Genomic DNA, 111,884 nt, shown 5'->3' on the forward strand with positions numbered 1-111,884 from the left:
TCGATGCGATGGATACCGTCCACTTCCTCCACCGGCACCACCACCGAGCCGCCGTCTATGGCGACGATCAGCATGCGCGGCATGACCCGCGTGGAAGCGGCTGGGGTCGCATGCTGAGTGTCGATGCCCAGCAGCTCCTCCAACGCCAGACACGGCACCAGCGCGCCGCGTACGTTGGCAACACCGCGCAACGCTCGCGAGCGCTGGTGCGGCAGCGAATGCACGGCCTGCACCGGCGCCACCTCCACCAGGCAGCGGGTGGCCAGCGCCAGCCACTCATCGGCCAGGCGAAACAGAACCAGGGATTTGCTTTCGACCCTTCCTACCGCTTCGCTGTAATGCAGGGGCGCGTGCTGGCGATCCAAAGCATAGCGGTCCAGCAGACGGACCGCCGCCGAGGCATACACCGCGCAGTTGCGGCAGTGGATGTGCTCGGCCAGCAGTGGGCAGGATTTATCACCATGAATGCCGATGCGGTTCCAGCAGTCATCGATCTGCTGGGCATCGATGTCGATCAGGTCCGGGGCCGTCATCGTTCATGCTCCTGCGCCTGCGGCCGGTCATTGCGTGCGGCACGCTCCTGCAGGCGCCGCGCACCGGCGATGTCGCCTTGGGCGGTGAGGAGCATGGCCAGGTGAGCCAACGCCTCGGCGTGCTGTGGATCGAGGTACAACGCTTTGCGGTAGTAACCTTGGGCCTGCAGCATCTGGCCGCCGACGTCACTGAGCAGGCCCAGCCAGTAGAACACCTGGGGATCGGGCCCATGGCTGCGCAGGTAGGCATCGCACGCCGCCTGGGCCTCTGTACTTTTACCTTCGTTGGCGAGCCTGGCGATCTGCGCAAGCAAGGCTGCGCCGTCGCTCGCCGCCGTTTCGACGGCGTTGGCCACCGGCAGCGCCAGCACTCGTGTGCGGGGACGCGCCGACTGCCGACCAGGCTCGGGCAGCAACTTGATCGGTATCTGCAACCGCGCCGGCGCAGGGGCCAAGGGCGTAGGCGCAGGCGCAACCTGACGATCGCGGACGAAGGCGAACGACTGCGCGATACCGATCGGGCGCATGCCCAACCGCGCAAGCAGACTGCCCTCGGCCGGCCCGATGAACAGTGCGCCGTCTTCGTGAGTCAGTTTCTTCAGCACTTCGAACACCTGCTGCTGGGTCGGCAGGTCGAAATAGATCAGCAGGTTGCGACAGAACACGAAGTCATAGGCGCGCTCGCCGCCCAGCAACAGCGGATCGAGAATGTTGCCCACCTGTAGGCGCACCTGCGCGCGAACTTGTGGTGCGAGCAGGTAACCCTCATCCGTCGGCGCAAAATGTCGATCACGAAACGTCAGCGGCGCTCCGCGAAACGAATTGCGCCCATAGATCGCCCGTGTCGCCCGGCTCACCGAGAGTGGGCTGATGTCCACGCCGTCCACGCTGAACTGCTCCGGCGCCAGCCCGGCATCGAGCAAAGCCATGGCGATCGAATAAGGCTCCTCGCCCGTCGAACAGGGCAGGCTGAGGATACGCAGCGGCACGCCGGGCCGTTCGGCGAGGCGCGCCTTGGCGACCTTGCACAGCGCGGCGAAGGATTCGGGGTAGCGCATGAACCAGGTTTCCGGAACGATGACCGCCTCGATCAATGCCTGCTGCTCCGCTGCCGAGCCCTGCAACAGCGTCCAGTAGGCGTCCAGGTTCGGGGCATGCGCGGCTTGGCTGCGCTGCGCGACTGCGCGCTCGATCAACGCCGGACCCACCGACGCCACATCCAGGCCGATGCGGTCACGCAGAAAGCGCACGAAGCGCTGGTCGTCACTCATTGCGCGCCCTCCTCCACGACCGAGGCCGCCAACTGCGGGGCAAAGAGCAGTTCGCGCACGGCCGGTTCGAGCAGATCCTGCACGCGCAACCACTGCAACAGACCCTGACTGTCTTCGCGCACTGGCCCCAGGTAGGGCGTGGCACGGTTATGCACACCACTGGGTTTGAAGTCGCGTGGATCGCAGCGCAGCGTTTCGCTGGCGAATTCGACGATCAGCCCCAGGCGAGCCTGAGGACCGGCCTGGTCGTTCGGGTAGTGCACCAGCACCAGACGCGTACTGGTGCGGCGAACTGCTGGGACGCCAAAGCTCAACGCGCTGACGTCCAGCACCGGCACCACCCGACCGCGATGGGCGAATACACCGGCCACCCACGCCGGCGCCTGCGGGACCGGCTTGAGCGGCAGCAACGGCAGAACCTCCGCCACCTCCAGCGCATCCAGCGCGAAGCGCTCCTGTGCGATGCGAAACAGCAGGAACAGCTTGTTGCGCGCGGCGATCGGCATCGCGCCCATCAGACTTTGAAGCGCGAGACGCCGCCGCGCAGTCCGGTGGCGACCTGACTCAGCTCGTCGATGGCGAAGCTGGCCTGACGCAGCGATTCCACCGTCTGACTGCTGGCATCACCCAACTGCGCCAACGCATGGTTGATCTGTTCGGCACCGGTGGCCTGCGCCTGCATGCCCTCGTTGACCATCAGCACGCGCGGCGCCAAGGCCTGCACTTGGCCGATGATCTGCGACAGCTGATCGCCGACCTGCTGCACCTCGAACATGCCGCGGCGCACCTCCTCGGAAAACTTGTCCATGCCCATGACCCCGGCCGAAACCGCCGACTGAATCTCGCGCACCATCTGCTCGATGTCATAGGTGGCCACGGCGGTCTGGTCGGCGAGACGGCGTACTTCGGTGGCGACCACCGCAAAGCCGCGACCGTACTCGCCGGCCTTCTCGGCCTCGATGGCGGCGTTGAGCGACAGCAGGTTGGTCTGGTCTGCCACCTTGACGATGGTCACCACCACCTGGTTGATGTTGCCGGCCTTCTCATTGAGGATCGCCAGCTTGGCGTTGACCAGCTCCGCAGCGCCCATGACCTGATGCATGGTTTCTTCCATGCGCGCCAGACCCTGCTGACCGGAACCGGCCAGGGAGGATGCCTGGTCGGCTGCCGAAGTGACCTCACCCATGGTCCGCACCAGATCGCGCGAGGTGGCAGCGATTTCTCGCGAAGTCGCGCCGATTTCGGTGGTCGTTGCGGCGGTTTCGGTCGCCGTGGCCTGTTGCTGCTTGGACGTTGCGGCGATTTCGGTCACCGAGGTGGTGACCTGCACCGACGATCGCTGCGCCTGGGCCACCAGCGCGGTGAGTTCGGTCATCATGTCGTTGAAGCCCAGCTCGACCTCGTTGAATTCGTCCTTGCGCGCCAGGCTCAGGCGAGTGCTCAGGTCGCCGTTGCGCATGACCTCCAGGATCCGCACGATCTTCTGCATGGGCGCCATGATGGTGCGCAGCAGCCACAGCCCGCAGATACCGGCGACGATGATTGCCACCAGAAGCGAGATCACCAGGCTGACCTTGGCCGCGGCCACCGAAGAGTCGATGGCCGTAGTGGCCTTCTCGGCCCCCTCGCGATTGCGATCGATCAAGGTATTGAGTTGCTTGCGCCCGGCGACCCAGGCCGGCGTCAGGTCGTCGATGGCCATCTGTTGGGCTTCGCTGAACTTGCGCAGACGATAGGCTTCCAGCACGTCGGCCAGGGTTTTTTCATAGATCACGCGCATCCGCTCGAATTCTTCGAAAGCGGCCTGGTCTTCGCTGTCCTGGACGGTGCTGCGGTAATTGGCCATCTGCTGGGTCAGGCGCTCGGCGAAGCTCTTGTACTGGTCCTCGTCGGCCGTGATCAGTTCGCGCTGATAGCTCAGGCCCACCAGTTGCTGGGTATAGACGTAGCTGTCCACCCAGGCACTGCGGATCATGGAGCTGAATACCACGCCCGGCACACTGTCGGTGCGCACCTTGGTTTCGTTGGTCTCGATGGTCTGCAGACGTGAATAGGACACCACGACCATCAACAGCATGATTGCGATGACAACGGCGAAACTCGCCAGGATGCGGTGGCGCAAGGACCAGTTCTTCACAGTCAACCCTCGAAAATTCCTACAGCACAAACGAAAAATCGCCTGAGTATAGCCCTACCTCAGGCGATTTCGCGCTGTTGCTCAACTTTCGTTCATCAGCGAGGGTAATGCCAGTTGCCGCGTGATCAACGCATGACTATTGCCGACCGACGTCGCGATCGACGGATGAACGGTGACGCCCTCCGTTCAACCCGTCTATTCACCTCACGCGACCTCGGCTTCGGCCTGACGAACCTGCTTTTCCAATTCCAGCTTCAGCGCAGGGTCGAGGGACAGCTGCTTGGCCAGTTCGTCCAGGTAGGCCCGCTCCATGAAGTGCTCCTGATCCACCATCATGACGCTGGCGATGTACATCTCGGCGGCTATCTCCGGGGTCTTGGCAGCGCGTGCCACATCCACCGGGTCCAGCGGCTTGTTCAATTCAGCGTGTAGCCACTGCTGCAGCTCGTTGTCCGAATCCAGGCGAGTGAACTCGCCTTCGATCAGTTCACGTTCGCGTTCGTCCACATGGCCATCGGACTTGGCTGCCGCAACCAACGCCTTGAGGATGGCCTGGCTGTGTTCCTCGACCTGCTGGGGCGGCACCCGGTCGACCGTCTGCGGCTCGCCACGTGGCGCGCTCTGCTGCTGGGCCTGCCAGTTGCCATAGGCCTTGTAGGCAATGACGCCCAACGCTGCCAGGCCACCATAGGCCAACGCCTTGCCGCCGTACTTGCGTGCGCTCTTGTTGCCGAGCAGCAGGCCCATGGCGCCACCGGTCAGCGCGCCCTTGCCGCCGGACAACAGGCCACCCAACGCACCACCCGCGCCGCCTTTGCCGGAAAGCAGACCGCCGAGTGCACCGGCGACACCACCGGCGCCACCCAGGGGTGAAGAGCCACCGCCGCTTTTGTTCTTCAGCAGCTCCTGGCCGGATTTGAACAACTGGTCGAGCAAGCCACGCGTGTTCATTTTTTGGTCTCGTCAATGGGAGAAACGTTTGACGAGAGTAAGGGCATTCCGTTGCTTGGCTCGAATGGTGATTTGCTTCGGGATGTTGCGCAAATGATCGGCCACAACAGTCAATCGAGGGGTCGACGGGGACATATCCGGAAAACTTTTTTACAGGAGTTTGCGAACACATCGGTCATTCCGGTATCTGTGTACAGTTCGCTGCGTTTGGACAAGGCAGGCCCAAACCTTCCCATTTGAGCCTCGCAGGTCGCTTGGAGCGACCGAGGTTGATTCAGAACAGGTTAGCTATGCACCGCAGACACCTTCTGAAAGCGTCGATGGCCCTCGCGGCCTATACCGGACTGTCCGGCACCGGGCTGTTCGCCGCCCAGGCCCTGGCCGCCACCGCCGATGGCGAAGCCGAGCCGTTCAGCTTCGACATGCTCAAGGCCCAGGCCAAGAGCCTGGCCGCACAGGCCTATGTCAGCAACAAGCAGACCCTGCCCCCGACCTTGGCAAACATGACGCCGCAGCAATTCAATGCGATTGGCTACGACGCCAACCATTCGTTGTGGAACGACCTCAATGGCCAGCTGGACGTGCAGTTCTTCCACGTCGGCATGGGCTTCCGCACCCCGGTGCGCATGTACAGCGTCGATGCCGATCGCAAGCAAGCGCGCGAAGTGCATTTCCATCCGCCGCTGTTCAACTACCAGAACACCACGGTCGACACCTCGCAGCTCAAGGGCGATCTGGGCTTCGCCGGCTTCAAGCTGTTCAAGGCGCCCAACCTCGAACGCCATGACGTGGTGTCCTTCCTCGGCGCCAGCTACTTCCGCGCCGTCGATGCAACCGGCCAATACGGTCTGTCCGCGCGCGGCCTGGCGATCGATACCTATGCCAAGAAGCAGGAAGAGTTTCCCGACTTCACCAAGTTCTGGTTCGAAACGCCAAGCAAGGACAGCACCCGCTTCGTGGTCTATGCCCTGCTCGACTCACCGAGTGCCACCGGCGCCTATCGCTTCGACATCGATTGCCAGGCAGAGCGCGTGGTCATGGACATCGATGCGCACATCAACGCGCGTCAGGACATCGAGCAACTGGGTGTGGCACCGATGACCAGCATGTTCAGCTGCGGCAACCACGAGCGGCGCATGTGCGACACCATTCATCCACAGATCCACGATTCGGATCGCCTGGCCATGTGGCGCGGCAATGGCGAATGGATCTGCCGACCGCTGAACAACCCGGACCGCGTGCGGTTCAATGCTTTTGCCGATGTCGATCCAAAAGGCTTCGGCCTGATCCAGACCGACCACAACTTCAGCAACTATCAGGATACGGTCGATTGGTACCACAAGCGTCCGAGCCTGTGGGTCGAGCCGACCACCGCTTGGGGCGAAGGCGCCATCGATCTGGTGGAGTTGCCGACCACCGGCGAAACCATGGACAACATCGTCGCCTTCTGGACACCCAAGAATCCGGTCAAGGCCGGCAACTCCCTGAATTTCGGCTACAAGCTGTACTGGAGTGCCCTGGCACCGGTCGGCACGCCGCTTGCGCGTGTCGCGGCAACGCGCTCCGGGATGGGTGGTTTCACCGAAGGCTGGGCGCCGGGCGAGCATTACCCCAACGTCTGGGCACGACGGTTCGCCGTGGACTTCACCGGTGGCGGGCTGGAATCGCTGAAAACGCCGATCGAACCCATCATCACGGCCTCGGGCGGCAAGGTGCAGGACATTCAGGTGTTGGAGTTGCCGGACATCAAGGGCTTCCGCGTGCTGTTCGACTGGTACCCCACCAGCGACAGCGTCGATCCGGTGGACATGCGTTTGTTCATCAAGACCCAGGGGCGCACGTTGAGCGAAACCTGGCTCTACCAGTACTTCCCTCCGGCTCCGGAAAAGCGCAAGTACGTCTGATGGACTGAAGCGGCATGGCCTCTTCGTCCCATGATTCCAGGGGCGAAGAGGCCATCATTGAAACGCCGGATGACGATCAGTCGCGCAGGTCCGATTCCAGGATCGGCTGATCGCGGTGGGTGGCGCGCTGGTACTGGGCTGGCCAGGTGGCCAGGCGCCCGCCCAGGTCTTCGTCGGCGTGCAGGGGCCAGTACGGATCGCGGAGCAGTTCACGCGCAAGCAGGATGATGTCAGCCTGACCGGTGCGCAGGATATGCTCGGCCTGGGCCGGATCGGTGATCATGCCCACGGTGCCCGTGGCGAGATCCGCCTCCTTGCGAACCCGCTCGGCAAAACGTGTCTGATAGCCTGGTCCGGTTGGAATCTCGGCATTAGCTGAGCTCCCGCCCGACGATACGTCGATCAGGTCCACGCCCAGCCCCTTCAAGCGTTTGGCCAACTCGACGGTTTCGTCCGGGTTCCAGCCGTCTTCGACCCAGTCGGTCGCGGATACGCGGACGAAAACGGGCAATTCCTCGGGCCAGACCTCGCGAATGGCTTGCGTGACCTCCAGGGTCAGACGAATTCGGTTTTCGAAACTACCCCCATACTGATCCTGACGCTGATTGCTGAGCGGCGACAGGAACTGGTGCAGCAGATAACCGTGGGCCGCATGAACCTCGACCACTTTGAAGTTGGCGGTCAATGCGCGCTTGGTGGCGGCGACGAACGCCTGGACGATGTCCTTGATGGCGGCTTCGTCCAGCGCAGTGGGTGCGGTGTGTTGCGGGTCGAAGGCGATCCGCGAGGGCCCCACCGGCACCCAGCCACCTTCATTGACCGGCACGCTGCCATGCTTGCCCAACCAGGGTCGCCAGGTACTGGCCTTGCGCCCGGCATGGGCCAGCTGGATCGCCGGCACCGCGCCCTGTGAGGTGATGAAGCGGGTGATGCGCTGCAGCGGTTCGATCTGCTCGTCGTTCCACAGACCGAGGTCTTCAGGTGTGATACGACCATCGGCCGTCACGGCGGTGGCTTCGGTGAAGACCAGACCGGCACCGCCGCTGGCACGACTGCCCAGGTGCACCAGATGCCAGTCGTTGGCCAGGCCATCGACGCTGGAGTACTGGCACATCGGTGAAACCGCGATGCGGTTGCGCAGGGTCAGCTGGCGGAGGGTATAGGGTTCGAGCAGCATGCTCATCGGGCACCTCGGTTGGCAGTTCCACGTGTAACGAGAGGCCGTCGGCCGATAGCCATGGCGGACGTACCCATCTCGCTCTTGAAGATCAGTCGACAACCCGGCCGCGACCGTGGTTCCGCCTGTCAGCGCGGCTCGATGTGGGTAATCAGCAACTGCACCGTCTCGCGTCCGCGAAACTCGTTGAGGTCCAGCTTGTAGGCCAGCTGCACCCAGCGTACCGACGGATCGGGCCATACCTCGCGGTCGACGCCGAAGGCGATACCGTCCAGGCTGACACTGCCGCACTCGGTCTTGAGCGTGACCTTGAGATGACGCTCGCCAACCACTCGCTGCTCCACCAGTTGAAACACGCCATGGAACATCGGCTCGGGAAAATGCTGCCCCCAGGGCCCGGCATTGCGCAGGGCGCGCGCCAGCTCCAGGTGGAACTCCTCGACGCCCAAAGTGCCGTCGGACAGCAGGCGTCCGGTCAGGTCTTCCTCGCACAGCTGGCTGCGCACCTGGGCATCGAACGCCTCACAGAACGCCGGGAAGTTCTCCTGCGGCAAGGTCAATCCCGCCGCCATGGCATGTCCACCGAACTTGCTGATCAACTGCGGATGACTGGCCGCCACGGCATCCAGTGCGTCGCGAATGTGAAAGCCCTGCACCGAACGCGCCGAGCCCTTGAGCAAGCCGTCGCCCGCATCGGCGAAGGCAATGGTCGGCCGGTGGTAGCGCTCCTTGAGGCGCGAGGCAAGGATGCCGATCACACCCTGGTGCCACTGCGCGTCGAACAGGCACAGGCCGAACGGCATGGATTCCACCGCCAGGTCCTTGAGCTGGGTCAGGGCTTCGCGCTGCATGCCCTGCTCAATCGACTTGCGGTCCTGGTTCAACCCATCGAGCTGCGAGGCAATCGTCTGGGCGCTGGGCAGATCGGTGCTCAACAGGCACTCGATGCCCAGGCTCATGTCGTCCAGACGCCCGGCTGCATTGAGGCGCGGCCCGAGGATAAAGCCCAGATCGGTCGAGGTGATCCGCGCAGCCTCGCGACGTGCCACCTCCAGAATCGCTTTGATACCGGGACGGGCTCGACCCGCACGAATTCGCTCCAGCCCCTGATGCACCAGAATGCGGTTGTTGGCATCCAGCGGCACGACGTCCGCCACGCTGCCCAGCGCCACCAGATCGAGGAGCTCGCCGATGTTGGGTTGCGCCACCTGGGCATAGCGGCCCAATTCACGCAGCCGTGCGCGCAGGGCCATCAACACGTAGAAAATCACGCCGACCCCGGCCAGATTCTTGCTCGGGAACTCGCAGCCCGGCTGATTGGGGTTGACGATGGCATCCGCAGCCGGCAACTCGTGCCCCGGCAAGTGGTGGTCGGTCACCAGCACCTGCAGCCCGGCAGCCTTCGCCGCCGCCACGCCCTCGACGCTGGAAATACCGTTGTCGACCGTCACCAGCAACTGTGGCTCGCGCTGCAGGGCAACTTCGACGATCTCGGGGGTCAGGCCGTAGCCGAACTCGAAGCGATTGGGCACCAGGTAATCGACATGAGCAGCGCCCAGCAGGCGTAGCCCGAGCACTCCCACCGCACTGGCTGTGGCACCGTCGGCATCGAAGTCGCCGACGATGAGAATGCGCTGACGCAGGTCGATGGCCGTCACCAACAGCTCGACAGCGGCCTCGATACCCTTGAGCCGCTGGAAGGGAATCAGGCGCGCCAGGCTCTTGTCCAGCTCCTGCGCACTCGATACGCCACGCGCTGCGTACAGGCGATTGAGCAGGGGCGGCATATCGCCGAGGAAGGGCAGGATCTGGGGCAACTGACGGGGTTCGATGCGCATGGTGCCTGGGGCGGTTCTCACTGCAAGACAAAAGAGGAAAGGTGAAACCGGGCGGCCTAGCGCTCGCCCAACAGCCACTCGAGCTGGACTTCGTGCTGACCGCGGTCATCGGTGACGAACACCGTGCCCTCGCTGATCATGACGTCCCACTTGATGACCCGAGGCATGTCCTTGGCCAGGGTCTCGAGCACTTCCTGAGGCACTGCGGCGATGTTGACGTTCTTCAGGTTCTTGACCGCATCGACCACCTTGGTCTGCCACACGCGCAGGCTGCCATAGGCCAGCAGACTGGTACGCTCGGTACGCCGCGAACACCAGGTGAGCCGTTCGGCATCGGGCAGACCGACTTCGATCCAATGCAGGATCCGCCCGTCCAGACTCTTTTCCCACAGCGCAGCTTCATCGACATCCGACAGACCGCGGCCGAAAGAGAGGTGCTCGTTGTACCACAGGGCATACGCCAGCAAGCGAACGGCCATTCGCTCTTCGGTTTCGGAGGGGTGACGGGCGATGGTCTGCTTGACGCTCTCGTAAACGCTGCGGTCAAGATCGGTCAGGTTCAGTTCGAATTTGTACGTGGTCGACGGCTGGGCCATTAGGCAAGCTTCTTGGGAACGGGAAAAGGCCGGTAGTCTACCCGATGAGGCTTTGTTCAACGACCACCATCGGCCACTGCGACGCCGCGGCGCGTTTTGATCATGCACCAGTGTGTGCAAAGATGGCGCAGTGTTTCAAAAACGGACACCCCCGCTCCACTCCCTGCGCAAGGACTGCCATGGACTTATGCCCCAGAATCCTGCCAACCGGCAGCCTTCTCCTGTCACTAGCGCTCTGCGCCTGCCTGCTCACCGCCCCCCACGCACAGGGTCGGGAAACCATCACCTGGCTGCTGCGCGACCTGGCGCCGCTGACCATTGCCAGAGGCCCGGACCGCAACCGCGGCGCTGTCGATCAGACCCTGCCGCTGCTGCGCGCAGCCTTGCCGGACTATGACCACGCTGTGCTCAGGGTCAACCGTGCGAGGGCTTCGCAGATGCTCGCCGAACCAGGCCTTTATTGCGATCCAGCGCTGCTATGGACAGCTGAACGCGAGCAGACCATCTTTTATTCCGTGCCCAGCATGAATGTGCTGAGCAGTGCACTCATCATGCAGCGCAGCGATCTACCGCTCATTGCCCGGTTCATGGAAGACGGCAAGGTCGACCTGAGCGCCCTTCTGCATAGCGGTACCATCGCCTTGGGCACCATCGCCGGACGCAGCTACGGCCGCGTCGTCGATTCGATCCTGGCTGACGCTCAAGGTAGTCAGATTCTTGCCCACCATGGCAACGACGCCATGGGCAGCTTGCTGCGCATGGAAAGACTGGGACGGATCAAAGCCCTGCTAGGCTACTGGCTGGAAGCTCGCTACCAGGCGCGCCAGGAAGGCCTGGATCCGGAGCAACTGGTGCAGGTCCCGATCAAGGGTGCGGCAAGTACACAGATCGTGCACGTTGGTTGCTCCGATAGCCCCACCGGGCGTCGCGTGGTGGACGCATTGAACCCAGTGCTGCTGGAGCTGCGCAACACCCAGTTGGCGCAGCTCTACGCGCAATGGCTGTCGCCCCGTGAACAACCCGGTTATCTGCGCGAAACCCAGGCGTTATTCAACACAGGGGGCAAAGAGACTTACTGCAACCAGCGCTGACTGGGGGTATGGGCTCCAGAGTATTCGCCGAAGCGCGTGCAGCCTTCCCGGTAAATGCACCTACTTCCCCAGTGGGAGCGGGCCCTGCCCGCGAAGGCCTATGGAAACGTGCTCCCCCCCCCGCTAAATACTGTGGGAGCGGGCTCTGCCCGCGAAGGGCTCACCGCGCAGATGAGAGACAGGCCGCTCAGCTCAAGCCAGCGCGTGGTTGAACCCGACACTTTGCGAAACGTTGCGCAACGCCGCGATCATCGACGGCTCCAATCGTCCTTCGGCAACAAGCAGGTCGCGGTGCAAGCCATCGACGACATCGGTAAAGGAGCGCAAATCTTCGAATTGGCTGCGGTTGACCGAACGCTTGGTCACCACGCTTCCAGCCTCGCTCATTACTACCACCTGACAATTGCCAAGGTTGTCCTGCCCTTCGAGAATCACGCGATACGGGGTCAGAGCTTCATTGAGCAACAGGCTGATATTCTTCATCGCATCACCACTCGTCTGTTCGAATTCTTAAGGTGCAAGACACTGACCCCTTCTCGCGGAGAAAAGTTCTGGCCACCCTACGTCAGACTATCTCCGGGAATACCCGAAGAATTTGGCATTGCTAACGTAAGACCTTTCTGAATATGAGATTCAGTGGCTGCCATCCCAGAAATGGACTACAAAACAGATCAGGAATAGGCCACAGCTGTGCCAGAATTCGCCGCCTGATCTGCCCGTCACCGGAGCCTGCCTTGACCGACCCACTGATCGCCCCGCTGAGGATCGTGCTGGCCGATGACCACCCGATCTTTCGTATCGGCCTGCGTGCCGTGCTGGAGCGAGATCCCAGCGTGCGCGTAGTAGCCGAAGCGGCTTCGCCGCAGGAGCTGACGCGCTGCCTTGAAGCTACCGAATGTGGGCTTCTGATCACCGACTTCATGATGCCCTCTGAGGACCAGAGTGATGGCCTGAGGCTGATCGGATACGTCCGCCGGCATTGGCCAAATCTGCCCGTGCTGGTCGTCACCATGTTGACCAATCCAGGCCTGCTGCGGGAAATTCTGAACTTGGGGGTAGCGGGTCTACTGGGTAAGACCAGTCTCGTCGACGAATTGCCGGCAGCGATTGCCAGTCTCAAGCGCAACAAGCCGTTCATGGCGCAATCGATAAAAAGCCTGTTATCGCTGCCGGATCATGCCTCTATGAGCCTATCCACTGGCCATGTCGACCTGTCCGCTCGCGAGCTGGAAATAACGCGATTACTTGCGCAAGGCCTTTCGGTCAACGATATCGCAGCCCAGCTCAATCGCAGCAAGCAAACAATCAGTGCACAAAAGATCAGCGCCATGCGCAAGCTGGGCATCGGCAACGATGCCGCTCTGTACATCTACCTTCAGTCCCAAGGGCTGAAATGATCCACGTCAAATACGACACGCAGTACGCTGTCTGGCAGCTTCATGGCCGCAAAGGCGAAGGCCAGATGCCTTCGAAGTGACTGATCTCATGCACTTCGGGCAGGGGTAGCAAGGTCCGTGCATTGAGTTGGTGCTGATAACCCTGCAGCAGCCGATGCACGGCAACGGTCGATACTGGCGTGTCCAGCACCCCCAGCAACGGCAGTCGATGCTGCCGGGCCAATGCGATCAGCGGTTTGAGCGGCTGGGATCCGTTGCTGTAGATAATCAGCGACCGCGCGAGCCCGGTAGCGGCCAAGTGAAGGATCAGCTCACCCATGTCCAGGCCAATCACGTTCATCTCGCAGATGACGATATCGACACCTTGGCGCTTCTCCAGCGAGAGACACGCCGCGTTGAAGTTCTGCGCGGTCAGCACATCGAATACACCACAGGCATTGAGCACCTGGTGCATGGCGATCAACTGGTACGGAATGTCTTCGAGTACCAGAACCCTGAGCGAATGCATGGATGAAAACCTCGCAGTGGCGCATGAAGCTGCGCATTGACCGGCACTTTAGAGGTGAGGCTAATCACTTGGGATAGGACAAGTCCTAAATTGCTAGGGAATTTTCCTTGCAGTGAGCGACTTCCGTCGCTGATGTGAAAACGTCGTGCCAGTTTTTTGCACAGAGATGTCGGCGATGATCTGCGCCAGCTTGTCCAGCGCTATCGGCTTCACCAGCAGTTCATCCATACCCGCTTCGGCACAACGCACGCGCTCATCCTGCATGGCGTTGGCAGTGCACCCAATGAGTCTGACAGGATCTACACCGGTTTCGACTTCTTGTTGGCGAATGGCCTTACATAAGGCATGGCCACTCATTCCTGGCATGTTGCAGTCGGTAAGCACCAGATCGAAATGCCCTGCCTGCCAGACCGCCAGGGCAGTTACGCCGTCGCTGGCGTCCTGCACGCTATGACCGAGAAATTGCAACTGCTGAGTCAGTACCATGCGATTGGCCGACAGATCGTCCACGATCAGAATATCCAGAGCAGCACTGTCGGGCCGGGCCTGCACGACCGATACCGCGTCCTCCTCGGGCTCTACCTCGTGCCGGACATCGAGCTGCACCTCGACCTGCGTGCCCCTGCCTTCGGTACTGTGCAGGCTAATGGCACCGCCCATAAGCTGAACCAGTTGCTTGCAGATGGTCAAACCCAGCCCCGTGCCGGCGGCTTCCTGCTGCGCGTCCACCCCGCCTTGAACGAAAGGCTTGAACAACCTGGCCTGTTGCGCGGGTGCGATACCCGCGCCAGTGTCGCTGACCTTGACGTACATCCGCCAAAGCGTCGAATCGAGCAACCGCGCATCGACAGTCAGAGTCACACTGCCCTGGCGAGTGAACTTCAATGCATTGCCGAGCAGGTTGTGCACGACTTGCCGCAGCCGCAGCGGGTCGAAGGAGAACGTTTTGGGTATGGCCGGTGCAATGTGGAGAGTGAGCCCCACCCCCTTGCACAGGGCCTGAGCCGAGAACAGGCTGAGCATGCCTTCGAAGAACGGCCTGACTTCGGTCACTTGTTCGGCCAACTGCAGGCTGCCCGACTCGATTTTCGCCAGATCCAGGCTATCGCCGATCAGGGCGATGAGTTCCTGTGCCGAGCGCCAGACCACCTCGAGTGCCTCTGACACCGGTTGCTCGTCGCGCCTGCGCCGTTCGCGCTCCAACTCGAGCAGGCCGATCATGGCCGCCATGGGCGTACGGATTTCATGGCTCATGGTCGCCAGAAAAGCACTCTTGGCCTGGTTGGCCTGCTCGGCGATGTGTCGAGCCTCTACCAGTTGATCTTCGAGACGTTTGCGCTCGGAAATATCGATCCAGCCGCCCAGCAAGCCCTGAAGCTGGCCCTCGGCGTTGTAGAACGGCACGATCCATTGCCAGGCATGGACCTTGCGGCCGTGCATCAGGATCTGCCGATCCGCAGACACCGGCTGCTGATCGTCCAGCAACTTGAGGTAGTCGCGATGCATCTGCTCCGCTTCGTCCGAGTTCACCACGACGACCTCCTGCAGCGTACGCCCCTTGATGTCCTGCAGGCGGGTGGCAAAGCTTTGCTCATAGCTTTTGTTGCAGGACAACAGCCGCGCCTGCAGGTCGCGAACATAGATGGGGCTGGGAATGCCATCGAGCAATGCGCGCTGGAAGGCGAGCTGGTCGTTGAGCGCATGCTCGGCCTCGAGTCGCTGACGGATCTGCGCCTTGAGTCGGCCACTCCACACCAGCGATACGGCGCCCAGCACGAGGGCCGCCGCCAGCAGCCAATAGACCCAGGTGGCGATGCGTTGCCACATGGGCTCCGGCGGCACGACCGCACCCAGCCATTTCAGACGCGCCGCACGCAACTCGGCTACGGGATAAGCTTCCAGCGCTTTGTTGATGATGGCCGTCAGTTCAGGTTCCGAAGCTCGAATGGCGAAACGATCGGAAGACCATTCGCCATCGACGTTGCGTCCGACCTTGAGCACACCCGGCGGATAACGCCCCACTGCCCGATAGGCCCCGACCTCACTGTCGATGGTGGCATCCGCCTCGCCGCTGGCGACCATTTCGCGCGCCTTGTCATAGGTGCTGACCAAGGCCAGCTTGACGTGCGGGTATTGGGTGCGGATCGCACTTTCCAGCGCGTGCTCGGCCGGAATCGCCAGCACCTTACCGGCGAGCTCGTCCAGATGGCCGATGGGCATATCCTCGGCGCGAACGATGAACACCCAGCCCTGACCGCCGAAAGAATGACTGAAGCTGAGGAACGCCTTGCGTTCCGGGGTTTCCGAGAGCGTGGTGTTCATGTCGGCCTGGCCGTGCTTGAGCATGTCCAGGCTCTGGGCCATGGAACTGGAAGGCAGGTAGACGAACTGCAGTCCCGTCATGTGCGAAACCGTCGCCAACACCTCACTGTTGAGTCCTACCCAGTTTCCCTGCCGGTCTCTGTAAAGGTACGGCGGATATTGGGTCGCAACCACGCGGACCTGACGGTTCCGGGCGATCCAGGCTTGCTCGGCAGGTTCCAGCGGGACCCGGTGGTGACCGATTTCCGACCCTAGCCCAGTGGTCCAGCGGGTCAGGATCTCGCGGCGCAGGCCGTCGTCGATGCTGGCCAGGGCCCGTTCGACCATCTGTCCGAGCAGGGGATCGGCCTTGCGACTGGCAAAGGTGTAACCCACCGGTGGCAGGCTGCTGGGGCCAACGATGTCCAGATCGAGATAGGGACGCAGCGCATTGTAGGCACGCACGATGACTTCGTTGCTGATCATGGCGTCGACATCGCCCTGATGCAGCGCCTGGAGGCCGCTGCTCAGGCTGGGCGCCATGACGATGCGGCTGTTCGGATACACGCGCTGCACCGTGGCATCGTCGGCATAGCCATCCACGAGAGCGACCTTTTCACCGGCCAGTTCGGTTTCCCGCTTGCTGCCTGCACGACGCACGATGACGCCATGGTCGGGCATGTACTCTTTGGAGAAAGCCAGGCCGGCGATGGCCTGCTCGAACCCATTGGCACTGGTCAGCAGGTCGATTTCGCCATCCTTGAGCGCTTGCACCGCTTCGCTGCGCTGGGCGAAGCCCAGTACTCGCAGCTCGACCCCCAGGCGACTACCGACGAGACTGAGGTAATCGGCGCTCACACCTTGATAGCGGTTGCGTTCGCTGGTGATGTCGATGGGTTCATAGTCAGCCAGCGAAACACCCACCCGCAGCGTACCGTGGCGTTGCAGCCATTGCTGTTCGTCACTGGAGAGCGGCAGTGGCGCAAGCTGGGCGAACGGTGCGACGAGCGCGAACGGCAGGCTCTGGGCAGCAACGGCCCAGCTGGGCGAGAGGATACAGGCGCCAATCAACAACCTCGCCGCCCACGCCATCGCCCCTGCGCGCGTGAAAAACGAGGTCGGTGTGGGTCTCATGCCGTGCATCCTTGCCTGCGGGCCGAAAGGGCCTGGGAAAAAGTTGCATAAGCTTGGCACTGTAAAAAGCAGAAAGCCCGCATCGAGCGGGCTTTATGTGTTTCAGATCGCGTCAGACGCGCTGCTGCGTACCGTCAGAGCGGCTTGCCGCGGTTGCCGTGCTGACTGACGAAGGCTTGTACGGCCGACAGGTCGTTGGGCAGTACGGTGCATTTCTCTTCGCGCTCGAACAGATCGACCAGATGCGGTGGCAGCTCCAGGGCCTTGCCCACGCCGGCCTTCTGCACCGCCTCGGGGAACTTGACCGGGTGCGCGGTACCCAGCACGACCATGGGCGTATCCAGGCTGCGTCGGCACTCGCGGGCCGCGCGCACGCCAATGGCCGTGTGCGGATCGAGGACTTCGCCGCACTCGGCGAACACCTGGGCGATGGTCTCGCAGGTCTGCTCGTCGCTGACAGCCAGCGAGTCGAACAGCTTGCGCGCCTCGGTCCAGCGCTCCTGCTCGACACTGAAGCCGCCACCCTGGCGGAAGTTGTCCATCAGGCCGGCAATGGCCGCGCCGTTGCGACCGTGCAGGTCGAACAGCAGACGCTCGAAGTTCGAAGAGACCATGATGTCCATGGACGGCGACAGCGTGGCGTGCAGGGTTTCCTTGACGTACTGGTTGCCGCTCATGAAGCGGTGCAGGATGTCGTTGCGGTTGGTGGCCACCACCAACTGGTTGATCGGCAGGCCCATGTTGCGTGCCAGATACCCGGCGAAGATGTCGCCGAAGTTGCCGGTCGGCACCGAGAACGCCACCGAACGCGCTGGCCCGCCCAGCTGCAGCGCGGCATGGAAGTAGTAGACGATCTGGGCCATGATCCGCGCCCAGTTGATCGAGTTCACCGCAACCAGCGGCGTGCCCTTGAGGAAGCTCTGGTCGGCGAAGCTGTTCTTGACCATTTCCTGGCAGTCATCGAAGTTGCCTTCGATGGCGATGTTGTGCACGTTGTCGCCACCGATCGTGGTCATCTGCCTACGTTGGACCGCCGACACACGCTCATGCGGGTGCAGGATGAAGATGTCGACGTTCTCGCAGTGCTTGCAGCCTTCGATCGCCGCCGAGCCGGTATCACCACTGGTGGCGCCGATGATCACCACGCGCTGGCCACGCTTGGCCAGCACGTAGTCGAGCAGACGACCCAGCAGCTGCAGGGCAAAATCCTTGAACGCCAGGGTCGGCCCGTGAAACAGCTCCATCACCCACTCGTTGCCGCCCAACTGGCGCAAGGGGGCGATCGAGGCGTGGGCGAATACCCCGTAGGTGTCTTCGAGAATCTTCTTGAAATCGGCGTCCGGGATGCTGCCGGTGACGAACGGGCGCATCACTCGGAAGGCCAACTCGTGGTAAAGCAGGCCTGCCCACGAGGCAATTTCTTCCTGGGTGAAACGCGGCAGATTCTCCGGCACGTACAGGCCGCCATCGCTGGCCAGGCCGGCGAGCAAAACCTCTTCGAAGTTCAGGGCCGGGGCCTGACCGCGAGTACTGATATAACGCATTGCAAATTCCTCTGGCAGCTGCCGCTTAGTTCAAGTGCTCGACACGGATGCGCACAACCGGCCCGACGACGCCCTGCAAGGCTTCCAGCGCCTTGATGGCATCATTGATGTGCTGTTCGACGACGCGGTGGGTCAGCAGGATCATCGGCACCAGGCCGTCATGTTCCTCGACCTCTTTCTGCATGATCGACTCGATGTTGATGCCGCGCTCGGACAGGATGCTCGCCACCTGTGCCAGCACTCCCGGATGATCCTTGGCCTGGATGCGCAGGTAGTAGGCACTCTCGCACGCCTCGATCGGCAGGATCGGGTGGGCCGAGAGCGAGTCTGGCTGGAAAGCCAGGTGGGGAACACGATTCTCCGGGTCCGAGGTCATGGCCCGGACCACGTCGACCAGGTCGGCGACCACGCTCGAAGCAGTGGGCTCCATGCCAGCACCGGCACCGTAGAACAGGGTGGAACCGGCTGCATCGCCGTTGACCATCACCGCATTCATCACGCCATTGACGTTGGCGATCAGGCGATCAGCCGGGATCAGCGTCGGATGGACGCGCAACTCGATGCCGCGCTCGGTACTGCGTGCTACGCCCAGGTGCTTGATGCGGTAGCCCAGGGCTTCGGCATAGTTGACGTCGGCCGTGGTCAGGCGAGTGATGCCCTCGGTGTAGGCCTTGTCAAACTGCAACGGGATGCCGAAGGCGATGGACGCCAGGATCGTCAGCTTGTGCGCGGCATCGATGCCCTCCACGTCGAAGGTCGGATCGGCCTCGGCGTAGCCCAGTGCCTGTGCTTCGGCGAGGACGTCTTCGAAGGTGCGGCCCTTCTCGCGCATCTCGGTCAGGATGAAGTTGCCTGTGCCATTGATGATGCCCGCGACCCAGTTGATACGGTTGGCCGACAAGCCTTCGCGGATCGCCTTGATCACCGGGATGCCACCAGCGACCGCAGCTTCGAACGCGACGATCACGCCCTTCTCGCGCGCCTTGGCGAAAATCTCGTTACCGTGCACGGCAATCAGCGCCTTGTTGGCGGTAACCACGTGCTTGCCGTTCTCGATGGCCTTGAGCACCAGTTCGCGGGCGACGGTGTAGCCACCGATCAGCTCGATGACGATATCGATCTCCGGGTTGCCGGCTACTGCGAAGACATCGTTGGTAATGGGGGTACCGGTAATCTGGCAGTTGGGGTTAGGCGAGCGCATCGCAATCTGCGCCACTTCAATACCGCGCCCGGCACGGCGGGCAATCTCCTCGGCGTTGCGCTGAAGTACGTTGAAGGTGCCGCCACCGACGGTACCTAACCCACAGATGCCTACTTTGACCGGTTTCACTCTGAACTCCCCATGAAACGACCGCCCAGATGACGGTCGTGATACTGGCCGCAGGCCCTGAGCCTGCGGCTATTGATGACGTGCGAGTGCCGCTCAGCCTTTCGCGTCGAGCGCCAGCTTGGCCACGTTCGCAGCCGGCTGGTAGCCAGGGATCACCTGCCCGTTTTCCAGCACGATGGCTGGCGTGCCGCTGACACCGATCGACTGGCCCAGCTCGAACTGCTTGGCAACCGGATTGACGCACGACGGCGCCTTGATGGTATCGCCCGAGACCATCTTGTCCATGGCCGCCTTGCGGTCCTTGGAGCACCAGACGGCCTGCAGCTGTTCGTCACCGGCCGACTTCAGACCCTGGCGCGGGAACGCCACGTAGCGGACCTCGACACCCATGCGGTTCAGCTCGGGGACTTCGGCGTGCAGCTTATGGCAGTACGGGCAAGTGGTGTCGGTGAATACGGTAATGTGCGATTTGGTTTCGCCCACCGCCGGGTACACCACGGTATCGGCGACCGGAATGGCGTTGATGGTCTTGGCGATGGCCAGCCGTTCGGTCTTCTCGGTCAGGTTGACCGGCTTGCCGTTCTGAATCTGGAACAGGTAGCCCTGCATGACGAACTGGCCGTCGGCACTGGCATACAGCACGCGACCGCCCTTGAGCTTGACCTCGTACAGGCCATTGAGCGGGCTCGCGCCCACGCTTTCGATAGGGACTTCCAGTTGCAAGGTCTGCAGGGTCTTGCGAATGGCTTGCTCCGCAGCCGGGTCGGCCACTGCAAAGGTGCTGGCCAACGCAAGGGCTGCGGCGGCGAAAAGACGGGTCACGCGCATGGGAACTCCTGGAGCGACGGACTTGAGGGGCGATGGACGATCAACTCGTCACGGCCCGCTGCATAAACCGGGCAAGCCTACCACATTCATTGGACAAGACCGACTGCGGACAACGCTCGACACAGTACCGAATCGTCCGATTTCATCCGCGCGGATGGTGTTTGGCATGCAGGTCCTGCAGACGCGCGCGCGCCACGTGGGTGTAGATTTGCGTGGTCGACAGATCGCTGTGGCCGAGCAGCATCTGCACCACGCGCAGATCCGCGCCATGGTTGAGCAGATGGGTGGCGAATGCATGGCGCAGCGTGTGCGGCGACAACGACTTGGCGATGCCGGCGACCTGAGCTTGATGCTTGATGCGATGCCAGAACGTCTGCCGGGTCATCTGCTCGCCACGCTGGCTGGGAAATACCACATCACTGGGCCTGCCGCCGAGCAGTTCATGGCGTCCATCGCGCAGGTAGCGCTCGACCCAGACCACGGCTTCCTCGCCCATGGGCACCAGGCGTTCCTTGTTGCCCTTGCCCACCACGCGCAACACGCCCTGACGCAGATTGACCTGATCCAGGGTCAGGCTGATCAATTCGGTCACCCGCAGGCCGCAGGCATACAGCACCTCGAGCATGGCGCGGTCACGCTGGCCGATCGGCTCGCTCAGGTCCGGCGCCTGCAACAGCGCCTCGACGTCGGCTTCGGACAATGATTTGGGCAACGGCTTGCCCAGCTGCGGCATATCGATCTGCAAGGTCGGGTCGCTGCCGATCAGCTTCTCGCGCAGCAAGTACCGGTAGAAACCGCGCGCGCCCGACAGCAGCCGCGCTGTAGAACGCGCCTTGTAACCCTGTTCGACACGCCAGGCCAGGTGATCGAGCAGCACCTCGCGGCCGGCGGCCTCCAGCGCGATGCCGCGCTCCTGCAGCCAGCCGTTGAACAGGGCAAGGTCACTGCGATAGGCGTCGCGACTGTTTTGCGAGAGGCCTTTTTCCAGCCATAAGGCATCGAGGAACTGGTCGATCAGGGGGTGGTCTAGGGCTGGCATCGAGATCGTAGGGTTGTGGGGGTGCGGGGATGATAACAGGGCGCAGAGTCGGGGCGACGCCTTCGCGGGCAGAGCGCGCTCCCACATGAACATCGCCATTGAGCGCTCACCTGCCAACACGCGCCCACAAACCTTCACCCACAAAAAAGGCAGCCCGAAGGCTGCCTTTTCCTGCATCAGAAACAAACTGTACTCAGGACAGTTTTTCCTTGATACGTGCTGCTTTACCAGACAGGTCGCGCAGGTAGTACAGCTTGGCTTTACGCACGTCACCACGACGTTTCACGGCCATGCTGTCGATCTGCGGGCTGTAGGTCTGGAAAGTACGCTCTACACCTACACCGTTGGAGATTTTACGAACGGTGAAAGCACTGTTCACGCCGCGGTTGCGCTTGGCGATAACAACGCCTTCGAACGCCTGCAGACGGGAACGATCACCTTCCTTCACTTTCACCTGAACGACGATGGTGTCGCCCGGGGCAAAGGGAGGGATTTCTTTGCTCATCTGCTCGGCTTCGAGTTGCAGAATGATTTTGTTGGTCATGCTGTGCTCCTAAGGCAAATCGTCTGAATTGCCATCGATACGTTAACTATCGTTCCGCTCGCGGAGATACTCCGCCAGCAGCTTGTTCTCTTCTCCAGAAAGCGAGCGTCTTTCCAGAAGATCGGCACGTCGTTCGTAGGTCCGCCCAAGGGACTGCTGCAAACGCCAGCGCCGGATGTGTGCATGATTGCCGCTAAGCAATACGTCGGGAACACGCTGATCCGCATACACCTCCGGTCGGGTGTAGTGCGGGCAATCCAGCAGACCGTCCGTGAAGGAGTCTTCCTCCGCGGAGTCCGCATGCCCCAAAGCTCCGGGCAGCAGTCGTGTAACCGCATCGATCAGGACCATGGCGGGCAATTCACCGCCCGACAGCACATAGTCGCCAACAGACCACTCTTCATCGACATGAGCTTCAATGAAACGCTCGTCGATGCCTTCATACCGCCCGGCGATCAGAATCAGGGATTCGGAAGTCGCCAGTTGTTTCACGGCGCCCTGTACCAGCGGTCGGCCCTGGGGCGAGAGGTAGATCACCTTCGCCGCTTCCCCCGCTGCTGCCTTGGCCTGAACCAACGCGTCCTCCAGGGGCTTGATCTTCATCACCATCCCCGGACCACCGCCGAAGGGCCGGTCATCCACTGTGTGGTGACGGTCCGTGGTGTAGTCCCGCGGGTTCCAGCAGGTCAGTTGCAACAACCCCTGTTTCACCGCGCGGCTGGTAATGCCGTACTCACTGATGGCCGAGAACATCTCGGGGAACAGGGTGATCACTTCAACGCGAAGGGTTGCCATCGCCTAGAAGTCCGCGTCCCAATCCACCCTCATCTCGCCAGCGGCCAGGTCGACCTTCAACACGCATTGCGCCGTATAGGGCAACAGGCGTTCGCGATCATCCAGGCTGCCCGCGCAGGGCTTCACCACCATTACATCGTTGGCGCCGGTCTCCAACAGGTGATCGATGGTGCCGAGCAGTTGCTCCTGCAGATCGATGACCTTCAGGCCCTGAAGCTGATACCAGTAGTAATCATCTTCGGCCAGGTCGGGCAAAAGGCTGCGCGAGATGCAAATCTCGTAACCGGACAGAAGACGGGCTTCGTCGCGATCATCCAGACCTTTCAACTTGGCAACCAGATCCTTTTGTGTGGATCGGCCGCTGACCAGCTCTACCTGTTTGACGACAACCCCATCGCGCTTGAGCGTCCAGGTCTTGTAGTCGAGCAGGTTTTCTATCGGATCGGTAAAGGAAAAGACCTTCACCTCGCCGCGAACGCCGTGTACCGAGAAAATCTTGCCGACGACGATCAAGTCATCAGCGGAATCTGGCGTCGCGTTCATATTGCTCAGGCCGCGGCCTTGGCAGCTTCCTTCAGCAACTGAGCAACACGCTCAGAAGGCTGTGCACCCACGCTCAACCAGTGGTTGACGCGCTCTTGGTTCACGGACAGACGGATTTCCTGACCACGGGCAACAGGGTTGAAGAAACCCACGTGCTCTTTGTGGGAACCGTCACGCGGGTTGCGCGAATCGGTTACGGTCAGTTGGTAAAACGGGCGCTTTTTGGAGCCGCCACGGGCAAGACGGATGGTTAGCATTGAACATCGTTCCTGTAGTCGGTGCTGCAAATCATAATGCACAGCGGGCACACGGGTGCCCGAAAGGCCGCATATTCTCAAGGAATACACGGACATTTGCAAATGCCTTTTTCCGATAGGTCGGGGCTTGCAGCGTGGATTTGCCTATAAGCCGTTGCAAGCAACGGAGTTTGGCCACATGGCCAGGGTATTCATCGGCACGGAAAGTGGAGGTGTGGGAGCAGGCTCCCACAGGGCTCTCGTGCCGACGGAATGCGTTACATCTTGGGCATGCCACCACCGCCGCCGGGCAGCATGCCGCCCATGCCGCGCATCATCTTGGCCATGCCACCCTTGGTGGAAAACTTCTTCATCATCTTCTGCATCTGCTTGTGCTGCTTGATCAAGCGACCGATCTCCTGCACCTGCGTGCCCGAACCCATGGCGATACGGCGCTTGCGCGAGCCGCTGATCACGTCCGGATCGCGGCGCTCGGCCGGGGTCATGGAGTTGATGATGGCTTCCATCTGCTTGAACTGCTTCTCGGCGACATTCTGGGCATTGCCCATCTGCGAGAGATTCACACCGCCGATGCTGGGCAGCTTGTCCATCAGGCCACCGAGGCCGCCCATGGTCTTCATCTGCACGAGCTGGTCACGGAAGTCTTCGAGGTCGAAGCCCTTGCCCTTCTTCAGTTTCTTGGCGAGCTTGTCGGCCTTGTCCTTGTCCAGCGACTGTTCGGCCTGCTCGATCAGGCTGAGCACATCGCCCATGCCCAGGATGCGCGAGGCGATCCGGTCGGGGTGGAACGGCTCGAGCGCTTCGCTCTTCTCGCCCATACCGATGAACTTGATCGGCTTGCCGGTGATGGCACGCACCGACAGCGCGGCACCGCCACGGGCGTCGCCGTCGACCTTGGTGAGGATCACACCGGTCAGCGGCAGCGCATCGCCGAAGGCCTTGGCCGTGTTGGCCGCGTCCTGACCGGTCATGGCGTCGACCACGAACAGCGTTTCAGCCGGCTTGACGGCCGCGTGCAGTTGCTGGATCTCGCCCATCATCTCGGCGTCGATGTGCAGACGGCCGGCGGTATCGAGAATGACCACGTCGATGAACTTGAGCTTGGCCTCGCGGATCGCGGCGTGGGCGATGTCCACCGGTTTCTGGCTGATGTCGGACGGGAAGAAGGTCACGCCGATATCGCTGGCCAGGGTCTCCAGCTGCTTGATGGCCGCCGGACGGTAGACGTCGGCCGACACCACCATCACGGTCTTCTTCTTGCGCTCCTTGAGGAAGCGCGCCAGCTTGCCGGCGGTGGTCGTCTTGCCCGCACCCTGCAGACCGGCCATCAGGATGACTGCCGGCGGGGTCACCGCCAGGCTCAGTTCCTCGTTGGCGGCGCCCATCATTTCGACGAGCTCGGCCTGGACGATCTTCACGAACGCCTGGCCCGGGGTCAGGCTGCGCGAAACCTCGGTGCCGACCGCACGCTCCTTGACCTTGTTGACGAAGTCCTTCACCACCGGCAGGGCGACGTCGGCTTCGAGCAACGCCATGCGCACTTCGCGCAGGGTGTCTTTGATATTGTCCTCGGTCAGCTTGGCTTTGCCGGTAACGTGGCGAAGCGTCTGTGAGAGGCGGTCTGTAAGGTTTTCAAACATGTCGCGATCCTTTCTGGCTCTGGTTGAGCCGAGGTTGTGGCGGCAAGAGCAGGCCGGCGATTATAACCAAGAGTGGGTGCCACGGACACTGCGCGGTATGCAGTCTTTCGTCGGCGGGCATTTGATGCCAAACTCAGGCACTTTCCGGCTTGTGCTCCACAGGACCTATGCTCCCCTTGTCACCCAGTCTATTACCCACCCTCGCCGCCGCCTGCCTGTACGCCGCTGCGACTGCCTATCAGGCGACCCGCATTGGCCAGGGCAGCAAGGCTGACAAGCGCCTGCTCTACCTGTTCGGCTTCCTGGCCGTCATCGCCCATGGCTGCGCGCTGTTCTCGCAACTGCTGACACCGCTGGGGCTGAGCCTGGACTTCTTCAGCGCCGCCAGCCTGATCGCTGTGGCGGTGATCGCCCTGACCCTGCTGGCGACCAGTCAGATTCCCGTGGAAAACCTGCTGGTGCTGCTGTTCCCCCTGGGCCTGGCCACCATCCTGATCGCGCAGTTCGTGCCTGGCGGGACCGCGCCACTGATCCACGAAGAGCCTGGCATCCTCACACACATCCTGCTCTCCATCCTGGCCTATGGCATGTTCACCATCGCCGTGTTCCAGTCGCTGCTGCTGTTGCTGCAGGATCACCAGCTCAAGCACAAGCACCCGGCAGGCCTGATCAAGAACTTTCCGCCGCTGCAGACCATGGAAAGCCTGCTGTTCGGCTTCATCTGGGCTGGCTGGGTATTGCTGTCGCTGTCACTCATTTCGGGTTGGGTGTTCGTCGAGAACCTGTTCGCGCAACATCTGGTCCACAAGACCCTGCTGGCCTGTCTGGCCTGGATCGTCTTCAGCGTGCTGCTGTGGGGGCGCAACCGCCTGGGCTGGCGCGGACACAAGGCCATTCGCTGGACGCTGGCCGGCTTCTGCCTGCTGATGCTGGCCTATTTCGGCAGCAAGCTGGTTCGCGAATACATTCTGCACATCTGACAGGTCACCCATGGACACTCTGCCCCTAGGGCCGATGCTCGGCGCGCTGGCGCTGGCCATTCTCCTCGCCGCGCTGCTGTGTGCAGTGGACGCGGCGCTGCACACGTTGGCCGCACAGCGTCCTACTGGCCGCAATGGCGATCGCCCGGCGCTGGAGGCGCCTCTCCCCAGCCTGGTACTGCTCGCTACCCTGGTCCGTGCTTTGGCCGTGACTTTGGGTGTCACACTGGGCATCTATCTGCGCGGCGCCCATGGCGCCTGGCTTGGGGGTCTGGGTACAGCGATCGCTTTGCTGGTACTGGCCGACTACTTACCACGCCATCTTGCCCGGCGCTATCCACGACCGTTCATCGGCATGGCCAATGCGCTGATGGCTCCGCTGCTCAAGCTGGTCTGGCCGCTGGCATGGTTGCTGGACGGCGCTGCGCGTTTGCTGGTCGTTCCCTTCGCTCGCAAGGAATCCAACCAGGGCGCCCAGCAGGAACCTGCCCAGCCCCGTAGCGTGCTCGATGAATTGGCCGCCGAGGCGCGCAGCAACAAGCCGCACCTGGCCAGCAGCATTCATGCCTTGGACAAGATCACGGTCAACGACATTCTCGTGCCGCGCAACGAGATCGACGGCATCAACCTGGAAGACTCGCTGGACGAGATCATCGACCAGTTGATGATCAGCCGGCACACCCGCCTGCCGGTTTTCCACAATGACATCAACCATGTCGAGCGTGTACTCAACACCCGCCAGATCAGCCACTTGCTGCCTCAACGCGAGTTGACCATCGAAGCCTTGCTGGCTGCCTGCTACGAAGCCTATTTCGTACCGGAAAGCACGCCCCTGCAGATGCAGTTGCTCAACTTCCACAAACAGCAGCGGCGGCTGGGCATCGTCGTCGACGAGTACGGCGAGGTGCAGGGCATCGTTACCCTGGAAGACATTCTGGAAGAGATCGTCGGCGAGTTCGAAGATGACGACGCCCTGGCCAATCCCCATATCCACCCGCAGCTGGACGGCCGCTTCGTGGTCGAGGGCCAGGCCTCCATTCGCGACATCAACAAGAGCCTGGGCTGGCATCTGCCCAGTGACGGCCCCAAGACCCTCAACGGCCTGGTGACCGAGGCGCTGGAAAGCATCCCGGCCAGCGCCGTGTGCCTGAAGATCGGTCGCTATCGGATGGAGATTCTCGAAACCGAGGAAAACCGCGCGTCGCGGGTGCTGATCTGGCACGCAAGCAGCTTGCCTGCGGCGTGACGCGAGCGCTGCATTCTTGCCTGACCGGCGCCTCCCTTCGGCAGGCGCCAGCCAACCTGCCCCTTACAGCTCGACCTTGACCGCCTGCGCGGCACGTGTGGCCTTGGCCCGGGCCGCTTCGATCGATTCGTCGCGGGCCAGGGCCACGCCCATGCGCCGTTGCCCATTGACCTCCGGCTTGCCGAACAGACGCAGTGCCGTATCCGGTTCGGCCAGTGCCGCACCGAGGTTGTCGAAGGCGGTCTGGCGAGAATTGCCCTCGACCAGAATCACCGCCGAGGCCGACGGCCCGAACTGACGAACCAGCGGGATCGGCAGGCCGAGAATGGCACGGGCATGCAGGGCGAACTGGGAAAGGTCCTGGGAAATCAGCGTGACCAGACCGGTGTCATGCGGACGTGGCGAAACTTCGCTGAACCAGACCTGATCGCCCTTGATGAACAGCTCGACGCCGAACAGACCACGCCCACCCAGGGCTTCGGTCACCGCGCGAGCCACACGCTCCGATTCGGCCAGGGCCACCGGGCTCATCGCCTGGGGCTGCCAGGACTCCTGATAGTCGCCCTTCTCCTGGCGATGGCCGACCGGCGCGCAGAACGTCGTGCCGCCCACGTGGCGCACGGTCAGCAGGGTGATCTCGTAGTCGAAGTCGATGAAGCCCTCGATGATCACCCGGCCCTTGCCGGCGCGCCCGCCTTCCTGGGCATAGTCCCAGGCCGCTTGGACGTCGGCGGACGTACGCAACAGGCTCTGGCCCTTGCCCGAGGAACTCATGACCGGCTTGACCACGCAGGGGAAACCGAGGTCCTGCACGGCGCGCTCGTAGTCCTCGAAGGTGTCGGCAAAATGATACGGCGAGGTCGGCAGGTCCAGCTCTTCGGCAGCCAGACGCCGGATGCCCTCGCGGTTCATGGTCAGCTGGGCCGCGCGCGCGGTCGGGACCACGGTGAAACCCTCGGACTCCAGCTCCACCAGAGTGGCCGTGGCGATGGCCTCGATCTCGGGCACGATGTAATGCGGCTTTTCCGCTTCGATGACCGAGCGCAAGGCCGCGCCGTCGAGCATGTTGATGACGTGGCTGCGATGGGCAACCTGCATGGCGGGCGCATCGGCGTAGCGATCCACGGCAATGACTTCGACGCCCAGGCGCTGCAGCTCGATCACCACTTCCTTGCCCAACTCGCCGCAGCCACACAGCAATACGCGGGTCGCGGTCGGCGACAGGGGGGTTCCGATACGGGTCATTTCAGGTCCTCAGGGAAGCGTCTGGATCGAGGGGCAGCACGCACGCCTGCCCGACAGGGGCGGGCATTTTAACCCAACACGGCGTTGCGCGCGCCAGTCTCGCCGCCCGAGGGCAGGTGCTCGACTAAACGCCTGGCAACATCAGGCCCTGGGCCACGGCGCGCTGATGAGCCAGACGCAGCACGTCGCGACGCTGATCGTCATTCATGCGCCCCCACTGGGTGATTTCGACTGCGGTACGCTGGCAGCCTGTGCACACATCGTCCTCGTCCAGTGCACACACACTGATGCAAGGCGACTTGACCGGTTTGGGTAGAGGATTCATGAATCCTGCTCGATCAGTTCGCGCGCGTAGCGCTGGGCATTGTGGACGTAGTGCGCGGCGCTGGCTTCGAGCATGCGCTTCTGGGCTTCGGTCAGTTCGCGCACCACCTTGCCCGGTGACCCCATGACCAGCGATCCATCGGGAATTTCCTTGCCTTCGGCGATCAGCGAGTTGGCGCCGATGATGCAATGCTTGCCGATCCTGGCGCCGTTGAGGATAACCGCGTTGATCCCGATCAGGCTGAAGTCGTCCACGGTGCACCCATGCAGCATGGCATTGTGGCCAATGGTGACGCCGCGACCGATGGTCAGCGGCACGCCGGCGTCGGTGTGCATCACGGTGCCGTCCTGGACGTTGCTGTGCTCGCCGATGTCGATCAGTTCGTTGTCGCCGCGCAGCACGGCGCCGAACCACACGCTGGCGCCGGCCTGCAGCCGCACCTTGCCGATCAGGGTGGCATTGGGTGCGGTCCAGCTGTCGGGATGGGTTTCGACGCGAGAGTCGCCCAGACGGTATTTCATGTGATGTCCTCGACGCAGCAGCGGTCGGCACGGCACCTGGCCGAACGACGCTCAGATGGCGGTGTAATGCTCGGGAGGCCGGTGCAGGCTGATCCGGGCGTCATACATCAGGTTGACCAGCTCGACGATCATGATCGCCGACAATCCCCAGATCTTGTATTCGCCGAAGCGGTAGCTGGGCACATACCAGCTGCGTCCCTGGTAATCGATGCGGTGGGTGTGCTCGCGCGGATCCTGGCGGAAGAACTCCAGCGGCACCGAGAACACCGCAGCGATTTCCGCATCGTTGGGCCGGTATTCGACGTAGTCCGGGATGATCCCGACAAAAGGCGTGACCTTCAGCCCGTGCTTGGACACCAGCGGGCTGAGCGGACCGACTATTTCCACCAACCCCGGCGGCAGGCCGATTTCTTCTTCGGCCTCGCGCAGGGCCGTGAACACCAGATCCGGGTCCTGCGGGTCACGCCGACCGCCGGGAAAGGCCACTTCGCCGCCGTGGGTCGAGAGTCCCGAGGCACGCAGCGTGAGCACCAGCTCAGGCTCGTCGCTACGGGTGATGGGCAGCAGCACCGCCGCTTCGGGAAAACGGCTGTCGGTTTCCAGCGTGCGTGGGGTGTGGTTGCTCACTCGGCGCAGTAGCTCGTCCAGCATGGCGTTTCTCGATCCGTGGCCTGCTGGCATGATGCACCAAAAGCCGCTGGCAGCCCAAGCCCGATTTGCCCCGCCGCAGGCTTGCGGCCCTTGGACAGTACGGCCAAGATAGCGGCAGCCATCAAGGATCTCAGCATGAATTTCTGCAGCCATTGCGGCAACCCGGTGACCCTGCGCATCCCCACCGGCGACACACGTCCCCGATTCGTCTGCGGACATTGCCACCTTGTTCACTATCAGAACCCCAAAGTGGTAGCAGGCTGCCTCGCCGTATGGCAGGGGCAGGTCCTGTTATGCCGGCGGGCCATCGAGCCGCGCCGCGGTTTCTGGACCCTGCCGGCAGGCTTCATGGAAAATGGCGAAACCCTGCAGCACGCCGCCAGCCGCGAAACCATGGAAGAAGCCTGCGCCCAGGTGACCGACCTTGCGCTGTACACCGTTTTCGATCTGCCGCACATCAGCCAGGTGCAGGTGTTCTACCGTGCCGAAATGTCCGAGCCTGTGTTTGCCGTGGGTGAGGAAAGCCTGGAAGTGGGATTGTTCGCGCAAAATCAGATCCCTTGGGCGGAGCTCGCTTTCCCCACCGTCGGGCGTACCTTAGAATACTTTTTCGCTGACCGGCTGGAGCACAACTATCCGGTCCGCAACGAGTGTGTGGGGCCGCTGCTCGCGCAGCCGCCTCAGACCTGACCCGACGCACCGGCACCCGCGGTGCGTATTCATTGCAGGAATACTCCATCGATGCGCTGCCTGACCGCCCTGTTCTGCCTGTGCTTTGCCGTGAGCGCCCAGGCGGCCTTCACCGTTACCGTGGAACGCAAGCCGGTTGACCAGATCGGCGTTGTTGCTAAACCCGGCAAGCGCCTGGGCGTGGATCCGATCGACAAGGTGCTGGTGCTCAAGACCAGCCGCCAGTTGCAATTGATCAGCGGCGGCGAGCCGCTCAAGAGCTATCGCATCTCGCTGGGCAAGCAGCCCAACGGTGCCAAGGAGCGCGAAGGCGACAAGCGCACCCCCGAGGGTTTCTACTGGCTCGACTGGCGCAAGGTCAGCGATCGGTTCAACCTGGCCATGCACGTTTCCTACCCCAATATCAGCGACGCGGCCCGGGCTCGCCGCGAGGGCGTCGCACCGGGCAGCATGATCATGATCCACGGCACCCCGATCGACGCGGAGTATCCGGAATGGTACTTCGCGACTCTGGACTGGACCGATGGCTGCATTGCCATGAAAAACGACGACATGCGTGAAGTGTGGAGCCTGGTCAAGGACGGCACGATGATCGAGATCCGGCCTTGAGCCGAACGTCTTCTGCACTGATGCGATCGTAGCGGTCCTTCAGACAACATAGGAACCATCCTACGACTGGTTCCTTTTTCTAATCCTCGCTTTCCTGCTGTCTGTCAGATTCTTCCTACCAACATCCCCTCTCCCCTACCCGTTCTCAGGGAAGTCCCCCCTCTTAAAGTGGCCGCCTATTAATTGGTCGACGACTGGGGCTGGGCTGCAATGACGATTTTCCGCAAACACTGCCTGTTATCCGCACTGCTGTTCGGTCCGGCCCTGGCGCTGGCCGACACAAACGCCCCTCAAGTGGATGACCAGCTTCTGCGTCAATTCGACAGCCAGCGCCTCGAGCGCGAGGCTGCCGAACGCGCGCAGCGGTTGGAGACATTGCGCAAGGACGCAGGCGAGCAAGCAGCGCCTAGCCCTCAACAGGTCGAACGCGATACCGACTGCTGGCCGGTGTCGGCCGTGCGAGTGCAGGACAACCAGCTCCTGGACACCGAGACTCTGCAAGCCGTCCTCCAGCCTTGGGTCTCGCCCTGCATAGGGATCAACGATGTCAACCAGATGCTGATCGCACTGACCGGAGCTTACGTGAAGGCCGGTTACGTCGCCGCCAGGCCCTATGTGGTTCAACCGCCCGAAGCCGGTGGTGATCTGGTCATCGCCATGCTCGAAGGCTTCGTCGAATCGATCGAAATGGCCGATGGCAGTACCGACCTGTCCCTGGGCAGCGCCTTCCCCGCAATGATCGGACGGCCACTCAAGCTCACCGATGTGGAAAGTGGCCTGGACCAGCTCAACCGTTTGCGTTCGGTCGACCTGACCCTGGACATCGCGCCCGGAGAACAAGTGGGCGGTACGCGGATCATCCTGCGTCCAGGGAGTACGCAAAAGTCCTGGACCATGGGCACTGGCCTGAACAACCGCGGCAGTGACAGTTCCGGGCGTCACCAAGCGCAATTGAGCTTGAGCCTGGACAATCCACTTCACCTCAACGACTCCCTGGCCGCCAGCTACGCCCATAGCCTGGACGCAGGGGCAGGCTTCAGTCGCCAGGGAGGGTTGTTCTACGAGATACCCTACGGACGCTGGACCCTGAACGCTTCGGCAAGTCGTTTCGAGTCGCAGGCTCCCCTGCCCAACCGCCATCGGGTGGCGCAGAGCCTGGACAGCTACGGGCTCAAGCTGGATCGCAGCCTCTGGCGCAATCAGACAACGCTTCTCAACGCGCACCTGCGTCTGGACCAGACCCATACCGACCTGCTGTTCGACGATACGACCGTGCACAACGGTCGCACGACGCTCAGCGTTGCCAGCGTCGGGCTGAACCTGACTCACCTGGGTGATTCGGTATGGACTGGCTACCTGGGCTATGCCCGTGGGCAAGGCTGGCTGGGGGGGGATCGCACCCCTTTGCGCCATGACGCCCCTCAGCCGCATTTCGAAAAGTACCGCGGTACGGTCACCCGCCGGTCGCTGTTCGATCTGCTGGAGCGTCGCTGGGCGTGGAACACCGAACTGGATCTTCAGTACAGCCCGGACCCTCTGCCGAGCCTGGAGCAACTACGTCTGGCCAGCAGCAGTGGCGTGCGTGGCTACCGCCTGGACAGCCAGCCGGTCTCCCAGGGCGCCACGTTGCGCAACACCCTGAGCACTTCGCAACGACTTGCCCAAGGCCTTTACCTGACCCCTCGCGCCGGGCTCGACGCAGGTTGGGGGCAGCACACCTACAACAAGGTCGACACCCAGCACGCCATTGGCGTGAGCGCCGGTGTGATCTTGAGCTGGGCCGATGGCCAGATCGCTCTGGACTACCAGCGCGGCCTGCAACGGCGCGGCAGCTCCACCCTGGAACCAGGTTTCTGGATCTTCGGGCTTTCTCAAGCTTTCTGAAAAAACAGGTAGATACTCCATGAAAAAAAATCTACGTTGCATTCAACGCGACACCTTGCGCCTGGCGATTGCCTCCATCGTGCTCGCCCCCTACATGGCCGGCGCGGACGTCATCCAGCCTGGCGCAGGGCGGGGGGAGAATCCGATCATCCTGGACAACCCAGGCCAGGCGCCGGTTATCGATATCGTCGCGCCCAATGCCGCCGGCCTCTCACACAACCGCTACGAGCAGTACAACGTCGGCGTGCCCGGCGTGGTCTTGAACAACAGCCTGCAGTCAGGTCGCGCCCATGTGGGTGGCCAGTTCCAGGATGTTCAGGCCAACAGCCAGTTCAAGGGACAGGCAGCCAGCACCATTCTCAATGAGGTGGTGGGCCGCCGCCGTTCGGAAATCAACGGTGAGCAGTTGATTTTCGGTCAGCCGGCCGACTATGTACTCAGCAACCCCAACGGGATTTCCCTCAATGGCGCACGACTCAACCTGGGTGTGGACAAGCAGGCGACCTTTTTGGTGGGTCGACCGCAGATCGAGGCAGGTAAAATCGTCGGGTTCGATACCCATGTCGACATCGATCCACGTGCGGCAATCAGAGTCGACTCCGATGGTGTAACCGTCAACGGCGGCTCACTGGCCTTGATCACACCGACGATCGACCAGCAGGGTCGGATCAGTGCAGCCGACAAACTCGACATTCTGTTGGGTTCACACAAGGTCGATGCCAATACCTTGGCAATCAACGATGTCCAGCAGACCTCCTTCAAGGCCGATGCTCGTCTGGTAGGTGCGATGCACGCTGGCCGAATCAACATCTTGAGCACGCGCCAGGGCGCGGGAATCAACATGGGCATCAGTGAGATTCAGGCACGTCAGGGCATCGATATCACGTCGCAAGGGCACCTGACCATGGGCAGCGTGGCCAAGCACGATGGCCTGACGACTCAAGGCGTGGTCAGCGCTGGCGATGGTGATGTGCGGCTGGGCGCGGCGGCGGATCTGAACATCATGTCGGTGGCCATCAGTGGCGCGTCGGTTACCGCCGACGCTGGCGCGAACCTCAACCTGGATACCCTGACTCGCACCGTGGAGTCCAGCCGAAGGACAGGTGTCGACAACGACTGGTACATCTTGCCCGCAGGCGCAACCATCACCACGGTCGACAAGACGCAGACCGAACATCTGACGAACAGCCTGAACGCCACGCAGAACGTGACCTTGACCGCCGGCAACAATGCCCGACTCGCGGCCACCCGCGTCAAGAGCGCTGGCGACGTGGCAATCAGCGCAGGAAATACCCTGGAGTTGACCGCCAACGTCGACCGCACCCGCGATAGCGTCACGGTCAGCAATCAACGCCAGGGCCCTCAACGGCTCAACAGCACATCCACCCAGACGACCCAGAGCGCAGCATCCAGTGTCGTCGAAGGCCAGGCGATCAATCTGGCAGGGCGTGCGATAAAGGTCACCGGCAGCGACTTGAGCAGTCGCAGCGATTTGACGCTGTCCGCCATCGACAGTCTGGACATCGGCAATGTCGCCCTTCATGGCTCGGTCGTACAGGATAGCCGAGAAGGCCACGTGATCGTCCGCCGGTCCGCGACGGAGGTGCACGATCGTGAGAAGACCCAAGACCATCGCGGTAGCAAACTGACCGCCCGCGACGGCAGGATCGCCGCCAAGGCCGATCGTGTGGACCTTGTGGCTGCGCAATTGGAGGCCGGGGATATCATCCTCGAAAGTCTGGCAGACAACCTGACGGTTGAAGGAGTGCAAGACCAGCAACACATCGAAAACGCCCGCCTGACCACCGGGCTGTTCAAGTCGTCCGACCGTCATTACGACCGCACGCAAAGCAAGTATCAAGGCAGCTCCATCAATGCCAGTGGCTCTGTGAAACTCGACGGCAAGGGTGACGTTCGTATCATCGGCTCCAGCGTTGCGGCTGCCGGGGATCTGACGGTCAAGGCCGATGAACACCTGACCGTGGCTGCCGGCGAGGAAAGCCTCGAATCCACGCTCAAGGGCGATGACTGGAAGCTCACTGTATTCGTCGAGGCGGCCGGCCCCGGTTCGGGCCAGCCACTGGATGAGGTTCAAGGAGCCTCGGGACAGTGGAACGCAGGCGCTGGGCTGAGCCAGAAGTGGAAGCTGGACACCGCTCAGTTGAGTACTCACCAAGCCAGTAGCCTCAAGGGCCGTAACGTTACCCTCGAGGCTGCGCAGACCCTGGCCATTATCGGTTCTTCGGTGGATGCCGTGCAGGACGTGGCGCTCGATGCCAAGGACATGCGTATTCTCGCCACCGAGGCGCAACGCAGCTTCCGCAACAAGGAAACCGGCAGGACGGTCAATTACGAAATCACAGCCGGTATCGATCGAGTGGGCACCGGATACGCATTCGCCCTGCAGACCGACACCGATGGGCGCAGTGAAAGCATTCACACACGCAGCACGATCAAAGCGGGCAATGACGCCTCTTTGACGACGAAAAAACTCACGACCGAGGCCGCGCTGGTGGAAGCCGGCCAGTTGTTGAAAGTGCGCGCCGACGAAGCCTATAACAAGACCGCCACCGACGTCACCAAAACGGCACTGGACTACAACAAGATCAAATTGAGTGCGGGCAGCTCGCTGGATTACGGCGCCATCACCCGCCAGGTGCAGAAGCTGTGGACCGGCGTCGACCAGACCAGTCTGTATGCCACCGGCCTGGAGGACGGCATGCTGCCATGGAGCGTGGGCGTCAACCTCAAAGGCGACTACCTGGACCGCGAAACCCAATCGCTGACCCATCTCGCCCGCGTGTCGGAGTTCCAGGGCGGCACTGTCGATGTCGCGGTGACCGGCGCGCTGCACGACATCGGCACCCGCTACGAAAGTACGATGGGCACGCTTGACCTGCGTGCAAAGAGCCACACCATGGACGCGGCCAAAAACAGCGTGCGCACCACGATCGATTCCCTGGGGGTTGATGCAATTGCCCGGCTGGAAAGTTCGACCGGAGCCGATTGGACCTTGGGCGCCGCAGCTCGCGGCTACAGCAGCGCGCAACACAAGACGGTAGAGACCGCCGTGGTGGGCAGCCTGACTGGCAAGACGGGGATCGGCGTCCAGCTGGGTACCAACGGACTGTACGAAGGAACACGGTTGAGCAGCCACTCGGGCCCGATCCGTATCGACGCGGGTGGCAACCTGCAGGTTCTCCAGGCCACCAACAGTATCGTCAAATATGACGATGGGACGCGCGGACGTGGTGCAGTGCAGATCAACGGCACCGTCACTCCGGCCCCGGTGGTTCAGGGTGGCGCCGTGAGCGGCAGTGGCCAGTACACCGAGTTGACCAGCAAGGAGACCACGGCCATTGGCGCCACATTCGATACCCCTGGTGCCGTCGAGCTCACAGCACAAGGCAACGTGATCATGCAGGGCACCGCTGTCGGTTCGCAGAATGCACCCGTCGGCAGCCTGTCGATCAACGCCGGCCAGAGCGCCGTCGTCCTGGCAGGCATCGATACCGCCAAGGAAGAAGGCAACGTTTATGGAGGTGGCGGCTCATTCAAGGCCGGAGCTCGCCCTCAATCCGGAGGTCGGCCACTGGGTGGCGGTGCGAGCTTCGAATTGGGCCAGACTCAGGAAAATTCCGCAAAACGTCACGGTTCGCAGTGGCACGTGCTAGGAAATCTGGCCGTCTCGGCGGGCAGCAGTCAGCAGGCAGCCATATTGCTGGAGGGCCTGCAAGCCACGGCCGATCGAATCCAGCTGGACGCCCGCGCCGGGGGCATTCACGCGATCGCCGCCCACTCCATCATCCACCGGGACAACAAGCTCATTTCGGCAGCGGTCGAACTGGGTGGTGCGTCGGGTGGCGCGAAGTCCTTCGCGGTCGATGAATTGAGCGCGAAGTTCAAGCTCGCCTATGACAAGCTCAAAAGCAGCACGCACGCCAACGCCACACTGACGGCTGGTACGGTTGAATTCAACAGCCCGGGTGAGTTGCGGCTGGCCGGGGCTCAGGTGAATGCCCAGCAGGTGAGCGGGTCGGTGGGTAGCCTTCAGGCAATCAGCGTCCAGGACAATGTGGATGGGACGAAAGTCGACATCGATGTCGAGGTTGGCAAAGGCGGTGATCAGTGGGGCGCGATCGGCAGCCTGGCAACCCTGGCAGGCGACTGGGGTGTCAAGAACAAAGAGCGCCTGGATCAATTGAACAGCACCTACTCGACCGACATTTCGGGCAAGTTCGACTTCGACATGCGTCGCGAGCTACGCAACACGGTGGCTCAGAGCACCGTCATCAATGGTCGCGACAGTCTCGGCCTGAACGTTCTCGGGACAACTCGCCTGACTGGCGCTCAATTGCAGACCGGGGGCACTCTCCCGGCACAGAACCCGGATCTGCTGCAGACCAGTAACCTGAGTTCGCGCGACCGACTGGTGACGATCTCATCGCTGGCACTCACGCCTTCGTTGAGCGCAATCAAGGATGTGTACAGCCATCTGCAGAAGGACAAGCCGGAAGAAGTCGTCATCGACACCGGTCTGTTCCGTGCAGGCGGCCACAATCGGACCCAGGATCTGACAGGGGGTGTGGAAAGACTCTCGCTCTGATCCCACGTCGCGACCCCGCCTGGCCGGGGTCGCACACCTCTCTGCGGCCTGACAATCGTTTGGGCTTCATCCTACGGAGCACGGCGGGCAGTCCCCCTGTCGCCTCATCGCCTCCCTTCCTAAGGTAATCCACTGTGCATCGGCCGACGCTCGATGCACAGACCAATCCTGGACCTAAGGAAAGACCTCGATGACCCACGCCTCAAAACACTTACGCCACCTGACCCCACGCTCACTGCCGCTGGCCATCGCCGCTGCGCTGCTGGTGCCTTGCTCATACGCCTGCGCCGATGGCCTGACAGCATTCGATGGGGCCGCTGCGAAGCCAACCCTCCACAGCGACCGTACCGTGCCGGTGATCGACATCGTCGCGCCCAACCAGGCGGGCCTCTCGCATAACGTCTACAGCGAATACAACGTGGGCACCGAGGGTGTGGTGCTCAACAACAGCGTGGTGGCCGGGCACAGTGAACTGGCCGGCGCGGTGCACGCCAACCCGCAACTGGGTGGCACGGCCGCCAGCACCATCCTCAACGAAGTGGTCGGGCACAACCGCTCCAACATCAACGGCCCACAAGTGGTCTTCGGCGCGGCGGCAGACTATGTGCTGGCCAACCCGAACGGCATCACCCTCAACGGCGCCAGCCTGGCCAACGTGCCGCGTGCAACCTTTGTGGTCGGTTCGCCCACGCTGCAGGATGGACAACTGCACCAGCTCGACACGCAAGCCGCCAAGGGCGTTCTGCGCGTGGACAAGAACGGGGTGAACAACCTGGACGGCAGCCTTGCGCTGATCGCGCCCAGCATCGCCAGCAACGGATCGATCCGTGCATCTGGCGACGTTGACCTGTTGCTCGGCAGCAATGTCATCGATTACGCCAGCAATGAAGTCGTCAGCAGTACGCGCACGCCCAAGCGCATCGATGCCAACCTGCTTGGCGCCATGGACAGCGAGGGTCGCATCCGCGTCGTCAGCACCCACGAAGGTGCCGGTATCAAGATGCCAGGGGTCCAGATGAAGGCGGACAAAGGCATCAGCATCGCAGCCGCAGGCGATATCACCCTGCAGGGCCGCGCCAGCGGCGATGAACCGGCGCCACAGGCACGGCTCGACGCGGGCAGCGCAGAGCTGAGGGTGAACAGCACGCAACAGCTCAACCTGGCCGACGCGCAGCTGCGCAGCCAAGGCGAGATGTCCCTGACCGCGCATGCCCTGCGCAGCCAGGGCATGGATGCCATCGCCGAGGGCGCCTTGCGCATCCGAGCCAGCACGGCGAGAAACAACGCGGACCAGGCGCAGGTCAGCCGCTATCAAGGCAGCGAGGTGGATGTATCGGTCGACGGCAACATCAACGACGTCGGAACGTCCTATGTCAGCACCACCGGCATGACCCGCATCACCGCCCAGAACCACGACCTCAAGGCCGCTGCGGACAAATCCGCCGAAGGTACGAGCCAGGCCAAGGTAGGGGTCATTGCCGGTAGCGCTGGCGTGGACATCCAGCTCAAGGGCGATGGCCACTACGAAGGCACAGCGTTCAGCAGTACCCAGGGGCCAATCACCGTGAACGCCGGAGGCGCACTGTCGCTGAACCAGGCCAGCAATCACAGACAGTCCGTTGACGATCAGCGTACTCGCAACGAGCGCCAAGCCGTCGTGGCACGCTTCGACACACCTGGCGCGGTCACCCTGTCCGCTGGACGTGACGCCTTGCTGACAGGCGTGCAAATCGGTTCGAAGGAGCAGAAGGTCGACACGCTGAACATTTCCGCAGGCGGAACATTGCTCAATCTGGCAGCCATCGACAAAGTGACCGCCACCGGCCATCACGTATCCAACAGCGAGCAGGGTCTGCAGATGACCCAGACCGAGCAGGACAGCTATCGCCAGGTACATTCCCAGTGGCGGGTTGCCAACGATGCCAACCTGAGCGCCTCGGCGCGTCACAACCAGGCAATCACTCTGCAAGGCACCGAGCTCGATGCTGCCCGCATTCGACTCCAGGCTACCAACGGCGGCGTGCAACTTGAGGCTTCGACTCAGCGCATCCAGGCGGACGTGAAGACGTTCGGCATCGGCTCGTCCACCGGCGGCTCGCAACTGGCCATCACCCAGTACAAGGAAGACAGCAAGACCTATCGCAACGCCAAGCTGGTAGCCGATGCCGTCACTGTCGATACCCAGGGCCAGCTGCGCCTCAATGGCGCCGAAGTGCAGGCGCAGACGATCACGGGTAGCGTGGGCGGCAATCTGGTGGTCACCAGCCTCAGTGACGATGTGAAGGTGCTGAACGTGGAAGGACAAGCCCAACTGGGTGGCAAGCTAGCGCCCGACACATTGGCCAGCGAGGCTGCACTGCTGGCCGGCAAATGGAATGAACCGGCAACCGCCGCGTTGCACGCCTATGGTCTGGCAGGTACAGGCAGCCTGATAGAGCAAGGCCGTTTCGATTTCAAGCGTACTGACCGGCAGGGCATTGCCCAGGCGTCTGCTTTGTCGGCCAGCGAAGGCGTGAGTCTGAAGGTGGCTGGGGTGATCGATCAGGCGCAGGAAACTCAAGGCGTGAACGAGCTGCAGAGTCACAACCTGGTGAACGTGCGCGGGGGGAATCTCGACATGGCCAAACGGGTGTACGGCCAGATGCGTCTGCGCTGAAAAGCGGTGGCGGCTTACAACTCGTGAAGCCGCCACACTTCATAGGCCGGCGTTTCGTAGGGGTGGGCAAGCTTGAGTGCTTGCACCACCTGTGCGATGAGCGGATCGGCCACGACCAGCTCGACCTTCCACTCTTCGACCTTTTCCACGACGTCGGCCTGCCCGCAAAAGGGTTGGCTACCTGCAAGCGGCCGAAACTGGCCCTGCCCCATTACCTGCCAAGCGCAGCTGTCATAGGCGCCAATGCGACCGCCACCGGCGGCGAATACAGCGCTTTTGACAAGCTCGACATGGCTGTCGGGAACGAAGAAGGCCAGTTTGAACACGTTTTAGTCGACCCAGACACGGGCGTTGCGGAACATGCGCATCCAGGCACCGTCCTCGTCCCACTCCTCAGGCTTCCAGGAGTTCTGCACTGCGCGGAAGACCCGCTCCGGGTGCGGCATCATGATGGTCACGCGACCGTCGCGGCTGGTCAGACCGGTGATCCCGCGCGGCGAGCCGTTCGGGTTGGCCGGGTACTGCTCGGTAACCTTGCCGTGGTTGTCGACGAAGCGCAGGGCCACACAGCCCGATACATCGGCCTGCAGCAAGGCATCGGCCGAGGCGAACTCGGCGTGGCCTTCACCGTGGGCGATGGCGATCGGCATGCGCGAACCGGCCATGCCCTGCAGGAAGATCGAATTGGATTCCTGCACCTGGACCATCGCAACGCGCGCTTCGAACTGCTCGGAACGGTTGCGCACGAAGTGCGGCCAGAACTCGCTGCCCGGAATCAGTTCGTGCAGGTTGGACATCATCTGGCAACCGTTGCACACGCCAAGGGTGAAGCTGTCGCTGCGCTCGAAGTACTGCTGGAACGCATCGCGGGCACGGGCATTGAACAGTGCCGACTTGGCCCAGCCCTCACCGGCACCCAGAACGTCACCGTAGGAGAAGCCGCCGCAGGCGACCAGACCTTTGAACTCGTTGAGATCGACACGCCCAGCAAGAATATCGCTCATGTGCACGTCGATGGCATTGAAGCCGGCACGGTCGAAGGCTGCGGCCATCTCGACCTGGCCATTGACGCCCTGCTCACGCAGCACGGCCACCTGTGGACGGACACCCTTCTTGATGTACGGCGCAGCGATGTCTTCGTTGACGTCGTAGCTGAGGTTGAAGCTCAGACCAGGGTTGTCTTCTTCGAGCAGCGCATCGAATTCCTGATCGGCGCCGACGGCGTTGTCGCGCAGTCGCTGGATCTGGTAGCTGGTCTCGGCCCATTGGCGTTGCAGCAGACGGCGCTCACCGCTGAACAATACGTCGTCGTGGTAGCGGATGTTCACCGCACCGTTGTTGATCGGCTGGCCGATCACCGCGACGCAGTCATTACCCAGGCCCGCAGCGCTGAACTGCGCCAGGATCATCGGCGTGGCGTCCTGACGGACCTGGATCACTGCGCCCAGCTCTTCGTTGAACAGCACCGCGCCCACTTCCTCGCGGCTATGCGCCACGGTGGCCAGTTGCAGGTTGAGCCCGCAATGACCGGCGAAGGCCATTTCCACCACACTGGCCAGCAGGCCACCGTCGGAACGGTCATGGTAGGCCAGCAGGTGGCCGTCGGCGTTCAGGCCCTGGATCACGGCGAAGAATGCCTTGAGGTCTTCGGCATCGTCGACGTCCGGTGCCCGGTTGGCCAACTTGCCATGCGCCTGAGCCAGGATCGAGGCGCCCATGCGGTTCTGACCACGCCCCAGGTCGATGAGGATGAGGTCGGTTTCGCCCTTGTCCATGCGCAGTTGCGGGGTCAGGGTCTTGCGGATGTCGACCACCGGAGCGAAGCCGGTGATGATCAGCGACATCGGTGAGGTCACGCTCTTGTCGGTGCCCTCCTCGCTCCATTGGGTCTTCATGGACATGGAGTCCTTGCCGACCGGAATGGTGATGCCCAGCGCCGGGCACAACTGCATGCCGACCGCTTGCACGGCGTCGTACAGACGCGCGTCTTCACCTGGATGGCCAGCTGCGGACATCCAGTTGGCCGACAGCTTGATGTCGGAGATTTTTGCGATGCTCGATGCGGCGATGTTGGTCAGGGTTTCGCCGACCGCCATGCGGGCCGAGGCCGGGGCGTCGAGCAATGCGAGCGGCGTGCGCTCGCCCATGGCCATGGCTTCGCCGCTGTAGACGTCGAAACTGGTGGCGGTGACGGCGACGTCGGCCACCGGTACCTGCCACGGGCCGACCATCTGGTCGCGTGCCACCAGGCCGGTGATGGTGCGGTCGCCGATGGTGATCAGGAAGCTCTTGCTGGCCACGGCCGGGTGATGCAGCACGCGCTCGATGGATTCGGCCAGGTCCAGCTGGGCCGGGTCGAAGTCGTCACCCAGCGCCTGCTCGCGCACGGCACTGCGGTGCATGCGTGGTGCCTTGCCCAGCAGCACTTCGAGTGGCATGTCGACCGGGCTGTTGCCAAAGTGGCTGTCGGTGACGGTCAATTGCGGCTCTGCGGTAGCCTCGCCGACCACGGCGAACGGGCAACGCTCGCGCTCGCAGATGGCCTGGAAACGCTCGAAGTCGGCCGCATCGACGGCCAGCACGTAGCGTTCCTGGGATTCGTTGCTCCAGATTTCCAGCGGGGCCATGCCCGGCTCGTCATTGGGCACGTTGCGCAGCTCGAAGCGACCGCCACGGCCACCGTCGTTCACCAGTTCGGGGAACGCGTTGGACAGACCACCCGCGCCCACGTCGTGGATGAAACTGATGGGGTTCTTGTCGCCCAACTGCCAGCAACGATCGATGACTTCCTGGCAGCGACGCTCCATTTCCGGGTTCTCGCGCTGCACCGACGCGAAGTCCAAGTCCGCCGAGCTGGTGCCGGTGGCCATGGAGGAGGCGGCGCCGCCGCCCAGACCGATGAGCATGGCCGGGCCACCGAGCACGATCAGCTTGGAGCCGACGGTGATCTCGCCCTTCTGTACATGCTCTTCGCGAATGTTGCCCATGCCGCCGGCGAGCATGATCGGCTTGTGATAGCCGCGCACTTCTTCGCCGTGCGGGGTATCGATGCTTTGCTCGAAGGTGCGGAAGTAGCCGGTCAGGGCCGGACGACCGAATTCGTTGTTGAACGCCGCCCCGCCCAGAGGGCCGTCGATCATGATGTCCAGCGCGGTGACGATGCGCTCGGGCTTGCCGTAGGGTTTTTCCCACGGCTGCTCGAAGCCCGGAATATTCAGGTTGGAGACGGTGAAACCGGTCAGGCCAGCCTTGGGCTTGGCACCACGGCCGGTCGCGCCTTCGTCGCGGATCTCGCCGCCAGACCCGGTTGACGCGCCTGGAAACGGCGCGATCGCCGTAGGGTGGTTGTGGGTTTCCACCTTCATCAGGATGTGCACCGGCTCCTGCACCGCGCCGTACCGGCGGGTTTCAGGGTTCGGGAAGAAGCGCCCGGCCACGCTGCCGACGATCACCGAAGCGTTGTCCTTGTACGCCGAAAGCACGCCTTCGCTGTGCATCTGGTAGGTGTTCTTGATCATGCCGAACAGGCTTTTTTCCTGGCTCTGGCCATCGATGTCCCAACTGGCGTTGAAGATCTTGTGGCGGCAGTGCTCGGAGTTGGCCTGGGCGAACATCATCAGTTCGATGTCGTGCGGATTGCGCGCCAGACCCTGGAAGCTGCTGACCAGGTAGTCGATTTCGTCTTCGGCCAGGGCCAGGCCCAGCTCGACGTTGGCTTTTTCCAGCGCGGCACGACCGCCGCCCAGGATGTCCACGGCGGTGAGCGGCTTGGGTTCGGCATGGCGGAACAGGCCGGCGGCCTCTTCCAGACGGGACAGCACCACCTGGGTCATGCGGTCGTGCAGCACACCGCCGATCAGCTCGGCTTCAGTCTCGCTGAAATCACCAGACACATAAAAGGCAATGCCGCGCTCCAGACGCTGAACCTGAGTCAGGCCACAGTTGTGTGCGATATCGCTGGCCTTGCTCGACCAGGGCGAGATGGTGCCAAAACGCGGCAGCACCAGGAACAGCCGCCCGGTGGGCTCCTGAACCGGAACGCTGGGGCCGTACTTGAGCAGACGGGCAAGGACTTGCTGGTCGTCGCTGGCCAGCTCGCCTTCGACTTCGGCGAAGTGGGCGAATTCAGCATACAGGCCAGTAACAGCGGGGACCTTCTGGCTCAGTTGCTCGAGTAATTTACCGTGGCGAAAGGCAGAAAGGGCAGGAGCGCCGCGCAGGATCAACATCGTCGGGACAGCCTCGAAAGGGGGTGTGCTTGGAGGCCGTGCATTCTAGCCTAAACCGTTGCGCTAGGCACCCGACGGATGGAAAACACCGCGTTCGTTCGTCAGATCCCGCAGGACGGGCGGTCGAGGGGTGGTCGCGCAGGCCTCGCCGCTCTAGCAGACTCCTCTACTTACTGTCGAGATATGGCTCAAGCGGCCGTTTGCGTATACTGCACCCATGCTCACCCAGACCGTCTTACGCTCGCGCTGCGCCAAATGGCTCTTCGCAACCGGACTTCTCCTGCTGCTCAGTGGCTGTGTTGATAAACCCAGCACGCTCGAGCGGGTCAAGGAGGACGGCGTGCTGCGCGTCATAACCCGCAACAGCCCGGCGACCTATTTCCAGGATCGCAACGGCGAAACCGGTTTCGAATACGAACTGGTCAAGCGTTTCGCTGATGACCTGGGGGTCGAACTCAAGATCGAAACCGCCGACAACCTCGACGATATCTTCGCCGGCCTGAGCCAGCCCAAGGGGCCGGTACTGGCCGCCGCCGGTCTGGTGACCAGCGAGGTTCGCGAGAAACAGGCGCGCTTCTCCCACCCCTACCTGGAAGTGACACCGCAGGTCATCTATCGCAACGGCCAGAACCGTCCTACCGATGCCGCCGAGCTGGTCGGCAAGAAGATCATGGTGCTCAAGGGCAGCAGCCACGCCGAGCAACTGGCCAAGCTGAAGCTGCAGTACCCGGCGATCGAGTACGAGGAGTCCGATGCGGTGGAGGTGGTGGATCTGCTGCGCATGGTCGACGAAGGGCAGATCGACCTGACCCTGGTCGACTCCAACGAGGTCGCCATGAACCAGGTGTATTTCCCCAACGTGCGGGTCGCCTTCGACCTGGGTGACGGCCGCGACCAGCGCTGGGCCGTGGCCGCAGGCGAGGACAACAGCTTGCTCGATGAGGTCAACCGCTTCATCGACAAGGTCAAGGGCAACGGCACCCTGCAGCGACTCAAGGACCGTTATTACGGGCATGTCGATGTGCTGGGCTACGTCGGCGCCTACACCTTTGCCCAGCACCTGCAACAACGTTTGCCCAAGTTCGAGAAGACTTTCCAGGCTTCGGCCAAGCAGGAAAAGGTCGATTGGCGGCTGCTGGCAGCCATCGGCTATCAGGAGTCCATGTGGCAGGCCAGCGTGACCTCCAAGACTGGCGTGCGCGGCTTGATGATGTTGACCCAGAACACCGCCCAGGCCATGGGCGTGAGCAACCGCCTGGACCCCAAGCAAAGCATCAACGGCGGTGCCAAGTACTTTGCCTACGTCAAGGACCAACTCGACGCCAGCATCGAGGAGCCCGATCGCACCTGGTTCGCACTGGCGGCCTATAATATTGGCGGTGGTCATCTGGACGACGCGCGCAAACTGGCCGAGGGCGAAGGGTTGAACCCGAACAAATGGCTGGACGTGAAGAAGATGCTGCCGCGCCTGGCGCAGAAGAAGTGGTACAGCAAGACGCGTTACGGCTACGCACGCGGGGGCGAACCGGTGCACTTCGTCGCCAACATCCGCCGCTACTACGACATTCTCACCTGGGTGACCCAGCCGCAGCTCGAAGGCAGCCAGGTCGCCGATGGCAACCTGCATGTGCCCGGCGTCGACCAGTCAAAGCCTGCACAGCAGACCCCACCCCTCTAAAAGCACGCGGTGATCTTGTGGGAGCGGGCTCTGCCCGCGAAAAAGCCCTCGGCAGCACTCCCTCCTTGAATCTCAGCCCTTCGCCCGCCGCGCCCTGAAAAATTCGCTCAAGATAGCCCCGCATTCTTCGGCCAACACGCCCCCCTCCACCACCAGCCGGTGGTTCAGAAAACCCTGACTGAAGAACTGTCCCTGGCTCTGCGCGACGCCCGCCTTGGGTTCGAGCGCACCGAATACCACCCGCGCAATGCGCGAATGCACGATAAGCCCCGCACACATGCTGCAAGGCTCCAGGGTGACGTACAGGGTGCTGCCCGGCAGCCGATAGTTCTGCACCGTTTGCGCAGCGTTGCGGATGGCGACCATCTCGGCGTGGGCGCTGGGGTCGTGGCCCCTGATGGGGCAATTGAATCCGCGCCCGACGATTTCGCCCTGCTGCACCAGCACCGCGCCTACCGGCACCTCGCCCAGCGCCGCGCCTTCGGCTGCCAAGGCCAGGGCCTCGGCCATGAAGAACTGATCGCGGCTGCGATCGATGATCTGTGCGTACTTCACTGTTCAGGCAACCTCTATTGCAGCCATGAGTCCGGTTTCCATGTGGTCGATCACATGGCAATGGAACATCCAGATACCCGGATTATCCGCCACCAACGCCACCTGGGCACGTTCGTTCTTGCCCAGCAGGAACGTATCAGTGAAGTACGGAATGATCTTGCGCCGATTGGACGCGATCACTTTGAAACTCATGCCGTGCAAGTGAATGGGGTGCTGATATTGGGTCATGTTCTTGAGCTCCAGCACGTAGCTCTTGCCCAACTGCATCTTGGCGATGGGCCGATCGGCGCAGGTCTTGTCGGTGATGTCCCAGGCAATGCCGTTGATCTGCCACAGGCTGGGCGGCTTGCCGTCGGTGGTGTCGGACACCTCGCCCACCCATTCGAAGTTGAAATTGAGCTTCTCGGCGTTGGCCAGGTCCGGCTCGGCAATCGGGTTGGCGGGCAATGCCGGCGGCCAGTCGGTAGCCGCTGCCTCGGCCGGCACCGAGCGCAGCGTGCCCAGACGCACCGAGCCATCGCGAATAGCGATCTCTTCACCGGCAGGCGGCATCTTCACGGCAAGGCAGACGCGCATGCCGGGACCCATCCAGTAATCCTTGCCGAACGCACGGGGCTCGATCGGGTTGCCGTCCAGCGCATACAGGCGCATCTGGGCGTCGCCACGAAAATTCAGGCGGTAGGTGGCGGTGTTGTCCAGGTTCAGAATTCGCACCCGGACGATCTGCCCTGCCGGCAGATCGATGGTTGCCCGATGCACACCGTTGATCGTCGAGAGTCGCCCCAGAGTGCCGTTGCGCGCCGCCTCGCGAGGAATGCTGAACGGCAGGAACGCGCCCTCCTCGTCCACGTGCCAGTTTTTCAGGTTGAGCACTGCTTCATGAGCGAAGCCGGTCGGCTCGCGCTCCTCGACGATCAATGGGCCGACCAGGCCCCGGCCCAGTTCCTCACTGCTGGCGACATGGGGGTGATACCAGTAGCTGCCGGCGTCGGGCACGCGAAAGCGGTAATCGAAGTATTCGCCGGGTTTGACCGGCAACTGCGACACATAGGGCACGCCGTCCATGTCCAGCGGCAGGCGGATGCCGTGCCAGTGAATGGTGGTCTCTATCGGCAGTTGGTTGATGAAGCGCACACGTAGCCATTCGCCCTGGCGCACGCGCAGCTCCTGGCCGGGTGCCGAACCGCCGAAGGCCCAGGCAGGTGTCTGGTGGCCTGCCACCAGCTCGACGTCGAGCGGCGCGGCGATCAGTTGATAGTCGACACCGGCCTGGTCGACCGGCGTTCCCAGCCAGTACCGGGCAGCGCCACCGGCCCCCACACCAACCGCCACGACGCCTGCCAGGCCACCGAGAAATCGTCGACGAGTGAAAGACATGGGGACGGCACCTGCTCAATGAACGCGAAAGGCCGACACGATACACCTGCAATTGAGAAAGATTAAGCGTTGAACGACCGTGCGGTGGGGTGCCAGCAGGCCGAAGTGCGTCTTGCACCGCGCCCCTGCAGCAGCGGCGCGAGCCGCGTCCGGCCTTACCGAGCAGTGCCAGACAAACCGCATGCGCCGCCGATTCGGCTTGCACCGTTGCTACAGAGCCGGACGAACCGCATGCGTACTGGCGCGTCAGGGTCTGATGACCCCCGGGGGTGCCAACGAGGGATCCAGGTAGGTGAACGGCGCCTCGCGCACCTTCAATGCCAGGCGCCAGTCTGCCTTGACCACACCATCGGGGTGGCCCATGGATGGCAGATAATATTCGCCAGGATCCAAGGTGATACGGGTCTGCTGACCGGCACCCGCATCGACGATACGCAGCGCCGTCACATCGTGCAGCTGCGCGAGCCCCGGAACGCCTTTATAGGTGGAAGCATGGGTGTCGCCGACCAGAGCGATCCACTTGCCGCTACCCGGCAACCCGCCACGCGCCGCGATGACGCGGCTGGCATGGTAGCTGAACACTTTGTGGCGCAGGGTGCCACCGACGTTGTAGAGGTCGTCCATGCCATCGAGTCGATAGCTGGCCGCACAGTCCAGCGCGCGCACGTGGATGCCTTCGCCGCGCGCGGCCTGCACCAGCGTGGTGAAATTGTAGCGTTGCGCGGGGTCGGTGTGATGACCCAGATCCTGGTCACGCAGGTAATCCTGCAGTTGGCTGGGCAAACGGCCATCACTGGCGACCTGGTCGAGTTCGGCTTGATGCAGATCGGTCATCAAGTGCTCCATGTACAGGGTTTCCACGCCGTCCCTGGCCAGCGCCGGCATGTTTTCGATCAAAAACCGCTTGCTGGCGATGGCTTGATGGGACTCACCGATGACCAAGCCCCTGGACTCCTCCAACAGCCGACGCACGGCAATATACGGCGGCAGTGAGGGATCGGGCACCGGCACGGGCGATCTGCCAGGCGAGCGCCACTGAGCAATGAAGGCGTTGGCATCTTCGATCAACTCGGCGCGCAGCTTGTTGAGGCTGTCGAGCACGGGGTTGAGGGGTGTATAGGGATCGAAATAGTCACCCGAAAGCATCTTTCGAAACTGATCGCTCAACAGCTCACGTATTGCGGCCCGAGCCACCAGTGGTACTTCATAGCGAGTCGGCGAGCGCTCGAACTGGACGTAGCTGACCGGTGGCGGCTCCAGCTCGACTTCTCCCGAAACGCTCATGCAGCCACCACCACCTCGCAGACAACCGGGAGGCGTCAGTTCCCATTCCAGTTGCTCGTTGAAGCGCACCGGATAGTTGCCGGTGAAGGCAAAGGGTCGTTGTGGATCAATGATCAACCAGCAACGCAGATTCGTATCGTAGCGCGCGCGATAGAGGTTGCCACGCAAACGGATTGTCGGCTGGCCTCCTACATCCAACAAGCCTTGAGTGTCCGGCAGCAGCGGCGTTTGCTCCGCTGCATGCGCCGGGGCCTGCAACGGCTGCAAATCACCGACGTCTGGTACCTGCGCAGGAATCAACAATGTCGTGTTGAGCAACAGTTCTATGCCGCTGACGATCGAAGCGTAGAGCGCAGAGCGTCGATCGACCGTTTGTGCAGCGTTCACCGCCCGCTCCACGTTCAGCGCAAAGCGTCCGGCACTGGCCAATACCACAATCAACGCGATCGGCCAGTTGACCATGGCCGCCGAACCGAACAGGTGCGCGCCGGCGCCCAGATAACCGATCCATAGCTGCTTGCGCAGCTCGCTGTTGCTGTGCAGTTGCAGTCGGGCCTCGGCTTCCATCTGTTCGCGAGTCCGCGTGCGCAGCCAGTGCGCTGCATCGATTGCAATGGGCGGCCACGCCACCTTGGCAGCGAACTGCTTCATTGGTTTCTTTGCCAACAACGCGAGACTGCGTGTGCGCGCCAGCGCCGCAGCAGGCTCCAGAAGCCTTCCGTGATCGAGCAGCCGCTCGCGACTCTGCACATTCTGCAGCTGCTGGTACAACCATTTCTCGACCGCCGCATGGTCGGCAAACGCTTGAAACGCGGTATCGCGGCCCGCTAGATACAGCAAACGCTCTCCAGTCGGTCTGTTGAAACACAGCACGCTGGTGAACGCGTGGCCGGCAATCTGCAGCGCGTCGACGATCACACTTCCGATCGGCAGCCGCTGGCCGCTCAGATCGCCCAGCGTCGGCGCCATGGCATCCGCGCATCCCATGCCATCGAACACCCATTGCACCTGCGGGCGCGTGAGCTTACCGGCCTGGCACGCTTCGATGGCGGCGCTCAGGCAATTGATCCGTATCAGCGTTGATACGCCTTGCTCGTTGTCGGTCCAGAATTTCGTCAGCACCGCTTGATAAGATGCAGCAAAATCGACCTTCCATAGCGCGCTCAACACCTTGTCGGGCTCCAGCCGCACCTCGTTACGCTCATCGAACCACTGCGCCTGTGCATTTGCGGTGTAGAACCCGCCCATCACATGCAGCAAATCGGCGTTGTCCTGATCGCTTGCGCGAAACCTCTGCATCAGCAGTTCAGTGAACGTCATCGTCTCGCTCGGCGGCCCCTTGTGCGCATAGCCGCTGAACGAACGATGGCTGGATTGAGCGTTGTCGAAACGATGCCAGTAGAAAGTGTCGGGATGGGCATCGACGCCCATGGAGGTGAGCAACCGAGTGGCAGCAGCCACCGCCATCTCGTGGAGATCGGGCAACTGCTCGGTGAGTTGCTGAGCAAGGGCAGCGAGAGCGCCGCTTGCTTGCGTATCAGAATGTGCATCAGTCATGTCGAAGTGATCGGTTGCTGAAAGGGCCGCGAGTATGGCCATTGCTTCAGAACCGCCTGGCCTACATATTTGGCCTCACGCTGCAGGCGCCCCTGCCCCCTTGTCAGCGCCATCATCAGGGTAAACTTCGGCAACCCCCCTCCTCGCAGGATTCCACGCCATGATCGACTTCAACAACAAAGGCTTCTTCAAACTCAAGCAGAACGCCGAATACGGCGAACGCGTCACCGCGCTGTTGCTGGACGACGAGCACGTGGTCGACGCCTACAAGTCGATGCGCGACGGCGTGGTGTTCACCAACAAACGGATCATTGCCGTGAACGTGCAGGGTCTGACCGGCAGCAAGAAGGATTTCACCTCCCTGCCCTACAAGAACATCGTGGCGTACTCGATCGAGACCTCGGGCACGTTCGATCTGGATTCGGAACTGGAGGTGTACTTTTCGGCGCTGGGGAAGGTGCGGTTCGAGTTCTCGGGGAAGACGTCGATGGTGGAGATTTCGCGGTTGATTGGGGGGTATGTGTTGAAGTGAAACAAAAAGCCCGCGATTACGCGGGCTTCAGGGCATTTTTTGCTAGATCGTGCCGGGCATTGCCGGACGCGGAATCATTCCCACTCAATCGTAGCCGGCGGCTTGCTCGACACGTCGTAGGTCACCCGCGAGATGCCTTCGATCTCGTTGATGATGCGGCCGCTCACCGTTTCCAGCAGTTCGTAAGGCAGGTGGGCCCAACGCGCGGTCATGAAGTCGATGGTTTCCACGGCGCGAAGGGCGACGACCCAGGCGTAGCGGCGGCCGTCGCCGACGACGCCGACCGATTTGACCGGCTGGAAGACGACGAATGCCTGGCTGACCTTGTGGTACCAATCGGCCTTGCGCAGTTCTTCGATGAAGATGTGGTCGGCGCGACGCAGCAGGTCGGCGTATTCCTTCTTCACTTCACCCAGGATGCGCACGCCCAGGCCCGGGCCGGGGAATGGGTGGCGGTAGACCATGTCGTACGGCAGGCCCAGCTCCAGGCCCAGACGGCGGACTTCGTCCTTGAACAGCTCACGCAGTGGCTCGACCAGCTTGAGGTTCATTTCCTCGGGCAGGCCGCCGACGTTGTGGTGCGACTTGATCACGTGGGCCTTGCCGCTCTTGGCGCCGGCCGACTCGATCACGTCGGGGTAGATGGTGCCCTGTGCCAGGTACTTGATGTTGTCCAGCTTGCAGGACTCGGCGTCGAACACGTCGATGAAGGTGCGGCCGATGATCTTGCGCTTCTTCTCCGGGTCGGCTTCGCCGGCCAGGTTGTCGAGGAACTGCGCTTCGGCGTTGGCGCGGATGACCTTGACGCCCATGTTCTCGGCGAACATGGCCATGACCTGCTCGCCTTCGTGCAGGCGCAGCAGGCCGTTGTCGACGAAGACGCAAGTCAGCTGATCACCGATGGCCTTGTGCAGCAGGGCCGCGACCACCGAGGAATCGACACCGCCAGACAAGCCCAGCAGGACGTTGTCGGTACCGACCTGGGCACGGACCTGGGCGATGGCGTCTTCGGCGATCTTCGACGGGGTCCACAGCGCTTCGCAACCGCAGATGTCGATGATGAAGCGCGACAGGATGCGTTCGCCCTGCTTGGTGTGGGTCACCTCGGGGTGGAACTGCACGCCGTAGTAGTTGCGGTCGTCGTCGAACATGCCGGCGATCGGGCAGCTCGGGGTGCTGGCCAGCACATGGAAACCCTGGGGGATCTCGGTGACCTTGTCGCCGTGACTCATCCACACGTCCAGGCCGAACACGCCATCGGCGTCGATGTGGTCTTCGATGCCTTCGAGGATACGGCTCTTGCCGACCACGTCGACGCGGGCGTAGCCGAATTCACGCATATCAGAGCCGGCCACTTTGCCGCCCAGCTGCTCGGCCATGGTCTGCATGCCGTAGCAGATGCCGAACACCGGCACGCCCAGGTCGAACACCGCCTGTGGGCAGCGCGGGCTGTTGGCTTCGTGGACCGACTCGGGCCCACCGGCGAGGATGACGCCGCGCGGGGCGAATTGGCGAATCGCTTCATCGTCCATGTCGAACGGGTGCAGCTCGCAGTACACGCCGATTTCGCGCACGCGGCGGGCGATCAGTTGGGTGTACTGGGAACCGAAATCGAGGATCAGGATACGGTGGGCGTGAATGTCGAGGGCCATGACTCATTCTCGTCTGATGTATTCGGAAACAACACGGGGCTGTAGTGAACAGCCCCGCTAGATTGAATGTCCGCTCGCCGCCCGGTACCAGGCGGCAGACGGGCTACCGGGGTCAGCCCACGCGGTAGTTGGGCGCTTCCTTGGTGATCTGCACGTCGTGGACGTGGGATTCAGCCATGCCGGCGCCGGTGATGCGGACGAACTCGGGCTTGGTGCGCATTTCCTGGATGTCGGCGCTGCCGGTGTAACCCATGGAAGAACGCAGGCCACCCATCAACTGATGGATGATCGCCGACAGGCCGCCCTTGTAGGCGACACGGCCTTCGATGCCCTCGGGCACGAGCTTCTCGGCACCGGCCGAGGAGTCCTGGAAGTAACGGTCCGAGGAGCCCTGGGCCTGGGACATGGCGCCCAGCGAGCCCATGCCGCGGTAGGCCTTGTAGGAACGGCCCTGGAACAATTCGATCTCGCCCGGCGCTTCTTCGGTACCGGCGAACATCGAGCCCATCATCACGCAGTAGGCACCGGCGACGATGGCCTTGGATAGGTCACCGGAGAAGCGGATGCCCCCGTCGGCGATCAACGGCACGCCGGTGCCTTCAAGGGCAGCGGCGACGTTGGCGATGGCGCTGATCTGCGGCACGCCGACACCGGCGACGATACGGGTGGTGCAGATGGAGCCTGGGCCGATGCCGACCTTGACCGCGTCGGCGCCCGCTTCGGCCAGGGCCTTGGCAGCCTCGCCGGTGGCGATGTTGCCGCCGATGACCTGGACGTCGGGGAAGTTCTGCTTGACCCAGCGCACGCGGTCGATTACGCCTTTGGAGTGACCGTGGGCGGTGTCGACCACGACCACGTCGACGCCAGCTGCAACCAGGGCGCTGACGCGCTCGCCGGTGTCCTTGCCGGTACCGACGGCCGCGCCAACACGCAGACGACCTTGGTCATCCTTGCTCGCCAGCGGGTAAGCCTTGGCTTTCTCGATGTCCTTGACGGTCATCATGCCCTTGAGGTGGAACTCGCCGTCGACGATCAGCACTTTCTCGATGCGGTGCTTGTGCAGCAGGTCGCGGACCAACTCCTTGTCGGCCCCTTCGCGGACGGTGACCAGACGCTCTTTAGGCGTCATCACTTCGCGGACGGGGATTTCCAGGCGGTTTTCGAAGCGCACGTCACGCGAGGTGACGATGCCGACCAGGTCGCCGTCGTGCAGCACCGGGACGCCGGAGATGTTGTGCAGGGAGGTCAGTTCGAACAGATCGCGAACGGTGGCATCAGCCTCGATGGTGATCGGGTCCTTGACCACGCCGGCCTCGAACTTCTTGACCTTGCGCACTTCGGCAGCCTGCTGCTCGATGGTCATGTTCTTGTGGATGATCCCGATGCCGCCTTCCTGAGCCATGGCAATGGCGAGGCGGGCTTCGGTCACGGTGTCCATCGCCGCGGAAATCAGCGGGATGTTCAACTCGATGCCGCGGGTCAAACGGGTCTTGAGGCTGACTTCATTGGGCAGTACTTCGGAATAACCGGGCACTAGGAGAATGTCGTCGAAGGTCAGGGCTTCTTGGCTGATACGCAGCATGCGGGGGCTCCCGAGCGGGAAAATGGAAGCGCGCCATTATACCCACACATGCCCCCACAAGAAAGGCAAAGATGGCCTGGCGATCAATTGTCCTGGAACTTCACCAGCACCTGCGCGATCGGCTGGTCGAGCCAGTCGGCGAATTCGGCGATGAACGCCGGCTTGAAGGACGTCTGTCCCCAGTTGTTGAAGATGAACCCCAGGTTGGAGAACGCGCAGGGTTGCAGGAACAGGAAGCCGTTGATGTCGTCCTCATGGCCGCACAGGGGGCAGGTGAAATTGTCGGTGAGGCCGGGCATCCATTCTTCGAGGCTGTCGAACAGGGCCTCGCCGACTTCCTGGCGGCATTCCGGGCAGCCGGCCTCGTGCAGGAAGCCATCGATGGGGGTGAAGATGCAGCGGTCTGTGACCACTTCCAGGCCATTGACGGGCTGCCCATAGGGCAGCAGGTCCGGCTGCTCGACGACGTTTCTCGCACCCGGTCCGATGGCGTAGCCCATGCGATTGCCGTTGCGACCACAGGTGCTCAGTTGTTCCTCGACGATCTCCTTGCGTACCAGCCAGCGCAGGATCGCCCGCGCACGAGGCTCGTGCACCGGCAAGGTGGAGAGGCGCGGAACGAGAATGTTCTGAGTGTTCATGCAAGGGCCCAACGGTGCGCAAAACCGGCAGGATAGCCCCCTGCGGGCGCAGGTCAAGGATTGAAATAGCGATACAGCAGCGCCAGCCCGCTGGCCAGCACCAGCCAGGTCACCAGCCGCACGAAAGCCTCGCGGGACATACGCAGGGTCAGACGACGCCCGATCCACAGGCCTGTCGCCATGGCCGGAAGCAGGCAGGCAGCGGTCAGCAGCAGCTGAGTATTGGCGTATACGCCGGCAATGATGAACAGCGTCAGGCGCACGATCGTGCTGCAACTGATCAGTGCGCTTTGCGTGGCGCGCACCTGCTGTTTGTCATCCAGCCGCGCGCCCAGGTAGATCGCATAGAGAAAACCGCCGCTGCCGAACAAGGCACCGAACAGCCCGCCGATCGTGCCCATCGGCACGGACCACCAGGGTGACAACCGCGCAGGTCGCGCCGTAGTGAGCAGCATGTACAGGGCGTAACCGGTGACGAACAGGCCCATCAACAGCAACAGGAGGTCGGATTTCAGATTGAGCAGAAACACCACGCCCAAGGTGCAGCCCAACGCCATGAACGGCAGCAGCCGCTTGAGCTCCACCCCCACTACCGATTGCCGGGCGGGAAGCAGATTGCCGAACGCGGCGATGAAATCGAGCACGACGAGCAAGGGGATGAGCGTGGCCAGCGGCATAAAGTGGATGAGTACCGGACCTGCCACCAGGGCCGTGCCGAAGCCGGCGATGCCGAAGACGATGTAGGCGGCAGCGATTGCCAGGAGCATGATGCTCCAGTCGATGAATGCGTAGTCCATGCGCGGGTTTCCTTTTTTCCGGGCACTGTGGGGGAGCGGGATCGGTGGCGTCAATACGGCCCGGGGTAGGCGGTGTGGCCGGACGCGGCTTGCGCCGCTGCTACAGAGGAGCGCCGAAACAACGGCACATGCCATCCCCTGTAGCAGCGGCGCGAGCCGCGTCCGGGGTCGCTGCGGTCCATCTGGATGCCCCCACGCTTAAGGGTGGACGAGGTGCCGGCACTGCTCCAGAATTTACCGACGCCCACAGGAGAACCTTTGCATGCTGATGGTGATATCCCCCGCCAAGACCCTGGATTTCGATACCCCCCCGGTCATCCAGCGCTACACCCAGCCTGAGTTTCTCGACCACTCCCAGGTGTTGATCGAACAACTGCGCGAGCTCAGCCCGGCGCAGATTGCCGAGCTCATGCACCTTTCCGACAAGCTGGCCGGACTCAACGCTGCTCGCTTCGGCAGCTGGACCCCCGACTTCACGCCCGACAACGCCAAGCAGGCGCTGCTCGCCTTCAAGGGCGACGTCTATACCGGGCTGGATGCAACGACGCTGGATAAAGCCGGTTTCGACTACGCGCAGAAACACCTGCGCATGCCGTCGGGACTCTACGGCCTGTTGCGCCCCTTGGACCTGATGCAGCCGTACCGGCTGGAAATGGGCACCAAGCTGGCCAATGCCCGCGGCAAGGACCTGTACGCGTTCTGGGGCGAGCGTATCAGCGAATGGCTCAATCAGGCGCTGGCCGAGCAAGGCGACGACGTGCTGTTCAACCTGGCGTCGAACGAGTACTTCTCCGCCGTCAAACGCAAGGCCTTGCAGGCGCGCCTGATCACCGCCGATTTCAAGGACCTGAAGAATGGCCAATACAAGATCATCAGTTTCTACGCCAAGAAAGCCCGCGGCATGATGGCTCGCTTCGTGATCGACGAAAAGATCCACGACCCGGCGCAGCTCAAGGGATTCGACCGTCAGGGCTATCGCTACAGTGCCGACGAGTCGCGGCCCGACCACCTGGTGTTCCTGCGCGATCAGCCCGACGACTGAGCCTGTGCGGGCGTGGTTTTCATAGACACGCGAACGTTCTGTACGATACGCCCCACTTCTTCACCAAGGCTGGCAGTCATGTTAATCGGCATCTTCCTGATCATTTCCTGGATCATCCTGCTGATCCGCTATCCCTCCAAGGCGTTGCCGATCTCCGGCGCCGCCGTGTTCGCCCTGGCACTGCTCGCGCTGTGGGTCATCATGAGCGACACGCGCGAAGCCCATCGCCTGGCCCGCCTGGAAATGCGCATCGCCTTCGATCCGCAAGGCTGCCCCGCCGACCGTCCGTTGCGCCTGAACCTGAACAATGGCAACAACGTCCCCATGGTCGAGCTGCAATGGCAGATCGCGGCCTACGCGCCGGGCCAGACCGCGAACTTGGCAGAAAACCTCTACACCGCTCCCCGCTACCGCGGCCCTGGTGAGCTGCAGGCCGGCGCCGACTGGCAGGACTGCCTGCCGCTGCCACCGCTGCGCCCCGGCTATCGCCCACAGACTCTGGAGTTTCGTGCCGAACGGCTGCAAGGCAGCTTTTCTCAATAACCCAAGGAGCAACGCATGATGCGCGTACTGATCACCGGCTGCTCGTCGGGTATTGGCCTGGCCCTCGCCGAAGCCTTCAAAGATGCCGGGGTCGACGTGATAGCCACCGCGCGCAAGGAGCACGACGTTGCCCGCCTGGCCGCCGCCGGCTTCGATGCCCGCCCGTTGGACGTGAACGATCAGTCTGCGCTGTTGCGTCTGGCCGACGACGTGCCGGAGCTGGACATTCTCATCAACAACGCGGGCTACGGCACCATGGGGCCGCTGCTCGATGGCGGCACCGAGGCCCTGCAACGGCAGTTCCAGACCAACGTGTTTGCGGTGGTGGGCATCACCCGCGCGCTGTTCCCGGCGCTGCGTCGGCGACACGGCCTGGTGGTCAACATCGGCAGCGTCTCCGGTGTGCTGGCGACTCCGTTCGCAGGCGCCTACTGCGCATCCAAGGCTGCGATCCACGCCATCAGCGATGCTTTGCGCATGGAGCTCGCGCCCTTCGGCATCCGTGTCATGGAGGTGCAACCTGGGGCGATCGGGACGCAGTTCGCCCGCCATGCCAGTGCCGAAGCGGAGCAGGTCATCGGTGAGCATTCGCCCTGGTGGCCGGTTCGCGAATACGTGCGCGCCCGGGCCCGCGCTTCCCAGGATCGCCCTACCCCGGTCGCTGAATTCGCCATGGCGCTGCTCAAGGCCGTGCAGCGCCCCAAGCCGGCTCGTCTGGTACGGCTGGGCAATGGCAGCCGCGCGTTACCGTTGCTGGCGATGTGGATGCCCAAGGGTTTGCTGGAGAAAGCCTTGCGTAGAAAGTTCGGGCTGGATCGTCCCTTCTGACAGCAGCGCAAGCGCCGGTCAGGGCAACGTCGGCGTGACGATCACCGTGCACGTCGTGCCCGCTGCCAGCAGCATGCCGTCGGGCACCGGGTCCAGTTGGATGCGCACCGGCACTCGCTGAGCCAGACGCACCCAGTTGAAGGTCGGGTTGACGTCGGCGATCAGCTCGCGGCTCTGCGGGTTGTCGCGGTCATAGATGCCGCGCGAGATGCTTTCCACATGGCCGGTGAGGGTTTCACCGCTCATCATCTGCAACTGCGCTGGATCCCCCACATGCACGTGGGGCAGCTTGGTTTCCTCGAAGAAGCCGTAGACCCAGAACGAATGCTCGTCGACCACGGCCAGTTTGGCCTCGCCCACTCGCGCATAGTCGCCGACATGGACGTTGAGGTTGGTGACGTAGCCATCCACGGTCGCAAGCACGCGGGTGCGATCCAGGTTCAGCTGCGCCGCCTCCAGGCGCGCCTCGGCCTGTTGATAGTCGGCCAGGGCCGAGGCCGCGACGTTGCTGGCGTCCTCGCGGCTTTCCTTGGAGATCACCAGTTCATCCAAATCGGCACGACGACTGGCATTGACCTTGCGCATCTCCCAGCCAGCCTTGCGCGACGCCACCAGCGCCTGGGCCTGCTTGACGGCCAGACGGTAGTGGGCCGGATCGATCTGCAGCAGCACGTCGCCCTTGCGCACGCGCTGGTTGTCGCGCACCGGCACCGCCGTCACGTAGCCCGATACATCGGCGGCGACGTTGATGATGTCCGCACGCACGCGCCCGTCGCGGGTCCAGGGCGTCTGCATGTAGTGCACCCATAATTGACGACCGATGAAGATCGCTAGCCCCAGCACCAACAGGGTGGCCAACAGACTGAAAAACTTTTTCATTGCGCGGTTCTCAACGGTAGACAGTCAGCGCCATGGCGCCGAACAGACAGACGAACAGGCTCAGGCGCAACAGCGCCGGGTGCCAGAAGAAACGGTACAGATCCAGGCTGGCGAACAGCCGGTCGAAGGCCCAGGCGATACCGGCGGCGACCACGAACAACAGGGTCATGGTCGGCATGTACAGGCCATGGAAAGCGATTTCACGGGGCATGGTCGGCTCCTGGAGCGGCCAGTTCGGCGAGTGGCGATTGCGGGTCCAGCAACGAACTGCGGATGAAGTGCAGATAGCTCTGGACCCGGCGCAGTGCCGAGGTGTCGAAATGTCGGGCGAAGGGTTCATCGGTGTTCCGGACCAGGTGAATGGCCTGTTCGACAGCCGCCATGGCACGCTGCAGATTGCCCTCCTGGGGCTGGATGAACAGACGCATCAGCGCGCGCCCCATGACCCGGATCGACTGCCGCCAGGGCTGCCAGGGCGCATAGGCCGGGTGCACCGGCAAGCGCTCCTGCTCGCGGCGCAGTTCGATGATCGCGTGCCCCACCTCCATGACCACGAACATCCAGCGCAGCAGGTTGCGCTGCACCTTTGGCTGTCCGGCTGCCAAACCATACGCCTGGTGCAGCAGGTCGCGGCTGCGGCTCTCGAAGGCCGAACCCAGGCCGCGCAGCTTGTCACTGATGGCGAACACCACCAGGGAGCGCAGGTCCTGCTCCAGGCGCTGCCACATCCAGCGACTGTTGGGCGGCAGGATGATCGCCCCGGCGGCGGCGCAGAACAGCATGCCCACAACCATGCCGATGTAGTCGTTGATGAACGCATACGGATCGTATTGGGTCAGGTTGCCGGGCACCGAGCCCATGGAGAAGAAGATCAGCAGGCCCAGCCCGTAACCGACGAAGCGCGGCCGCGAGGCAAGAAAGGCGCCCAGCGTCAGCACCGGCGCAAGCGTCAGGCACAGCAGCGCGAAACCGTCGATCCAGGGCAATACGAAGAAGGTCGTGTAAAAGCCGACCAGCGCCCCGAGCAAGGTGCCGCAAGCCATCTGAAACGACATCCGCCGAGGGTTCGGCGAGGCGGCCGACAAGCCGACAGTGGCGGCGGCGACCAGGGTCATGGTCGCCCCGCTGGGCCAGGCCGTGGCGATCCAATAGCTGCCCAGCAGCAGCAACACCACCGCACCGCGAATGCCGGCGGCGGCACTGGCCAGCCAGTTGGTCTGTGAACGATACGGCTCGTCCCAGCGCTCGCGGGCATGCCGATGCTCGACCAGCGAGGCGTGAGTCTGGGCATAGCTGTGCAGCTCTTCGACAAAGCGGTAGAGCAATTCGAACGCGGTATGGAAATCCAGCAGGTCGTCATCGTCAGGGCCGTTGTGTTCGAACACCTCGCGCAGGCTGCGCACCTGGGCCGGCAGCGCGTCCTTGTACAAGGCCATGCGCTGAGCCAGGCGCGCGGCATCGGCGTCGGTCAGGGCCTGCCCGGAAAAATCGTCCAGTACCTGCGCCAATGCCTGCAATGCCGGCTCGATGGCGGTCACGACATCACCATGGCCACGCGCGCGGATACGTTCGAGCAACTGGTGCAATGCATTGAAACGGGTGGTCACCGCCATGAATTCGCTGTTCAGACGGCTGACCCGACCGTTGCGCCGACGCATGTGCGGGTCTTCGAAGGCGGTCACGCTGCGCAAGCTCTCCAGGCCCACGGCCTCGGCGATGAAGCGCACGTTGCCGGCTTCGAACTGCTCACGGGCGCTGTGCCCGCGCAGGCCGTCGGTGACGAATCGGGCAAAGACCGCAAAGCGTTGATACAAGGCATTGCGCATCGAGGCGCTGGCCGACTGCGGGAAAATCGCCGCGCTGACTGCTGTGGAAACCAGAATGCCCAGGGCAATCTCCAGCACCCGCCAGACTGCTGCCATGAAGGCATCGTCCGGGTGGGCCAGCGCCGGCAGACCGACCATGGCCGCCGTGTACCCAGCCAGGACGAAGCCGTAGGCGCGGAAGTTGCGGCAGCGCATGGCGCCGGTCGAGCACAGGCCCACCCACAGTGCCAGGCTGGGCAGGAACAGCTCGGTGTTCTGGGCGAACAGCGCGATCAATACCACCGTGACTGCCGAGCCCGCCAGGGTACCGAGCAGACGGTAGAAACTTTTCGCGAAGACATGCCCGCTTTGCAGCTGCATGACGATGAACACGGTGATCATCGCCGTGCGCGGTTGCGGCAGCTCCAGGCGCATGGCCAGCCACAGTGTGGTGAACGCGGCCAGCAACACCTTGAAGATGTAGATCCAGGTGACGCCATCACTGCGTGCCCACTCGAAGAAACCTCGGCGCCATTGCAGGCGGCCCAGCCAGGTGATCATCGATCGATCACCGCCAGTGGTTTGGGTGCGTCCAGACGTTCGGCATCAGGGGCGTCGGCACCTGCGCCCAGACCGCCGCCCAATGCCGTGACCAATTGTGCATGGACCGCCAGTCGCGCGGCCTGCACCTGTTGCTCGACCTGTTGCTGGCGCAACAGCAGGGTCTGGGCGTTGAGCACCTCCAGATAGCCGGTCAGGCCCCGCTGGTAAGCGATCAGGGCAATATCGTAGCTGTGCTGCGCTGCGGCCACCGATTCGTCGGCGAAGGCCTGCTGCTTGTCCATCGAGGCACGCCGGATCAGTTGATCGGAGATTTGCCTGAGCGCTTCCACCAGGGTCTGGTTGTAGCGCGCCACGGCCAGATCGTAGCCGGCCGAGGCGTCGCTCAGCTGCGCACGCAACCGGCCGCCATCGAAGATCGGCAGGCTCAGGGCGGGCCCGACGTTGTAGGCCAGCTTGCGTCCGGCCAGAAATTCGAGCATGCCGCCGCCGGTGGCCAGGTAGCTCAGGCTGCCGACCAGGTCCACGTTGGGATAGAAGCCGGCATGAGCGACTTCGATGCCCCGAGCGTTCGCGGCCACCGCCCAGCGACTGGCGACCACGTCCGGCCGCTGGCCCAGCAATTGCGCTGGCAGCGTGGACGACAGGCCGAGCGGGGCCTGCAGGGACAGGCTCGGGCGCTGGAGTTGGTTGCCCTGCCCCGGCCCTTTGCCAGCCAGGGCCGCCAGCTGGTTTTGCGCCAGGGCAATCTCTTCGTCCAGGGCATCGACCTGCCGGTGCGTCTCGGGTAACAGGGCCTCGGCCTGGCTGACTTCCAGGTGCGTCCCGAGGCCACCGTGCAGGCGCCGCTGCGCCAGCTCCAGGATCTGCTCCTGCTGCGCCAGCGTGCGCTGCACGATGTCGCGCTGGGCGTAGTGCAACGACAGCTGGATGTACACCTGCACCACGTTGTTGACCAATTCCAACTGCGCCTGGCGCGCCTGGGCGGCGCTCATGTGAGCCAGGTCGAGGGCCTGCTCGCTGGCGCTGCGTTCGCGCCCCCACAGGTCCAGGGCATAGGTGAAGCCCAGGCCGGCAGTGTTGTCCCAGGTGGTCTGCCCGGACAGATCGCCCGGCCCATAGAAAGGATCAGCCGGCCAGTTGTGGCGTTTCAGCGCGGCGCTGGCGTCGATGTGCAGCGACTCGGCGGACTCCGCCACACCCGCCAGCGCCTTGGCCTGGCGCACCCGTGCGGCGGCGATGGCCATGCTCGGACTGCCCAGCAAGGCCAGGTTGACCCAATCATCGAGTTGCCGGTCGCCATAGGCGCGCCACCATTGGCTCTGTGGCCATTGCGCGTCCTGGGCGGCGGTTTGAATGGCGGCATCGGTGGCCAGCGCATCGGCCGATAGCGCTTCGCTGCGAGGGGCGATACCGGCGGTGCCGATGCAGCCGGTCAAGGCCAGGGTAAAGGTACAGACACTGAGGATTTTCAGCTCTTCGATGAGGCGGCGGGGCACTGCGGCGATTTCCGGGAGAGGTCGAACTGCGGAGGGGTCTGGACCGGCATTCTAGGGCCGCTTCGGGGCGCCGATAAGCTGGATTTCCTGCGATTCTTTATTACCGAACCGGTGATAATCCTTCTGTATAATTGTGGCTTCATGCGACAATTTGTCCGTCGAACCAGAGACCGAATCATGGACACCTTGCAAAACATGCGTGCGTTCACCTGCGTGGCCGAAGCGGGCAGTTTCACCGCCGCCGCCGCACAACTGGATACCACCACCGCCAACGTATCGCGCGCGGTGTCCAACCTCGAAGCACACCTGCAAACCCGCCTGCTCAACCGCACGACCCGACGCATCGCGCTGACCGAAGCCGGTAAGCGCTACCTGGTGCGCTGCGAGCAGATCCTGACCTATGTCGCCGAAGCCGAAGCCGAAGCCAGCGACGCCCATGCACGGCCTTCGGGGCAGTTGAAAGTGCACACCATGACCGGCATCGGCCAGCACTTCGTGATCGACGCCATCGCGCGCTACCGGCGCACCCATCCGGACGTGACCTTCGACCTGACCCTGGCCAACCGCGTACCCGACCTGCTCGACGAAGGCTATGACGTGTCCATCGTCCTGGCCAGCGAGCTGCCGGACTCCGGGTTCGTGTCGCAACGCCTGGGCATCACCTACAGCATCGTCTGCGCCTCTCCCGAATACGTGAAGGCGAACGGCTCGGCGCGTACGCCCGGCGATCTGCGCGAACATGCCTGTCTGCGCCTGGTGAGCCCGGTGGTGCAGCTGGAAAAGTGGCTGTTCCAGGGTCCCGATGGCCAGGAGATGGTCAACATCAGTAACGCGCCGTTCCAGGTCAATTCGGCCGACGCCATGAAGACCGCCATCAGCAGTGGCATGGGCGTGGGCGTATTGCCCATCTACGCGGCCATCGACGGCCTGCGCAACGGCACCCTGGTACGCATGCTGCCCGAGTACCGCCTGCAGGAGCTGAACCTGTACGCCATCTACCCGTCCCGGCAGTACCTGGACGCGAAGATCAAGACCTGGGTGGAATACCTGCGTGGTTCGCTGCCCGACATCCTCGCGGCGCACGATGCCGACCTGCAGACCTTCGACCTGCAGATCGCCAACTGACGCGGGATTGTTTCTGCTCGATCGGGAATGTTAGCGTGCTCACATTCACCTCCCGACGAGCACAACCCCAATGAAAAAAACCGTCCTCGCGTTCAGCCGCATTTCCCCCGCCATGGTCGAGCGGCTCGAAGCCCATTTCGACGTCATCGTGCCCAATCCCAAGGCCGGTGACATCGCCGCGCAATTCAACGAAGCCCTGCCCAAGGCCCATGGCCTGATCGGCGCCGGTCGGCCGCTGGGCCGCAAGCAACTGGCCGATGCCGCCCTGCTGGAAGTGGTCTCCAGCGTTTCGGTGGGTTACGACAACTACGACGTCGGCTACTTCAACGAACGCGGCATCATGCTCACCAATACGCCCGACGTGCTGACCCAGAGCACGGCCGACCTGGCCTTCGCGCTGATCATGAGCAGCGCGCGACGCGTGGCCGAACTGGATGCCTGGACCAAGGCCGGCAACTGGAAAGCCAGTGTCGGTGCCGACCAGTTCGGTACCGATGTGTACGGCAAGACCCTGGGCATCGTCGGCCTGGGCAATATCGGCGCCGCCGTGGCGCGCCGCGGCCACCTTGGCTTCGACATGCCTATCCTGTACAGCGGCAACAGTCGCAAGCCTGAACTCGAACAGGAGCTGGGCGCGCAGTTTCGCAGCCTCGAGCAGCTGCTGGCCGAAGCCGATTTCGTCTGCCTGGTGGTGCCGCTCAGCGACAAGACCCGGCACATGATCGGCACGGCCGAGCTGGCGCAGATGAAGAAGAGTGCCATTCTGGTGAACATCTCTCGCGGACCGGTGGTCGATGAAGCGGCGCTGGTGCAGGCCCTGCGCGACGGCACCCTGCGCGGCGCCGGCCTGGATGTCTACGAGAAGGAACCCCTGGCCGAATCGCCCTTGTTCGAGCTGGGCAACGTCGTGACGCTGCCGCACATCGGCTCGGCCACGGCGCAGACCCGCGACGCCATGGCCGACCGAGCCATTGACAACCTGACCGCCGCCTTGCTCGGCAAGCGGCCTCAAGACCTGGTCAATCCGCAGACCTTCAAGGGTTAGTCCGTACCCGTACCTGGGTACCGTGAACCTGAGCGCCCTGCGTCGCCATCGGCGCAGGCGTCGCAGGTCTGCTGCCCTTGCGGAACACCAGCACGTTGCCCAGCATCACCAGCACCAGCCCACCGAGCGCCTGCGCGGTCCATTGATACCCTTCCGCATACGCCGAGACATTCAGCGCCACCACGGGGAACAGCACCGTGCAGTAGGCGGCGCGGTCGGCGCCCATGCGCCCTACCAGGGTCAGGTAGGCCGTGAAGCCGATCACCGAACCGGGTATCACCAGGTACAGCAGCGAGCCAACGTAGCGCAGGCTCCACTCCATGCCGAAAGGCGTGCCTCGCAACAGACAATAGCCGGTGAGCAGCAGAGCGCCATACAGCATGCCCCAGGCGTTGGTGGTCAAGGGCCGCAGCCCGGCTTTCTGCTGCACGCTGGAGAGCATGTTGCCCGCCGAGAAACACAGCGTACCCAACAGCCCCAACCCCAGGCCAAGCAAGGTCTGCGGGCTGGCATCGTGAGCCGAGAGCTCGGGCCAGAACAACAGACCCAGACCGAGAAAGCCCAAAGCCCCTGCACCGATGACGTTAGCGGTGATCCGCTGGCCGAAAAAGATCCGTGCGTTGAGCGCATTCCACAGGCTGGCCGTGGAAAACACCACCGCAAGCAGCCCGGTCGGGATCCATTGGCTGGCGGTGAGAAAACACATGAAGTTCACGCAGAACAGGCATAACCCCTGCGCCACGCAGATGAGATGGCCACGACGGTTCATCGCTTGCAGCCGCCGCGTGGCCAGCAGGATCGCGAACAGCACCAGCGCGGCCAGGCCGAAGCGGTAGACGATGGACACGGGAATCTCGACCACGCCCAGTTGCAGCTTGAGCGCAATCCAGGTCGTTCCCCAGATCAAGACGGTAAGCAGATACAGCGATAGATTCATGACGATGCCCTCCTGGGTCAGAGGCGCATTGTCCGAGCGGTGGTCGCTGACGGCTTGCACAAACTTGCGCTTTTTCCGTCACCGTACTGGCGGCCCGTGCGCGACGCAGTACCATGGACACGGGGGTATCGATCATGACGGCTTTGCTGAACCTGCAAGTGTTTCAGGCGCTGCACAACTCGCGCCACGCGCGCCTCGAGCACAGCGCCGAGCTGGGCGATTCGATGGTGGCCGCGTTGTGGCGCAACCACCACGACGCCCAGGAATATCAGGCGCCGACCCATCACACCTTGTCCTGCTACATCGGCGGCGGCACGGGCACGTTTCGCCGCGATCGACCGTGGGAGAAAGGCGCGCCCGGCAAGCAGTGCATCCTGCCCGCCGGGCACGAGTCGGCGTGGGTCATCAACGGCGACATTCGTCTCGCCCACCTGTATTTCAGCGCAGAACAGTTCGCGCTGGGCTGCGTGACCCTGCTGGACCGCGAACCGCGGGAAATGCAACTGCGGGAAAACACGTTCCTGGAAGATCCGGCGCAGGCGCAGCGTTTCGCACGCTTGATCGCGCTCAACTGGACCGAGCCGGGTGAACGTGTGCTGACCAGCACCTTGGCCCATGAAATGCTCGCCCATGCCCTGCTCAGCCAAGTGTCCGCGCGTCCGCAACTGCGGCTCAAGGGTGGACTGGCACCTCATCAGCGGCGCCTGCTGCGTGACTTCATCGAAGCGCAACTGGCCCAGCCGCTGAGCCTGGGCCAACTGGCGGCCTTGTGCAGCCTGTCCGAGTACCACTTCGCGCGGATGTTTCGTGCCAGCTTCGGCTTGCCGCCGCATCAGTACGTGTTGGCTAGGCGGATTGCTCGTGCCCGCTCGCTGCTGCGCCAGACGCCGCTGCCCTTGGGTGAGGTGGGGCTGGCCTGTGGCTTCGCCAGTGCCAGCCATTTCAGCAACCGATTTCGCCAGGCAGGCGGGGTGTCGCCGGGCGAGTATCGCTTGGCCTTCACCTGACGGCAGCGCCAAAACGCAGTGTCGAACAGCGGACGCTACCAGCGTGCCGCAGCCGCCAGCAGCCCCAGCAAAAGGCCCGCCGCTGCCAGTACCAGCGCCCAGCGGGGCCGGTACGGCAGCAACCACACCAGAAACACCGCGCTGCCCATCAGCACCGCCGTCCAGCGCACCAGCCCCATCGCCCAGCCAGCGCTGAGCACCGAGACCCACAGCGACAGAGCCAGCAGCGCCCAGCCCGCGACCCGCAGCTGCACCTTGCGCGACGGGCTGGGCCGACGCCCGAGCATTTCCTGGTGATGGCGCTCCATGGCCAGGCACAAGGCACTGAAACCGGCATAGCTGAGCAGGCCTGCTGCCAACATCAGTGCACCTCGCTGGGCGTGGACGCACGCGTACGGGCCGCGCGTGCGATCGGCAATGCCGCCAGAGCGGTGCGACGCCGGATCTTCATGACCACCCAAGCCAGCACCAGACCGCACCCCAGGGCACTGAGATCGACGCCGGCCAGCACCCAGTCGCCCGCAGCGATGGACGTCGGCAGGCCATGGTCGGTGGTCAGCAGGCTCAACAACGGCAGCCCTGCCAAGGCAATGGCTGCCAGGCTCAATTGCTCGATCCAGGCCTTGCTGCCACTGCGCACGGCGGCATGCACGATGCTCAGCAGCCAAACGATGAAAAAGCTGTCGACCTCGATACCGGCACGCTCCGGATAGGTCGCCGGTAGCAGCCGGTTGGCCCACAGGAAGCCTGCGACCGCCAACACCAGACCCGCCATGCCGGCGACGTTCAACACCTCGACCAGGCGCAGCTCGAAGGGCCGCACACCGCTGCGGGCGTGCTTGAGCTGACGCTTGCCCAACCACATGACCAGGCCCGTGCCGATCAGCAAGGTACTGCCCAGGCCGCAGAAGAAATACAACCAGCGCAACACGGGCCCGGCGAACAGGCCCATGTGCAGGCCGTAGAACGTGCCCGCCACCACCATCGGCGTGGCGCTGTCGCGTGGCCGTTCAAGCACCGCGCCCGTGGCGCCGGCGAAGGTGACCGCCGCGCCCGCGTCGCGGCTCACGGTATCACCCTCATGACGGCTGAATTGGACCTGGGCATTGGCATCGCCCGGCAGTTGCACCGCGACGCGGCCGATCCTGCCTCCAGGCCATTGTTGCAGCGCACGCTCGTACAGCACGCCCAGATCCACCAGCGGCGCTGGCTGCCCGGCGGCCACCAACCGCTGGTTGCCGGGATAGATTTCGTTGAAGAACGCCTGGGTATCGCCATCGTAGCGGCTGATGATGCTCGCCGGCATGAGCATGGTCATGAAGATCACCAGGCTGCTGTAGGTGATCATCAGGTGAAAGGGCAACACCAGCACGCCGACTGCGTTGTGCCCGTCGAGCCAGGAGCGCGCGCCCTTGCCGGGGCGAAAGGTGAAGAACTCCTTGAAGATCTTCTTGTGGGTGATGATCCCGGTGACCAGCGTCACCAACATGACCATCGCCGCCAGGCTGCTCAACCAGCGGCCCCAGGGATAGCCCATCTGCAGTTGGTAGTGGAAGCGGTAGAAGAAGTCGCCGCCGCGGCTGTCGCGTGCCTCGACGCGCTGGCCAGTCTGCGGGTCCAGGGTGTGACGGGTGAAGGCACCGCGCCCGCTCTTGTTCGGGTCCTGCCACATGACCGAGAGCGCGGGCTCGCGGGCATCCGGCAGGCTGATGAACCAGCGCGGCGACTGCCCGGCGTTGGCCTGCAGGTAGGCCTGCGCCTGCGCCAGGCTGGCACGGGCATCGACCGCTCGCACCGGCACTTCGGGCTGGGCCCAGTGGCTGATCTCGTCCTTGAAATAGGACAGGGTCCCGGTCAGGAAGATGGCGAACAGCAGCCAGCCGAACACCAGCCCCGCCCAGGTATGCAGCCACGCCATCGCCTGGCGAAAGCCCTCTCTCACGGCAGATGCTGCCAGTGCAGAAGCGCCGCCAGCGCGGCCAGGACGAGACCTGGCTTGGCCAGGCCGATCCAGGCCCGGCTGGCGCTGTGCGAGGCGAAGCACCAGAGCACGGCCACCAGGTACACCAGGAACGACAGCATCATGGCACTGACCACGGCTTCGCCGCGCGCCATGGGCAACAGCCAGGCGATGCACACGCTCGCCAGGGCCGCCAGGACATAGCCGCCAAAGACGGCTGCCAAGACACGGGAGGCCACGGCCCAACGATACGAGGTCGACACCCCGCCGATTCTGCTTCTCATGAATGACCTTCGAACGTACGGATGCATCGTGCAATCGCGCTGATAATAATGATAAATATTCTCATGCGCAAAGTTCGCTGGCATTTATCGTGTAATGCACCGCTTTTCCAGGCCCGTGCAGTGCGTGCTGGCTTGCCCAACCACCGGCACACCCGTAAGATACGAACAATTCTTATTCTGCTGCGCACCCCATGGCGCCGGAGTGTTCGCGGTGACCGCTGTGACTTCCCCTGCCTCGCAATCGGTCGAGGGCCTCTACCTCGTTCATCGCCGCTGGCTGACCGAATGGCTGCGCAGCCGCCTGGGCTGTCCGGACAATGCCGCCGACCTTGCCCAGGACACCTTCATGCGCCTGTTGACCGCGCGTGAAGTCACGCCCATTCGCGAGCCCCGCGCCTTTCTCACTACGGTCGCCAAGCGTGTGCTGTTCAATCACTACCGCCGTCAGGATCTGGAGCGTGCCTATCTGGAGGCGCTGAGCCAGATGCCCGAGCCCCTCGCGCCCAGCGAAGAGCACCGAGCGATCATCCTGCAGACCCTGCTGGAGCTGGATGCGCTCCTCGATGGCCTGCCGGTGCTGGTCAAGCGCGCCTTTCTGCTGGCGCAGGTCGATGGCCTGGGCTACCAGGACATCGCCGACGAACTCGGCATTTCCCTGGCCACGGTGAAGCGCTACCTGCACAAGGCAGCCATGCGCTGCTACTTCGCACTGTGAACGAGGCGCGCACGTTTTCCCCACACGTGGCCGAGCAGGCCGTGCAATGGTGGCTTGAACTGCAGGAGGGGGCGCTCGACCCGCGGCAGCAGCAGGCGTGGCAGCGATGGCTGCACGCCGATGGCGAACACCGCCGCGCCTGGGAGCACATCCAGAAGGTCAATCAACAGTTTGCCGGCCTGCCCGGTCCCTTGGCGCAGGCCACCGTGGGCTCGCCCTACTCGCCAGGCCGTCGACGCGCACTCAAGACGCTCCTCCTGCTCGGGATGGCTGGGGCAACCACCCTGGCCCTGCGTCAACAGCATTGGCTGCCGCCGCTGGTGGCCGACTATCGCAGCCCGCTGGGCCAGCGTCGCCAGTTGCAGTTGGACGACGGCAGCCGAATCAACCTCAACACCACCAGTGCGGTGGACGTACGCTTCGACGCAGGTCTGCGCCTGATCCACCTGCTCGAAGGCGAAATCATGCTCACCGCAGGGGCCGATGCACGGCCCTTGCGCATCAGCACCGATCAGGGGCTGGTGACCGCTGACCGCGCGCAGGTCAACGTTCGCCAGTTGCCGGGCAGCACCCAGGTGCAGGCCTTGCGGGGTGCGGTCGCCATTCAGCCCACAGGGTTGCAGGGCGGTCCGCTGCGCCTGGCCGGCGGCCAGCAGGTCGAGTTCGATCGCCAGCGTTTCAATGCCGCGCGGCCACTGGACGCCAACAGCGGTGCGTGGGTCGACGGCATGCTGATCGCCGCGCACATGCGCCTGGGCGACTTTCTGGCCGAAGTGGGCCGCTATCGCCGTGGCCAACTGGACTGCGATACGTCGGTGGCCAACCTGTTGCTGTCGGGCAGTTTCCCCCTGGGCGACACCGAGAAGATTCTCGATTCGCTGGAGGCCGCACTGCCGGTGAAAGTCCGCCGTTTCACCCGCTATTGGGTCACGGTGCAAGCCCGCGTCTAGTCACCCAGGCGCTGCCAAAAGTTTTTTACATCTTTCTTGAGCCGTTTTGCCTTGCTCGCGTGACAGACAGGGTAACTCTCCCTACATCCTGCCTGGAAACGCCGCATGTCCAACCTGCCCACCCCGCTCGCCCGCGCCCTGCGCTGCCTGTTGCTCGGCACTGCCGTAAGCGTTGCTCAACTGCCGCACGCCCTGGCCGCCGACGGCACCACTCGCGAGTACCAGATCGCGCCTGCCTCGGTCGAAAGCGCAGTCACCCAGTTCGGCCGTCAGGCCGGCGTACTGATCTCGTTCGGCTCGACCACCCTGGCAGACCAGCCCAGCCCTGGCCTGCAAGGCGCGTACACCGTAGAACAGGGATTGGCGAAGTTGCTCGAAGGCACGGGCCTGCAGGCGCGCGCTCTGGGTGACGGTGCCTACAGCCTGGAGCCTGCTTCACTGGCACAACCCGGCAGTCCCGGTGCCGCCGTCGAGCTGGGCGCCTCGAGCGTGGTGGGCGACTGGCTCGGCGCCGCCGAGCAGACCAACGTCTTCGAACACCCCGGCGCGCGCGACGTCGTGCGTCGCGAAGACTTCGAACGCACCGGTGCCACCAGCGCGCGTGAGGTTCTCAACCGCATCCCGGGGGTCAACGCGCCGCAGAACAACGGCACGGGCAGCCATGACATGGCGATGAACTTCGGCATCCGTGGACTCAACCCACGGCTGGCGACCCGCTCCACGGTGTTGATGGACGGCATCCCGGTGCCGTTTGCGCCCTATGGCCAGCCGCAGCTGTCGTTCGCACCAATCAGCATGGGCAACATGGACGCCGTCGACGTGGTCCGCGGTGGCGGCGCCGTGCGCTATGGCCCGCAGAACGTCGGTGGCATCGTCAACTTCGTGACCCGTGCCATTCCCGATGCTCCGACCGTGAAAGGGGGTTTCCAGACCCAGGTCAGCCCCTCGTCGAGCCAGGACGGCTTGAAGACCACGGGCAACCTGCTGGCAGGTGGCACCGCCGACAACGGCCTGGGCGGCGCCGTGCTCTACTCCGGCGTGCGCGGCAGTGACTGGCGCGAACACAGCGATACCCAGATCGACGACCTGATCCTCAAGGGCAAGTACCAGATCGACGAGGCCAACAGCCTCAATGCCGAAGCCCAGTACTACGAAGGTGAAGCCGACATGCCCGGCGGCCTCAGCGCGGCCGACTACAAGGCCGACCCTTACCAGTCGACCCGCCGCTACGACAAGTTCTGGGGCCGTCGCACCATGGTCAATTTCGGCTATCGCTATCAGCAAGATCGCCGCGAATTCACCGCCAACACCTTCTTCACCAAGACCCTGCGCAGTGGCTACCTGGACCAGGGCAACTTCCTCTCGCTGTCACCTCGCGAGTATTGGGTACGGGGTGTGGAAACACGCTTCTCCCAGGGCTTCGATCTGGGCCAGACCCAGCACGAGATGAGCGTGGGCTACCGCTACATCAGCGAGGCGGGCCATGAGTTGCGCTATCGCACACCGATCAGCGCCAACCAGCAACTGCCGAGCACCGACAGCCGCAACGACCGCGACACCCGCGGCGGAACCCAGGCTCACGCCCTCTACATCGACGATCGTATCGACATCGGCCGCTGGACGTTCACACCGGGCATCCGCTACGAGATGATCGACTCGCAGCAGACCAACAACCTGAGCAACGTCAAATACCAGGGCGACTACACCACCGCCCTACCGGCGCTGAACGTGCTCTACCACGTCAACGAAAACTGGAACCTGTACGCCAACACCGAAGGCTCCTTCGGCAGCGTGCAGTACAGCCAGATGCCCAACCGCGTGACCGGCGGCGAAGTGAAACCGGAGAAGGCCCGCACCTGGGAGCTGGGGACACGCTACGACAACGGCAACCTGCGTGCGGAAATCGGCGCGTTCCTGATCAACTTCGACAACCAGTACGACAGCAACCAGACCAACGACAGCGTGATCGCGCGTGGCGAAACCCGGCATCAGGGCATCGAGACCAGCATCAATTACGCCCTGGACGACCTGAGCCCGGCCCTGGCCGGCTTCGACGTCCACGCCAGCTACGCGTTCGTGGATGCGACCATTCGCGAAGATGGGCCGAACAAGGGTAACCGCGTACCGTTTTCCTCACGCCACAAGGGCACCTTGGGCGTTGGTTACACCCAAGGCCCCTGGAAGCTCGACCTGGACAGCACCTACCAGAGCAGCCAGTTCGCCGACAACGCCAACACCCAGGCCGAAAGCGCCGATGGCAGCACCGGACGCATTCCCGGCTACATGCTCTTCAGCACCCGCGCCGGCTACGATTTCGGACCGCAGCTGTCCGACCTCAACGTGGCGGTGGGTGTGAAGAACATTTTCAACCACCAGTACTACACCCGCTCCTTCGACGACAACAACAAGGGCAAGTACGTAGGTGAGCCGCGCACTGTCTACGTGCAGACCTCGGTCGCCTTCTAGGGTCTGTGCCTAAGGCAGTCGGCCAGCCTCTGCTACAGGTGCATCCCTTGCTGCAGCAGGACGCGGGCCGTGTCCGCAGGACCAGAAATATCAGGCTTCGCACTTATTTCATGAAAAGTTCGGAAAAGTTACTGAATATTTATCTTCATCAAGGGGTTGAATTGTTTCTTCAACTCCCTGACCTTGTACTTCAAGAGGCGATGATAATCAGTCATCGAATCTCAAGCGAGAAAGCCGAATAAGGGATGAACTATGCAGATCCAGGTCAATAGCGATAACCATATTCAAGGCGACGCCCGCCTGCAGGAGTGGGTACGCACCGTAGTGGAAGGCGCAGTCGAGCATTACCAGGAAGACCTCACCCGCGTTGAGGTCCATCTGGCCGACGAAAATGGCCAGAAATCCGGTCCTGACGACATGCGCTGCCAGATGGAAGCACGGCCAAAGGGGCATCAGCCCATCTCCGTGACCCACAAGGCAGAAACGCTGGAGCTGGCGATCGACGGCGCTGCCGAGAAGCTCAGCCATGCGTTGGAGCATTTGTTCGGCAGGCTGCGCAATAAGCGTGCAGCCAACACGCAGGCCATCCCCGACGGCCCGAACGAGGCGCTGCTCGAAGAGGAGTTTCTGGAAAACGAGCAGGTGCTCAACAGCAAGTCCTGAGCCCTGAACTAAGGAAAAAGGCGAGCCCAGAGCTCGCCTTTTTTATTGCCTGCAAATAAGTTCTCCAATCCGGGCACGGCGATTGCTACATCGAAAGGCAGCAAAGTAAGGAGCGGTTACATATAGCAAAGGATGAAGTATGAAGCCGACCAGCGGTCTGGAACCAGCAACTAATCGTCCAGTCCATTAACAAAGTTCGACTATGACAGGTAGTACCTCATGGATAATCCATTCCAAGCCCTGAGCGACGCGTTCCAGCCCGAATACCGCGTCAATTTGAGCATCCAGCGCCTGGATGGCAGCATCATGCTGACCCTGTCCAACGAGCGAGGTGTCGCCGCCAAGCGGATGATCACCGCCGAACAGCGCAACGACCCCAAGCGCATGCGCCGCTTGATCGAAAGCATCAAGTTCGGCATGGCCATCGAGCAAGGCGGCAGCGCCATGCAGATGCTGGCGGCAATGACCGATGCCGGCAACGTCGACAAACTGGGCAGCAAGCCGGCCCTTCACGCTGCGACCGCGCAGGCCGCACCGGTGTCCGCCAGCCTCTGATAGACCGGTGTTCGGCCTAGCTGTCCGATTTCTCTTTCACCGACGGATAGCGCGACGACGCGTAGCGCACCACCAGGATGGCGAACGCCAGGAGCAGGATGCCGCCGCACAGGTAGATGATGCCCACATCCGGTGCGTTATGATGCGAGACATCGCCGATCAGCAGGCGTGTCAGGGCGGTGATGGCCACATACAGCAGAAAGCGGATAGGCATGTGGTTGGTCTTGAAATAGATCCCCACCATCGCACCCAGCTCCAGGTAGATGAACAGCAACAGGATGTCATCCACGCTTACGCTGCCCTTCTCCACCATTCCCAGAAAAGCACTGACGGCCGCCCAGGCGGTGATGGCACCGATCCCGAACAGTGCCAGGTAGTGGAAGGACTCCACGCACAGATTGCCCAGCGAATCGGCCTGAGCGTGCAGGCTCCCTCGAAGCTTTTCAGCCCATTTCATTGCCTGTGTTCCTTATGCGAACCGATTGAGAGCGGTGCCCGAGCGCCTATGCTCGTTTAGCGCATGCAGCATAAGGGCCAGCCCCGGCTGATGAGAAGCAGCCAGACTGTCGCAGGGCACCTCGTCGACACGGCTGTTCAAGCGCAGAAATTTGCCTTATGCTTTACACTGTATAAACGAACAGTAGTTGTACTGAACCAAATTCCCCTAGGCATATGAGGTGGTCAATGGCCGTCGAAGTGGTATACCGCAGCAGCCGAGATCTGGAGCGCCTGTTTATGGACAAAGCTGAAGCCGATCGTCACGACAAAATGCTCGAGCTGGCCGAGCTGCTCGCAGACGTCCTGAAGAAAGCCGTGCCGTCGCTCGACGACAAGCAGGTCGAAGACGCCGGGATCTACATGGCGAAAAACCGCGACATCTTCGCCAAGGCGTTCAAGAGCCAGCCTGATGCATTGAACGAGCTGCTCACGGCCACGGCCGACAGTGCCGAGCAGGACTGATGGTCAGCTGCGCAGTGCTTCCACGAACCGCGCCAGCCAGGGTTCTGCGTCGGCTTCCGGGTTGACGGTTTCGCTGGCGTCCAGGCGCAGCATGCCCTGCACTTCATGGATGCCCAGTTCGGCGAACAGCTCGCGCATCTGCTCGCCACCGCCGCAATAAAGGTCGTAGCTGGAGTCGCCCAGTGCAATGACGCCACCGGGCAATCCGCGCAATGCCGCCGGCAGCTCGTCGCGCAGCTGAGCGTACAGCGGCATGATGTTGTCCGGCAGTTCCCCCATTCCAGTGGTCGACGTCACCGCCAGCAGCGCCTGGGGTGCGAACGCCAGAATCTCCTGCACGGTGGCCCTGGGGTTGTGCCAGGCCTGGATATCCTGCCGCTTGAGCAGCTGTTCGGCATGCCGGGCGACGTCCTCGGCCGCGCCATAGACCGAACCGCTGAGGATGGCAACTTTCATGATGACTGTCTCGAACCATTCAAAGGCATGATCTTAACAGCCCGTTCACGCATTGAAAGGCAAGATCTGGCGCTCTGGCCCTCCTCCTGCGGCGCGTATGAATTAGACTACGCTGTACGGTAGGGAACCTCTCACATGATCAATGCAAAGCTGCTGCAACGGGTGATCGATGCGTCGAACGACGGCATCGTCGTCGCCGAACAGGAAGGCGAGGACAATATCCTCATCTACGTCAATCCGGCGTTCGAACGCATGACCGGCTACAGCTCGATGGAAATGCTCTATCAGGACTGCCGCTTGCTGCAGGGTGACGACCGTGACCAGCCGGCTCGTCGGCGGGTGCGCGAAGCGATCGATCAGGGCGTGGCGTGCCGCGAGGTGCTGCGCAACCATCGCAAGGACGGCAGCTGTTTCTGGAATGAGCTGTCGATCACGCCGGTCCATAACGAAAGCGACCAACTGATGTACTACATCGGGATCCAGAAGGATGTCAGCCGCGAGGTCGCGGCGCAGCAGCGTATCGTCGAACTGGAACAGCAGGTCGCAGCGCTGCAACGACGCGTCGCCGAACTCGAAACCTCTGCCCCTTCGAGTCCAGCGCGATGACGATGAACATTCTTCGAGGCTGCATCGAATCCTCATTCACCGCGAGCGTGCGCCATGCCGCCTGATGTATTGCTGACCCAGGACGAGCTGGATTTCCTGCGGGCCATGCAGGCCAATCCGCAGCTCAACGTGCGCGATACCCTTCTCAATGTTTCGGTGAAGGGTGGGCCGCAGGTGCGCGAGCTGCTGATGCGCCTGGCCTCCCATGAACAGGTCACCATCGAGGCGCACCTGGAGAATCAGCAGATCAGTTTTCCGCTGCAGATCGTGGAGGACGATTTCCAGGCGGCCCATCTGGAACTGGGGGCGCCGAGTATCTATGAAGACGGGCCGATGCTGCGTCCATGGCGGTTGAGTCTGACCGAACCCATCGTGCTGCGCGATGGCGAAGGACGTGACAGCGACTTCTGGGTTCGCGACATTTCCTTCAAGGGCGCCCTGCTCGAGGCCCGCCATGGGGCCAAGGCGCCGGCCAGGTTCCAGCTGTGGTTCACGCCTGAAGGCTACGCGCCGATTCCGTTGCGCGGCTCGATGATTCGCGAGGCCGAGCACGGTCTGTTCGCCTACCGCCTCAGCCAGAGCGACGCCCGGGCGATCGAGTCACTGCGTCAGTTCATCCTGCAGCAGCACCGTCTGGTGCATCCGCAACTTCACAGCTGACGCCGATCCAGTCAGCTGTCCAGATGGCCCGCCAGGTACTGCTGCAGACGCCGCTGCATCAGGCGCCCATCGCTGCCCAGACACACGATTTCCGGAGACTGAAGGCTTTCCTGGACCGTCTCGGACAGCTCACCGGCCAATAGCAGCGGGCAACTCAAGGCGTTGTTCAATCGCTTCAACTGCCGGATCAGCGCCGGCACCGGCGGACGGTTGGAGAACAGCACGAGCGCCTGTGGAGCGAGCTTTTCGCAGACCAGGCTCAGCTCTTCGAGCGGCTGGCCCAAGCCCAGCAACTGCACGTCCACTTGCGGTCCGCCCAACAGCAGGCCGGCCACCTGAAGCTCGAGTTCGCGGCACTGATCGGGTATGGCCACCAGCACTACGCGGCTGTCCTGTCCTTGATCGGCAGTCAGGCGCAGGCGTTGCAGCGTGCGCGCACGCAGGAATGTATCGAGGAAGATCCATTCGCTGGCCTGGCCGAAGTGGCCCTGGTGCACGAGCAGTTCCTGCCATACCGGCATCAGCACCTGCTCGAAGGCCACGGCCAGCGGGTAACTGGAAAACACCTGACCATAGACCTGATCGAGCCTGGGTTCGGCGAATTCGCGCACGCATTGGCGGACCCGTTCCTGCCACTGCTGCCATTCACCCGGCTCGTCGCGGGCGCTGGGCGGTGGTGCTTCGGTCTGCTGGGTACGGGCGAGAATCTTGCCGACCTTGCTCACCGCCACCCCGCGCTCGATCCAGCCCAGGATGCTGCGCACCTCCTCGATATCGGCCAACGAGTACAAGCGGTGCCCGCTTTCGGTGCGTGTTGGCTGCACCAAGCCGTAGCGACGCTCCCAGGCACGCAACGTGACGGGATTGATTCCGGTCAGTCGCGCAACCTCGCGAATGGGGTACAGCTCGTCCAGCGCTGCATCTTGCACGCCAGACAATCGGGTGCCGGATTCGCTCATTGCTAGTCAACCGCTGCCAGGAACATGAATCGACAGTGTAACCGCTGTGGGTACATAGAGGTTTGCGGATGATCCAACGGACGGTAGATGTGCAACCGACCGTTTTCGGGAATAATACTTGCTTGATTTCAAATGCAGCCCACTACCCCGGCGCTGCATTCGATGGAGGCTCCTACCCGGAGCACCAGACTGTCTGGAGATACACAATGTCTACCTCACCCGTTACCTTGATGGTCGCGCGCCGCGTGGCCGATGGCAAATATCAGGACCTGATCGCCTGGCTGCATGAAGGCGAACAGCTTGCCACCGACTTTCCGGGTTACCTGGGTTCTGGCGTTCTGGCCCCTGCGCCAGGCGACGACGAATTCCAGATCATCTTCCGCTTCGCCGATGAAACCACCTTGCATGCCTGGGAGCATTCGGCTTCCCGTCGTTCGTGGCTGGGCCGTGGCAGCGACCTGTTCGCCCAACCCCATGTGCACCGCGTCAGCGGCACCGAAGGCTGGTTCGGCGACAGTGGCCTGCAGCGTCCACCGCGCTGGAAGCAGGCCGTGGCCATCTGGCTGGCGTTCTTTCCGGTGTCGCTGATCTTCAACTTCCTGTTCGGCCACGTGTTGAACGAGATCAGTCTGGTGCCCAGAATCATGCTCAGCACCCTGGCCCTGACTCCGATCATGGTGTTTTTCTTCATTCCCTTGTCGACGCGCCTACTGCGCAACTGGTTGCACGCCACCCCGGCCCGCGCTCCGCTGCCCAAGGCCAAGGTGGCCTGATCGGTCGGCCCTGCTGCGCTTTGTGGTATAAATCAGCGCAGCAACCTGCCGACGAAGAGCCCGCCCCATGCCCCACCCGATCCTCATCACCGGTGCGAGCCAGCGCATCGGCCTGCACTGTGCCGAACGCCTGTTGGGCGAAGGCCAACCGGTCATCATCAGCTACCGTCAGGAGCGCGAAACCGTCGCTCACCTGCGCGAGATGGGCGCGGTCACCATCCATGCCGACTTCGGCAGCGAGGCCGGCATTCTGGCGTTCATCGATGCGCTCAAGGCGCAGACCTCGCAGCTGCGCGCCATCGTCCACAACGCGTCGGCCTGGATCGCGGACAGTGCGGGAGACGAAGCAGCTGCGTTCCAGCAGATGGTCAACGTGCACATGCTGGCGCCCTACCTGATCAACCTGCACTGCGCCGACCTGCTGCGCGCCTCCAGCCCGGCCGACATCGTCCACATCAGCGACGACGTGACGCGCAAGGGCAGCGCCAAGCACATGGCCTATTGCGCCAGCAAGGCGGGCCTGGACAACCTGACCCTGTCGTTCGCCGCGCGCTTCGCCCCGGCGATCAAGGTCAATGGCATTGCCCCGGCGCTGATCCTGTTCAACCCGGACGACGACGCCGACTATCGCTACAAGTCGCTGGCCAAATCGGCGCTGGGCATCGAGCCCGGTGCCGAGGTCATCTACCAGAGCCTGCGCTACCTGCTGGAAAACCCCTACGTCACGGGCACCACCTTGACCGTCAACGGCGGCAGGCACGTAAAATAGCGCCTGCCTGCCAGCCCGGACACGGCGCTGACCCCGAACATTCTGCGGAGCACACAACGATGGCACCACTGCAGCCAGGAATGGCACGTATCCGGGTCAAGGACCTGCGCTTGCGCACCTTCATCGGTATCAACGAAGACGAAATCGTCAACAAACAGGACGTGCTGATCAACCTCACCGTCCTGTACCCGGCACTCGAAGCGGTGCGTGATAACGATATCGAGCACGCCTTGAACTACCGCACCATCACCAAGGCGGTGATCCAGCACGTGGAGGGCAATCGCTTCGCCCTGCTCGAACGCCTGACCCAGGAAATTCTCGACCTGGTCATGCAGAACACCGCCGTGCGCTACGCCGAAGTGGAAGTCGACAAGCCCCATGCGCTGCGCTTCGCCGAATCGGTTTCGATTACCCTCGCTGGCAGCCGTTGACCGGTTGCCGCCCAGCTGGAGAGCGACATGAACGAACAGCAACGTCTGGAACTGGAAGCCGCAGCCTTCCGCCGTCTGGTCAAGCACCTGGACGAGCGCAAGGATGTGCAGAACATCGACTTGATGAACCTGGCCGGATTCTGCCGCAACTGCCTGTCCAAATGGTACAAGGCGGCAGCCGACGAGCAGCAGGTCGAGGTCAGCCTCGACGAGGCCCGCGAAGTGGTCTACGGCATGCCGTACGCGCAGTGGAAGGCTCAGTACCAGCAGGAAGCCAGCGCCGAACAGCAGGCGGCCTTCGCCAAGGGGACGCCCAATGCATGATATGAAGGCGCTGCGCACCAGCCTGGCCAGCGGCGAACATCAGTTCGCAACGACGCTGGCGTTCGTCGCCGAGCACTATGCCTATACACCGCAGGCCTTCCGCAACGGTGCTCTGGACAATGCGGCCGGTCAGAATGAAGGCTCGTGCAAGACGTTGGGCCTGGCCCTGCTGGAAGGGCTGAGCGATGAAGAGGCATTGCTGGCGTTCGGCGAACACTATCGCTCGGTGGTGGCAACACCCGACGGCAGCGATCACGGCAACATCCGCAATCTGATGGAGCATGGCCTGGCAGGGGTGACGTTCTCCGAACTGCCGTTGGCCCGCCTGGGCTGATCGACGGGCATGAAAAAACCGACCCTGTGAGGTCGGTTTTTTTTGTGTCTGGCTCAAGGGACTCTTCGCGGGTAGAACCCGCTCCCACAGGGTTCGGTCCATCACCCTTTGTAGCTGGAAACAACTGCCAGAGGCAATGCGGTCCACTGTGGGAGCGGGTTCTACCCGCGAAGGCCGCCCCGCGGTTCCGGCTTAGAACGAAGCGTTGGCCAGCCCATCCAGATAGCGCTCCACATCCAGCGCCGCCATGCAGCCAGCACCGGCCGAAGTAATTGCCTGACGGTATACATGGTCGGCCACGTCACCGGCCGCGAATACACCCTCGACGCTGGTGGCAGTCGCGTTGCCTTCACGGCCACCCTGCACCACCATGTAGCCGTCCTTGAGGGCCAACTGGCCTTCGAACAGCGAGGTGTTCGGGGTATGGCCGATGGCGATGAACACGCCATCGACTTTCAGCTCCTCGGCAATGCCGTCGTTGTTGCGCAGACGTGCACCGGTGACACCCATGTTGTCGCCCAGCACTTCTTCCAGCGTGGCGTTGAGCTTGAGCTCGATCTTGCCTTCCGCCACACGGGCATGCAGCTTGTCGATCAGGATCTTCTCGGCACGGAAGGTATCGCGACGGTGCACCAGGGTGACCTTGCTGGCGATGTTGGCCAGGTAGAGGGCTTCCTCGACCGCGGTGTTGCCGCCGCCGACCACCGCAACTTCGCGGTTGCGGTAGAAGAAACCATCGCAGGTCGCGCAGGCCGAAACGCCCTTGCCCATGAACGCTTCTTCCGACGGCAGGCCCAGATAGCGTGCGCTGGCGCCAGTGGCGATGATCAGCGCATCGCAAGTGTAGGTCGCACTGTCGCCGGTCAGAGTGAACGGCTTGGCAGCGAAGTCCACAGCGTTGATGTGATCGAAGACGATCTCGGTTTCAAAACGCTCGGCATGCTCGCGCATGCGCTCCATCAGTGCTGGCCCGGTCAGACCATGGGGGTCGCCCGGCCAGTTGTCGACTTCAGTCGTGGTGGTCAGCTGGCCGCCTGCCTGCATGCCGGTGATCAGCAACGGCTTGAGGTTGGCGCGGGCAGCGTAGACGGCGGCGCTGTAACCGGCAGGGCCGGAGCCCAGGATGATCACGCGGGAATGACGAACTTGAGACATGACGAGCTCCTGACTGCCGGACGTTGACGCCAATCCGGTACGGCTGGAATAAAAAGGACTGGCAAGACACCTTGGGGAAGGTTCAATGCCGCCAGCCCGTAAACTTCAAAAGGAAGGGTTGAAAATCGAATGCGCCAAGCTTAACGACGTAAGCCCGATTAGGGAAATACCCTTTGGCAATCCGATCCATAGCCCTCTTCTATGCGGACATCTTCAACCGATCAGGATCGCACCAGGTTGTTACCAGCCATTGCCGTGGTTCCCGCGCCCGTGCAAAGCCGGTACTGTCAGCACGTTTTCACTGTCTTGGAGTTGTCCATGCCTGTCCCTGCACTGTCCGGCCCGCAATACCTGCGCGAAGGCCTGAAAATGGTCTTGTCTCCCGGGCTGCGTTTGTTTGTGCTGCTGCCGTTGGGCATCAACCTGGTGTTGTTCGTGGGCCTGATCTACTTCGCTGGGCACCTGTTCAGCGGTTGGGTCGATCACTTGATCCAGAGCTTGCCGCACTGGCTGAGCTTCCTCAACTTCATCCTCTGGCCGCTGTTCGCCGTGCTGGTGGCGTTCATGGTGTTTTTCAGCTTCACCATGCTGGCCAATATCATCGCCGCCCCCTTCAACGGGTTCCTGTCGGAAAAGGTCGAGGTGGTGGTTCGGGGCAAGGACGAGTTTCCGCCCTTTCGCTGGGCCGAGCTGCTCGAAATGATTCCCCGCACTTTGGCTCGCGAAGCCCGCAAGCTCGGGTATTTCCTGCCCCGTGCGCTGGCGCTGTTCGTCCTGTCGTTCATCCCCATGCTGAACATCATCGCCGCGCCTCTGTGGCTACTGTTCGGTGTGTGGATGATGGCCATCCAATACATCGACTACCCCGCCGACAACCACAAGATGAGCTGGCAGGACATGCTCGCCTGGCTACGCCAGAAGCGCTGGCGCAGCCTGAGTTTCGGCGGCATCGTTTACCTGGCGCTGTTGATTCCGGGGGTCAACGTCCTGATGATGCCGGCCGCGGTGGCAGGGGCGACGTTGTTCTGGGTGCGTGAGCGGGGGTGAGTCATTGCGGTGCGACCGATCACGGCTCGCACCGCTGGTGATGGCGTCATGAATTCCTCACGAATGCGCCACACCAACGCAATACAAGTCCCCGAAACTGTCTGAATGACAGCGCTCCCACTCCATATCACCCTCGTCTCCGAAACCTTCACCCCCGAGATCAACGGGCTTGCCAGCACGCTCGACCATTTGTGCCAGGGATTGCGCGGCCGTGGACACCATGTGGATGTGGTGCGACCCCGGCAAGTGCAGGACAGCGCGCCGAGCGATGATGTGATGCTGTGTCGTGGCTGGCCGATTCCTGGCTACCCTGGGCTGCAGTGGGGCGAGTCGTCCATGGGGCGGCTGGTGCGGCGCTGGCGGTCGAGGCGGCCCGATGTGGTGTATGTCGCAACGCCCGGCCCCTTGGGCTTGAGCGCGCTGCGTGCCGCCCGGCGCTTGGGTGTCCCGGTGGTCAGCGGCTTCCACACCAACTTTCAGCAATACGCTGCGCACTGCGGGCTGGGACTGCTGGCACGTCTGGTGACCCATTATCTGCGCTGGTTTCACCGTCGCACCTGCATGACCCTGGTGCCCTGCACCAGCCAACGTCTGGAGTTGCAGCGGCGAGGCTTCGAGCGGTTGCATCTGCTGGCGCGCGGTGTCGACAGCCAGCTGTTTCATCCCCGGCGGCGCAGCACGGCCCTGCGCCATCGCTGGGGGCTGAGCGAGGGCGACCTGGCCGTGCTCTATGTCGGACGTCTTGCGCAGGAGAAGAACCTGGACCTGCTCGCACGCACGTTTGCCCACCTGCAGGCGCAGCATCCGCGGCGACTTATCCGGCTGATCGTGATCGGCGATGGCAGTCGGCGCAGCGATCTGCAGCGGCAGGTGCCCGAGGCGGTTTTCTGTGGGGCATTGCGTGGCGAAGCGCTGGCGGAGCATTACGCCAGTGGTGACATCTTCGTGTTTCCCAGCCTCACCGAGACGTTCGGCAATGTGGTGCTGGAAGCGCAGGCATCGGGCCTGGCCGTGGTGGCCTACGATGAGGCCGCCGCAGCGCAGCACATTCGCCACGGCCACAGCGGCGCGCTGGCCATGCCTGGCGACGAGGCGGCCTTTCTGGAAGCCGCTGGCTGGTTGCTGGAGGACGAAGAGAACCTGCGCAGGGTCCGCCTCAACGCGCGGCGACATGCCCGGCTTCAGGGTTGGGGCGCGATCGTCGAGCAGTTCGAGCAGCAGCTGACGAACGCTTGCTCGCCGATACCTTCGGCAAGCTTTGCAAGGACTGCAACGAGTCCCCAGGGCTGAACCGTACGCTGCGTGTCAGCCAGACCGCGTTGACCCTTCGCGGCCGATGACCGCTCCTACAGGGGGCCAAAAAAACAGGGGGCACGTCGCTGACGTGCCCCCTGTTTGCATCTGCGCCAGGTAGCTCCGAAGAGGAGCACAGTGCTCAGATCAATGGTGGTGACCACCTTCGCCGTGCACGTGGCCGTGCGCGACTTCTTCCTGGCTGGCGTCGCGGATGTCGACGACCTTGACCTTGAAGTGCAGGCGCTGACCGGCCAGCGGGTGGTTGCCGTCGACGGTGACATCGTCGCCGTCCAGGTCGCGAATGGTCACGATCTGCATCTGGCCATCGGGTGCGGAAGCGTGGAACTGCATGCCCACTTCCAGCTCGTCGACGCCTTCGAACATGCTGCGCGACAAGGTGCTGACCAGTTCGGCCGCGTACTCGCCGTAGGCATCTTCGGGCTCGATCGCCACGTCCAGGTCGTCACCGACCTGCTTGGCTTCCAGAGCCTTTTCCAGGCCAGGAATGATGTTGCCAGCGCCTTGCAGATAAACCAGCGGCGCGCCGCCGGCGGAGCTGTCGATAACCTCACCAGCGTCGTTGGTCAGGGTGTATTCGATGGAGACAGCCTTGTTGGCGGCGATCAGCATGAGGTAAGACCTTTTGCATAAGAATGTAGAACGACCAAGTGTAACCAAGGGTTGGCTCGAAAGCGAACCCACTCGGCCGACGGATGACCCGAGGCAATGTGCCCAGCCCGTGAAGGCCTTGGCACCTGCCATGAAATTATGACTGTGCACGGCGCGATTCGTTTCTACTTGCGGGCCGTGGCGTGAAGCTTGTAGCGTGCAGCCCAAAGCTCACCCGAGAAGCTCGCATGCAAACTTTCTTCATCGCGCCGACTGACTTTGGCGTAGGCCTGACCTCCATCAGCCTGGGGCTGGTAAGAACCCTGGAACGCGCCGGCCTGAAGGTCGGTTTTCTCAAGCCCATCGCCCAGCCACACCCCGGCGACCTGGGCCCGGAACGCTCGACCGAGCTGGTTGCCCGCACCCATGGCCTGCAGCCGCCCAGGCCCTTGGGCCTGGCCCACGTCGAGCGCATGCTAGGCGATGGGCAGCTCGACGAGCTGCTCGAAGAGATCCTCACCCTGTACCAGCAGGCCTGCGTGGGCAACGACGTGGTCATCGTCGAAGGGATGGTGCCGACCCGCAACGCCAGTTATGCCGCCAGGGTCAACCAGCACCTGGCGAAAAGCCTGGATGCCGATGTGGTGCTGGTGTCGAGTGCCGAAAACGAGGTGCTCGCCGAGCTCTCCGGCCGGGTCGAGTTGCAGGCGCAGTTGTTCGGCGGCCCGCGCGACCCGAAGGTACTGGGCGTCATCCTCAACAAGGTGCGTACCGATGAAAGCATGGAGGTGTTCGCCGCGCGCCTCAAGGAGCACTCGCCCCTGCTGCGTAGCGGTGATTTTCGCCTGCTCGGCTGCATCCCCTACCAGGCCGACCTGAACGCGCCGCGCACCCGTGACGTGGCCGAACTGCTTGGCGCGCAGGTGATCAACGCCGGTGACTACGAGCAGCGGCGGATGAACAAGATCATCATCTGCGCCAGGACCGTGCTCAATACCGTGCAGTTGCTCAAGCCGGGCGTTCTCGTGGTGACCCCGGGCGATCGTGACGACATCATCCTGGCCGTGAGCCTGGCGGCCATGAACGGCATGCCTCTGGCCGGGCTGCTGCTGACCAGCGACACCCTGCCCGACCCACGCATCCTCGAACTGTGCCGGGGCGCCCTGCAGGCCGGTTTGCCGGTGCTGTCGGTGAGCACCGGTTCCTACGACACCGCCACACGTCTGAACCAGCTGAACAAGGAAATCCCCATCGATGACCGCGAGCGTGCGGAGATCATCACCGATTTCGTTGCCGGCCATCTGGATGCCCAGTGGCTGCACCAGCGCTGCGGCACGCCGCGGGAGCTGCGGCTGTCGCCGGCCGTGTTCCGCTATCAGCTGATCCAGCGCGCGCAGCAGGCCGACAAGCGCATCGTCCTGCCCGAAGGCCACGATCCGTTGACCATTCAGGCAGCGGCCATCTGCCAGACCCGCGGCATTGCCCGCTGCGTGCTGCTGGCCAAGCCCGCCGACGTGCAGGCGGTGGCCAGTGCCCAGGGCATCGAGCTGCCCGAAGGGCTGGAGATCCTCGACCCCGACCTGATTCGCAGTCGCTACGTGGAGCCGATGGTGGCGCTGCGCAAGAGCAAGAGCCTCAATGCGCCCATGGCCGAGCAGCAGCTGGAAGACAACGTGGTGATCGGCACCATGATGCTGGCCCTCGATGAAGTCGACGGTCTGGTCTCGGGCATCCTCCATTCCACCGCCAACACCATCCGTCCGGCCTTGCAGTTGATCAAGACCGCACCGGGCTGCAGCCTGGTGTCGTCGGTGTTCTTCATGCTGTTTCCCGATCAGGTGCTGGTGTATGGCGACTGTGTGATGAACCCCCACCCCAGCGCTGCCGAACTGGCGGAAATCGCCCTGCAGAGCGCCGACTCCGCCGAAGCGTTCGGGATTGCCGCGCGGGTAGCGATGATCAGTTATTCCAGCGGCAACTCGGCCAGCGGCGAAGAAGTGGAGAAAGTCCGCGAGGCGACCCAGCTGGCGCAGGAGGCCCAGCGTGATCTGTTGATCGACGGCCCGCTGCAATACGACGCCGCCGCTAACGAAAACGTCGCACGCCAGCTGGCTCCGGACAGCCAGGTCGCTGGCCGGGCGACGGTGTTCGTGTTTCCCGACCTGAACACCGGCAACACCACCCACAAGGCGGTCCAGCGCAGTGCCGATTGCGTCAGCCTGGGGCCGATGCTGCAAGGGCTGCGCAAACCGGTCAACGACCTGCCGCGCGGCGCCCAGGTCGACGACATCGTCTACACCATTGCCCTGACCGCCATCCAGGCCAACCGCACCCTCGACCTCTAGGAACATCATCTTGCAGATTCTTACCGGGCTGTGCGCCGCCCTGCTGCTGGCCCTTAACACCATCGTTTGCTGCACGCCGCTGTTCATCGTCAGCCTGATCAAACTGTGCCTGCCCTTCGCGGCGGCGCAGCGCCTGACCGACGAACTGATGCGCCACATCCACGAAGCCTGGATCAGCAACAATAAGGCCTGGATGAACCTGCTCGGCGGCATTGGCTGGAAGGTCGAGGGCTTGCAGGGGCTGGACTACCAGCATTCCTACCTGGTGACCAGCAACCACCAGAGCTGGGTGGATATCCTGGTCCTGCAATACGTGCTCAACCGACGCATCCGGCCGCTGAAGTTCTTCCTCAAGCGCGAGCTGATCTGGGTACCCGTCATCGGCCTGGCCTGGTGGGCGCTCGGTTTCCCGTTCATGAAGCGCTATTCCAAGGCCTACCTGGCCAAGCATCCGGAGAAGAAAGGCGAAGACCTGCTCACCACCCGCCGCGCCTGCGCCCGCTTTCGCGGCAAGCCGACCGCCATCTTCAACTTCGCCGAAGGCACCCGCTTCACCCCGGCCAAACATGCCCAGCAGGCCTCACCGTTTCGCCACCTGCTCAAACCCAAGGCTGGAGGCATCGCCTTCGTGCTCGATGCCATGGGCGAACAGTTGCAGTCGATGGTCAACGTGACGATCTACTACCCACAGGGCGCACCGGGATTCTGGGACCTGCTGTGCGGTCGAGTGGGCGAAATCCACGTGCTGTTCGAGGAGCTGCCAATCCCCGAGCAATTCATCGGCCACAGCTATGACCAGAACGAGACGTACCGCGCGCTGTTCCAGACCTGGGTGAATACGCTGTGGACACAGAAGGACGCGACGTTGGAGCGGCTGAAGAAAGACTGATCGCCCATGAAAAATCCCGCTGCCAGAGCGGGATTTTTTTGCAAGCCTTGCAGTGATTACTGCTGCTGGACCGGCTGCGAGTACTGCTGGCCGGGAATCGGCTTGAGGTTGACTTCGACACGGCGGTTCTGGGCACGGCCGTTGGCGTCGGCGTTGCTGGCGATCGGCTGGTCGGGACCTGCGCCGCGTACCGACAGGCGTGAGCCATCCACGCCCTGCGCAGTCAGGTAGTTGCTGACCGCCTGGGCGCGCTGCAGCGACAGGTCCATGTTGTGCTGACGGCTGCCGGTGCTGTCGGTGTAGCCGACGATCTCGATGTTGTTCTCGTTGAACTGCTTGAACGAATTGCCCAGGTTGTTCAGCGGCGTGTAAAAGCTGCTGGAGATGTTCGACGAGTCGGTGGCGAAGGTGATGTTGCCCGGCATGATCAGCTTGATCTGATCGCCCTGGCGCTGCACTTCCACACCGGTGTTGGCCATGCTTTCACGCAGCGCCGCTTCCTGACGGTCGGCATAGTAGCCGTAGCCTGCCGAAGCGGCGCCGGCCACGGCAGCGCCGATCAGCGCCCCCTTGCCACGGTTGTTGTGGTCGATGGCGGCACCGGCCACGGCGCCGGCCAGTGCACCCAGCCCGCCATACTTGGCGGTTTTGCTGATGCCCGACGAACCCTGGGCCTGGCCCTGGTTTTCATACGGATTCTGCGACGCGCACCCGGACAACAGGGCGATGGCAGCGGCGGCAGTGATCAAGCGACGCGAGGTAAACATGGGCAACTCCTACTACATGAAGGCGGAAATCTGCTGAAAAAATGCGGCGACGGGTCGTGAACGTGTGACTGACTTGGAGGGCAAAAACCGGGAAAGATTCCCGTGTCGCGCTCTCAGCCCTCGTCAGCCATGGCCTGCAGCCTGCTAGCGTACACCGTCCTGGCGCAGCGCCGCCGGGGTGAAATCGGAAGTGGTGGCGGTGAAGCCGAAGTCGTAGGACTGCTTTTCCTCGTTCTTCATGCCCAGCGCCAGGTAACGTCCCGACTGCAGGTCATAGAGCACCTCCAGAGTGGTCCAGGGCACCTGCTGGTCGTAGTAGTTCTGCGCGTGCGCTTCGGCCACGCGCCACAGCTGTCCACGGCCATCGTAATGATCGATCACGGCCGCCTGCCAGGTGTCCTCGTCGAAGTAAAAGTCACGCTTGGCGTAGATGTGCCGCTGACCGGGCTTGAGCGTGGCGACCACGTGCCATACCCGGCGCAGTTCGTAGCGGGCCAGATCCTGGTTGATGTGGCCGGCTTTGAGGATGTCCGCGTATTTGAGATTGGGCGAATCGAGCCGGTGGCTGTTCTGGGCGATGAACATCTCCTGCTTGCCTACCAGTTGCCAGTCATAGCGATCCGGAGCGCCATTGAACATGTCCAGGTTATCCGAGGTGCGCAGACCATCGGCCGCGGTGCCGGGACCGTCGTAGGCCACCTGCGGCGCGCGTCGCACACGGCGTTGCCCGGCGTTGTAGATCCACGCCTGACGCGGTTCGGCCACCTGATCCAGGGTCTCGTGGACCAGGAGCACGGTGCCCGCCAGACGCGCCGGCGCGATCACATCCTGCTTGAAATATAACAGTACGTTGCCGGGATGCTGCGGATCGAAATCCTTCATCCTGTCGCGAAACACGAACTGGTCCTGGAAGTACACCAGGCTGTAGGAACCATTGGGTTGCGGCGTGGCCTGGGTCACGCGCCGTGAGACGCTGCCGCCACGGTAACGAATAATGTGATTCCAGATGACCTCGATGCCGGTCTTGGGAATGGGGAACGGGGTGGCCATCTGAAAGCCTTCCACACCGTTGCCGTCACCGATCAGCCGAGCATGGGTCGCGTTGACCTTGATCGCACTCGCAACCTCGTCCGGCACACTCGCGCCGCGATGGGAGGGGTAGACCGGCATCGTGAAGGTGTCCGGATAGCGCTTGAACATCGCATACTGGCCAGGCGCTAACTTGGCCTTGTACTGCTCGACGTTCTGCGCGTTGATGGTGAACAGGGGCTTCTCGCTGGCGTAGGGGTCGGAGAGAAACCCTTTGCTGTCGACCGTACCGGCGGTGCGCGGCATCGGCGACCAGGCCGGAATGGAGCCGTCGGCATTGCCGGCCTTCTCGGCGCCTAGAGGGGTCAGGCGGGTGCCCAGTTGGTCGGCCTCCTGTGCGCTGACCGCTGCCATGGCAGCGCCGGCCCACAGGGACAGACCGAAGATCCCGGCCTGCATCAGCATCGTTCTTGTATTCATGGCCGATCGTCTCGAACAAGGTGGCTCAGAAATTCACGCCGAAGCTGAGCGCAACGAAGTCGCGGTCATCCACCGTGGTGTACTTGCCGTCGAAAAAATTGGTGTACGACAGACTCGCCGTGTAGGTGTTCTGGTACTCGGCATCGAGCCCGAGGCTGACCGCCTTGCGGCCTTCCTCGAAGTTGCCGCCGGGGCTGGGCGAGTAGCCGGACACATCGTGCGACCAAGCGATACTGGGCCGCAGGTTGATCCCGGCGAACACGCTGTTGTAGTCCCAGATGGCGCGGGCGCGATACCCCCACGAGGTGCTGGTGGTGAAGCCGCCATTGGTGCAGTTGCGCGAGCGGTTACTGGCCGAGGTGCCCGGCCCAGCCGCGGCGATGGTGCCGGTGTTGAGGATGGCGGCGCAGGTGTCCAGGCCACCGGTGGCAGGCAAGGCGCCAGGGCCAAAGATCGCGTCACGCCCATAGCGCATCTGCGAAGAGCTCTCCAGACCGCCGATATGGGTGACCCCGACCTCGCCCACCACCGTCAGCCGCTCGGCGCCCATGACCTGATCGAAAAAATGAGTCAGGGTGGTTTGCAGCTGGATGATCTCTTTGCGGCGGTAGCCTTTCAGGTCTTCTCCGGGCGTGCCGTCGAGCACTGACGCGTTGCTGTACGCGCCGCCCAGCGGACGCACACCGGCAAAGAGAATGTCGGTGGTGTTGAGTTGCACCGGCGCATTGGGCCGGTAGCTGACCTCGCCACTCCAGGCCGTGCCAGTGGGCAGCGTGGTGGCGAAGCTCAGCCCGTAGAGGCGGATGTCCTCGGGAAAGTCGTAGAAGTAGCTGGAATCGCCCGCCACCAGCAACGGGCCCAATGCGCCGGCCCGTGACGCTGCCGCATAGGTCGCGGCCGATGCCCCGGTGGCGTTGAACAGCGGCAGGCGGCTGTGGTAGTTCATGAAGTAGGCACCGAATTCGGTGTCCAGCGGATCGTAGTTGTAGCGCAGCGCCACGCCGAACTGGCCGCTGTCGCGCGCGTCGCGGTCCCCGCTGCGGCGCACCCGTACGCCCTCCTCGTTGATATCCACACCGGCAGCGGTCAGCGCTGGCAGGGCCGCAGCCGGCAGGCTCGAACGCTTGGCCAGCAGGCGCAGATTATCGCTGCAGCCATCGGCCGCGACGTCTGCCTGGGCGAAGAACGTCCCGCAGTTGTCGGTCACCGTCTGGTCCCACTCGAGCTGGTAGAAGGCTTCGGCGGAAAGGTTGTCGGTCAGGCTCTGGGAGACGTAGAACAGGTTGACCGGGATCAACCCCTCCTTGACCTCGGCACCGGGTCGGCGAAAGGCCGAGACGTCGATCGGATTGAGCGCATTGATGCCGTTCTGGATGAACGTGCTCTCGCCCCAGCTGACCACCTGCTTGCCCAGGCGCACGGAGCCCGGTTGATCGGCGATGGCGTAGTTGTGGTAGACGAACGCGTCGAGAATCTGCCCACCGGAGGACTGCGCAGCTTCCTTGCGGTTGCTGTCGCTGATGTCCTTGAAGGGGCGGCCTTCGTCCTTGAGTTCGAAGTCGTACCAATACTTGCCGCGAATGAACACGCCGGTGTCGCCGTACTTCAGCTCCAGGTCGTGCAGCCCCTTGAAGATCTTGGAAAAGGTTTCGCCTTTCTTGAAGTTCAGATGACCGTCGTCGGTGGTCTGCGACAGGCCCGATCCACCGTTGTTGACGCCGATCAGGTTGCGATTCGCACCCGCGGTGGACCAACTGGCGCCGACCGACAGCGAGGAATCGAACTGGCCTTCGATTTCGCCGATGTTGAAACTGACGGCAAGCGCCGGCCCGGCAAGCGTCGCCAGACCGACCGCCAGGGGTAATCTGGCTCGGCGACAGGGCAGGTTTACTGAATTCATCGACGCTGTTCCATGTTCGTTGTGGTGCTGGCGAGGGCGCTGCCCGGCCATTATAAGCAAGGCCGGCTATCCGGCGAGCATGCCAAGCCGATTCAGCGTATTTCGCTCAGGGCGATCTTCACCCCCAGCGCCACCAGAACCACACCCATGGCGCGGTCGAACCAATGCCCCATTCTAGCGAAGCCTTCGCGGACCCGACGCTGGCTGAACAGCAAGGCGATCATGCAGAACCACAGCGCCGTGGCAAGCGCCAGGTAGACGCCGTAACCGGCCTGGATGACCACTGGCGTGTGGGGGCTGATGACCACGGTGAACAAGGACAGAAAGAACAGCGTGGCCTTGGGGTTCAACCCATTGGTCATGAATCCGGCCACGTAGGCGGCCTTGGGTGTGCGCTGTACCGGTGCCGCATTGCGAGTGGGCTCGCCGAGCGGCGCCGGCTTCGCGCGCAGGGCCTTGAAGCCGATGTACAGCAGGTACGCGGCGGCGGCCCATTTCAGGACATTGAACAGCACGATGGACTGGGACACGATCAGGCCGATGCCGAGCAGCGAATACCCCACGTGCACGAAGATCGCCGTGCCCACACCCAGCGCTGTCCACAGCCCGGCCTGACGGCCATGGCTGACGCTTTCACGCACCACCACCGCAAAATCCGGTCCCGGGCTGGCCACCGCTAGCAGGTGAATGAAGGCAACGGTGAGAAATTCGGTCCAGTACATGACAGCAGGCTCCTAGCGGTAGTGGCAAACGCGGTGATGACCTCAGGCAGCCCGGACGCTACCTCACGTCAGCAGGCCAGGCTACAAGATTTTCATCCGGCAGCTATGGTAGAACATCCTCAACCACTTCAAGAGGTTCACCCATGCCCGCTCACCGTGCCGCCTTCCTCGACTACAGCTCCCTGGACCTGGGTGACCTGGACCCTGCCGCGCTCAAGGCCTGCTTCGACGACCTGCAGCTCTACCCCAGCACGACGCCTGAGCAACTGATCGAGCGCCTGCGCGGCGTGACGGTAGCCATCAGCAACAAGATCGACCTGGACGCCGCGACCCTGCAGGCCTGCCCGGATCTGAAGCTGGTGCTGGTGTCGGCCACCGGCACCAACAACGTCGACCTGGAAGCGGCGCGCAAGCTGGGTATCACCGTGTGCAATTGCCAAGGCTACGGCACCCCCTCGGTGGCCCAGCACACCCTGATGCTGTTGCTGGCCCTGGCGACCCGACTGCCCGATTACCAGCGCGAGATCGCGGCCGGCCAATGGCAGCGGGCCAAGCAGTTCTGTCTGCTGGACTTCCCCATTGTCGAACTCGACGGCAAAACCCTCGGCCTGCTGGGCCATGGCGAACTGGGCGGCGCGGTCGCCAAGCTGGCCGAAGCCTTCGGCATGCGCGTGCTGCTGGGGCAGATTCCCGGTCGACCGCCACGCGCCGATCGCCTGCCGCTGCATGAGCTGCTGCCGCAGGTCGATGCCCTGACCCTGCACTGCCCGCTCAACGAGCACACCCGACACATGATCGGCGCGCCGGAACTGGCTCTGCTCAAGCCCAGTGCCTTCGTGGTCAACACCGCGCGCGGCGGCATCATCGACGAGCAGGCCCTGGCCGATGCCCTGCGCCGTGGCCACCTGGGCGGAGCGGCCACCGACGTGCTCAGTGTGGAGCCACCCGTGGACGGCAACCCCCTGCTGGCCGACGATATCCCGCGCCTGATCGTCACCCCGCACAGTGCCTGGGGCAGTGTCGAGGCACGCCAGCGGATCATTGGCCAACTGGCGGAAAACGCCACGGCCTTCTTCGCCGGACAGCCCATCCGCAGCGTCTGACAAGGGCCGTGGTCTGTTAGAATCCGCGCTTTTGCCAGGAGCCCTCCCATGGACCCGCGCAGTGAAGTGCTGCTTCGTCAGGCCAATTTGTTCCAAGGTCAGCTGTTGTTGGCCGGGCTGCCTGCCGATGACCTCTTCGGCCAGTTGCCGAACGCCGCCGGCTGGTGCTGGCACGCCGGCGATCAGGCGGCGCTGGACGCGCGCTTCGAAGGCCGCAGCCATTTCGGGGTGAATGTCCCTGAGACGGCGTTTGAAGGCGCGGTAGTGTTCCTGCCCAAGTCGCGCGAGCTGACCAGTTATCTGCTCAATGCCCTGGCCGCCCGCTTGCCGGGTCGCGAGTTGTATCTGGTGGGCGAAAAGCGCGGCGGCATCGAAGGCGCGGCGAAGCTGCTGCACGCCTTCGGCAAGCCGCGCAAGCTGGACAGCGCACGCCATTGTCAGTTGTGGCAAGTGACGGTCGAACAGGCGCCGCAGGCCGTGGAACTGGAAAGCCTGGCGCAGCGCTATCAACTGGACATCGCCGGCGAGCCGTTGACCGTGATCAGCCTGCCGGGCGTGTTCAGTCACGGTCGACTGGACCGTGGCACCGAGCTGCTGCTCGAACACATCGACGGCCTGCCTCGCGGCCATCTGCTGGATTTCGGCTGCGGTGCCGGGGTGGTAGGTGCCAGCCTCAAACGTCGCTACCCGGACAACCAGCTGACGTTGCTCGATGTCGATGCCTTCGCCACTGCCAGCAGCCGTCTGACCCTGGCGGCCAATGGGCTGGAAGCCTGCGTCATCACCGGCGACGGTATCGATGCCGCGCCGTTGCATCTGGATGCCATCATCAGCAATCCACCGTTCCACTCGGGCGTGCACACCAGCTATCACGCCGCCGAAAACTTGATGGAAAAATCCAGTCAACATCTGAAAAAAGGCGGCGAACTTCGCTTGGTTGCCAATAGCTTCCTGCGCTATCAGCCGTTGATCGAAGGCGCTTTCGGGCGCTGCCAGACGGTAGCCGAGGGCCGCGGTTTCAAGATTTATCGCGCCGTCAAATAGCGAAATATTTTCTTGCCCTATCGAGATCGCCTAGGCAGAATCCGCACCGTCCTAGGGGAGTAGTCTCCCGCGAGCGCCAGCTCGCCAGGCACGCGTCAACATACTTGGCCCTCAGGCCATGGCGCGTGCGACCCAGCGGCCGCACAGACGGCCCGGGTTTGACAAGACCTATGACACGCACACCTTACCCGGGGCGGGGAGGCTGTTCGTGTCATAGCCGTGTCGACCCGCCCCCATAGGAACGCTCCTGATGTTGGAATCCCTACTTGTCCCTACCGGGCTGGTGGCCTTGGCCGAAATCGGCGACAAGACCCAGTTGCTCGCCTTGATCCTTGCGGCGCGCTTCCGCAAGCCCTGGCCAATCATCGCTGGCATCGTCGCGGCCACCTTGGCCAACCATGCAGCAGCCGGTGCGGTAGGCGCCTGGTTCAGCAGCTTCTTCTCCGATGTCGCCCTGCACTGGATCCTGGCCGCAAGCTTTGCCGCCACCGCGCTGTGGACCCTGATACCGGACAAGATCGACGACGACGAAGCCAACACCGCAAGGCGATACGGGCCGTTCATGACCACGTTGATCGCATTTTTCATTGCCGAGATCGGCGACAAGACCCAGGTCGCGACGGTGATGCTGGCCGCGCAGTATCCGCACTTGCTGATGGTCATCATCGGCACCACCCTGGGCATGCTGATTGCCAACGTGCCGGTGGTGCTGGCGGGCAATTTCGCTGCCGACAAACTGCCACTGACGCTGATCCGCCGATTGGCCTCGGGAGCGTTTTTCATTCTGGCGTTCGTAGCGGTGTATCAGGCGATGAAGGTCAGCGGCTGGGTTTAGATTGGCGGTGAGGCCTTCGCGGGCAGAGACCCGCTCCCACAAGGGGACCTCGGTATCAAGGCTCTTCTGTGGGAACGGGTCTCTGCCCGCGAATCAGCCGCCACGGTACATCAGGACTTCTTCGCCTGCTCATACAACGGCATGACCTTGGGGATCGCCGCCTGCAATGAAGAAATCCGGCTCGCCGATGCTGGGTGAGTGCTCATGAATTCCGGTGGCGAGTTGCTGCCTGCCGCTGCGGTCATCTTGTTCCACAAGGTGATCGCGGCGTTGGGGTCGAACCCGGCACGCGCCGCCAGCTCAAGGCCGAACAGGTCGGCTTCGTTCTCGTTGCTGCGGCTATTGGGCAGGGTCAGGCTGTAGTTGACCACGGTGTCGGCCAGTTTCAGGCTGTCTTCGCCCAGCCCCAGCAAGGCTCCTGCCCCGCTGCGCGCCATCTGGATGCCGTAGGCCTTGGACATCGCTTCGCGACCGTGCTCGCGCAGGGCGTGGGCGATTTCATGGCCCATCACGGCGGCGATTTCGTCGTCGGTGAGTTTCAGGGTGTCGATCAGGCCGGTGTAGACAATGATCTTGCCGCCGGGACCGCAGTTGGCGTTGAGCTCGTCACTCTTGATCAGGTTCACTTCCCATTGCCACTGCGCTGAATCCGGGCGCAGCTTGGGCGCCTGGGCGATCAGCCGATCGGCGATCGCCTGCACGCGCTTGGCCTCGGCGCTGGTCTTGTCGAGCACACCCTTGCCGCTGGCCTCGGTCAAGGTCTGCTGGTAGGACTGCGCGTACATCTTGTTCACTTCATCGGTGGACAACATGCTGAACATGTATTGCTTGCGATCGACACCCACGGCGCCGGAGCTGGTGGTATTGACGGCCTGACAACCGGCCAGCAGCACGCTGACGGCCAAGGTGGCCGGAATGAAGAACTTGCCCATTGGGACTCTCCTGGTAAACCTGGCGGTATCCTACACGGTGCATATCGGACACGACACCTGCGCAGGTGCTGGGCCTGATGCACCGTGAAAAGAGCGACGCGGTCCCTGGAAAGACATCACGCCGGGGTGAGGCATTCAGGGGCATCGAGTTTGGGGTCGTTGACCAGGTTCGCCAAGGGGCGTTCGCGCAGCGCAGCCTGGGGCGCGGCGAGCAGCGATTGCAGGGTGGCCATGGGCGTTTCCGGATCCAGCCAGGCCGCTTGGCCTGCGGCATCGAGGATCAGCGGCCGACGCTGGCTCATCGCCGGCTGAGTCACCACCGCCGTGCTCAGCCAGACCTGCTCCTGCACCGGGTAGGCTTCCCAGATTCCCGCGAAAAACAGCGACGACCCTTCTCCCGGCGTCAACCAGAACGGCCGCTTGCGCACATTGCCCCGCCATTCGTAGAAGCCGTTGGCCGGAATCAGGCAGCGGCGCAGGCGCAGGGCCTCGCGAAACATCGGCTGTTCGGCCACCGTCTCGGCACGCGCGTGGGCCGGGGTCCGCGACAGGTCGGTCAACCACGGAGGGGTCAGCCCCCAGCGTGCCTTGGCCAGGGTCGAGCGCTCACCTTCGCGGCGCTGGATCAGCACCGAGTCACCCGGCGATATGTTCCATTGCGCCTGCTGGCCTTCGGGAAAGCCCTCCTGCGCAGCGAAACCGGGTGACCAGCGAAACAAGGCAAAACGTCCACACATCAGGAAAAAACTCTTGAGGGGTCTAGCACAGCAGAACCCCGGGAAAACTGTCGGGCTCCTCGCCCGACATGGGCAGCGCGGCATTGTACTCACCGATCAGCTGCCGTGCGTAATCGGCCTGCTCGTCGGCCACCAGCAAACCCAGCAGGCCCATGGCAGGCAGATCGCCCATCCCGCCGACCAGATCCCGCCCTGCCAGGTGCGCACCCACCCCTTCGTTTTCCAGCATGCCCAGAAGCATCTGTGCCTCCAGCAGGCTGGCGGGCTCGTAGATGCGCTGCATCACTCGTTCTCGCTGCGCACGTGCAGCGACCAGTCTTCGCCATCGGTCTGCAGGGCGAAGACGATGGGTCGGCAGCACACCGGGCAGTCTTCTATATAGTCCTGATCGCCAGCGGACAGGTCGAGCACCGCTTCGGCCGGCTCGCCGCAATAGGGGCAATCGTAATCTTGGGTTTCCAGCATCGCGGCCTCCACGGCTCACTTGTGCGTATAATCGCCACTCTGTTTGCAGGCCGTTGGCTACATGGGCCCCTACCCTTTGCCCACAACCTTGCGCCTGTACCTTTACCTTAGCCGTTTCCAACAAGAGAGCATGATGGGCGAATTCGATGCCATCCGACCGTACGACGACGCTGAAGTACCTGCCGTTCTGGCACGGTTGCTCAGCGACCCGGCATTCCTGGATATCCTCACCCACTTCCGCTTCCCGCGTCAGGCCAAGACCTTTGGCTGGCTGCTCAAGCCACTGATCGCGCGGCGCCTGCGCCGCGAGTTCAAGGATGTCACCAACGTGGCGACCTTGCAGGACAAGGTCGAGTTCTACGTCGACCACACCATCGACCGCGCCACCGACGGTGTGACCTACACCGGCGTCGAGCAGTTCAAGTCCGGCAGCGCGTACCTGTTCCTGGCCAACCATCGCGATATCGTCATGGATCCGGCGTTCGTCAACTACGCGGTGTATCACGCCGGGCTGCCGACGCCGCGCATCGCCATCGGGGACAACCTGCTGCAGAAGCCCTTCGTCAGCGACCTGATGCGTCTGAACAAGAGCTTCATCGTCCATCGCTCGCTGGTCGGGCGCCGGGAAAAACTGGCGTCCTACCAACTGCTGTCCGCCTACATCAACCACTCGATCCGCAACGACGTGGCCTCGATCTGGATTGCCCAGGCCGAGGGCCGGGCCAAGGACGGTGACGACCGTACCGATTCGGCGATCCTCAAGATGTTCCACATGAGCCGCAAGGACGAGCCCTTCGGCGAAACGATCAAGGCGCTGAACCTGACGCCGGTGTCGATCAGCTACGAGTACGACCCCTGTGACCAGGCCAAGGCGCGCGAGCTGTACATTCGCGCGACCAAGGGCGCCTACAACAAGGCGCCCGGCGAAGACGACGTCAGCATTGCCCAGGGCATCACCGGCTACAAGGGCCGCGTGCACATCAACTTCGCACCACCCATCACCGAGCTGTTCGAAGACACCAAGCAGCTGGCCACGGAAATCGATCGACAGATCCTGGGCGGCTATCGCCTGTTCCCGGTGCACTACCTGGCCTATGCGCAGTGGGCCGATGCCGACCCTGAACTGCAGGTGCCGGCGGCCGCCGATGTGTTTCCCGCCGCCGAGCTGGAAAAGGCCCGCGCCGAATGGCTGCGCCGGCTGCGCGAATGCCCGGTGGAGCAACGACCATTCCTGGTGCTGCAATACGCCACGCCGGTGCGCAACCAGTACCGGGTCAAGGCGGGACTGCCTCTTTAGGGTCGACCAGTGCAAGGGCGTAACGGGACGGTCATGGGTCCGTCACGCCCCCTTCATACAAAGCAGGCATCGTGTTGCACCCTTACCCAACACGCTTTGGATGCCCGTCATGCTGCACGCCCTGAACCAGGATCGCCTCTATCACATTGCCGCCAGCGACGAGCAGGAAGCCCTGATCGACGCCTTGGCCTTCAATGTCCAGGATCGACAGTGGCTGGTGTACTGCGCGCTCGGCGGTCATCAGCATGGCGACTGGCCGGAGCTGGACCTGGGCACCGGCATCAGCCTGCTCGACTTTCACATGCGCGCTGCCTGAATGCTGCACCCGATAAAACCCGACCCACAAAAAAGCCCGCGATGAACGCGGGCTTTTTCATACCTGGCCGACGCTGTCAGAAATTGCGCTGGGACAGGGTCTGGCCGATGGTGGCGTCCTTGAAAACACGGGTCAGTGCGTCGCTGAGGACGTCGCTGACCAGCTTGGTGTTGGTTTCCTGATTCGGCGCCATGCCGAAGCGCTGGTTCAGCGAGGCGCCGTAGCGGCCGCTGTAGTGGCGACCACCGTTGGTGACGTCGGCCTTGAAGGTGGCGCCGATGTTGGCTTCGGTGACGTACATCTTGTCCTTGGGCGACTGGTACTTGAGTTCGGCCAGGGTGATGGTCAGCGTCGGCGCGCTGCCGTTGTTCGCAGTGGGCGTGAAGCCCAGCAGGCGAACGGCTGCTTCGGCCTGGGCCTGCAGTTTGGGCAATACGTCGTTGGGGGCCACGCTCACCGCGCTGGTTTCCGGATACAGGCCACCACGGGTGCCCAGGGTGGGCGAAGGTCGGCCATCGACGACGCGCACGGCCACGGCCTGGCCCTGGCCGACGGCGGCGAACTGCGAGGTCAGGCGCGGCTGCGGGCTGAGTTGTTGCGGGCTGTTGGCACAACCGACCAACGTCAGACTGGTCACAGTGATCATGGTGAACAACAGGCGGTGCAACATGCGCATCTCTCCGGCAACGGGCAGTGAATAAGCCGGGAGTATAGCGGGGCCTGGAGGCAATGGACCAGCCATGAAACATGCGCATGCAACCGCGATGCGCGGCGTGTCATCAGCCTGTCACCGTCCTTGGGCAGTATCGGCTCCACAGTCCACCGCACGGAGAAACACTCATGGGTTTTCTCAAGTCTCTGTTCTGGGCCAGCCAGCCCTACCGCTGCTACGTCGCGCTCGACCGGCAGGGTCTGTGCCGCGCCTTCAAACAGTGCCAACTGCCCCCCAGCGGTGACGGTTGGGTCGAGGTTGGCGATATTCGCCCACAATGGTTGGGCCAGCCATTGCCCGCCCATGCCCGCGTCAGCGCCCATGCCACGGGGGCTGGCGGCATTCGAGCCGTGCATGCCTGACTGCCCGGTCACCAAAAGCCTGTAAATAACGATCAACTCGCCACGTTTCATCGCTATAATCTTCCCCCGATTATAAGGACGTCTCCTGATCGGGCCTCGCATCACCGCCAACGCACTCGTCTTGGCTTCCGCACCGCCCACAGAGAGCCGCCCACGCAGGTCACGCGCTGGCGTTTCCATTTGCTTGCGCCACCCCTGCCGCTGCCGGTTTCCCAAGCAGCCTTCTTGAGGTTCACGACTCCAAAAGAGCGTGAAAAAACGGGTTTCACAACTTCACAAGAGTGTGGCGAGCAAATGAAAAGTCTTGGATCTGTACCAGCACTATCTGCGTCCCGAACGGCCCAACGAGGAAGGATCGAACGCTTCGCATGAAGGGTTACGGTCGCTGAGCGCGCGTATCGACCGGGCTCCATGAACCTTGGTCCTATGGCGCTGGCGGGTCAGACGTGAGTTCATGGGCCATGCCCGACGAACCCGTCGGCACAGGCCATTCAGCGATGCAGTTGCGAAGTTTCGGACATGGCGACCCAGGCCTGCACAGACGTACCGGGGTCCCATGCTGTCAATGGGTGCTGAAGATTTTGGAGACGCGTTAAATGGCGCAAAACGAAGCAGTCGACGTGGTATTGGTAGGGGCCGGCATCATGAGTGCCACCTTGGCCGTACTGCTCAAGGAACTCGACCCGGCATTGAAGCTGGAAGTCGTCGAGCTCATGGATTCCGGTGCCGCGGAAAGCTCCAACCCGTGGAACAACGCCGGTACCGGCCACGCCGGTCTGTGTGAGCTCAACTACACGCCGCAAGCCGCCGATGGCTCCATCGATATCAAGAAAGCCGTGCAGATCAACACCCAGTTCGAGGTGTCCAAGCAGTTCTGGGCCTACCTGAGCAAGAAGAGCAGCTTCGGTTCGGCGCGCTCGTTCATCAGTCCGGTACCGCACCTGAGCTATGTCGAGGGTGACAAGGGCGTGGCCTTCCTCAAGAAGCGCTATGAACTGCTCAAGACCCACCATGCCTTCGCGGACATGGAATACACCGAAGACAAGGCGAAGATGGCCGAATGGATGCCGTTGATGATGCCCGGTCGGCCTGCCGACCAGCACATCAGCGCCACCCGTGTGATGGGCGGCACCGACGTCAACTTCGGCGCCTTGACCAACAAGCTTCTGGCCCACCTGGCCAGTGCGCCGGGCGCGCAGGTCAAGTACTGCAAGAAAGTCACCGGCCTTGCCCGCAAGGGCAGCGGCTGGACCGTCACCGTCAAGGACGTCAACAGTGGCAACACTCGCGAGATCGATGCCAAATTCGTGTTCCTGGGCGCCGGTGGTGCGGCGTTGCCGCTGCTGCAGATGTCGGGTATCGAGGAAGGCAAGGGCTTCGGCGGTTTCCCGGTAAGCGGCCAGTGGCTGCGCTGCGACAATCCCGAGGTGGTTAAGCGGCATCAGGCCAAGGTCTACAGCCAGGCTGCCGTTGGCTCGCCGCCCATGTCCGTGCCGCACCTGGACACCCGCGTGGTCGATGGCAACAAGTCGCTGCTGTTCGGGCCGTATGCGGGCTTCACCACCAAGTTCCTCAAGCATGGCTCGTTCCTCGACCTGCCCCTCTCGGTACGCGCGGCCAACATCGGCCCGATGCTGGCCGTGGCACGGGACAACATGGACCTGACCAAGTACCTGATGAGCGAAGTGCGTCAGTCCATGGAGCAGCGTCTGGAATCGTTGCGTCGCTTCTACCCCGAGGCCCGTGCCGAAGATTGGCGCCTGGAAGTGGCTGGCCAGCGTGTGCAGATCATCAAGAAGGATCCGAAGAAAGGCGGCGTGCTGCAATTCGGTACCGAGCTGGTGTCCGCAGCCGATGGCTCGCTGGCGGCGTTGCTGGGCGCCTCTCCTGGGGCGTCGGTGACCGTTTCGATCATGCTCGATCTGCTGGAACGCTGCTTCCCCGAGCAGACGCGCTCACCGGCCTGGGCGACCAAGCTGGCGGAGATCTTCCCGGCGCGCGAAAAGGTGCTGGCGGTGGATGCCGAGGTTTATCGTCGTGTCAGCCATGACAGCGACGTGGCGCTCGAACTCACCGAGAAAACCGACGGGGTGCAGTATTACGCCTGAGTGCCGGCGTGTTCCTGCCGGTCCATTGCGTATACCGCCGACGCGGCTTGCGCCGCTGCTACACGGGATCGCGTCGCCCCTGTAGCAGCGGCGCGAGCCGCGTCCAGGGACACCGCGTTTTTCCAGATACACCGTATGTGCCGCCGACGCGGTGTTCTTGATACACCGCGTCCGGGGGCACTGCGTTCTTCCTGATGCACCGCGTTGACCGCCGACGCGGCTTGCGCCGCTGCTACAGGGGGTCGCGCGTCAGGCCTGGGCCTGCTGGATCAGGTCGATGTATTCCTGGGCGTTGCGCTGATCGCGAATCAACGCGACAAAATCGTTGCCGTGTTCGTCCTTGCCGTCCAATTCGTAGCCGGCTTCCTTGAAGAACACCAGAAAGCGCGCGAAATCATCGACACGCAAACCACGATACGCCTTGATCAGCTTGTGCAGCGACGGCGAGGTGGCATCGACCGGCTCGAAATTCAGGAACAGCTTGATCTGCTCATCGCCGATCTCGTCGCCAATCAATTGCTTCTTGTCTTTACGCATTACCGACTCCATTGGCTATCACGGTCATTCACGGGGCTGGCAGTCTACCTTTGGCACCGCCATGGGCTCAACGCGCGCGTACGCTTGCGGTATGCAGATCGGCCCAGACATGGCCATTCGGATAGCTGAGAAATTGTACATAGACGGTATCGTTGCGCAGCAGATCGAGCAGGATCCGGTACTGACTCAGCGGATAGGTCAAGGCCAGGGTACCGCTGGCTTCGTCGAAAGCCGGCCGCTTCAGGCTTTTGCTTTCGCCGTCGAAGGTAATCAGCACTTCGGCCAGCTTTGCGTCCTTGCTGAGCGCCTTGCCTTTCAAGCGCAGCAGCATCGGTGCGGTCACGGGGATGGGCTGCTGGTTGGAAAGCCGCTGATTGCCCATGACCACCGAGTAGCTGGTCACCTGCAGCAGCTGTTGTTGCGGATCGCCCTGACGCAGGGATTGTTCATCCGGCGGCAGGAATTGTTCGTGCAGGGGCCCATGCGCAGGCGCGGCGACCAGCGGCAGGCAGGTCAGCAAGGCAATGGTGGCAACGATCAGGCGCATGAGCGGCTCCTTGTGAAAGAGCCGCTGACTTTAGCATGTAGCAAGGGTTTGAATCCGTTGCGAGGCCGGACGCGGCTTGCGCCGCTGCTACAGGGGGTCGCGGTGTTCCTGTGGCGGCGCCGCGGGACGCGGCTTGCGCCGCTGCTACAGGGATCGCGGTGTTTCTGCGGCGGCGGCGCGGGACGCGGCTTGCGCTGCTGCTACAGGCGATCGCGGTGTTCCTGTAGCAGCGGCGCGAGCCGCGTCGGCGGCGCATGAGGTGCTGCGGGCTTTACAAGCCTTTGACGGCAAAGATGCCAGCGGCGTTGCGCCAGTAGCCCTTGTAATCCATACCGTAGCCAAAGATGTAGCGGTCGATGCACGGCAAGCCCACGAAGTCGGCCTTGAGGTCTGGGCTGGCCTTGCGGTCGTGGTCTTTATCGATCAGCACCGCCGTGTGCACAGCGCGCGCGCCGGCATGCTTGCAGAAGTCGATGATGGCGCTGAGCGTATGGCCTTCGTCGAGAATGTCATCGATGATCAGCACGTCGCGGTCGATGAATGAGATCTCCGGCTTGGCCTTCCAGAACAGGTCGCCACCGCGGGTTTCGTTGCGATAGCGGGTGGCGTGCAGGTACGACGCCTCCAGCGGAAAATTAAGGTGAGTCAGCAGCTTGCCGGAGAAGATCAGCCCGCCGTTCATCACACAGAACACCACCGGATTGCGCTCGGCCAGTTCAGCGTTGATCTGCGCGCCAACCTTGGCGATGGCGGCCTCGACCTGGGCTTCTGTATATAGGCAGTCGGCCTCTCGCATGACTTGACGGATGTGCTCGAGATCAGCGGACATGACGCTCTCCAAGGGGGGCGGTGGAAGAAAAGCGGGCAAAGGTACGCACACACCCGGCACGAATCAAGCACAATCCAAGGTTTCATGTACTAACGTGCAGCATGTCTATAGGACACCTCGATACAATAGATTAATCTACCGCCGTTTTTTTGCCCGTTCGGAGCCTTTCCCCATGCCTATCCGTGAGATCCGCCACCCGCTGATCCGCCACAAGCTCGGCCTCATGCGCCGTGCCGACATCAGCACCAAGAACTTCCGCGAACTCGCCCAGGAAGTCGGAGCACTGCTCACCTACGAGGCTACCAAGGATCTGCCCCTGGAAAACTACGAGATTCCAGGCTGGGCCGGCCCGGTGCAGGTCGAAAAGATCGCCGGCAAGAAAATCACCGTGGTGCCCATCCTGCGCGCCGGCATCGGCATGCTCGACGGCGTGCTCAGTCTGATTCCGGGCGCCAAGGTCAGCGCCGTCGGCGTTGCACGCAACGAAGACACGCTCGAAGCGCACACCTACCTGGAGAAGCTGGTACCCGAGATCGACGAGCGCCTGGCGATGATCATCGACCCGATGCTGGCCACCGGCAGCTCGATGGTTGCCACGATCGACCTGCTGAAGAAGGCCGGCTGCAAGGAAATCCGCGCCATGGTGCTGGTGGCTGCTCCCGAGGGCATCGCCGCCGTGGAGAAGGCGCATCCCGACGTGCAAATCTACACCGCCTCGATCGACGAACGCCTCAACGAACACGGCTACATCATCCCCGGCCTGGGCGACGCCGGCGACAAGATCTTCGGCACCAAGCAGAAGGACGCCTGACCCATGCAGGACGAGTTCAACGACCCGCTCTGGCGGCAGGTGCTCTCTGGCGCGCAGATGCTCTTCGTAGCGTTCGGCGCGCTGGTGCTGATGCCGCTGATCACCGGCCTGGACCCCAACGTAGCGCTGTTCACCGCGGGCCTGGGTACGCTGCTGTTCCAACTGGTGACGGGTCGTCAGGTGCCGGTGTTCCTGGCGTCGAGCTTTGCCTTCATCACGCCGATCATCTTGGCCAAGGGTCAGTTCGGCCTGGCCGAAACCATGGGCGGGATCATGGCCGCCGGTTTCGTCTACACCTTTCTCGGGTTGGCGGTGAAGATCAAGGGCACCGGCTTCATCGATCGCCTGCTGCCACCGGTGGTGATCGGCCCGGTGGTCATCTCCATCGGCCTGGCCATGGCGCCGATCGCTGCCAACATGGCGATGGGCAAGGCCGGCGACGGCACCGAGCTGATCCCCTACAGCACGGCCATGTGGATTTCGATGCCGGCGCTGCTCACCACCATCATCGTGGCCGTGTTCGGCAAGGGCATCTTCCGATTGGTGCCGATCATCGCCGGGGTACTGGTCGGGTTCGGCATGTCGTTCGCCTTCGGTGTGGTCGACACGGCCAAGATCGCTGCAGCCTCGTGGCTGGCGCTGCCGCACTTCACCGCGCCGGCGTTCAACTGGCAGGCCATCCTGTTCATCGTACCGGTAGCCTTGGCGCCGGCCATCGAGCATATCGGTGGCGTGATCGCCGTAGGCAGTGTGACCGGCCGTGACTACCTGAAGAAACCCGGCCTGCACCGTACCTTGCTCGGCGATGGCATCGCCACCACCGCTGCCGGGCTGTTCGGCGGCCCGCCCAACACGACTTACGCGGAAGTGACTGGCGCGGTCATGCTGACCAAGAACTACAACCCCAAGATCATGACCTGGGCCTCGATCTTCGCGATCAGCTTGGCCTTCGTGGGCAAGTTCGGCGCGCTGCTGCAGAGCATTCCGGTGCCGGTGATGGGCGGCATCCTCTGCCTGCTGTTCGGCTCCATCGCCGCTGTGGGCCTGAACACCATGATTCGCCACAAGGTTGACATGGCCGAGGCACGCAATTTGGTGATCGTCTCGGTGACATTGGTATTCGGTATCGGTGGCGTGCTGGTCGGCACCGGGACCGGGCCTGACGACTTCGGCCTCAAGGGCATTGCCTTGTGCGCCGTGGTGGCCATTGCCTTGAACCTGCTGTTACCAGGGCACGGCGACTGGAAGAAGACACCGCAAGCCTGAGCCCGGCCGGGAGCGCCGCAACAGTGCTCCCGGCTTTCCATTCCTTCGTTACAGCATCAAAGGCGCCCGTTCGCACAGGGTATTCAAGGCTTCACCCCATTGCGGATGATCGTTGAGGCACGGCACCAATACCAACTCCTCGCCGCCCGCCTCGCAGAACTGCTCGCGCCCACGGTCGCCGATTTCCTCAAGGGTCTCGATGCAGTCGGCAACGAAGGCCGGGCACATCACCAGCAGTTTCTTTACGCCTTGTTTGGCCAATTCGTCGAGACGTGCCTCGGTGTAGGGTTCGATCCACTTGGCCCGACCCAGCCGGGACTGGAACGACACCGACCAGCTGCCTTCGGCCAGCCCCATGCGCTCGGCGAAAGCGCTGGCCGTGCGCAGGCACTGGGCGCGGTAGCAGACGGCAAGCACTTCAGGTGGAGCATTCTGGCAGCAATCGGCGGTACGCAGACAGTGGCTGCCGGTCGGGTCGATCTTGGTCAGGTGCCGCTCGGGCAAGCCATGGAAGCTCATCAACAGATGATCATGGGGTTGCGCCAGGTAGGGCTTGGCACTGGCCACCAGTGCATCCAGGTATTCGGGCTGGTCATAGAACGGCTGCAGCACGCTGAACTGCATCGCAAGCTTGCGCTCGCGCACCACCTTGCGAGCTTGCTCGATGACCGTGGTCACAGTGCTCTGGGCGAACTGGGGATAAAGCGGCGCGAGGGTCACCTTCTGCACACCCTGCCCGGCCAGACGCGACAATGCCGTGTCCAGCGAGGGCTCGCCGTAGCGCATGGCGACCTCCACCGGGCCATGGCGCCATTGCTCGGTCATGATCGCTTGCAGGCGCCGGGTCAGCACCACCAGTGGCGAGCCTTCGTCCCACCAGATCGAGGCATAGGCATGGGCTGACTGCTCGGGGCGCTTGATCAGGATCAGCGACACGATCAGCCGCCGCACCGGCCAGGGCACGTCGATGACATAGGGGTCCATCAGGAACTGGTTGAGATAGCTACGTACATCGGCCACCTGGGTCGATGCGGGCGATCCCAGGTTGACCAGCAGCAGGGCGTGATCGGTCATGCAGCATCCTATTTCCAGATTCTGTGGTTAGAGCTCAAAGCCGTCGGGACAGTTCGGTCAGCGCGGCAGAGAGTTCGCTGTAGCGAAACGTGAACCCGGCCGCCTGCAACGCCACCGGGCGCGCACGCTGGCCGCCGAGCAGCAGCCCCGACAGCTCGCCGAGCCCGGCCTTGAGTAGCAGCGATGGCAGCGGTAGAAAAGCCGGTCGATGCAGTACGCGTCCCAGTTGCCGAGCGAATTCGCGATTGCGTACCGGTTCCGGTGCGCAGGCATTATAGGGACCGCGGCACTGAATCTTGTGCAAGAGAAAATCAATCAGGGCGATTTGATCGTCGATGTGAACCCACGGCATCCATTGCCGACCACTGCCGATCGGGCCACCGAGCCCCAGCTTGAACGGCAATGTCAGACGCTTGAGAAAGCCGCCCTGGCTGGCCAGTACCAGCCCGGTACGCACCAGCACCACGCGAATACCCAAGGCTTCGGCGCGCAGGGCGGTCTCCTCCCAGGCGATGCACAGGTGACTGGCAAAGTCTTCCTTGACCGGTTGCGACGTCTCGTTTAACTCGCGTTCGCCACCGTCGCCATACCAGCCTACCGCCGAGCCGGAAATCAGTACTTCGGGGCGTTGCGCGCGGCTTTCCAGCCAGGCCAACAGACGCTCGGTCAGGGTGATGCGGCTGCTCCATAGCAACGCACGGCGCTTGGCCGTCCAAGGCCGATCGGCAATCGGCGCGCCGGCCAGGTTGACCACGGCGTCGACCGTTTCGTCGCCGATTTCTTCAAGCTGCGCCACGCCACGCACACTGGCCCCGCACAGCTGTTTGACCTGCCCGGGCTGGCGACTGAGCACGGTCAGCCGATGCCCTTGGCCCACCCAGTGCTGGCAAAGCTTGCGGCCAATGAGCCCAGTGCCGCCGGTCAGCAATATGTGCATAAGGTTTTCTCCAATGTGGCGTTGCGTCTGCAGCGCTAGTCTATTTTCAAGAGAGAGGCACTTTCCCTACACGGGGCTCTCTCATGAACCATAGGACACCTGAGCGAAAAGGATCCCGTTAACTTATACTTATTAAGACTTTTGTACAGGTTTGTTTGTTCCGAACACACGTGTGCATAGCGCTTACGAAGCTGTTACGAGGGCACTATGAGTTTATTTGCTGGGAGTTTATCTGCTGGAAGTTCATCTGCCGCGCCTGTCCCCATCGCGATCATCGGCACCGGCATGGCCGGGCTGTCGGCTGCGCAGGCTTTGCGCAAGGCCGGTCATACCGTGTATCTCTTCGACAAGGCACGGGGCGTAGGCGGCCGCATGTCCAGCAAGCGCAGCGAGGTGGGCTCCATCGACCTGGGCGCACAGTACTTCACCGCTCGCGACCGGCGCTTCGTGGCGCAGGTCCAGCAATGGCAGGCCGAAGGCTGCGTACAGCCGTGGTCACCTTCGCTGTACAACGCCAAGCAGGGTCGCCTGAGCCCATCGCCCGACGAACAGGTTCGTTGGGTCGGTGCACCACGCATGAGCGACATCGCCAAGGCCATGGCTGCCGACCTCCCCGCGTTTTTTTCCTGCCGAATCGCCGAGGTGTTCAAGGGCGAGGAATTCTGGGAACTGCTCGATGCCGAGGGCATCGGCCATGGGCCCTACAGCCACGTCGTGCTCGCTGTGCCCGCGCCTCAGGCCACCGCCCTGCTGGCCAGCGCACCGAAGCTCGCCACTCAGGTAGCCGGGGTCAAGATGGACCCGACCTGGTCGGTGGCACTGAGCTTCGATACGCCGCTGGATACCCCGATGCAAGGCTGCTTCGTGCAGGACAGCCCACTGGACTGGCTGGCGCGAAGTGGCAGCAAGCCAGGACGCGAGGACAGCAGCGACACCTGGGTGCTGCATGCCACCAGCGCATGGAGCAAGCAGCATATCGACCTGTCCCGCGAGGCAGTCATCGAACAGCTGCACGGTGCCTTCGCCGAACTGGTCAGTTGCCCGATGCCCCCGCCCAGCCTGAGCCTGGCCCATCGCTGGCTCTACGCGCGCCCGGCCCAGCCCCATGAGTGGGGGGCATTGGCCGATCCCGACCTGGGCCTGTACGTCTGTGGCGACTGGTGCCTGTCGGGCCGCGTCGAGGGCGCCTGGCTCAGCGGCCAGGAGGCCGCGCGGCGCCTGCTCGAGCATCTGCAATGAACGCTCGACACCGGCTCAATCCGCGCAAACTGATGCTGTCGAAATGGACCGCCGTACGCCCGGTCAACCGCGAGAAACACTTTCTGGTGAGCGAGGTGTTCTGCGACGACGAAGGCGTCGTGCTGGAAGTAGAGTTGCAAGCGGTCCTCACCCACCGTGCCCAGCGCTTGCCATGGCAAGCGCTGCAGGACGTGCAGACCTGGAAGATGGGCTGGCAGTGAGTGAAGGCCCCTCTTTCCGCCTGCGAATACCTGTACAAAGAATTTAGCCTGTACAAACCCGGATTTATGATGAAACTATGCTGTACAGCGTTGTCAGTATGTACAGGTTTCAGAAGAGGTCCGTCATGCAAGAGCCCAGCGTTAGCAAACCCAAGATTGGTATCAGTGCCTGCCTGCTCGGTGCGCCTGTGCGCTATAACGCCGGGCACAAGGAATCGCGCTGGTGCAGCCGGATTCTGGTCGAGCACTTCGAGTTCGTCCCGGTCTGCCCCGAGGTTGCCATCGGTCTGGGGACGCCCCGCGAGCCAATTCGCCTGGTCGGTGACAAGGATCACACCCAGGCGGTCGGTACTGTGCACCGCGACATCAATGTCACCGCCCCATTGGCTGCCTACGGCGAACAGATGGCCGGTGAGCTGACCGATCTGTGCGGCTACATCTTCATGCAGAAGTCGCCCTCCTGCGGCCTCGAACGGGTGAAA

107 protein-coding genes and 1 riboswitch (2 of these 108 running past the window's edge) are annotated in these 111,884 nt (G+C 62.9%); of the genes, 47 read left to right on the top strand and 60 right to left on the bottom strand.

The features are described from left to right. The 5 genes from BLV18_RS16395 to BLV18_RS16415 form a co-directional block, all read right to left on the bottom strand. Positions 1 to 533: the 5' portion of a chemotaxis protein CheW gene (locus tag BLV18_RS16395; RefSeq protein WP_090360077.1), read on the bottom strand. It extends 145 nt beyond the left edge of the window; only the first 533 of its 678 coding nucleotides appear in the window; the start codon lies at positions 531 to 533; the stop codon falls past the left edge of the window. Beyond that, entirely contained in the window at positions 530 to 1,804 is a 1,275-nt protein-coding gene (locus tag BLV18_RS16400) for a CheR family methyltransferase (RefSeq protein WP_090360081.1), read from the bottom strand. Before BLV18_RS16400 ends, BLV18_RS16395 begins: the two co-directional genes overlap by 4 nt. Further along, the gene (locus BLV18_RS16405; RefSeq protein ID WP_244156880.1) at positions 1,801 to 2,310 is read right to left on the bottom strand and encodes a chemotaxis protein CheW; all 510 of its coding nucleotides are present in this window, start codon (positions 2,308 to 2,310) and stop codon (positions 1,801 to 1,803) included. The genes BLV18_RS16400 and BLV18_RS16405 overlap by 4 nt, the downstream gene beginning before the upstream one ends. 8 nt (positions 2,311 to 2,318) lie before the next feature. After that, positions 2,319 to 3,941, bottom strand: coding sequence for a methyl-accepting chemotaxis protein (locus BLV18_RS16410; protein WP_090362360.1), 1,623 nt, complete (start codon positions 3,939 to 3,941; stop codon positions 2,319 to 2,321). A gap of 204 nt (positions 3,942 to 4,145) precedes the next feature. Next, positions 4,146 to 4,892 carry a tellurite resistance TerB family protein gene (locus BLV18_RS16415; protein WP_090360086.1) on the bottom strand — a complete coding sequence of 249 codons (747 nt, stop codon included), beginning with the start codon at positions 4,890 to 4,892 and terminating at the stop codon, positions 4,146 to 4,148. A gap of 290 nt (positions 4,893 to 5,182) precedes the next feature. Between BLV18_RS16415 and BLV18_RS16420 the strand changes: the two genes are divergently transcribed. After that, positions 5,183 to 6,796 (top strand): glucan biosynthesis protein D, encoded by a 1,614-nt coding sequence (locus BLV18_RS16420; RefSeq protein WP_049861285.1) that lies wholly within the window; start codon positions 5,183 to 5,185, stop codon positions 6,794 to 6,796. Between the two features lie 76 nt (positions 6,797 to 6,872). On the opposite strand, the gene BLV18_RS16425 is transcribed toward BLV18_RS16420, so the two are convergent. From BLV18_RS16425 to BLV18_RS16435, 3 genes are all read right to left on the bottom strand, one after another. Continuing rightward, positions 6,873 to 7,979 (bottom strand): NADH:flavin oxidoreductase/NADH oxidase, encoded by a 1,107-nt coding sequence (locus tag BLV18_RS16425; RefSeq protein WP_090360090.1) that lies wholly within the window; start codon positions 7,977 to 7,979, stop codon positions 6,873 to 6,875. Between the two features lie 122 nt (positions 7,980 to 8,101). Then, the gene (recJ, locus tag BLV18_RS16430; protein ID WP_090360093.1) at positions 8,102 to 9,811 is read right to left on the bottom strand and encodes a single-stranded-DNA-specific exonuclease RecJ; all 1,710 of its coding nucleotides are present in this window, start codon (positions 9,809 to 9,811) and stop codon (positions 8,102 to 8,104) included. 56 nt (positions 9,812 to 9,867) lie between these two features. Beyond that, the gene (locus BLV18_RS16435) at positions 9,868 to 10,407 is read right to left on the bottom strand and encodes a YaeQ family protein (RefSeq protein WP_049861282.1); all 540 of its coding nucleotides are present in this window, start codon (positions 10,405 to 10,407) and stop codon (positions 9,868 to 9,870) included. Between the two features lie 179 nt (positions 10,408 to 10,586). On the opposite strand from BLV18_RS16435, the gene BLV18_RS16440 reads away from it, so the two are divergent. Continuing rightward, on the top strand, positions 10,587 to 11,498 hold the full coding sequence (locus tag BLV18_RS16440) for a TIGR02285 family protein (protein WP_090360095.1): 912 nt from the start codon (positions 10,587 to 10,589) through the stop codon (positions 11,496 to 11,498). 192 nt (positions 11,499 to 11,690) lie between these two features. On the opposite strand, the gene BLV18_RS16445 is transcribed toward BLV18_RS16440, so the two are convergent. Continuing rightward, complete coding sequence (locus tag BLV18_RS16445) at positions 11,691 to 11,981, bottom strand: DUF3509 domain-containing protein (RefSeq protein WP_090360098.1); 291 nt, start codon at positions 11,979 to 11,981, stop codon at positions 11,691 to 11,693. A gap of 251 nt (positions 11,982 to 12,232) precedes the next feature. Between BLV18_RS16445 and BLV18_RS16450 the strand changes: the two genes are divergently transcribed. Then, on the top strand, positions 12,233 to 12,895 hold the full coding sequence (locus BLV18_RS16450; protein WP_244156881.1) for a response regulator: 663 nt from the start codon (positions 12,233 to 12,235) through the stop codon (positions 12,893 to 12,895). Positions 12,896 to 12,935: 40 nt separating this feature from the next. On the opposite strand, the gene BLV18_RS16455 is transcribed toward BLV18_RS16450, so the two are convergent. The 11 genes from BLV18_RS16455 to ffh all read right to left on the bottom strand — a co-directional run bounded on the left by BLV18_RS16455 (position 12,936) and on the right by ffh (position 25,358). Continuing rightward, positions 12,936 to 13,403, bottom strand: coding sequence for a response regulator (locus BLV18_RS16455; RefSeq protein WP_090360104.1), 468 nt, complete (start codon positions 13,401 to 13,403; stop codon positions 12,936 to 12,938). A 93-nt stretch (positions 13,404 to 13,496) separates the two neighbouring features. Beyond that, positions 13,497 to 16,838, bottom strand: a complete 3,342-nt coding sequence (locus BLV18_RS16460; protein WP_244156883.1) for a transporter substrate-binding domain-containing protein — start codon at positions 16,836 to 16,838, stop codon at positions 13,497 to 13,499. A 134-nt stretch (positions 16,839 to 16,972) separates the two neighbouring features. Beyond that, on the bottom strand, positions 16,973 to 18,382 hold the full coding sequence (gene thrC, locus BLV18_RS16465; RefSeq protein ID WP_090360106.1) for a threonine synthase: 1,410 nt from the start codon (positions 18,380 to 18,382) through the stop codon (positions 16,973 to 16,975). A gap of 25 nt (positions 18,383 to 18,407) precedes the next feature. After that, a complete protein-coding gene (locus tag BLV18_RS16470; RefSeq protein WP_049861279.1) occupies positions 18,408 to 19,712 on the bottom strand; it encodes a homoserine dehydrogenase in 1,305 nt (434 codons plus the stop codon). A 93-nt stretch (positions 19,713 to 19,805) separates the two neighbouring features. After that, positions 19,806 to 20,540: a DsbC family protein gene (locus BLV18_RS16475; RefSeq protein ID WP_043193042.1), complete on the bottom strand. Its 735-nt coding sequence runs from the start codon at positions 20,538 to 20,540 to the stop codon at positions 19,806 to 19,808. Positions 20,541 to 20,682: 142 nt separating this feature from the next. Beyond that, complete coding sequence (gene xerD / locus BLV18_RS16480) at positions 20,683 to 21,579, bottom strand: site-specific tyrosine recombinase XerD (protein ID WP_056844212.1); 897 nt, start codon at positions 21,577 to 21,579, stop codon at positions 20,683 to 20,685. Positions 21,580 to 21,772: 193 nt separating this feature from the next. Next, entirely contained in the window at positions 21,773 to 22,123 is a 351-nt protein-coding gene (rplS, locus tag BLV18_RS16485; protein WP_049861276.1) for a 50S ribosomal protein L19, read from the bottom strand. 42 nt (positions 22,124 to 22,165) lie between these two features. Beyond that, the gene (gene trmD / locus BLV18_RS16490; protein ID WP_049861275.1) at positions 22,166 to 22,918 is read right to left on the bottom strand and encodes a tRNA (guanosine(37)-N1)-methyltransferase TrmD; all 753 of its coding nucleotides are present in this window, start codon (positions 22,916 to 22,918) and stop codon (positions 22,166 to 22,168) included. Positions 22,919 to 22,921: 3 nt separating this feature from the next. After that, the gene (rimM, locus tag BLV18_RS16495) at positions 22,922 to 23,461 is read right to left on the bottom strand and encodes a ribosome maturation factor RimM (RefSeq protein ID WP_090360108.1); all 540 of its coding nucleotides are present in this window, start codon (positions 23,459 to 23,461) and stop codon (positions 22,922 to 22,924) included. Positions 23,462 to 23,466: 5 nt separating this feature from the next. Next, positions 23,467 to 23,718 (bottom strand): 30S ribosomal protein S16, encoded by a 252-nt coding sequence (gene rpsP / locus BLV18_RS16500; RefSeq protein WP_008366201.1) that lies wholly within the window; start codon positions 23,716 to 23,718, stop codon positions 23,467 to 23,469. Positions 23,719 to 23,975: 257 nt separating this feature from the next. Then, positions 23,976 to 25,358, bottom strand: a complete 1,383-nt coding sequence (gene ffh, locus BLV18_RS16505; protein ID WP_090360110.1) for a signal recognition particle protein — start codon at positions 25,356 to 25,358, stop codon at positions 23,976 to 23,978. A 167-nt stretch (positions 25,359 to 25,525) separates the two neighbouring features. Here ffh and BLV18_RS16510 point away from each other — a divergent pair, with 167 nt between their 5' ends. After that, a complete protein-coding gene (locus BLV18_RS16510) occupies positions 25,526 to 26,338 on the top strand; it encodes a cytochrome C assembly family protein (protein ID WP_056844210.1) in 813 nt (270 codons plus the stop codon). Positions 26,339 to 26,348: 10 nt separating this feature from the next. Further along, positions 26,349 to 27,584, top strand: a complete 1,236-nt coding sequence (locus tag BLV18_RS16515; RefSeq protein ID WP_090360113.1) for a transporter associated domain-containing protein — start codon at positions 26,349 to 26,351, stop codon at positions 27,582 to 27,584. A 63-nt stretch (positions 27,585 to 27,647) separates the two neighbouring features. On the opposite strand, the gene purT is transcribed toward BLV18_RS16515, so the two are convergent. The 4 genes from purT to BLV18_RS16535 all read right to left on the bottom strand — a co-directional run bounded on the left by purT (position 27,648) and on the right by BLV18_RS16535 (position 30,326). Next, complete coding sequence (gene purT, locus BLV18_RS16520; protein ID WP_090360116.1) at positions 27,648 to 28,829, bottom strand: formate-dependent phosphoribosylglycinamide formyltransferase; 1,182 nt, start codon at positions 28,827 to 28,829, stop codon at positions 27,648 to 27,650. A 124-nt stretch (positions 28,830 to 28,953) separates the two neighbouring features. Beyond that, positions 28,954 to 29,154 carry a DUF1289 domain-containing protein gene (locus BLV18_RS16525; protein WP_090360119.1) on the bottom strand — a complete coding sequence of 67 codons (201 nt, stop codon included), beginning with the start codon at positions 29,152 to 29,154 and terminating at the stop codon, positions 28,954 to 28,956. Beyond that, complete coding sequence (locus BLV18_RS16530) at positions 29,151 to 29,675, bottom strand: gamma carbonic anhydrase family protein (protein WP_090360123.1); 525 nt, start codon at positions 29,673 to 29,675, stop codon at positions 29,151 to 29,153. Before BLV18_RS16530 ends, BLV18_RS16525 begins: the two co-directional genes overlap by 4 nt. Before the next feature lie 51 nt (positions 29,676 to 29,726). Beyond that, entirely contained in the window at positions 29,727 to 30,326 is a 600-nt protein-coding gene (locus tag BLV18_RS16535; protein WP_090360124.1) for a CoA pyrophosphatase, read from the bottom strand. 135 nt (positions 30,327 to 30,461) lie between these two features. Here BLV18_RS16535 and BLV18_RS16540 point away from each other — a divergent pair, with 135 nt between their 5' ends. The 5 genes from BLV18_RS16540 (at position 30,462) to BLV18_RS16560 (ending at position 40,771) form a co-directional block, all read left to right on the top strand. After that, positions 30,462 to 31,016, top strand: coding sequence for an NUDIX hydrolase (locus BLV18_RS16540; RefSeq protein ID WP_090360127.1), 555 nt, complete (start codon positions 30,462 to 30,464; stop codon positions 31,014 to 31,016). Positions 31,017 to 31,067: 51 nt separating this feature from the next. Next, positions 31,068 to 31,625, top strand: coding sequence for a L,D-transpeptidase family protein (locus BLV18_RS16545; protein ID WP_090360130.1), 558 nt, complete (start codon positions 31,068 to 31,070; stop codon positions 31,623 to 31,625). A 210-nt stretch (positions 31,626 to 31,835) separates the two neighbouring features. Further along, positions 31,836 to 33,509: a ShlB/FhaC/HecB family hemolysin secretion/activation protein gene (locus BLV18_RS16550; protein ID WP_139211031.1), complete on the top strand. Its 1,674-nt coding sequence runs from the start codon at positions 31,836 to 31,838 to the stop codon at positions 33,507 to 33,509. Between the two features lie 19 nt (positions 33,510 to 33,528). Continuing rightward, complete coding sequence (locus BLV18_RS16555; protein WP_167375952.1) at positions 33,529 to 38,115, top strand: hemagglutinin repeat-containing protein; 4,587 nt, start codon at positions 33,529 to 33,531, stop codon at positions 38,113 to 38,115. Between the two features lie 190 nt (positions 38,116 to 38,305). Then, entirely contained in the window at positions 38,306 to 40,771 is a 2,466-nt protein-coding gene (locus tag BLV18_RS16560; RefSeq protein WP_090360137.1) for a two-partner secretion domain-containing protein, read from the top strand. Between the two features lie 14 nt (positions 40,772 to 40,785). Here BLV18_RS16560 and BLV18_RS16565 read toward each other — a convergent pair whose 3' ends face one another. Both BLV18_RS16565 and purL read right to left on the bottom strand, forming a co-directional pair. Next, entirely contained in the window at positions 40,786 to 41,097 is a 312-nt protein-coding gene (locus BLV18_RS16565) for a YqfO family protein (RefSeq protein WP_049861261.1), read from the bottom strand. Between the two features lie 3 nt (positions 41,098 to 41,100). Then, positions 41,101 to 45,000, bottom strand: coding sequence for a phosphoribosylformylglycinamidine synthase (purL, locus tag BLV18_RS16570; protein WP_090360138.1), 3,900 nt, complete (start codon positions 44,998 to 45,000; stop codon positions 41,101 to 41,103). A gap of 217 nt (positions 45,001 to 45,217) precedes the next feature. On the opposite strand from purL, the gene mltF reads away from it, so the two are divergent. Then, the gene (mltF, locus tag BLV18_RS16575; protein ID WP_090360141.1) at positions 45,218 to 46,678 is read left to right on the top strand and encodes a membrane-bound lytic murein transglycosylase MltF; all 1,461 of its coding nucleotides are present in this window, start codon (positions 45,218 to 45,220) and stop codon (positions 46,676 to 46,678) included. A gap of 72 nt (positions 46,679 to 46,750) precedes the next feature. On the opposite strand, the gene tadA is transcribed toward mltF, so the two are convergent. From tadA to BLV18_RS16590, 3 genes are all read right to left on the bottom strand, one after another. Next, positions 46,751 to 47,233 (bottom strand): tRNA adenosine(34) deaminase TadA, encoded by a 483-nt coding sequence (gene tadA / locus BLV18_RS16580; protein ID WP_279626321.1) that lies wholly within the window; start codon positions 47,231 to 47,233, stop codon positions 46,751 to 46,753. Between the two features lie 3 nt (positions 47,234 to 47,236). Next, positions 47,237 to 48,610, bottom strand: coding sequence for a multicopper oxidase family protein (locus BLV18_RS16585; protein ID WP_090360145.1), 1,374 nt, complete (start codon positions 48,608 to 48,610; stop codon positions 47,237 to 47,239). Between the two features lie 246 nt (positions 48,611 to 48,856). Further along, a complete protein-coding gene (locus BLV18_RS16590) occupies positions 48,857 to 51,451 on the bottom strand; it encodes a membrane-targeted effector domain-containing toxin (RefSeq protein ID WP_167375953.1) in 2,595 nt (864 codons plus the stop codon). A 160-nt stretch (positions 51,452 to 51,611) separates the two neighbouring features. On the opposite strand from BLV18_RS16590, the gene BLV18_RS16595 reads away from it, so the two are divergent. Further along, positions 51,612 to 51,983, top strand: a complete 372-nt coding sequence (locus BLV18_RS16595) for a PH domain-containing protein (RefSeq protein WP_056844194.1) — start codon at positions 51,612 to 51,614, stop codon at positions 51,981 to 51,983. Between the two features lie 74 nt (positions 51,984 to 52,057). Here the strand turns inward: BLV18_RS16595 and guaA are convergent, their stop codons facing one another. The 4 genes from guaA to BLV18_RS16615 all read right to left on the bottom strand — a co-directional run bounded on the left by guaA (position 52,058) and on the right by BLV18_RS16615 (position 56,655). Continuing rightward, positions 52,058 to 53,635 (bottom strand): glutamine-hydrolyzing GMP synthase, encoded by a 1,578-nt coding sequence (gene guaA, locus BLV18_RS16600; protein WP_056844177.1) that lies wholly within the window; start codon positions 53,633 to 53,635, stop codon positions 52,058 to 52,060. Positions 53,636 to 53,747: 112 nt separating this feature from the next. Beyond that, positions 53,748 to 55,217 (bottom strand): IMP dehydrogenase, encoded by a 1,470-nt coding sequence (gene guaB, locus BLV18_RS16605; protein WP_090360150.1) that lies wholly within the window; start codon positions 55,215 to 55,217, stop codon positions 53,748 to 53,750. Positions 55,218 to 55,300: 83 nt separating this feature from the next. Beyond that, positions 55,301 to 55,858, bottom strand: coding sequence for a sugar ABC transporter ATPase (locus BLV18_RS16610; protein WP_090360153.1), 558 nt, complete (start codon positions 55,856 to 55,858; stop codon positions 55,301 to 55,303). Positions 55,859 to 55,911: 53 nt separating this feature from the next. Beyond that, positions 55,912 to 56,655, bottom strand: coding sequence for a sulfite exporter TauE/SafE family protein (locus tag BLV18_RS16615; protein ID WP_090360155.1), 744 nt, complete (start codon positions 56,653 to 56,655; stop codon positions 55,912 to 55,914). Positions 56,656 to 56,917: 262 nt separating this feature from the next. Here BLV18_RS16615 and yaaA point away from each other — a divergent pair, with 262 nt between their 5' ends. The 3 genes from yaaA (at position 56,918) to BLV18_RS16630 (ending at position 59,068) form a co-directional block, all read left to right on the top strand. Further along, positions 56,918 to 57,697: a peroxide stress protein YaaA gene (gene yaaA, locus BLV18_RS16620; protein WP_090360158.1), complete on the top strand. Its 780-nt coding sequence runs from the start codon at positions 56,918 to 56,920 to the stop codon at positions 57,695 to 57,697. A 78-nt stretch (positions 57,698 to 57,775) separates the two neighbouring features. After that, positions 57,776 to 58,240, top strand: coding sequence for a multidrug transporter (locus BLV18_RS16625; protein ID WP_090360162.1), 465 nt, complete (start codon positions 57,776 to 57,778; stop codon positions 58,238 to 58,240). A gap of 15 nt (positions 58,241 to 58,255) precedes the next feature. Then, the gene (locus BLV18_RS16630; RefSeq protein WP_090360165.1) at positions 58,256 to 59,068 is read left to right on the top strand and encodes an SDR family oxidoreductase; all 813 of its coding nucleotides are present in this window, start codon (positions 58,256 to 58,258) and stop codon (positions 59,066 to 59,068) included. An 18-nt stretch (positions 59,069 to 59,086) separates the two neighbouring features. Here the strand turns inward: BLV18_RS16630 and BLV18_RS16635 are convergent, their stop codons facing one another. Genes BLV18_RS16635 through BLV18_RS16650 form a run of 4 tightly spaced genes read right to left on the bottom strand, consistent with a single transcriptional unit; the run spans position 59,087 to position 63,812 of the window. Next, positions 59,087 to 59,947, bottom strand: coding sequence for an efflux RND transporter periplasmic adaptor subunit (locus BLV18_RS16635; protein WP_090360168.1), 861 nt, complete (start codon positions 59,945 to 59,947; stop codon positions 59,087 to 59,089). Positions 59,948 to 59,957: 10 nt separating this feature from the next. Beyond that, entirely contained in the window at positions 59,958 to 60,158 is a 201-nt protein-coding gene (locus tag BLV18_RS16640) for a DUF1656 domain-containing protein (protein WP_049861247.1), read from the bottom strand. Then, entirely contained in the window at positions 60,148 to 62,313 is a 2,166-nt protein-coding gene (locus tag BLV18_RS16645; protein WP_090360171.1) for an FUSC family protein, read from the bottom strand. Before BLV18_RS16645 ends, BLV18_RS16640 begins: the two co-directional genes overlap by 11 nt. Continuing rightward, positions 62,310 to 63,812 (bottom strand): efflux transporter outer membrane subunit, encoded by a 1,503-nt coding sequence (locus BLV18_RS16650; RefSeq protein WP_090360173.1) that lies wholly within the window; start codon positions 63,810 to 63,812, stop codon positions 62,310 to 62,312. The genes BLV18_RS16645 and BLV18_RS16650 overlap by 4 nt, the downstream gene beginning before the upstream one ends. 177 nt (positions 63,813 to 63,989) lie before the next feature. Here BLV18_RS16650 and BLV18_RS16655 point away from each other — a divergent pair, with 177 nt between their 5' ends. Further along, on the top strand, positions 63,990 to 64,937 hold the full coding sequence (locus BLV18_RS16655; RefSeq protein WP_049861244.1) for a LysR family transcriptional regulator: 948 nt from the start codon (positions 63,990 to 63,992) through the stop codon (positions 64,935 to 64,937). 70 nt (positions 64,938 to 65,007) lie between these two features. Further along, on the top strand, positions 65,008 to 65,982 hold the full coding sequence (locus BLV18_RS16660; RefSeq protein WP_090360176.1) for a 2-hydroxyacid dehydrogenase: 975 nt from the start codon (positions 65,008 to 65,010) through the stop codon (positions 65,980 to 65,982). Here the strand turns inward: BLV18_RS16660 and BLV18_RS16665 are convergent. Next, positions 65,972 to 66,919, bottom strand: coding sequence for a DMT family transporter (locus BLV18_RS16665; protein WP_090362370.1), 948 nt, complete (start codon positions 66,917 to 66,919; stop codon positions 65,972 to 65,974). The two genes, BLV18_RS16660 and BLV18_RS16665, sit on opposite strands and share 11 nt — an antisense overlap. Positions 66,920 to 67,053: 134 nt before the next feature. Between BLV18_RS16665 and BLV18_RS16670 the strand changes: the two genes are divergently transcribed. Next, positions 67,054 to 67,926, top strand: coding sequence for a helix-turn-helix domain-containing protein (locus tag BLV18_RS16670; protein WP_090360179.1), 873 nt, complete (start codon positions 67,054 to 67,056; stop codon positions 67,924 to 67,926). Between the two features lie 35 nt (positions 67,927 to 67,961). Here BLV18_RS16670 and BLV18_RS16675 read toward each other — a convergent pair whose 3' ends face one another. From BLV18_RS16675 to BLV18_RS16685, 3 genes are read right to left on the bottom strand one after another with little or no spacing between them, the layout of a single operon-like run. Then, on the bottom strand, positions 67,962 to 68,288 hold the full coding sequence (locus BLV18_RS16675; protein ID WP_049861242.1) for a DUF3325 domain-containing protein: 327 nt from the start codon (positions 68,286 to 68,288) through the stop codon (positions 67,962 to 67,964). After that, positions 68,288 to 69,868: a PepSY-associated TM helix domain-containing protein gene (locus tag BLV18_RS16680; RefSeq protein WP_090360181.1), complete on the bottom strand. Its 1,581-nt coding sequence runs from the start codon at positions 69,866 to 69,868 to the stop codon at positions 68,288 to 68,290. The genes BLV18_RS16675 and BLV18_RS16680 overlap by 1 nt, the downstream gene beginning before the upstream one ends. Further along, complete coding sequence (locus BLV18_RS16685) at positions 69,865 to 70,170, bottom strand: DUF3649 domain-containing protein (RefSeq protein WP_049861240.1); 306 nt, start codon at positions 70,168 to 70,170, stop codon at positions 69,865 to 69,867. Before BLV18_RS16685 ends, BLV18_RS16680 begins: the two co-directional genes overlap by 4 nt. Positions 70,171 to 70,390: 220 nt before the next feature. Between BLV18_RS16685 and BLV18_RS16690 the strand changes: the two genes are divergently transcribed. The 5 genes from BLV18_RS16690 to BLV18_RS16710 all read left to right on the top strand — a co-directional run bounded on the left by BLV18_RS16690 (position 70,391) and on the right by BLV18_RS16710 (position 75,519). Then, complete coding sequence (locus BLV18_RS16690; RefSeq protein ID WP_240050177.1) at positions 70,391 to 70,885, top strand: sigma-70 family RNA polymerase sigma factor; 495 nt, start codon at positions 70,391 to 70,393, stop codon at positions 70,883 to 70,885. A 41-nt stretch (positions 70,886 to 70,926) separates the two neighbouring features. Then, positions 70,927 to 71,835: a FecR domain-containing protein gene (locus BLV18_RS16695; RefSeq protein ID WP_244156884.1), complete on the top strand. Its 909-nt coding sequence runs from the start codon at positions 70,927 to 70,929 to the stop codon at positions 71,833 to 71,835. A gap of 105 nt (positions 71,836 to 71,940) precedes the next feature. Further along, positions 71,941 to 74,301 carry a TonB-dependent Fe(3+) dicitrate receptor FecA gene (gene fecA, locus BLV18_RS16700; protein WP_090360191.1) on the top strand — a complete coding sequence of 787 codons (2,361 nt, stop codon included), beginning with the start codon at positions 71,941 to 71,943 and terminating at the stop codon, positions 74,299 to 74,301. Between the two features lie 252 nt (positions 74,302 to 74,553). Beyond that, positions 74,554 to 74,964 carry an HPF/RaiA family ribosome-associated protein gene (locus BLV18_RS16705; protein ID WP_090360193.1) on the top strand — a complete coding sequence of 137 codons (411 nt, stop codon included), beginning with the start codon at positions 74,554 to 74,556 and terminating at the stop codon, positions 74,962 to 74,964. Between the two features lie 219 nt (positions 74,965 to 75,183). Then, entirely contained in the window at positions 75,184 to 75,519 is a 336-nt protein-coding gene (locus BLV18_RS16710; protein WP_056844162.1) for a DUF3509 domain-containing protein, read from the top strand. A gap of 16 nt (positions 75,520 to 75,535) precedes the next feature. On the opposite strand, the gene BLV18_RS16715 is transcribed toward BLV18_RS16710, so the two are convergent. Continuing rightward, positions 75,536 to 75,976, bottom strand: coding sequence for a phosphate-starvation-inducible protein PsiE (locus BLV18_RS16715; RefSeq protein ID WP_049861235.1), 441 nt, complete (start codon positions 75,974 to 75,976; stop codon positions 75,536 to 75,538). Positions 75,977 to 76,203: 227 nt separating this feature from the next. Here BLV18_RS16715 and BLV18_RS16720 point away from each other — a divergent pair, with 227 nt between their 5' ends. Then, a complete protein-coding gene (locus tag BLV18_RS16720; protein ID WP_049861234.1) occupies positions 76,204 to 76,479 on the top strand; it encodes a YebG family protein in 276 nt (91 codons plus the stop codon). A gap of 3 nt (positions 76,480 to 76,482) precedes the next feature. On the opposite strand, the gene BLV18_RS16725 is transcribed toward BLV18_RS16720, so the two are convergent. Then, positions 76,483 to 76,935, bottom strand: coding sequence for a flavodoxin (locus BLV18_RS16725; RefSeq protein ID WP_090360195.1), 453 nt, complete (start codon positions 76,933 to 76,935; stop codon positions 76,483 to 76,485). A 135-nt stretch (positions 76,936 to 77,070) separates the two neighbouring features. Here BLV18_RS16725 and BLV18_RS16730 point away from each other — a divergent pair, with 135 nt between their 5' ends. Beyond that, on the top strand, positions 77,071 to 77,541 hold the full coding sequence (locus BLV18_RS16730; RefSeq protein ID WP_090360197.1) for a PAS domain-containing protein: 471 nt from the start codon (positions 77,071 to 77,073) through the stop codon (positions 77,539 to 77,541). Positions 77,542 to 77,595: 54 nt separating this feature from the next. Then, positions 77,596 to 78,201, top strand: coding sequence for a hypothetical protein (locus BLV18_RS16735; RefSeq protein ID WP_090360202.1), 606 nt, complete (start codon positions 77,596 to 77,598; stop codon positions 78,199 to 78,201). Between the two features lie 11 nt (positions 78,202 to 78,212). Here the strand turns inward: BLV18_RS16735 and BLV18_RS16740 are convergent, their stop codons facing one another. After that, a complete protein-coding gene (locus BLV18_RS16740; RefSeq protein WP_090360205.1) occupies positions 78,213 to 79,160 on the bottom strand; it encodes a MerR family transcriptional regulator in 948 nt (315 codons plus the stop codon). 206 nt (positions 79,161 to 79,366) lie between these two features. Between BLV18_RS16740 and BLV18_RS16745 the strand changes: the two genes are divergently transcribed. From BLV18_RS16745 to BLV18_RS16765, 5 genes are all read left to right on the top strand, one after another. Beyond that, entirely contained in the window at positions 79,367 to 79,933 is a 567-nt protein-coding gene (locus BLV18_RS16745) for a putative antibiotic biosynthesis monooxygenase (RefSeq protein ID WP_049861229.1), read from the top strand. A gap of 67 nt (positions 79,934 to 80,000) precedes the next feature. Beyond that, positions 80,001 to 80,702 (top strand): dihydromonapterin reductase, encoded by a 702-nt coding sequence (gene folM, locus BLV18_RS16750; RefSeq protein ID WP_049861228.1) that lies wholly within the window; start codon positions 80,001 to 80,003, stop codon positions 80,700 to 80,702. A gap of 59 nt (positions 80,703 to 80,761) precedes the next feature. Next, the gene (gene folX, locus BLV18_RS16755; protein ID WP_049861227.1) at positions 80,762 to 81,133 is read left to right on the top strand and encodes a dihydroneopterin triphosphate 2'-epimerase; all 372 of its coding nucleotides are present in this window, start codon (positions 80,762 to 80,764) and stop codon (positions 81,131 to 81,133) included. A gap of 27 nt (positions 81,134 to 81,160) precedes the next feature. Continuing rightward, the gene (locus BLV18_RS16760) at positions 81,161 to 81,457 is read left to right on the top strand and encodes a DUF1244 domain-containing protein (protein WP_049861226.1); all 297 of its coding nucleotides are present in this window, start codon (positions 81,161 to 81,163) and stop codon (positions 81,455 to 81,457) included. Continuing rightward, positions 81,450 to 81,791: a HopJ type III effector protein gene (locus BLV18_RS16765; protein WP_090360208.1), complete on the top strand. Its 342-nt coding sequence runs from the start codon at positions 81,450 to 81,452 to the stop codon at positions 81,789 to 81,791. Before BLV18_RS16760 ends, BLV18_RS16765 begins: the two co-directional genes overlap by 8 nt. Before the next feature lie 192 nt (positions 81,792 to 81,983). Here the strand turns inward: BLV18_RS16765 and trxB are convergent, their stop codons facing one another. Further along, entirely contained in the window at positions 81,984 to 82,946 is a 963-nt protein-coding gene (trxB, locus tag BLV18_RS16770; RefSeq protein WP_056844155.1) for a thioredoxin-disulfide reductase, read from the bottom strand. Positions 82,947 to 83,264: 318 nt separating this feature from the next. Between trxB and cysZ the strand changes: the two genes are divergently transcribed. Both cysZ and BLV18_RS16780 read left to right on the top strand, forming a co-directional pair. Beyond that, the gene (gene cysZ, locus BLV18_RS16775; RefSeq protein WP_090360211.1) at positions 83,265 to 83,993 is read left to right on the top strand and encodes a sulfate transporter CysZ; all 729 of its coding nucleotides are present in this window, start codon (positions 83,265 to 83,267) and stop codon (positions 83,991 to 83,993) included. 105 nt (positions 83,994 to 84,098) lie between these two features. Continuing rightward, positions 84,099 to 85,283, top strand: coding sequence for a glycosyltransferase family 4 protein (locus BLV18_RS16780; RefSeq protein ID WP_090360213.1), 1,185 nt, complete (start codon positions 84,099 to 84,101; stop codon positions 85,281 to 85,283). Between the two features lie 150 nt (positions 85,284 to 85,433). Here BLV18_RS16780 and BLV18_RS16785 read toward each other — a convergent pair whose 3' ends face one another. Beyond that, positions 85,434 to 85,919 carry an FKBP-type peptidyl-prolyl cis-trans isomerase gene (locus BLV18_RS16785; RefSeq protein ID WP_090360216.1) on the bottom strand — a complete coding sequence of 162 codons (486 nt, stop codon included), beginning with the start codon at positions 85,917 to 85,919 and terminating at the stop codon, positions 85,434 to 85,436. A gap of 227 nt (positions 85,920 to 86,146) precedes the next feature. Between BLV18_RS16785 and pta the strand changes: the two genes are divergently transcribed. Together pta and BLV18_RS16795 are read left to right on the top strand one after the other, a co-directional pair. Continuing rightward, positions 86,147 to 88,243 carry a phosphate acetyltransferase gene (pta, locus tag BLV18_RS16790; protein ID WP_090360218.1) on the top strand — a complete coding sequence of 699 codons (2,097 nt, stop codon included), beginning with the start codon at positions 86,147 to 86,149 and terminating at the stop codon, positions 88,241 to 88,243. A gap of 7 nt (positions 88,244 to 88,250) precedes the next feature. Further along, the gene (locus tag BLV18_RS16795; RefSeq protein WP_425272651.1) at positions 88,251 to 89,132 is read left to right on the top strand and encodes a 1-acylglycerol-3-phosphate O-acyltransferase, YihG family; all 882 of its coding nucleotides are present in this window, start codon (positions 88,251 to 88,253) and stop codon (positions 89,130 to 89,132) included. Positions 89,133 to 89,188: 56 nt separating this feature from the next. Here BLV18_RS16795 and BLV18_RS16800 read toward each other — a convergent pair whose 3' ends face one another. The 4 genes from BLV18_RS16800 to BLV18_RS16815 form a co-directional block, all read right to left on the bottom strand. After that, on the bottom strand, positions 89,189 to 89,899 hold the full coding sequence (locus BLV18_RS16800; protein WP_090360223.1) for a YiaD family glycine zipper/OmpA-like lipoprotein: 711 nt from the start codon (positions 89,897 to 89,899) through the stop codon (positions 89,189 to 89,191). A 144-nt stretch (positions 89,900 to 90,043) separates the two neighbouring features. Beyond that, positions 90,044 to 91,408 carry a DUF1329 domain-containing protein gene (locus BLV18_RS16805; protein ID WP_090360225.1) on the bottom strand — a complete coding sequence of 455 codons (1,365 nt, stop codon included), beginning with the start codon at positions 91,406 to 91,408 and terminating at the stop codon, positions 90,044 to 90,046. A gap of 25 nt (positions 91,409 to 91,433) precedes the next feature. Then, positions 91,434 to 93,308, bottom strand: a complete 1,875-nt coding sequence (locus tag BLV18_RS16810) for a DUF1302 domain-containing protein (RefSeq protein WP_090360228.1) — start codon at positions 93,306 to 93,308, stop codon at positions 91,434 to 91,436. Between the two features lie 92 nt (positions 93,309 to 93,400). Continuing rightward, positions 93,401 to 94,030: a LysE family translocator gene (locus BLV18_RS16815; protein ID WP_090360231.1), complete on the bottom strand. Its 630-nt coding sequence runs from the start codon at positions 94,028 to 94,030 to the stop codon at positions 93,401 to 93,403. Between the two features lie 143 nt (positions 94,031 to 94,173). On the opposite strand from BLV18_RS16815, the gene BLV18_RS16820 reads away from it, so the two are divergent. From BLV18_RS16820 to BLV18_RS16830, 3 genes are all read left to right on the top strand, one after another. Continuing rightward, the gene (locus BLV18_RS16820; RefSeq protein WP_090360235.1) at positions 94,174 to 95,133 is read left to right on the top strand and encodes a 2-hydroxyacid dehydrogenase; all 960 of its coding nucleotides are present in this window, start codon (positions 94,174 to 94,176) and stop codon (positions 95,131 to 95,133) included. Positions 95,134 to 95,181: 48 nt separating this feature from the next. Continuing rightward, positions 95,182 to 96,177: a methyltransferase gene (locus BLV18_RS16825; RefSeq protein WP_090360236.1), complete on the top strand. Its 996-nt coding sequence runs from the start codon at positions 95,182 to 95,184 to the stop codon at positions 96,175 to 96,177. 42 nt (positions 96,178 to 96,219) lie between these two features. Continuing rightward, positions 96,220 to 96,337, top strand: a riboswitch (yybP-ykoY riboswitch). A 90-nt stretch (positions 96,338 to 96,427) separates the two neighbouring features. After that, entirely contained in the window at positions 96,428 to 97,012 is a 585-nt protein-coding gene (locus BLV18_RS16830) for a TMEM165/GDT1 family protein (protein ID WP_056844144.1), read from the top strand. A gap of 110 nt (positions 97,013 to 97,122) precedes the next feature. Here BLV18_RS16830 and BLV18_RS16835 read toward each other — a convergent pair whose 3' ends face one another. The 4 genes from BLV18_RS16835 to BLV18_RS16850 all read right to left on the bottom strand — a co-directional run bounded on the left by BLV18_RS16835 (position 97,123) and on the right by BLV18_RS16850 (position 99,146). After that, the gene (locus BLV18_RS16835) at positions 97,123 to 97,944 is read right to left on the bottom strand and encodes a M48 family metallopeptidase (protein ID WP_049861211.1); all 822 of its coding nucleotides are present in this window, start codon (positions 97,942 to 97,944) and stop codon (positions 97,123 to 97,125) included. Positions 97,945 to 98,060: 116 nt separating this feature from the next. Further along, positions 98,061 to 98,681: an SOS response-associated peptidase gene (locus BLV18_RS16840; protein WP_090360238.1), complete on the bottom strand. Its 621-nt coding sequence runs from the start codon at positions 98,679 to 98,681 to the stop codon at positions 98,061 to 98,063. Positions 98,682 to 98,703: 22 nt separating this feature from the next. Next, positions 98,704 to 98,964 (bottom strand): putative signal transducing protein, encoded by a 261-nt coding sequence (locus BLV18_RS16845; RefSeq protein WP_056844142.1) that lies wholly within the window; start codon positions 98,962 to 98,964, stop codon positions 98,704 to 98,706. After that, positions 98,964 to 99,146, bottom strand: a complete 183-nt coding sequence (locus BLV18_RS16850; protein ID WP_049861208.1) for a CPXCG motif-containing cysteine-rich protein — start codon at positions 99,144 to 99,146, stop codon at positions 98,964 to 98,966. Before BLV18_RS16850 ends, BLV18_RS16845 begins: the two co-directional genes overlap by 1 nt. Positions 99,147 to 99,276: 130 nt before the next feature. Between BLV18_RS16850 and BLV18_RS16855 the strand changes: the two genes are divergently transcribed. Both BLV18_RS16855 and BLV18_RS16860 read left to right on the top strand, forming a co-directional pair. Then, positions 99,277 to 100,443 carry a 1-acyl-sn-glycerol-3-phosphate acyltransferase gene (locus tag BLV18_RS16855; RefSeq protein WP_049861207.1) on the top strand — a complete coding sequence of 389 codons (1,167 nt, stop codon included), beginning with the start codon at positions 99,277 to 99,279 and terminating at the stop codon, positions 100,441 to 100,443. 109 nt (positions 100,444 to 100,552) lie between these two features. After that, a complete protein-coding gene (locus BLV18_RS16860) occupies positions 100,553 to 100,759 on the top strand; it encodes a hypothetical protein (RefSeq protein ID WP_043192943.1) in 207 nt (68 codons plus the stop codon). Between the two features lie 76 nt (positions 100,760 to 100,835). Here BLV18_RS16860 and BLV18_RS16865 read toward each other — a convergent pair whose 3' ends face one another. Then, a complete protein-coding gene (locus BLV18_RS16865) occupies positions 100,836 to 101,429 on the bottom strand; it encodes a YajG family lipoprotein (protein ID WP_049861206.1) in 594 nt (197 codons plus the stop codon). 170 nt (positions 101,430 to 101,599) lie between these two features. Here BLV18_RS16865 and BLV18_RS16870 point away from each other — a divergent pair, with 170 nt between their 5' ends. After that, positions 101,600 to 101,833 carry a hypothetical protein gene (locus tag BLV18_RS16870; RefSeq protein ID WP_090360240.1) on the top strand — a complete coding sequence of 78 codons (234 nt, stop codon included), beginning with the start codon at positions 101,600 to 101,602 and terminating at the stop codon, positions 101,831 to 101,833. Between the two features lie 596 nt (positions 101,834 to 102,429). Further along, entirely contained in the window at positions 102,430 to 103,941 is a 1,512-nt protein-coding gene (mqo, locus tag BLV18_RS16875; RefSeq protein ID WP_090360243.1) for a malate dehydrogenase (quinone), read from the top strand. A 249-nt stretch (positions 103,942 to 104,190) separates the two neighbouring features. Here mqo and BLV18_RS16880 read toward each other — a convergent pair whose 3' ends face one another. The 3 genes from BLV18_RS16880 to BLV18_RS16890 form a co-directional block, all read right to left on the bottom strand. Then, positions 104,191 to 104,478 carry a PA4642 family protein gene (locus tag BLV18_RS16880; RefSeq protein ID WP_090360245.1) on the bottom strand — a complete coding sequence of 96 codons (288 nt, stop codon included), beginning with the start codon at positions 104,476 to 104,478 and terminating at the stop codon, positions 104,191 to 104,193. Between the two features lie 67 nt (positions 104,479 to 104,545). Next, positions 104,546 to 105,025: a hypothetical protein gene (locus tag BLV18_RS16885; protein ID WP_049861202.1), complete on the bottom strand. Its 480-nt coding sequence runs from the start codon at positions 105,023 to 105,025 to the stop codon at positions 104,546 to 104,548. A gap of 271 nt (positions 105,026 to 105,296) precedes the next feature. Beyond that, positions 105,297 to 105,854, bottom strand: coding sequence for a hypoxanthine-guanine phosphoribosyltransferase (locus tag BLV18_RS16890; protein WP_049861201.1), 558 nt, complete (start codon positions 105,852 to 105,854; stop codon positions 105,297 to 105,299). 172 nt (positions 105,855 to 106,026) lie between these two features. On the opposite strand from BLV18_RS16890, the gene upp reads away from it, so the two are divergent. Both upp and BLV18_RS16900 read left to right on the top strand, forming a co-directional pair. Next, complete coding sequence (gene upp / locus BLV18_RS16895; protein WP_043192936.1) at positions 106,027 to 106,665, top strand: uracil phosphoribosyltransferase; 639 nt, start codon at positions 106,027 to 106,029, stop codon at positions 106,663 to 106,665. 3 nt (positions 106,666 to 106,668) lie between these two features. Beyond that, positions 106,669 to 107,931 carry a uracil-xanthine permease family protein gene (locus tag BLV18_RS16900; protein ID WP_090360249.1) on the top strand — a complete coding sequence of 421 codons (1,263 nt, stop codon included), beginning with the start codon at positions 106,669 to 106,671 and terminating at the stop codon, positions 107,929 to 107,931. Between the two features lie 48 nt (positions 107,932 to 107,979). Here the strand turns inward: BLV18_RS16900 and hemH are convergent, their stop codons facing one another. After that, complete coding sequence (gene hemH, locus BLV18_RS16905) at positions 107,980 to 109,005, bottom strand: ferrochelatase (protein ID WP_049861198.1); 1,026 nt, start codon at positions 109,003 to 109,005, stop codon at positions 107,980 to 107,982. Positions 109,006 to 109,039: 34 nt separating this feature from the next. Further along, a complete protein-coding gene (locus BLV18_RS16910; RefSeq protein WP_090360252.1) occupies positions 109,040 to 109,942 on the bottom strand; it encodes a TIGR01777 family oxidoreductase in 903 nt (300 codons plus the stop codon). A gap of 207 nt (positions 109,943 to 110,149) precedes the next feature. Between BLV18_RS16910 and BLV18_RS16915 the strand changes: the two genes are divergently transcribed. From BLV18_RS16915 to BLV18_RS16925, 3 genes are all read left to right on the top strand, one after another. Beyond that, positions 110,150 to 111,181: an NAD(P)/FAD-dependent oxidoreductase gene (locus BLV18_RS16915; RefSeq protein WP_090360254.1), complete on the top strand. Its 1,032-nt coding sequence runs from the start codon at positions 110,150 to 110,152 to the stop codon at positions 111,179 to 111,181. Then, positions 111,178 to 111,402 (top strand): TIGR02450 family Trp-rich protein, encoded by a 225-nt coding sequence (locus BLV18_RS16920; RefSeq protein ID WP_090360257.1) that lies wholly within the window; start codon positions 111,178 to 111,180, stop codon positions 111,400 to 111,402. Before BLV18_RS16915 ends, BLV18_RS16920 begins: the two co-directional genes overlap by 4 nt. Before the next feature lie 125 nt (positions 111,403 to 111,527). Continuing rightward, on the top strand, positions 111,528 to 111,884 hold the 5' portion of the coding sequence (locus BLV18_RS16925; protein ID WP_090360259.1) for a YbgA family protein. The gene runs 606 nt beyond the window's last position; 357 of the gene's 963 nt are visible here — the first part of the coding sequence; the start codon lies at positions 111,528 to 111,530; the stop codon falls past the right edge of the window.

The organism is Pseudomonas coleopterorum (genome assembly GCF_900105555.1).
GTDB lineage: Bacteria > Pseudomonadota > Gammaproteobacteria > Pseudomonadales > Pseudomonadaceae > Aquipseudomonas > Aquipseudomonas coleopterorum.

Bases quoted from the DNA above. Each gene is read 5' to 3' on its own strand.
- BLV18_RS16400 (WP_090360081.1), bottom strand. From the start codon at position 1,804: ATGAGTGACGACCAGCGCTTCGTGCGCTTTCTGCGTGACCGCATCGGC.
- BLV18_RS16405 (WP_244156880.1), bottom strand. From the start codon at position 2,310: ATGCCGATCGCCGCGCGCAACAAGCTGTTCCTGCTGTTTCGCATCGCA.
- BLV18_RS16415 (WP_090360086.1), bottom strand. From the start codon at position 4,892: ATGAACACGCGTGGCTTGCTCGACCAGTTGTTCAAATCCGGCCAGGAG.
- BLV18_RS16420 (WP_049861285.1), top strand. From the start codon at position 5,183: ATGCACCGCAGACACCTTCTGAAAGCGTCGATGGCCCTCGCGGCCTAT.
- BLV18_RS16425 (WP_090360090.1), bottom strand. From the start codon at position 7,979: ATGAGCATGCTGCTCGAACCCTATACCCTCCGCCAGCTGACCCTGCGC.
- recJ (WP_090360093.1), bottom strand. From the start codon at position 9,811: ATGCGCATCGAACCCCGTCAGTTGCCCCAGATCCTGCCCTTCCTCGGC.
- BLV18_RS16435 (WP_049861282.1), bottom strand. From the start codon at position 10,407: ATGGCCCAGCCGTCGACCACGTACAAATTCGAACTGAACCTGACCGAT.
- BLV18_RS16440 (WP_090360095.1), top strand. From the start codon at position 10,587: ATGGACTTATGCCCCAGAATCCTGCCAACCGGCAGCCTTCTCCTGTCA.
- BLV18_RS16445 (WP_090360098.1), bottom strand. From the start codon at position 11,981: ATGAAGAATATCAGCCTGTTGCTCAATGAAGCTCTGACCCCGTATCGC.
- BLV18_RS16455 (WP_090360104.1), bottom strand. From the start codon at position 13,403: ATGCATTCGCTCAGGGTTCTGGTACTCGAAGACATTCCGTACCAGTTG.
- BLV18_RS16460 (WP_244156883.1), bottom strand. From the start codon at position 16,838: ATGAGACCCACACCGACCTCGTTTTTCACGCGCGCAGGGGCGATGGCG.
- thrC (WP_090360106.1), bottom strand. From the start codon at position 18,382: ATGCGTTATATCAGTACTCGCGGTCAGGCCCCGGCCCTGAACTTCGAA.
- BLV18_RS16475 (WP_043193042.1), bottom strand. From the start codon at position 20,540: ATGCGCGTGACCCGTCTTTTCGCCGCCGCAGCCCTTGCGTTGGCCAGC.
- xerD (WP_056844212.1), bottom strand. From the start codon at position 21,579: ATGCCAGCCCTAGACCACCCCCTGATCGACCAGTTCCTCGATGCCTTA.
- rplS (WP_049861276.1), bottom strand. From the start codon at position 22,123: ATGACCAACAAAATCATTCTGCAACTCGAAGCCGAGCAGATGAGCAAA.
- trmD (WP_049861275.1), bottom strand. From the start codon at position 22,918: ATGGCAACCCTTCGCGTTGAAGTGATCACCCTGTTCCCCGAGATGTTC.
- rimM (WP_090360108.1), bottom strand. From the start codon at position 23,461: ATGAACGCGACGCCAGATTCCGCTGATGACTTGATCGTCGTCGGCAAG.
- rpsP (WP_008366201.1), bottom strand. From the start codon at position 23,718: ATGCTAACCATCCGTCTTGCCCGTGGCGGCTCCAAAAAGCGCCCGTTT.
- ffh (WP_090360110.1), bottom strand. From the start codon at position 25,358: ATGTTTGAAAACCTTACAGACCGCCTCTCACAGACGCTTCGCCACGTT.
- BLV18_RS16510 (WP_056844210.1), top strand. From the start codon at position 25,526: ATGCTCCCCTTGTCACCCAGTCTATTACCCACCCTCGCCGCCGCCTGC.
- BLV18_RS16515 (WP_090360113.1), top strand. From the start codon at position 26,349: ATGGACACTCTGCCCCTAGGGCCGATGCTCGGCGCGCTGGCGCTGGCC.
- purT (WP_090360116.1), bottom strand. From the start codon at position 28,829: ATGACCCGTATCGGAACCCCCCTGTCGCCGACCGCGACCCGCGTATTG.
- BLV18_RS16525 (WP_090360119.1), bottom strand. From the start codon at position 29,154: ATGAATCCTCTACCCAAACCGGTCAAGTCGCCTTGCATCAGTGTGTGT.
- BLV18_RS16530 (WP_090360123.1), bottom strand. From the start codon at position 29,675: ATGAAATACCGTCTGGGCGACTCTCGCGTCGAAACCCATCCCGACAGC.
- BLV18_RS16535 (WP_090360124.1), bottom strand. From the start codon at position 30,326: ATGCTGGACGAGCTACTGCGCCGAGTGAGCAACCACACCCCACGCACG.
- BLV18_RS16540 (WP_090360127.1), top strand. From the start codon at position 30,462: ATGAATTTCTGCAGCCATTGCGGCAACCCGGTGACCCTGCGCATCCCC.
- BLV18_RS16545 (WP_090360130.1), top strand. From the start codon at position 31,068: ATGCGCTGCCTGACCGCCCTGTTCTGCCTGTGCTTTGCCGTGAGCGCC.
- BLV18_RS16550 (WP_139211031.1), top strand. From the start codon at position 31,836: ATGACGATTTTCCGCAAACACTGCCTGTTATCCGCACTGCTGTTCGGT.
- BLV18_RS16555 (WP_167375952.1), top strand. From the start codon at position 33,529: ATGAAAAAAAATCTACGTTGCATTCAACGCGACACCTTGCGCCTGGCG.
- BLV18_RS16560 (WP_090360137.1), top strand. From the start codon at position 38,306: ATGACCCACGCCTCAAAACACTTACGCCACCTGACCCCACGCTCACTG.
- purL (WP_090360138.1), bottom strand. From the start codon at position 45,000: ATGTTGATCCTGCGCGGCGCTCCTGCCCTTTCTGCCTTTCGCCACGGT.
- mltF (WP_090360141.1), top strand. From the start codon at position 45,218: ATGCTCACCCAGACCGTCTTACGCTCGCGCTGCGCCAAATGGCTCTTC.
- BLV18_RS16585 (WP_090360145.1), bottom strand. From the start codon at position 48,610: ATGTCTTTCACTCGTCGACGATTTCTCGGTGGCCTGGCAGGCGTCGTG.
- BLV18_RS16590 (WP_167375953.1), bottom strand. From the start codon at position 51,451: ATGACTGATGCACATTCTGATACGCAAGCAAGCGGCGCTCTCGCTGCC.
- BLV18_RS16595 (WP_056844194.1), top strand. From the start codon at position 51,612: ATGATCGACTTCAACAACAAAGGCTTCTTCAAACTCAAGCAGAACGCC.
- guaA (WP_056844177.1), bottom strand. From the start codon at position 53,635: ATGGCCCTCGACATTCACGCCCACCGTATCCTGATCCTCGATTTCGGT.
- guaB (WP_090360150.1), bottom strand. From the start codon at position 55,217: ATGCTGCGTATCAGCCAAGAAGCCCTGACCTTCGACGACATTCTCCTA.
- BLV18_RS16610 (WP_090360153.1), bottom strand. From the start codon at position 55,858: ATGAACACTCAGAACATTCTCGTTCCGCGCCTCTCCACCTTGCCGGTG.
- BLV18_RS16615 (WP_090360155.1), bottom strand. From the start codon at position 56,655: ATGGACTACGCATTCATCGACTGGAGCATCATGCTCCTGGCAATCGCT.
- yaaA (WP_090360158.1), top strand. From the start codon at position 56,918: ATGCTGATGGTGATATCCCCCGCCAAGACCCTGGATTTCGATACCCCC.
- BLV18_RS16625 (WP_090360162.1), top strand. From the start codon at position 57,776: ATGTTAATCGGCATCTTCCTGATCATTTCCTGGATCATCCTGCTGATC.
- BLV18_RS16630 (WP_090360165.1), top strand. From the start codon at position 58,256: ATGATGCGCGTACTGATCACCGGCTGCTCGTCGGGTATTGGCCTGGCC.
- BLV18_RS16635 (WP_090360168.1), bottom strand. From the start codon at position 59,947: ATGAAAAAGTTTTTCAGTCTGTTGGCCACCCTGTTGGTGCTGGGGCTA.
- BLV18_RS16640 (WP_049861247.1), bottom strand. From the start codon at position 60,158: ATGCCCCGTGAAATCGCTTTCCATGGCCTGTACATGCCGACCATGACC.
- BLV18_RS16645 (WP_090360171.1), bottom strand. From the start codon at position 62,313: ATGATCACCTGGCTGGGCCGCCTGCAATGGCGCCGAGGTTTCTTCGAG.
- BLV18_RS16655 (WP_049861244.1), top strand. From the start codon at position 63,990: ATGGACACCTTGCAAAACATGCGTGCGTTCACCTGCGTGGCCGAAGCG.
- BLV18_RS16660 (WP_090360176.1), top strand. From the start codon at position 65,008: ATGAAAAAAACCGTCCTCGCGTTCAGCCGCATTTCCCCCGCCATGGTC.
- BLV18_RS16665 (WP_090362370.1), bottom strand. From the start codon at position 66,919: ATGAATCTATCGCTGTATCTGCTTACCGTCTTGATCTGGGGAACGACC.
- BLV18_RS16670 (WP_090360179.1), top strand. From the start codon at position 67,054: ATGACGGCTTTGCTGAACCTGCAAGTGTTTCAGGCGCTGCACAACTCG.
- BLV18_RS16675 (WP_049861242.1), bottom strand. From the start codon at position 68,288: ATGTTGGCAGCAGGCCTGCTCAGCTATGCCGGTTTCAGTGCCTTGTGC.
- BLV18_RS16685 (WP_049861240.1), bottom strand. From the start codon at position 70,170: ATGAGAAGCAGAATCGGCGGGGTGTCGACCTCGTATCGTTGGGCCGTG.
- fecA (WP_090360191.1), top strand. From the start codon at position 71,941: ATGTCCAACCTGCCCACCCCGCTCGCCCGCGCCCTGCGCTGCCTGTTG.
- BLV18_RS16705 (WP_090360193.1), top strand. From the start codon at position 74,554: ATGCAGATCCAGGTCAATAGCGATAACCATATTCAAGGCGACGCCCGC.
- BLV18_RS16710 (WP_056844162.1), top strand. From the start codon at position 75,184: ATGGATAATCCATTCCAAGCCCTGAGCGACGCGTTCCAGCCCGAATAC.
- BLV18_RS16715 (WP_049861235.1), bottom strand. From the start codon at position 75,976: ATGAAATGGGCTGAAAAGCTTCGAGGGAGCCTGCACGCTCAGGCCGAT.
- BLV18_RS16720 (WP_049861234.1), top strand. From the start codon at position 76,204: ATGGCCGTCGAAGTGGTATACCGCAGCAGCCGAGATCTGGAGCGCCTG.
- BLV18_RS16725 (WP_090360195.1), bottom strand. From the start codon at position 76,935: ATGAAAGTTGCCATCCTCAGCGGTTCGGTCTATGGCGCGGCCGAGGAC.
- BLV18_RS16730 (WP_090360197.1), top strand. From the start codon at position 77,071: ATGATCAATGCAAAGCTGCTGCAACGGGTGATCGATGCGTCGAACGAC.
- BLV18_RS16735 (WP_090360202.1), top strand. From the start codon at position 77,596: ATGCCGCCTGATGTATTGCTGACCCAGGACGAGCTGGATTTCCTGCGG.
- BLV18_RS16740 (WP_090360205.1), bottom strand. From the start codon at position 79,160: ATGAGCGAATCCGGCACCCGATTGTCTGGCGTGCAAGATGCAGCGCTG.
- BLV18_RS16745 (WP_049861229.1), top strand. From the start codon at position 79,367: ATGTCTACCTCACCCGTTACCTTGATGGTCGCGCGCCGCGTGGCCGAT.
- folM (WP_049861228.1), top strand. From the start codon at position 80,001: ATGCCCCACCCGATCCTCATCACCGGTGCGAGCCAGCGCATCGGCCTG.
- folX (WP_049861227.1), top strand. From the start codon at position 80,762: ATGGCACCACTGCAGCCAGGAATGGCACGTATCCGGGTCAAGGACCTG.
- BLV18_RS16760 (WP_049861226.1), top strand. From the start codon at position 81,161: ATGAACGAACAGCAACGTCTGGAACTGGAAGCCGCAGCCTTCCGCCGT.
- BLV18_RS16765 (WP_090360208.1), top strand. From the start codon at position 81,450: ATGCATGATATGAAGGCGCTGCGCACCAGCCTGGCCAGCGGCGAACAT.
- trxB (WP_056844155.1), bottom strand. From the start codon at position 82,946: ATGTCTCAAGTTCGTCATTCCCGCGTGATCATCCTGGGCTCCGGCCCT.
- cysZ (WP_090360211.1), top strand. From the start codon at position 83,265: ATGCCTGTCCCTGCACTGTCCGGCCCGCAATACCTGCGCGAAGGCCTG.
- BLV18_RS16780 (WP_090360213.1), top strand. From the start codon at position 84,099: ATGACAGCGCTCCCACTCCATATCACCCTCGTCTCCGAAACCTTCACC.
- BLV18_RS16785 (WP_090360216.1), bottom strand. From the start codon at position 85,919: ATGCTGATCGCCGCCAACAAGGCTGTCTCCATCGAATACACCCTGACC.
- pta (WP_090360218.1), top strand. From the start codon at position 86,147: ATGCAAACTTTCTTCATCGCGCCGACTGACTTTGGCGTAGGCCTGACC.
- BLV18_RS16800 (WP_090360223.1), bottom strand. From the start codon at position 89,899: ATGTTTACCTCGCGTCGCTTGATCACTGCCGCCGCTGCCATCGCCCTG.
- BLV18_RS16805 (WP_090360225.1), bottom strand. From the start codon at position 91,408: ATGAATACAAGAACGATGCTGATGCAGGCCGGGATCTTCGGTCTGTCC.
- BLV18_RS16810 (WP_090360228.1), bottom strand. From the start codon at position 93,308: ATGAATTCAGTAAACCTGCCCTGTCGCCGAGCCAGATTACCCCTGGCG.
- BLV18_RS16815 (WP_090360231.1), bottom strand. From the start codon at position 94,030: ATGTACTGGACCGAATTTCTCACCGTTGCCTTCATTCACCTGCTAGCG.
- BLV18_RS16820 (WP_090360235.1), top strand. From the start codon at position 94,174: ATGCCCGCTCACCGTGCCGCCTTCCTCGACTACAGCTCCCTGGACCTG.
- BLV18_RS16825 (WP_090360236.1), top strand. From the start codon at position 95,182: ATGGACCCGCGCAGTGAAGTGCTGCTTCGTCAGGCCAATTTGTTCCAA.
- BLV18_RS16830 (WP_056844144.1), top strand. From the start codon at position 96,428: ATGTTGGAATCCCTACTTGTCCCTACCGGGCTGGTGGCCTTGGCCGAA.
- BLV18_RS16835 (WP_049861211.1), bottom strand. From the start codon at position 97,944: ATGGGCAAGTTCTTCATTCCGGCCACCTTGGCCGTCAGCGTGCTGCTG.
- BLV18_RS16840 (WP_090360238.1), bottom strand. From the start codon at position 98,681: ATGTGTGGACGTTTTGCCTTGTTTCGCTGGTCACCCGGTTTCGCTGCG.
- BLV18_RS16845 (WP_056844142.1), bottom strand. From the start codon at position 98,964: ATGCAGCGCATCTACGAGCCCGCCAGCCTGCTGGAGGCACAGATGCTT.
- BLV18_RS16850 (WP_049861208.1), bottom strand. From the start codon at position 99,146: ATGCTGGAAACCCAAGATTACGATTGCCCCTATTGCGGCGAGCCGGCC.
- BLV18_RS16855 (WP_049861207.1), top strand. From the start codon at position 99,277: ATGATGGGCGAATTCGATGCCATCCGACCGTACGACGACGCTGAAGTA.
- BLV18_RS16860 (WP_043192943.1), top strand. From the start codon at position 100,553: ATGCTGCACGCCCTGAACCAGGATCGCCTCTATCACATTGCCGCCAGC.
- BLV18_RS16865 (WP_049861206.1), bottom strand. From the start codon at position 101,429: ATGTTGCACCGCCTGTTGTTCACCATGATCACTGTGACCAGTCTGACG.
- BLV18_RS16870 (WP_090360240.1), top strand. From the start codon at position 101,600: ATGGGTTTTCTCAAGTCTCTGTTCTGGGCCAGCCAGCCCTACCGCTGC.
- mqo (WP_090360243.1), top strand. From the start codon at position 102,430: ATGGCGCAAAACGAAGCAGTCGACGTGGTATTGGTAGGGGCCGGCATC.
- BLV18_RS16880 (WP_090360245.1), bottom strand. From the start codon at position 104,478: ATGCGTAAAGACAAGAAGCAATTGATTGGCGACGAGATCGGCGATGAG.
- BLV18_RS16885 (WP_049861202.1), bottom strand. From the start codon at position 105,025: ATGCGCCTGATCGTTGCCACCATTGCCTTGCTGACCTGCCTGCCGCTG.
- BLV18_RS16890 (WP_049861201.1), bottom strand. From the start codon at position 105,854: ATGTCCGCTGATCTCGAGCACATCCGTCAAGTCATGCGAGAGGCCGAC.
- upp (WP_043192936.1), top strand. From the start codon at position 106,027: ATGCCTATCCGTGAGATCCGCCACCCGCTGATCCGCCACAAGCTCGGC.
- BLV18_RS16900 (WP_090360249.1), top strand. From the start codon at position 106,669: ATGCAGGACGAGTTCAACGACCCGCTCTGGCGGCAGGTGCTCTCTGGC.
- hemH (WP_049861198.1), bottom strand. From the start codon at position 109,005: ATGACCGATCACGCCCTGCTGCTGGTCAACCTGGGATCGCCCGCATCG.
- BLV18_RS16910 (WP_090360252.1), bottom strand. From the start codon at position 109,942: ATGCACATATTGCTGACCGGCGGCACTGGGCTCATTGGCCGCAAGCTT.
- BLV18_RS16915 (WP_090360254.1), top strand. From the start codon at position 110,150: ATGAGTTTATTTGCTGGGAGTTTATCTGCTGGAAGTTCATCTGCCGCG.
- BLV18_RS16920 (WP_090360257.1), top strand. From the start codon at position 111,178: ATGAACGCTCGACACCGGCTCAATCCGCGCAAACTGATGCTGTCGAAA.